This window comes from Streptomyces sp. NPDC059008 (assembly GCF_042749045.1).
Lineage (GTDB): Bacteria > Actinomycetota > Actinomycetes > Streptomycetales > Streptomycetaceae > Streptomyces.
On sequence record NZ_JBHYJC010000001.1, the window covers coordinates 355,898 to 467,959 of the forward strand.

Annotated in this window: 102 protein-coding genes, 1 tRNA gene, 3 pseudogenes and 1 riboswitch (1 of these 107 running past the window's edge); of the genes and pseudogenes, 54 read left to right on the plus strand and 52 right to left on the minus strand. The window is 70.4% G+C overall.

All coding sequences use genetic code 11. The annotated features are described in order from the left end of the window. Positions 1–474, minus strand: the 5' portion of a protein-coding gene (locus ACFWZH_RS01620; protein WP_384424254.1) for a trypsin-like serine peptidase. Its footprint begins 390 nt before the window's first position; the window shows 474 of its 864 coding nt (coding positions 1–474); its start codon is at positions 472–474; its stop codon lies beyond the left edge, outside the window. A gap of 41 nt (positions 475–515) precedes the next feature. Continuing rightward, on the minus strand, positions 516–1,853 hold the full coding sequence (locus ACFWZH_RS01625) for an MATE family efflux transporter (RefSeq protein ID WP_384424255.1): 1,338 nt from the start codon (positions 1,851–1,853) through the stop codon (positions 516–518). Positions 1,854–2,329: 476 nt separating this feature from the next. Here ACFWZH_RS01625 and dnaB point away from each other — a divergent pair, with 476 nt between their 5' ends. Continuing rightward, the gene (gene dnaB / locus ACFWZH_RS01630) at positions 2,330–3,787 is read left to right on the plus strand and encodes a replicative DNA helicase (RefSeq protein ID WP_384424621.1); all 1,458 of its coding nucleotides are present in this window, start codon (positions 2,330–2,332) and stop codon (positions 3,785–3,787) included. A gap of 74 nt (positions 3,788–3,861) precedes the next feature. Beyond that, entirely contained in the window at positions 3,862–4,257 is a 396-nt protein-coding gene (locus ACFWZH_RS01635; protein WP_384424256.1) for a hypothetical protein, read from the plus strand. 72 nt (positions 4,258–4,329) lie between these two features. Here ACFWZH_RS01635 and ACFWZH_RS01640 read toward each other — a convergent pair whose 3' ends face one another. Beyond that, a complete protein-coding gene (locus ACFWZH_RS01640) occupies positions 4,330–5,055 on the minus strand; it encodes a dienelactone hydrolase family protein (RefSeq protein WP_384424257.1) in 726 nt (241 codons plus the stop codon). Between the two features lie 276 nt (positions 5,056–5,331). On the opposite strand from ACFWZH_RS01640, the gene ACFWZH_RS01645 reads away from it, so the two are divergent. Continuing rightward, complete coding sequence (locus ACFWZH_RS01645; RefSeq protein WP_384424258.1) at positions 5,332–5,670, plus strand: cyclic-phosphate processing receiver domain-containing protein; 339 nt, start codon at positions 5,332–5,334, stop codon at positions 5,668–5,670. Between the two features lie 30 nt (positions 5,671–5,700). Here ACFWZH_RS01645 and ACFWZH_RS01650 read toward each other — a convergent pair whose 3' ends face one another. Both ACFWZH_RS01650 and ACFWZH_RS01655 read right to left on the minus strand, forming a co-directional pair. Beyond that, positions 5,701–6,123, minus strand: coding sequence for a hypothetical protein (locus ACFWZH_RS01650; RefSeq protein ID WP_384424259.1), 423 nt, complete (start codon positions 6,121–6,123; stop codon positions 5,701–5,703). A gap of 134 nt (positions 6,124–6,257) precedes the next feature. Next, a complete protein-coding gene (locus tag ACFWZH_RS01655; RefSeq protein WP_384424260.1) occupies positions 6,258–6,503 on the minus strand; it encodes a hypothetical protein in 246 nt (81 codons plus the stop codon). A 399-nt stretch (positions 6,504–6,902) separates the two neighbouring features. Here ACFWZH_RS01655 and ACFWZH_RS01660 point away from each other — a divergent pair, with 399 nt between their 5' ends. The 5 genes from ACFWZH_RS01660 to ACFWZH_RS01680 all read left to right on the plus strand — a co-directional run bounded on the left by ACFWZH_RS01660 (position 6,903) and on the right by ACFWZH_RS01680 (position 13,304). Further along, complete coding sequence (locus tag ACFWZH_RS01660; protein WP_384424261.1) at positions 6,903–8,138, plus strand: MerR family transcriptional regulator; 1,236 nt, start codon at positions 6,903–6,905, stop codon at positions 8,136–8,138. Positions 8,139–8,178: 40 nt separating this feature from the next. Beyond that, positions 8,179–8,892 (plus strand): hypothetical protein, encoded by a 714-nt coding sequence (locus tag ACFWZH_RS01665; RefSeq protein ID WP_384424262.1) that lies wholly within the window; start codon positions 8,179–8,181, stop codon positions 8,890–8,892. A 133-nt stretch (positions 8,893–9,025) separates the two neighbouring features. Continuing rightward, positions 9,026–10,489: a serine hydrolase domain-containing protein gene (locus tag ACFWZH_RS01670; RefSeq protein WP_384424263.1), complete on the plus strand. Its 1,464-nt coding sequence runs from the start codon at positions 9,026–9,028 to the stop codon at positions 10,487–10,489. Between the two features lie 122 nt (positions 10,490–10,611). Then, complete coding sequence (locus tag ACFWZH_RS01675; RefSeq protein ID WP_384424623.1) at positions 10,612–11,748, plus strand: pyridoxal-phosphate-dependent aminotransferase family protein; 1,137 nt, start codon at positions 10,612–10,614, stop codon at positions 11,746–11,748. 797 nt (positions 11,749–12,545) lie between these two features. Then, positions 12,546–13,304, plus strand: a complete 759-nt coding sequence (locus ACFWZH_RS01680; protein ID WP_384424264.1) for a TetR/AcrR family transcriptional regulator — start codon at positions 12,546–12,548, stop codon at positions 13,302–13,304. A 43-nt stretch (positions 13,305–13,347) separates the two neighbouring features. Here the strand turns inward: ACFWZH_RS01680 and ACFWZH_RS01685 are convergent, their stop codons facing one another. Then, complete coding sequence (locus ACFWZH_RS01685) at positions 13,348–13,800, minus strand: GNAT family N-acetyltransferase (RefSeq protein ID WP_384424265.1); 453 nt, start codon at positions 13,798–13,800, stop codon at positions 13,348–13,350. Between the two features lie 121 nt (positions 13,801–13,921). Continuing rightward, positions 13,922–14,458, minus strand: coding sequence for a MarR family winged helix-turn-helix transcriptional regulator (locus ACFWZH_RS01690; protein WP_384424266.1), 537 nt, complete (start codon positions 14,456–14,458; stop codon positions 13,922–13,924). Between the two features lie 133 nt (positions 14,459–14,591). Between ACFWZH_RS01690 and ACFWZH_RS01695 the strand changes: the two genes are divergently transcribed. Further along, on the plus strand, positions 14,592–15,812 hold the full coding sequence (locus tag ACFWZH_RS01695; RefSeq protein WP_384424267.1) for an MFS transporter: 1,221 nt from the start codon (positions 14,592–14,594) through the stop codon (positions 15,810–15,812). A 105-nt stretch (positions 15,813–15,917) separates the two neighbouring features. Then, positions 15,918–16,403, plus strand: coding sequence for a heme-binding protein (locus ACFWZH_RS01700; protein WP_384424268.1), 486 nt, complete (start codon positions 15,918–15,920; stop codon positions 16,401–16,403). A 20-nt stretch (positions 16,404–16,423) separates the two neighbouring features. On the opposite strand, the gene ACFWZH_RS01705 is transcribed toward ACFWZH_RS01700, so the two are convergent. Next, the gene (locus ACFWZH_RS01705; RefSeq protein WP_384424269.1) at positions 16,424–16,981 is read right to left on the minus strand and encodes a DUF2269 domain-containing protein; all 558 of its coding nucleotides are present in this window, start codon (positions 16,979–16,981) and stop codon (positions 16,424–16,426) included. Between the two features lie 152 nt (positions 16,982–17,133). On the opposite strand from ACFWZH_RS01705, the gene ACFWZH_RS01710 reads away from it, so the two are divergent. The 3 genes from ACFWZH_RS01710 (at position 17,134) to ACFWZH_RS01720 (ending at position 20,940) form a co-directional block, all read left to right on the plus strand. Continuing rightward, the gene (locus ACFWZH_RS01710; protein WP_384424270.1) at positions 17,134–17,769 is read left to right on the plus strand and encodes an HAD family hydrolase; all 636 of its coding nucleotides are present in this window, start codon (positions 17,134–17,136) and stop codon (positions 17,767–17,769) included. 449 nt (positions 17,770–18,218) lie between these two features. Beyond that, positions 18,219–20,048 (plus strand): globin domain-containing protein, encoded by a 1,830-nt coding sequence (locus ACFWZH_RS01715; protein ID WP_384424271.1) that lies wholly within the window; start codon positions 18,219–18,221, stop codon positions 20,046–20,048. Positions 20,049–20,097: 49 nt separating this feature from the next. After that, a complete protein-coding gene (locus tag ACFWZH_RS01720; protein WP_384424272.1) occupies positions 20,098–20,940 on the plus strand; it encodes a pyridoxamine 5'-phosphate oxidase family protein in 843 nt (280 codons plus the stop codon). Positions 20,941–20,984: 44 nt separating this feature from the next. Here the strand turns inward: ACFWZH_RS01720 and ACFWZH_RS01725 are convergent, their stop codons facing one another. From ACFWZH_RS01725 to ACFWZH_RS01745, 5 genes are all read right to left on the minus strand, one after another. Then, positions 20,985–21,464, minus strand: coding sequence for an NUDIX domain-containing protein (locus ACFWZH_RS01725; protein WP_384424273.1), 480 nt, complete (start codon positions 21,462–21,464; stop codon positions 20,985–20,987). Positions 21,465–21,512: 48 nt separating this feature from the next. Beyond that, a complete protein-coding gene (locus ACFWZH_RS01730) occupies positions 21,513–22,409 on the minus strand; it encodes a LysR family transcriptional regulator (RefSeq protein WP_384424274.1) in 897 nt (298 codons plus the stop codon). Positions 22,410–22,640: 231 nt separating this feature from the next. After that, on the minus strand, positions 22,641–23,780 hold the full coding sequence (locus tag ACFWZH_RS01735) for a cystathionine gamma-lyase (protein WP_384424275.1): 1,140 nt from the start codon (positions 23,778–23,780) through the stop codon (positions 22,641–22,643). After that, positions 23,777–24,343 (minus strand): low molecular weight protein-tyrosine-phosphatase, encoded by a 567-nt coding sequence (locus tag ACFWZH_RS01740; RefSeq protein WP_384424625.1) that lies wholly within the window; start codon positions 24,341–24,343, stop codon positions 23,777–23,779. The genes ACFWZH_RS01735 and ACFWZH_RS01740 overlap by 4 nt, the downstream gene beginning before the upstream one ends. A gap of 12 nt (positions 24,344–24,355) precedes the next feature. Continuing rightward, positions 24,356–24,733: a phage holin family protein gene (locus tag ACFWZH_RS01745; protein WP_384424276.1), complete on the minus strand. Its 378-nt coding sequence runs from the start codon at positions 24,731–24,733 to the stop codon at positions 24,356–24,358. A 48-nt stretch (positions 24,734–24,781) separates the two neighbouring features. Here ACFWZH_RS01745 and ACFWZH_RS01750 point away from each other — a divergent pair, with 48 nt between their 5' ends. The 4 genes from ACFWZH_RS01750 (at position 24,782) to ACFWZH_RS01765 (ending at position 27,213) form a co-directional block, all read left to right on the plus strand. Beyond that, positions 24,782–25,099: a cupin domain-containing protein gene (locus ACFWZH_RS01750; RefSeq protein WP_384424277.1), complete on the plus strand. Its 318-nt coding sequence runs from the start codon at positions 24,782–24,784 to the stop codon at positions 25,097–25,099. A gap of 218 nt (positions 25,100–25,317) precedes the next feature. Beyond that, positions 25,318–25,542 (plus strand): DUF5326 family protein, encoded by a 225-nt coding sequence (locus ACFWZH_RS01755; protein WP_384424278.1) that lies wholly within the window; start codon positions 25,318–25,320, stop codon positions 25,540–25,542. Between the two features lie 373 nt (positions 25,543–25,915). Beyond that, entirely contained in the window at positions 25,916–26,686 is a 771-nt protein-coding gene (locus tag ACFWZH_RS01760) for an IclR family transcriptional regulator (RefSeq protein ID WP_384424279.1), read from the plus strand. Between the two features lie 104 nt (positions 26,687–26,790). Then, positions 26,791–27,213 carry an SsgA family sporulation/cell division regulator gene (locus tag ACFWZH_RS01765; RefSeq protein ID WP_384424280.1) on the plus strand — a complete coding sequence of 141 codons (423 nt, stop codon included), beginning with the start codon at positions 26,791–26,793 and terminating at the stop codon, positions 27,211–27,213. A 102-nt stretch (positions 27,214–27,315) separates the two neighbouring features. Here the strand turns inward: ACFWZH_RS01765 and ACFWZH_RS01770 are convergent, their stop codons facing one another. After that, the gene (locus tag ACFWZH_RS01770; RefSeq protein ID WP_384424281.1) at positions 27,316–28,725 is read right to left on the minus strand and encodes a YibE/F family protein; all 1,410 of its coding nucleotides are present in this window, start codon (positions 28,723–28,725) and stop codon (positions 27,316–27,318) included. A 47-nt stretch (positions 28,726–28,772) separates the two neighbouring features. Then, positions 28,773–28,929, plus strand: a riboswitch (TPP riboswitch). On the opposite strand from ACFWZH_RS01770, the gene thiC reads away from it, so the two are divergent. Continuing rightward, positions 28,923–30,710: a phosphomethylpyrimidine synthase ThiC gene (thiC, locus tag ACFWZH_RS01775; RefSeq protein WP_384424282.1), complete on the plus strand. Its 1,788-nt coding sequence runs from the start codon at positions 28,923–28,925 to the stop codon at positions 30,708–30,710. (Overlaps the previous riboswitch by 7 nt.) Before the next feature lie 88 nt (positions 30,711–30,798). Here thiC and ACFWZH_RS01780 read toward each other — a convergent pair whose 3' ends face one another. Further along, the gene (locus ACFWZH_RS01780; RefSeq protein ID WP_384424283.1) at positions 30,799–31,236 is read right to left on the minus strand and encodes an ArsI/CadI family heavy metal resistance metalloenzyme; all 438 of its coding nucleotides are present in this window, start codon (positions 31,234–31,236) and stop codon (positions 30,799–30,801) included. A 79-nt stretch (positions 31,237–31,315) separates the two neighbouring features. Here ACFWZH_RS01780 and ACFWZH_RS01785 point away from each other — a divergent pair, with 79 nt between their 5' ends. The 3 genes from ACFWZH_RS01785 to ACFWZH_RS01795 are packed head-to-tail and all read left to right on the plus strand — an operon-like array spanning position 31,316 to position 33,226. Continuing rightward, on the plus strand, positions 31,316–31,717 hold the full coding sequence (locus ACFWZH_RS01785; RefSeq protein WP_384424284.1) for an ArsR/SmtB family transcription factor: 402 nt from the start codon (positions 31,316–31,318) through the stop codon (positions 31,715–31,717). Further along, on the plus strand, positions 31,714–32,826 hold the full coding sequence (gene arsB, locus ACFWZH_RS01790) for an ACR3 family arsenite efflux transporter (RefSeq protein WP_384424285.1): 1,113 nt from the start codon (positions 31,714–31,716) through the stop codon (positions 32,824–32,826). Before ACFWZH_RS01785 ends, arsB begins: the two co-directional genes overlap by 4 nt. Further along, positions 32,819–33,226: an arsenate reductase ArsC gene (locus tag ACFWZH_RS01795; protein ID WP_384424286.1), complete on the plus strand. Its 408-nt coding sequence runs from the start codon at positions 32,819–32,821 to the stop codon at positions 33,224–33,226. Before arsB ends, ACFWZH_RS01795 begins: the two co-directional genes overlap by 8 nt. 116 nt (positions 33,227–33,342) lie before the next feature. On the opposite strand, the gene ACFWZH_RS01800 is transcribed toward ACFWZH_RS01795, so the two are convergent. The 3 genes from ACFWZH_RS01800 to ACFWZH_RS01810 form a co-directional block, all read right to left on the minus strand. Continuing rightward, on the minus strand, positions 33,343–34,233 hold the full coding sequence (locus tag ACFWZH_RS01800) for a hypothetical protein (protein ID WP_384424287.1): 891 nt from the start codon (positions 34,231–34,233) through the stop codon (positions 33,343–33,345). Between the two features lie 225 nt (positions 34,234–34,458). Further along, a complete protein-coding gene (locus ACFWZH_RS01805; protein ID WP_384424288.1) occupies positions 34,459–35,520 on the minus strand; it encodes a metallophosphoesterase in 1,062 nt (353 codons plus the stop codon). Positions 35,521–35,852: 332 nt separating this feature from the next. After that, entirely contained in the window at positions 35,853–36,953 is a 1,101-nt protein-coding gene (locus ACFWZH_RS01810; protein ID WP_384424289.1) for a LacI family DNA-binding transcriptional regulator, read from the minus strand. A gap of 415 nt (positions 36,954–37,368) precedes the next feature. On the opposite strand from ACFWZH_RS01810, the gene hisC reads away from it, so the two are divergent. Continuing rightward, positions 37,369–38,448 carry a histidinol-phosphate transaminase gene (gene hisC, locus ACFWZH_RS01815; RefSeq protein ID WP_384424290.1) on the plus strand — a complete coding sequence of 360 codons (1,080 nt, stop codon included), beginning with the start codon at positions 37,369–37,371 and terminating at the stop codon, positions 38,446–38,448. A gap of 47 nt (positions 38,449–38,495) precedes the next feature. On the opposite strand, the gene ACFWZH_RS01820 is transcribed toward hisC, so the two are convergent. After that, entirely contained in the window at positions 38,496–38,864 is a 369-nt protein-coding gene (locus ACFWZH_RS01820) for a cyclophilin-like fold protein (protein ID WP_384424291.1), read from the minus strand. A gap of 259 nt (positions 38,865–39,123) precedes the next feature. Between ACFWZH_RS01820 and ACFWZH_RS01825 the strand changes: the two genes are divergently transcribed. The 4 genes from ACFWZH_RS01825 (at position 39,124) to ACFWZH_RS01840 (ending at position 47,050) form a co-directional block, all read left to right on the plus strand. Continuing rightward, positions 39,124–40,632 carry a cytochrome ubiquinol oxidase subunit I gene (locus ACFWZH_RS01825; protein WP_384424292.1) on the plus strand — a complete coding sequence of 503 codons (1,509 nt, stop codon included), beginning with the start codon at positions 39,124–39,126 and terminating at the stop codon, positions 40,630–40,632. A 9-nt stretch (positions 40,633–40,641) separates the two neighbouring features. Next, on the plus strand, positions 40,642–41,643 hold the full coding sequence (cydB, locus tag ACFWZH_RS01830; protein WP_384424293.1) for a cytochrome d ubiquinol oxidase subunit II: 1,002 nt from the start codon (positions 40,642–40,644) through the stop codon (positions 41,641–41,643). Between the two features lie 39 nt (positions 41,644–41,682). After that, on the plus strand, positions 41,683–45,267 hold the full coding sequence (gene cydD / locus ACFWZH_RS01835; RefSeq protein WP_384424294.1) for a thiol reductant ABC exporter subunit CydD: 3,585 nt from the start codon (positions 41,683–41,685) through the stop codon (positions 45,265–45,267). A 103-nt stretch (positions 45,268–45,370) separates the two neighbouring features. Then, positions 45,371–47,050 (plus strand): GAF domain-containing sensor histidine kinase, encoded by a 1,680-nt coding sequence (locus ACFWZH_RS01840; RefSeq protein WP_384424627.1) that lies wholly within the window; start codon positions 45,371–45,373, stop codon positions 47,048–47,050. A 71-nt stretch (positions 47,051–47,121) separates the two neighbouring features. Here the strand turns inward: ACFWZH_RS01840 and ACFWZH_RS01845 are convergent, their stop codons facing one another. Continuing rightward, positions 47,122–48,030 (minus strand): Cof-type HAD-IIB family hydrolase, encoded by a 909-nt coding sequence (locus ACFWZH_RS01845; RefSeq protein ID WP_384424295.1) that lies wholly within the window; start codon positions 48,028–48,030, stop codon positions 47,122–47,124. A gap of 152 nt (positions 48,031–48,182) precedes the next feature. Here ACFWZH_RS01845 and ACFWZH_RS01850 point away from each other — a divergent pair, with 152 nt between their 5' ends. The 3 genes from ACFWZH_RS01850 to ACFWZH_RS01860 all read left to right on the plus strand — a co-directional run bounded on the left by ACFWZH_RS01850 (position 48,183) and on the right by ACFWZH_RS01860 (position 50,790). Next, entirely contained in the window at positions 48,183–49,079 is an 897-nt protein-coding gene (locus tag ACFWZH_RS01850) for an LLM class flavin-dependent oxidoreductase (protein WP_384424296.1), read from the plus strand. A gap of 217 nt (positions 49,080–49,296) precedes the next feature. Then, positions 49,297–50,196 (plus strand): zinc metalloprotease HtpX, encoded by a 900-nt coding sequence (htpX, locus tag ACFWZH_RS01855; RefSeq protein ID WP_384424297.1) that lies wholly within the window; start codon positions 49,297–49,299, stop codon positions 50,194–50,196. 30 nt (positions 50,197–50,226) lie between these two features. Next, on the plus strand, positions 50,227–50,790 hold the full coding sequence (locus ACFWZH_RS01860; RefSeq protein ID WP_384424298.1) for a hypothetical protein: 564 nt from the start codon (positions 50,227–50,229) through the stop codon (positions 50,788–50,790). 27 nt (positions 50,791–50,817) lie between these two features. Here ACFWZH_RS01860 and ACFWZH_RS01865 read toward each other — a convergent pair whose 3' ends face one another. Both ACFWZH_RS01865 and ACFWZH_RS01870 read right to left on the minus strand, forming a co-directional pair. Next, the gene (locus tag ACFWZH_RS01865) at positions 50,818–51,360 is read right to left on the minus strand and encodes an RNA 2'-phosphotransferase (RefSeq protein WP_384424299.1); all 543 of its coding nucleotides are present in this window, start codon (positions 51,358–51,360) and stop codon (positions 50,818–50,820) included. 60 nt (positions 51,361–51,420) lie between these two features. Continuing rightward, complete coding sequence (locus tag ACFWZH_RS01870) at positions 51,421–52,017, minus strand: PadR family transcriptional regulator (protein ID WP_384424300.1); 597 nt, start codon at positions 52,015–52,017, stop codon at positions 51,421–51,423. A gap of 57 nt (positions 52,018–52,074) precedes the next feature. Here ACFWZH_RS01870 and ACFWZH_RS01875 point away from each other — a divergent pair, with 57 nt between their 5' ends. Together ACFWZH_RS01875 and ACFWZH_RS01880 are read left to right on the plus strand one after the other, a co-directional pair. After that, positions 52,075–52,731 (plus strand): hypothetical protein, encoded by a 657-nt coding sequence (locus ACFWZH_RS01875; protein ID WP_384424301.1) that lies wholly within the window; start codon positions 52,075–52,077, stop codon positions 52,729–52,731. Next, the gene (locus ACFWZH_RS01880) at positions 52,728–54,077 is read left to right on the plus strand and encodes a carotenoid oxygenase family protein (protein ID WP_384424302.1); all 1,350 of its coding nucleotides are present in this window, start codon (positions 52,728–52,730) and stop codon (positions 54,075–54,077) included. Before ACFWZH_RS01875 ends, ACFWZH_RS01880 begins: the two co-directional genes overlap by 4 nt. Before the next feature lie 161 nt (positions 54,078–54,238). On the opposite strand, the gene ACFWZH_RS01885 is transcribed toward ACFWZH_RS01880, so the two are convergent. The 4 genes and pseudogenes from ACFWZH_RS01885 to ACFWZH_RS01900 form a co-directional block, all read right to left on the minus strand. Then, a complete protein-coding gene (locus tag ACFWZH_RS01885) occupies positions 54,239–55,252 on the minus strand; it encodes a MerR family transcriptional regulator (RefSeq protein WP_384424303.1) in 1,014 nt (337 codons plus the stop codon). Between the two features lie 11 nt (positions 55,253–55,263). Next, a pseudogene (locus ACFWZH_RS01890) lies at positions 55,264–55,455 on the minus strand (metal-dependent hydrolase); the annotation flags it as partial. A gap of 205 nt (positions 55,456–55,660) precedes the next feature. Then, complete coding sequence (locus tag ACFWZH_RS01895; RefSeq protein WP_384424304.1) at positions 55,661–57,499, minus strand: SDR family oxidoreductase; 1,839 nt, start codon at positions 57,497–57,499, stop codon at positions 55,661–55,663. Next, the gene (locus ACFWZH_RS01900) at positions 57,496–58,362 is read right to left on the minus strand and encodes a M24 family metallopeptidase (protein ID WP_384424305.1); all 867 of its coding nucleotides are present in this window, start codon (positions 58,360–58,362) and stop codon (positions 57,496–57,498) included. The genes ACFWZH_RS01895 and ACFWZH_RS01900 overlap by 4 nt, the downstream gene beginning before the upstream one ends. Positions 58,363–58,718: 356 nt before the next feature. Here ACFWZH_RS01900 and ACFWZH_RS01905 point away from each other — a divergent pair, with 356 nt between their 5' ends. The 4 genes from ACFWZH_RS01905 to ACFWZH_RS01920 all read left to right on the plus strand — a co-directional run bounded on the left by ACFWZH_RS01905 (position 58,719) and on the right by ACFWZH_RS01920 (position 62,438). Next, the gene (locus ACFWZH_RS01905; RefSeq protein ID WP_384424306.1) at positions 58,719–59,780 is read left to right on the plus strand and encodes an ABC transporter ATP-binding protein; all 1,062 of its coding nucleotides are present in this window, start codon (positions 58,719–58,721) and stop codon (positions 59,778–59,780) included. Further along, positions 59,770–60,681 carry an ABC transporter permease gene (locus ACFWZH_RS01910; RefSeq protein WP_384424307.1) on the plus strand — a complete coding sequence of 304 codons (912 nt, stop codon included), beginning with the start codon at positions 59,770–59,772 and terminating at the stop codon, positions 60,679–60,681. Before ACFWZH_RS01905 ends, ACFWZH_RS01910 begins: the two co-directional genes overlap by 11 nt. A 49-nt stretch (positions 60,682–60,730) precedes the next feature. Then, positions 60,731–61,642 carry an ABC transporter ATP-binding protein gene (locus tag ACFWZH_RS01915; RefSeq protein ID WP_384424308.1) on the plus strand — a complete coding sequence of 304 codons (912 nt, stop codon included), beginning with the start codon at positions 60,731–60,733 and terminating at the stop codon, positions 61,640–61,642. Between the two features lie 76 nt (positions 61,643–61,718). Continuing rightward, a complete protein-coding gene (locus ACFWZH_RS01920) occupies positions 61,719–62,438 on the plus strand; it encodes an ABC transporter permease subunit (protein ID WP_384424629.1) in 720 nt (239 codons plus the stop codon). Positions 62,439–62,706: 268 nt separating this feature from the next. On the opposite strand, the gene mltG is transcribed toward ACFWZH_RS01920, so the two are convergent. From mltG to ACFWZH_RS01950, 6 genes are all read right to left on the minus strand, one after another. Next, positions 62,707–63,537 (minus strand): endolytic transglycosylase MltG, encoded by an 831-nt coding sequence (gene mltG, locus ACFWZH_RS01925; RefSeq protein WP_384424309.1) that lies wholly within the window; start codon positions 63,535–63,537, stop codon positions 62,707–62,709. 126 nt (positions 63,538–63,663) lie between these two features. Beyond that, positions 63,664–64,953 (minus strand): CynX/NimT family MFS transporter, encoded by a 1,290-nt coding sequence (locus ACFWZH_RS01930; RefSeq protein WP_384424310.1) that lies wholly within the window; start codon positions 64,951–64,953, stop codon positions 63,664–63,666. Positions 64,954–65,172: 219 nt separating this feature from the next. Further along, positions 65,173–65,886: a FadR/GntR family transcriptional regulator gene (locus tag ACFWZH_RS01935; protein ID WP_384424311.1), complete on the minus strand. Its 714-nt coding sequence runs from the start codon at positions 65,884–65,886 to the stop codon at positions 65,173–65,175. Between the two features lie 326 nt (positions 65,887–66,212). Further along, positions 66,213–67,670, minus strand: coding sequence for a diaminopimelate decarboxylase (lysA, locus tag ACFWZH_RS01940; protein ID WP_384424312.1), 1,458 nt, complete (start codon positions 67,668–67,670; stop codon positions 66,213–66,215). Positions 67,671–67,685: 15 nt separating this feature from the next. After that, a complete protein-coding gene (locus ACFWZH_RS01945; RefSeq protein ID WP_384424313.1) occupies positions 67,686–68,093 on the minus strand; it encodes an SAV_915 family protein in 408 nt (135 codons plus the stop codon). Between the two features lie 257 nt (positions 68,094–68,350). Beyond that, entirely contained in the window at positions 68,351–69,364 is a 1,014-nt protein-coding gene (locus ACFWZH_RS01950; RefSeq protein WP_384424314.1) for a LysR family transcriptional regulator, read from the minus strand. Between the two features lie 322 nt (positions 69,365–69,686). On the opposite strand from ACFWZH_RS01950, the gene ACFWZH_RS01955 reads away from it, so the two are divergent. Beyond that, positions 69,687–70,370, plus strand: a complete 684-nt coding sequence (locus tag ACFWZH_RS01955; RefSeq protein WP_384424315.1) for a rhomboid-like protein — start codon at positions 69,687–69,689, stop codon at positions 70,368–70,370. Here ACFWZH_RS01955 and ACFWZH_RS01960 read toward each other — a convergent pair. The 9 genes from ACFWZH_RS01960 to ACFWZH_RS02000 form a co-directional block, all read right to left on the minus strand. Continuing rightward, a complete protein-coding gene (locus tag ACFWZH_RS01960) occupies positions 70,358–71,188 on the minus strand; it encodes an HAD family hydrolase (protein WP_384424316.1) in 831 nt (276 codons plus the stop codon). The genes ACFWZH_RS01955 and ACFWZH_RS01960 overlap by 13 nt on opposite strands. After that, positions 71,185–72,474 (minus strand): serine--tRNA ligase, encoded by a 1,290-nt coding sequence (serS, locus tag ACFWZH_RS01965; protein ID WP_384424317.1) that lies wholly within the window; start codon positions 72,472–72,474, stop codon positions 71,185–71,187. The genes ACFWZH_RS01960 and serS overlap by 4 nt, the downstream gene beginning before the upstream one ends. A gap of 630 nt (positions 72,475–73,104) precedes the next feature. Continuing rightward, entirely contained in the window at positions 73,105–74,031 is a 927-nt protein-coding gene (gene pheA / locus ACFWZH_RS01970; RefSeq protein ID WP_384424318.1) for a prephenate dehydratase, read from the minus strand. A 186-nt stretch (positions 74,032–74,217) separates the two neighbouring features. Continuing rightward, complete coding sequence (gene efeB / locus ACFWZH_RS01975) at positions 74,218–75,558, minus strand: iron uptake transporter deferrochelatase/peroxidase subunit (RefSeq protein ID WP_384424319.1); 1,341 nt, start codon at positions 75,556–75,558, stop codon at positions 74,218–74,220. Beyond that, positions 75,558–77,612, minus strand: coding sequence for a copper resistance protein CopC (locus tag ACFWZH_RS01980; protein ID WP_384424320.1), 2,055 nt, complete (start codon positions 77,610–77,612; stop codon positions 75,558–75,560). The genes efeB and ACFWZH_RS01980 overlap by 1 nt, the downstream gene beginning before the upstream one ends. 60 nt (positions 77,613–77,672) lie before the next feature. Then, a complete protein-coding gene (locus ACFWZH_RS01985; protein WP_384424321.1) occupies positions 77,673–78,119 on the minus strand; it encodes a copper chaperone PCu(A)C in 447 nt (148 codons plus the stop codon). Next, positions 78,116–78,760, minus strand: coding sequence for an SCO family protein (locus ACFWZH_RS01990; protein ID WP_384424322.1), 645 nt, complete (start codon positions 78,758–78,760; stop codon positions 78,116–78,118). Before ACFWZH_RS01990 ends, ACFWZH_RS01985 begins: the two co-directional genes overlap by 4 nt. A 71-nt stretch (positions 78,761–78,831) precedes the next feature. After that, a complete protein-coding gene (locus ACFWZH_RS01995; protein ID WP_384424323.1) occupies positions 78,832–79,554 on the minus strand; it encodes a YcnI family protein in 723 nt (240 codons plus the stop codon). Positions 79,555–79,718: 164 nt separating this feature from the next. After that, positions 79,719–80,627 carry a hypothetical protein gene (locus ACFWZH_RS02000; RefSeq protein ID WP_384424324.1) on the minus strand — a complete coding sequence of 303 codons (909 nt, stop codon included), beginning with the start codon at positions 80,625–80,627 and terminating at the stop codon, positions 79,719–79,721. 246 nt (positions 80,628–80,873) lie between these two features. Between ACFWZH_RS02000 and ACFWZH_RS02005 the strand changes: the two genes are divergently transcribed. The 3 genes from ACFWZH_RS02005 (at position 80,874) to ACFWZH_RS02015 (ending at position 82,132) form a co-directional block, all read left to right on the plus strand. Then, complete coding sequence (locus ACFWZH_RS02005) at positions 80,874–81,371, plus strand: ATP-binding protein (RefSeq protein WP_384424325.1); 498 nt, start codon at positions 80,874–80,876, stop codon at positions 81,369–81,371. A 148-nt stretch (positions 81,372–81,519) separates the two neighbouring features. Further along, a complete protein-coding gene (locus tag ACFWZH_RS02010; RefSeq protein WP_384424326.1) occupies positions 81,520–81,771 on the plus strand; it encodes a hypothetical protein in 252 nt (83 codons plus the stop codon). A gap of 124 nt (positions 81,772–81,895) precedes the next feature. Next, positions 81,896–82,132 (plus strand): hypothetical protein, encoded by a 237-nt coding sequence (locus ACFWZH_RS02015; RefSeq protein ID WP_384424327.1) that lies wholly within the window; start codon positions 81,896–81,898, stop codon positions 82,130–82,132. Between the two features lie 124 nt (positions 82,133–82,256). Here the strand turns inward: ACFWZH_RS02015 and ACFWZH_RS02020 are convergent, their stop codons facing one another. The 4 genes from ACFWZH_RS02020 to ACFWZH_RS02035 form a co-directional block, all read right to left on the minus strand. Next, complete coding sequence (locus tag ACFWZH_RS02020; protein WP_384424328.1) at positions 82,257–82,460, minus strand: ferredoxin; 204 nt, start codon at positions 82,458–82,460, stop codon at positions 82,257–82,259. 4 nt (positions 82,461–82,464) lie between these two features. Next, positions 82,465–83,706, minus strand: coding sequence for a cytochrome P450 (locus ACFWZH_RS02025; protein ID WP_384424329.1), 1,242 nt, complete (start codon positions 83,704–83,706; stop codon positions 82,465–82,467). Between the two features lie 94 nt (positions 83,707–83,800). Then, a complete protein-coding gene (locus ACFWZH_RS02030; RefSeq protein WP_384424330.1) occupies positions 83,801–84,592 on the minus strand; it encodes an ABC transporter permease in 792 nt (263 codons plus the stop codon). Beyond that, the gene (locus tag ACFWZH_RS02035) at positions 84,589–85,605 is read right to left on the minus strand and encodes an ATP-binding cassette domain-containing protein (RefSeq protein ID WP_384424631.1); all 1,017 of its coding nucleotides are present in this window, start codon (positions 85,603–85,605) and stop codon (positions 84,589–84,591) included. Before ACFWZH_RS02035 ends, ACFWZH_RS02030 begins: the two co-directional genes overlap by 4 nt. A 703-nt stretch (positions 85,606–86,308) precedes the next feature. On the opposite strand from ACFWZH_RS02035, the gene ACFWZH_RS02040 reads away from it, so the two are divergent. Beyond that, the gene (locus tag ACFWZH_RS02040; RefSeq protein WP_384424331.1) at positions 86,309–86,959 is read left to right on the plus strand and encodes a TetR/AcrR family transcriptional regulator C-terminal ligand-binding domain-containing protein; all 651 of its coding nucleotides are present in this window, start codon (positions 86,309–86,311) and stop codon (positions 86,957–86,959) included. A gap of 35 nt (positions 86,960–86,994) precedes the next feature. Here the strand turns inward: ACFWZH_RS02040 and ACFWZH_RS02045 are convergent, their stop codons facing one another. Both ACFWZH_RS02045 and ACFWZH_RS02050 read right to left on the minus strand, forming a co-directional pair. Further along, complete coding sequence (locus tag ACFWZH_RS02045) at positions 86,995–88,461, minus strand: aminopeptidase P family protein (RefSeq protein ID WP_384424333.1); 1,467 nt, start codon at positions 88,459–88,461, stop codon at positions 86,995–86,997. Between the two features lie 129 nt (positions 88,462–88,590). Continuing rightward, a complete protein-coding gene (locus ACFWZH_RS02050) occupies positions 88,591–90,141 on the minus strand; it encodes a PP2C family protein-serine/threonine phosphatase (protein WP_384424335.1) in 1,551 nt (516 codons plus the stop codon). Between the two features lie 707 nt (positions 90,142–90,848). Between ACFWZH_RS02050 and ACFWZH_RS02055 the strand changes: the two genes are divergently transcribed. Together ACFWZH_RS02055 and ACFWZH_RS02060 are read left to right on the plus strand one after the other, a co-directional pair. Then, the gene (locus ACFWZH_RS02055) at positions 90,849–91,559 is read left to right on the plus strand and encodes a bifunctional DNA primase/polymerase (protein WP_384424337.1); all 711 of its coding nucleotides are present in this window, start codon (positions 90,849–90,851) and stop codon (positions 91,557–91,559) included. A gap of 159 nt (positions 91,560–91,718) precedes the next feature. Continuing rightward, complete coding sequence (locus tag ACFWZH_RS02060) at positions 91,719–92,372, plus strand: hypothetical protein (RefSeq protein WP_384424339.1); 654 nt, start codon at positions 91,719–91,721, stop codon at positions 92,370–92,372. Positions 92,373–92,636: 264 nt separating this feature from the next. On the opposite strand, the gene ACFWZH_RS02065 is transcribed toward ACFWZH_RS02060, so the two are convergent. The 3 genes from ACFWZH_RS02065 to ACFWZH_RS02075 form a co-directional block, all read right to left on the minus strand. Next, positions 92,637–93,632, minus strand: a complete 996-nt coding sequence (locus ACFWZH_RS02065; protein WP_384424341.1) for a DUF5926 family protein — start codon at positions 93,630–93,632, stop codon at positions 92,637–92,639. A gap of 189 nt (positions 93,633–93,821) precedes the next feature. Further along, positions 93,822–94,529 (minus strand): ATP-binding protein, encoded by a 708-nt coding sequence (locus ACFWZH_RS02070; protein WP_384424343.1) that lies wholly within the window; start codon positions 94,527–94,529, stop codon positions 93,822–93,824. Between the two features lie 53 nt (positions 94,530–94,582). Beyond that, complete coding sequence (locus ACFWZH_RS02075; RefSeq protein ID WP_384424344.1) at positions 94,583–95,434, minus strand: glycerophosphodiester phosphodiesterase; 852 nt, start codon at positions 95,432–95,434, stop codon at positions 94,583–94,585. Between the two features lie 366 nt (positions 95,435–95,800). Here ACFWZH_RS02075 and ACFWZH_RS02080 point away from each other — a divergent pair, with 366 nt between their 5' ends. Continuing rightward, complete coding sequence (locus ACFWZH_RS02080) at positions 95,801–97,309, plus strand: S1C family serine protease (RefSeq protein WP_384424346.1); 1,509 nt, start codon at positions 95,801–95,803, stop codon at positions 97,307–97,309. Positions 97,310–97,361: 52 nt separating this feature from the next. Further along, positions 97,362–97,451: transfer RNA gene (locus tag ACFWZH_RS02085), tRNA-Ser, on the plus strand. A 615-nt stretch (positions 97,452–98,066) separates the two neighbouring features. Here the strand turns inward: ACFWZH_RS02085 and ACFWZH_RS02090 are convergent. Beyond that, positions 98,067–98,399, minus strand: a complete 333-nt coding sequence (locus ACFWZH_RS02090; protein ID WP_384424348.1) for a hypothetical protein — start codon at positions 98,397–98,399, stop codon at positions 98,067–98,069. Positions 98,400–99,740: 1,341 nt separating this feature from the next. Between ACFWZH_RS02090 and ACFWZH_RS02095 the strand changes: the two genes are divergently transcribed. The 3 genes from ACFWZH_RS02095 to ACFWZH_RS02105 all read left to right on the plus strand — a co-directional run bounded on the left by ACFWZH_RS02095 (position 99,741) and on the right by ACFWZH_RS02105 (position 104,377). Continuing rightward, positions 99,741–102,314 carry a tetratricopeptide repeat protein gene (locus ACFWZH_RS02095; protein ID WP_384424350.1) on the plus strand — a complete coding sequence of 858 codons (2,574 nt, stop codon included), beginning with the start codon at positions 99,741–99,743 and terminating at the stop codon, positions 102,312–102,314. Positions 102,315–103,043: 729 nt separating this feature from the next. Next, positions 103,044–103,553 (plus strand): hypothetical protein, encoded by a 510-nt coding sequence (locus tag ACFWZH_RS02100; protein WP_384424352.1) that lies wholly within the window; start codon positions 103,044–103,046, stop codon positions 103,551–103,553. Further along, positions 103,553–104,377: a hypothetical protein gene (locus ACFWZH_RS02105; RefSeq protein ID WP_384424353.1), complete on the plus strand. Its 825-nt coding sequence runs from the start codon at positions 103,553–103,555 to the stop codon at positions 104,375–104,377. Before ACFWZH_RS02100 ends, ACFWZH_RS02105 begins: the two co-directional genes overlap by 1 nt. Before the next feature lie 41 nt (positions 104,378–104,418). Here the strand turns inward: ACFWZH_RS02105 and ACFWZH_RS02110 are convergent, their stop codons facing one another. Further along, positions 104,419–104,772 (minus strand): hypothetical protein, encoded by a 354-nt coding sequence (locus ACFWZH_RS02110; protein ID WP_384424355.1) that lies wholly within the window; start codon positions 104,770–104,772, stop codon positions 104,419–104,421. Between the two features lie 192 nt (positions 104,773–104,964). Between ACFWZH_RS02110 and ACFWZH_RS02115 the strand changes: the two genes are divergently transcribed. The 7 genes and pseudogenes from ACFWZH_RS02115 (at position 104,965) to ACFWZH_RS02145 (ending at position 111,608) form a co-directional block, all read left to right on the plus strand. Continuing rightward, entirely contained in the window at positions 104,965–105,678 is a 714-nt protein-coding gene (locus ACFWZH_RS02115) for a tectonin domain-containing protein (protein ID WP_384424357.1), read from the plus strand. Positions 105,679–105,790: 112 nt separating this feature from the next. Next, positions 105,791–105,948 (plus strand): annotated as a pseudogene (locus ACFWZH_RS02120) (IS481 family transposase); the annotation flags it as partial. Between the two features lie 190 nt (positions 105,949–106,138). Next, entirely contained in the window at positions 106,139–107,026 is an 888-nt protein-coding gene (locus tag ACFWZH_RS02125; protein ID WP_384424358.1) for an alpha/beta fold hydrolase, read from the plus strand. A 112-nt stretch (positions 107,027–107,138) separates the two neighbouring features. Beyond that, positions 107,139–108,254, plus strand: a pseudogene (locus ACFWZH_RS02130) (UDP-N-acetylmuramate dehydrogenase); the annotation flags it as partial. 415 nt (positions 108,255–108,669) lie between these two features. Then, positions 108,670–109,602 (plus strand): LysR family transcriptional regulator, encoded by a 933-nt coding sequence (locus tag ACFWZH_RS02135; RefSeq protein WP_384424360.1) that lies wholly within the window; start codon positions 108,670–108,672, stop codon positions 109,600–109,602. A 390-nt stretch (positions 109,603–109,992) separates the two neighbouring features. Next, positions 109,993–111,009, plus strand: a complete 1,017-nt coding sequence (locus tag ACFWZH_RS02140; RefSeq protein ID WP_384424361.1) for a helix-turn-helix domain-containing protein — start codon at positions 109,993–109,995, stop codon at positions 111,007–111,009. A gap of 224 nt (positions 111,010–111,233) precedes the next feature. Next, positions 111,234–111,608 (plus strand): hypothetical protein, encoded by a 375-nt coding sequence (locus ACFWZH_RS02145; protein WP_384424363.1) that lies wholly within the window; start codon positions 111,234–111,236, stop codon positions 111,606–111,608. The last annotated feature ends 454 nt before the right edge of the window (positions 111,609–112,062 follow it).

A 112,062-nucleotide genomic window follows, 5' to 3' on the forward strand; every position in this document is an offset into this window, starting at 1 on the left:
CTCGTCCTGCGACTTGGCCCAGCGATCGTCGACGATCACCTTCTTGACCTTCCACAGGCCCGAGGGCTCTTCGCCGTCGCGGTAGTCGGGAGCGAAGAGGAGATCGTCCAACGTGGAACCGGCGTCGGCGTCGAACGCGCAGTGCGCCGCCGTGATCAGCATGTTGCGGCCCGGACTCTGCACCACACTCGCGGTGCAGAAGTGATCGCCGGAGTCGTTCTTCTCGAAGACCACGCCGACCCTGGCGTTCTGCTCGGTCCGGCGCGGGGTGTACGCATTGCCGATGTCGGCCGGCGCCGTCGCGGCGGGGTCCTGGTCCTGGGGGTCCTGGCCCGCCTCGCCGGACTTGCCGAAGCTGCTGTGGCCGATGCCGCCGTGGGTATCGGACTCCTCCGCAGCGTATCCCACCACGGCAGCGGCCATGACGACGATGAACGTCATGGACAGCACGGACTTCCTGGCAAGCGAGCGCACCCCGTCATTATCGACATGCACTGTGTGTTGCGGGAGGTGGTTCAGCGGGAGGCCCCGATCACAATCCACCGGCCGGAGCGGGTACGCAGCCAGAGCGTCGCCATGCGGACGGTCATCATCAGCGCCATCGCCCACCACAGGGCGACCAGTCCGCCGCCGAAGGCCGGTACGGCCAGCGCGGCCGGCGCGAACAGGGCCAGCGTCAGCACCATCGCCCAGGCGAGATACGGGCCGTCACCCGCGCCCATCAGGACGCCGTCGAGTATGAAGACGATCCCGGAGATCGGCTGGGTCACGGCCACGACCAGGAGCGTGGTCAGCAGCGGGCCCTGCACGGCGGGGTCGGAGGTGAACAGCGGAATCAACACCGGGCGGGCGAGCGCGACCAGCACACCAAGCACCAGGCCCGAGGCGATGCCCCACTGGATCATGCGGCGGCAGGCGGCCTGGGCTCCGTCGCGGTCCCCCGCGCCGAGAAAGCGACCTATGATGGCCTGCCCCGCTATGGCTATCGCGTCCAGCGTGAAGGCCAGCAGGGACCACAGCGTGAGCACGATCTGGTGGGCGGCGACCTCGGCGTCGCCGAGCCGGGCGGCGATGGCGGTGGCGATCATCAGCACAGCGCGCAGCGAGAGCGTTCGGACCAGCAGCGGAACGCCGGCCTGGGCGCAGGCGCGGATCCCCGCGGCGTCGGGGCGGAGCGAGGCACCGTGCCGTCGGGCGCCCCGGATCACCACGGCGAGGTAGGCGGCGGCCATGGCGCACTGGGCGATGACCGTGCCCCAGGCGGATCCCGCGATGCCGAGGCCGGCGCCGTAGACCAGGGCGACATTGAGCGCGGCGTTGGCGGAGAAGCCGCCGAGGGCGACGTAGAGCGGGGTCTTGGTGTCCTGGAGGCCGCGGAGCACGCCGGTGGCGGCCAGCACGACGAGCATCGCGGGTATGCCGAGCGCGCTGATGCGCAGATAGGTGGTGGCGTGCGGGGCGGCGGTGGCCGAGGCGCCGAAGGCTTCGACGAGCCAGGGGGCGGTGGGCAGCACGGCCGCGACGACCCCCGCGCCGAGCAGCAGGGCGAGCCAGATGCCGTCCATGCCCTGGCGGATCGCCGCGGGGAGGTCGCCTGCGCCGACCCTGCGGGCGACCGCCGCGGTGGTGGCGTAGGCGAGGAAGACGAAGACGGCGACGGCGGTGGTCAGCAGGCCGGCGGCGACGCCGAGGCCGGCGAGCTGGGAGGTGCCGAGGTGGCCGATGACGGCGCTGTCGACCATGACGAAGAGGGGTTCCGCGACCAGTGAGCCGAAGGCGGGCAGGGCCAGAGCGATGATCTCGCGGTCGTGGCGGCGGTCGGAGCGCCGCCGGGTCGCGGGAGCCTGTGTCATGGACTCAATCTAATCTTCCACAGGTAAGAGACGCAAACCCCCTGCAGTCCTTACTTTCCGTTGTGCGGAGCCTCCTCCTCCGTGGCGTTTGTCGCGATCTTGAACAGCTGGCAGAAGTTTTTCTCCCCCACAGCCTATGGATGAGAAAACTGCAGGTCAGAAGGGTGAGGGTGGGGTGATTGTGTGCTTGTCCACAGAAGTTTCCCCCGCGCCGTGCACAGGATCCGGGGACTTCTCCACAGCTGTGGGGCGGTCATCCACATGGCCTGTGGATAACCAGATTGGCGGACGGTGCCCACGGGCCTACCGTGGTCCGGCACCCGCCGCCTGTTCTGGCCTGAGACATCGTCCGAACTCGACGCGCCGTAACCGGAGTCGGGCGTCTCGATTGTCAGAGCTGTGCCGTATGAAAGAACAGCACAGCAAGGTCCGCGCCGCGGACGGGAGGAGGTGCCGGGGTGAGCGTTCCCGAGCCCATGGAAGACCCCTGGGCGGACTCCGGTCCGAGCGACCGGCTGCCGGCTCCCCGCTCCCGCCGAGGCGACGGCAAGGGCCGCGGCCGCGGCGACAGACCCGACCGCGACGACGACGGCGGTTCCTGGGCCGGCGGCTTCGAGCGGGTCCCCCCGCAGGATCTGGACGCCGAGCAGTCCGTGCTCGGCGGCATGCTGCTGTCCAAGGACGCCATCGCGGACGTCGTCGAGGTCCTCAAGGGCGAGGACTTCTACCGCCCTGCCCATGAACTGGTCTTCCAGGCGATCCTCGACCTCTACGCCAAGGGCGAGCCGGCCGACCCGATCACCATCGCCGCCGAGCTGACCAAGCGCGGCGAGATCGGCCGGGTCGGCGGTGCCTCGTATCTGCACACCCTCGTCCAGTCCGTCCCGACGGCCGCGAACGCCGAGTACTACGCCGAGATCGTCCACGAGCGCGCCGTGCTCCGCCGGCTCGTCGAGGCCGGCACCCGTATCACGCAGATGGGATACGCCGCGGACGGCGACGTCGACGAGATCGTCAACAGCGCCCAGGCGGAGATCTACGCCGTCACCGAGCAGCGGACCAGTGAGGACTATCTGCCGCTCGGCGACATCATGGAGGGCGCTCTCGACGAGATCGAGGCGATCGGCTCACGTCAGGGCCAGATGACGGGCGTGCCGACCGGGTTCACCGACCTGGATTCCCTCACGAACGGTCTGCACCCGGGGCAGATGATCGTCATCGCGGCGCGTCCGGCGATGGGTAAGTCGACCCTCGCGCTGGACTTCGCGCGGGCCTGCTCGATCAAGAGCAATCTGCCGAGCGTGATCTTCTCCCTGGAAATGGGGCGCAACGAGATCGCGATGCGTCTGCTGTCCGCCGAGGCACGGGTGGCGCTGCATCACATGCGCTCCGGCAGCATGACGGACGAGGACTGGACGCGGCTGGCCCGGCGGATGCCCGACGTCTCGGCCGCGCCCCTGTACATCGACGACTCGCCGAACCTGTCGATGATGGAGATCCGTGCCAAGTGCCGACGGCTCAAGCAGCGCAATGAGCTGAAGCTGGTGGTGATCGACTATCTCCAGCTGATGCAGTCCGGCGGTTCGAAGCGCGCCGAGAGCCGCCAGCAGGAGGTCTCGGACATGTCCCGAAACCTCAAGCTGCTGGCGAAGGAGCTGGAGCTGCCGGTCATCGCGCTCTCCCAGCTGAACCGTGGCCCCGAGCAGCGCACGGACAAGAAGCCGATGGTCTCCGACCTCCGTGAATCCGGTTCGATCGAGCAGGACGCCGACATGGTCATCCTGCTGCACCGCGAGGACGCCTACGAGAAGGAGTCCCCCCGGGCGGGCGAGGCCGACCTGATCGTGGCCAAGCACCGTAACGGCCCCACGGCCACGATCACGGTGGCGTTCCAGGGCCACTACTCGCGCTTCGTGGACATGGCACAGACCTGAGCGGACGCTGCAGCGTCTCGCATGCGGCCCGGCTGACCTCCCGCCCCGTGGCGGCTTCTTGGCATCATCGCGGCATGAGCCCGGCCCTTCCCCGCACTGTCCGAGCCGTCGACACCGCGCAGCTCCTGGACCTGGCCCAAGAGGCCGCCAGGTACGGCTTCAGCCAGCGCCTCCCGGTCGACTGGCTCCAAGAGCACCTCGCCGCAGAGGCGACGCACTACCTGTTCCCCACGCTCGTGCAGCGGCTCACGCACCGTCCCGAAGTGCCGCTGCAGTGGAGGTGCCAGCAGCTGCTGACCGTCGGCACCGGCGAGCAGATCTGGGGTCTGCTCGATGTCCTTCCCGGCACCTTCGATGAACTTCCGGAGACCTTGGACACGGCGGCCGAGAAGGACATCGTCAGCCGCATCGAGCGAGCGGTGACCGTGCGCGAGTGGGTGGAACGGATGGCGGCCGATGCAGGTTCGTGACGCCCCCCGGGCAGCGGTGCAGCCTGCCGGACAGTTCGAGGAGATGACACCAACCTGAGGCAGCCGTCCCGTTCACTCCGTGACGGGCAGGCACTCGGCGAGCAGGCCGACGACGTCGTGCCAGGCCCGCTGCGCGTGCTGAGGGTGGTAGCCGACGCCGGGGGGCGCGGCGTGGTCGACCGGTGGGTGGTGGAAGGCGTGCAGGGCTCCGCCGTAGACCGCGAGGCGCCAGTCGACGCCCGCGGCCTGCATCTCGGCGGCGAAGGCGTCCCGTTGCTCGGCGGGCATGATCGGGTCCTCCGACCCGACCCCGGCCCACACGGGGCAACGGATGCGCGCGGCCTCGCCCGGTCGGCCCGTGGTCAGCGCGTTGACCGTCCCGATCGCGCGCAGATCGACGCCGTCGCGCCCGAGTTCCAGCACGATCGCGCCCCCGGTGCCGTAGCCGACAGCGGCGATCCGGTCGGGGTCGGTCCGCGGTTCGGCGCGCAGCACATCGAGCGCCGCGTGGCCGATGCCCCGCATCCGGTCGGGGTCGGCGAGCAGCGGCATGCAACGGGCCAGCATCTCCTCGGGATCGTCCACATAACGCCCGCCGTGGAGGTCGAAGGCCAGCGCCATGTATCCCAGCTCGGCCAGGGCATCGGCTCGGCGGCGTTCGACGTCGCTGAGCCCCATCCCCTCGGGCCCGATCAGGACTGCGGGCCGGCGGTCGACACCGGCGGGGAGTGCGAGGTGCCCGATCATCGTCAGGCCGTCGGCCGGGTATTCGACCGTGCGCGTGGTGACCATCGTCATGGGATCGGACTGTAGTGATCGTCGAGCCCGGGTGGGCCGGTCTTCACCGTCGGCAGAACAGCGCGGGCACACGACCTGTCAGCAGGAGGCCCAGGGGCGTTCGTCGATCGCGCCTTTCCGGCACCCGGGGCGCACTGTGGACACCGCGTCCGGCCGGCGATCGGTGGCCGGCCCGCCCGAGGCAGCCAGGCCGTTTGAGCGCACCGGTCATCGGTGCTCTCAGAACAACCTGGCACCCCGAGGATCTCGCGGCCGCTCTACTGTGAGGATGACGAGGTGAAAGAGGCCCCAGCCGCACCGACGCCCGTCATCCTCGGCATTGACGACCTCCGACCGATCCCCAGAGCCACCCGGATCGCCCGCACCAGCCGCGAAGGCGTCCGGCTACTGCAAGAGCACCGTGACGCCTTCATCGACGAACTCTGGCTCGATCACGATCTCGGCGGCGACGACAGCATCATGCCCGTGGTGACCCTGATGGAAGAGGCCGCCTTCAGCGGACGGCCCTTCCACATCGGCATGGTCTTCGTGCACAGCGCCAACCCCATCGGGGCCGAAACCGTCGTCCGGTCGCTCACGCGCTGGAACTACCGAGTCCGGCGGGCAACGGCCTAGCGCATCCGACACGGGGTGGGGACGCCCAGGTCAGAGCAGCCGTCTGGCGATGAGCTGGACCAGGCCCTCCTCGTTGCGGTTGCGGGGGGCCGCCGGGTGCACTCGGACGTTCCGGCTGTCCTCCTTGAAGTCCTTGGACGGCGGCACCTTGTTGGAGCAGCTCATGACGGGCCCGACCCTTGTGGTCTGAGGGGCCTCGTTCAGCACGCCGATACGCGGCAGCACCAGGATGTGCCGGGAGTTCGACGAGCATTCGTGCGTCTGCCTGACGATGCGCTTGCCGTCCTTGTTGGTGTAGACGGACTGGCTCTTGTGCATGCAGGTGATGCCCTGCGCGGTGCGGGTGCAGTCGCTGGGCGTTGCTGCGGCGTAGGCCTGGGTGGCACCGGCGCCGGTCACGGCGAGGCCGCTCAGGAGCACCGAGACGGCTGCGATCTTCTTTCGACTGAACATGTGCGGGGTTCCTTTGCGATCGATGCCGGGGCGTCATGCGCGGCGCACCGGATTGCGCCCAGGCCCTGATGGAGGTCGGGGAGGGGCCCCGGCGCCGAGCCGGTCGGCTCGGACGCCGGGACGTGTGCCAGTTGTCAGCCGTTGCAGCCCATGCTCGAGCCGACCCCGCCGAACTGTCCGCCAGGCCCGCCCTCACCGTTGAGCGCGTTGCCCAGCAGGCCGTTGAGGATCCCGACCTGGCCGAGGACGTCGACGTTCAGGTCGTGCGACCGGCACCAGTTACCGTGGCCTCCGCCTCGGGCGGAGGCCGTGCCGGCGCCGAGGAAGCTGACGGTGCCGAGGATGGCGGCCACGACGGCAGCCTTGTGAAGCTTGCGCATTTCTCCTCCATAGATTGAACGGATGCGATCTGTGACAGATCCACTGCGTACAGTGACTGGGATGCTAATATGAAAAATGCCGCACCGCGCATCGGTACTGCCATCCGGGTTCTCGGGGCTCTGGCCGCGGCGGCGAGGGGGCTGGACAGCAGCGGGTGTCGGTGCTCCGCCCTGTGGGTGACGGAGTCAGTTGGCCACTCGGCGAACGGAATTGAGAGCGCCGCCCCTCAACGGAAATCCCAACTGCACGCGCTGGCAACGGTGTTGGGCGGAGGCCTGCGGCGTGAGATACCGCTGGTCGGAGCGGAGTCGGAGGCAACAGCGGTCGGCCAGGTGGAGCACCGCCGCCGCGGTATGGGCTTTGACCTTCAAGCTGGTTGAAGCCCCACAATCGCGTCCATGGACGACAGCGAAGACCTGCTGAGCATCGGCGCATTTGCGCGACGGGTAGGGCTGGCGCCGAGTGCTCTGCGGTTCTACGACGACTGCGGGATGCTGCGGCCGGCTCAGGTGGATGCCGTGACGGGCTACCGGCGCTATGCGGCAAGGCAGGCGGCGCGGGCGGTACGGCTGCGGCGGTTGCGGGAGGCGGGCCTGCCGCTGGTGGATGCCGCGGTCGTGCTGGACGGGCGGGAGGATGCGGCGCGGGACGTGCTGCGGGCACACCTGGAGCGGACGCGGCGCACGGCGGACGCGGCGCGGGCGGTGGTGGAGGGGCTTCTCCGGGAGGCGGTCGGCGGTTCGCTGAGCGGCCGGAGCTGGGCCAGGGCGCGGGTGGGCGGTGCCGAACTCGCCAGTGCCGTACGGCAGGTGGCGCCCGCGGTCGCGACCGGGGCGTCCCGGAAGAAGTATCCGCCGCTGGGCTGTGTGCTGCTGGAACTCGTCGACGGTGAGGTGCGGTTGGTGGCCACCGACCGCTATTGCCTGGCGGTGCGGGTGCTGCGGCCGACGGAGTTCGAGGGCGGACCGCGACAGGTCCTGATCGGTGCGGAGACGGCGCGGAATCTGGCGGAGTGGGCCGTACGGCAGGTGGCGGTCGATGTGGAGTGCGCGGACGACTGTGCGAACGACGGTGTGGGCGTCCGGCTTCGGGGCGAGGCGGACTGCCGCGAGGTGATGGAGAGCGCGGGTCGACGCCAGGGCGCGGAGGCAGCCGAGGTGTTTCCGGACTACCGGTTGATGCTGGAAGGCCTGGCGTCCGGGCGGCATCGCGTCATCGTCGATCGTTTGGCGCTACGGGATGCGGTGGCAGGACGGGCGCGGGTGGTGTCGTTGTCGACCGCTGCGGGGGACGACGCCGGGGACGGTGCAGGCGGCCGCAGCGAGAGCGTTGTTTCACGTGAAACAGCGCCTGCGCCCACGGCTGAGCAGGCCGGCGCCATGGCCGAGGGGCAGGCGCTGGAGGTGTCGGGCGGTGGGCGCGAGCCCGTCCTGCTGCGGATGGTTCGTACGGGGCCTGGGCTGCGGATCGCCTTTGATCCGGCGGTACTTGTGCCCGCGTTGGAGGCCGGGGTGGGGCCCGATGTGCTGCTGGAGAGCGTTTCGGCCGACCGTCCCGTCGTGGTCCGCTCCGCCGACCAGGGGAGTTTCACCACGTTGGTGATGCCGGTGCGCGAGACCGAGACCAAGGACTGACTGCTGGTGGCTGCTGGTGACTGCTGAGGGGAATGGGCCGATGGATCCGGAACTGCCTGTGGTGCGGTTGTGCGTGGAAGGGATGCAGGCCGAGGCGGAGGGAGACGCCGAGGTGGCGCTCGGACTCTTCCAGCGGGCCTGGGACATCGCCGCCGACGACTATGAGGCGTGCGTCGCCGCGCACTATCTTGCCCGGCACCAGACCCTGCCCGAAGAGACGCTGCGGTGGAACCAGGAGTGCCTGACCCGAGCCGACCGGGTGGGCGACGAGCGCGTCCAGGGGTTCTACCCGTCGTTGTACGTGAACCTGGGGCTCGCCTATCGGCAACTCGGCCAACCGGCTTTCGCGCATGCGTACTTCCTGCGCGCCGCGGAACGGGTGAGGGACGCCCCCGAGGGGCAGTACGGCGACTGGAACCGGATCGCGATCGCGGAGGGCCTGCGGGGTACGGCTTCTGCGCCGTGCGAGCAGGGAGCCGGGCAAGGCGGCGAAACCGGAGCGGACGCGGCGCCATGGGCTCTCGACCCGGTGGTCGACGCACGCGTCCGTGAGCTGCTGTCGCGGTGGTGTGCGCGGGCCGATCTCAAGGCGCTGGGACTGACGCTCCCGGCCTACCTCGGGTACCTCGGTACGGACGAGGACCGCATGCGGCTGCGTACCGCGCTGCACATGGTGCATGCGGCGCGCTGGCTTCCGGAGGCGGAACAGACCGAGCTGGGGAGCGTGCTCGGGGCGGCGGCGCTGCGCGGATAGCCGAGGAGCGGGGGTGGGCGAACCGGCGAACGGGGGAACGGGGGAACGGCTGAGCTGGATCGGCCGGGGCCGGACAGGCGAAGCTGTCCGCCTGATTTGATCGGTTGCATCGGATCCGCCGTTGAGGAGCACCATGACCATCACCCAGTCCGCCGGGCCTCAGGAGCCCGGAGCGGAGGAGCCCGCGCCGGTCGGCCATGCGCCGGTGCCGGTCGACACCTGCGAAGCCTTCGTGGGGCTGCTGCCCCAGACACGGCGGTCGCTGCTGCGGCGGCTGGCGATCGGGCAGGCGGAGGGGCGGGCGCCCTCGATGATGGGCGCGGTGGTCCGCGACGGCCGAGCGGTGTGGAGCGGTGCCAGGACCTCGGTGGAGGGAGAGGTACCGCACGGCGATGTGCAGTACCGGATCGGTTCGCTCACCAAGACCTTTGTCGCCGTGCTGGTGATGAGGCTCCGGGACGAGGAGTTGCTGCGGCTGGAGGACCCGGTCGGCAGGCATCTGGAGGGCACTCCAGCGCCCGACGCGACGATCGCTCAACTGCTCGCGCACAGTTCGGGGTTGGCGGCGGAGGCGAGGGCCCCCTGGTGGGAGCGGACCTCGGGCGAACTGCGGCCGGAGCCGGCCGATCTGTTCGGTGACCGGCCGCAGCGGCTCCCCGCCGGGCGGCGGCACCACTACTCCAACCCCGGCTATGCGCTGCTGGGTGCGCTGGTCGAACGCCTTCGGGGCGGTACGCCATGGGACGAGGTGCTACGGCGCGAGGTGCTGCAACCGCTGGGAATGGGCCGTACGACGCCGCAGCCGGAGATGCCGCACGCGGGCGGTTGGGCGGTGCACCCGTGGGCCGATGTGATGCTGCCGGAACCGGCGCACGACACCGGTCTGATGGGTCCGGCGGGGCAGCTGTGGTCCACGCTGGATGATCTGTGCCGGTGGGCGACGTTCCTGCTCAGGGGCGATGAGCGGGTGCTGAGCGCGGCGAGTCTCGCCGAGATGCGGACACCGGCCGTGCCACCGGAGGGGAGCGGGTGGGAGGCGGGGTACGGGCTGGGGCTTCAGCTGGTGCGCCGAGAAGGGCGGACACTGGTGGGCCACAGCGGCTCGATGCCCGGCTTCCTGGCGGGACTGTGGGCCGACGTCGAGGAGGACGTCGCCGGGATCGTGCTCGCCAACTGCACTTCCGGCCCGGCGGTTTCGGCGATCGCCGCAGATCTCACCGGGATCGTGATCGAGCACGAACCCCGGATTCCCGAGCCCTGGCGACCGCTGCCCGGCCCGCTGGATCCGGACCTGCTGGCGCTGACCGGCCTCTGGTACTGGGGAGCGAACCCGCACACGCTGCGGCTGCGGGCCGAGCGCGGACTTGAACTCGCTCCGCTGTCCCGGTCGGGGCGGTCTTCGCGGTTCCGGGCCGAGGGGGATGGCACCTGGACCGGACTGGACGGCTATTACGCGGGCGAGACCCTGCGAGTGGTGCGCGAGCCGGATGGTTCGGTCAGCCATCTGGATCTCGGCACCTTCGTCTTCACCCGCGGTCCGTACGAGCCGGCGGAGCCGGTGCCTGGGGGCGTGGATCCGGAGGGTTGGCGGGTGTGAGGCCCGTGCGCTGGGTGCGAGGACCGTGCGGTGAGGGTGCGGGCATCGGGCCGTACAGTCGAGCGAGACGTCAGGAGCCGCGTCGAGGCGGCTCGCTACCGCTGGAAGGCCCTGTGACTGCCGTGTCTGACCCGACCGCGAACTCCGCCGCCCCGGACCTGCTCGACCTGTCTCCTCTCACCGCGTCCCACTTCGCGCGGATCGAGGACAAGGTCGCCGCGCTGATGCGCACCCGCTGCGATGTCGTGGCGATGCAGGGCGAGGCGCTGCTGCCCCTGGAAGCCTGTATCCGCTCGGCCGTGCGGCCCGGCAGCACGGCGCTCAACATCATCACCGGACCGTACGGGGAGACCTTCGGCGGCTGGCTGCGGTCCTGCGGCGCCGAGGTGATCACCATCAGTGCCCCGTTCACGGGTGCGGTGGCCCCGCAGCAGGTGGCGGATGCGCTGCGGAAGCACCCCGAGATCGACTTCGTGAGCCTGGTGCACGCCGAGGCCGCCACCGGCAACACCAACCCGGTCGGTGAGATCGGTGCGGTGGTGCGGGAGCACGGTGCGCTGTTCATGCTCGATGCGGTCGCGTCCGTGGGCGCCGAGCCGCTGCTGACCGACGAGTGGGGCGTGGACCTGTGCGTGATCGGCGGGCAGAAGGCGATGGCCGGCCCCGCCGGCGTGTCCGCGGTATCGGTCAGTGCCCGTGCGTGGGAGCGGATCGCCGCCAACGAGCAGGCTCCACGCCGCTCGTACCTCTCGCTGCTGGACTGGAAGGAGCGCTGGATCGACGGTGGCCGCGCCGCGCTGCCGCACGCTCCGGCGCAGCTGGAGATGCTTGCTCTGGAGCAGGCAGCCGACCGTATCGACGCCGAGGGGCTGGATGCGGTGATCGTCCGGCACCGGGCGGCGGCCGCGGCTACCCGCGCCGGTGTGCGGGCGATGGGTGGGCTCGCGCCGTACGTCCTGCGCGATGAGGACGCGGCGCCGGCTGCGACGACGCTCCGTGCGCCGGAGGGAACGGACGCCCGGGAGATCGTGACCGCTGCACTCGCGGTGGACGCCGCAGTGCCGGTCCAGGCCGCGGCGGGCACGCTGGCCAAGGAGATGATCCGGGTCAACCACTATGGTCGCGCGGCTGATCAGGCGGTGGTCAGGGCCTCACTGATGGCGCTGGCGGGCGGGCTGCGTGCGCTGGGGGTGTCCGTGGACGCTGAGGGCGCTGCCGTGGCTGCGGGCGAGGCCTGGGACGAGGCCATCGGTAGCTGAAGGCATGGGTGGGGCCGTGTTTCACGTGAAACACGGCCCCACGTGTGTATGCGCAACACGGCCGTGTGGAGGTGCAACGCGGCTTCGTTTCACGTGAAACGGGACTCGGGCTCCCGCGAGGGGCAGCCGCCTCGTTTCGTATAGCCCGAGGCCGCGGACGGGCTCCTAGGCGGACGACTATTTCGTCAAGGTCCGTATTCTGAGCCCAAGTTGGGCCCGAGTTGGGCGCTGGGGGTAGAGGCGCGTGGTCGAGGCGCGTACGCCTGGGGGACACGCCGACGGCGTTGCGGCAGGTGGGCCCGGTGGCGGCCGGTAGCGGGTGGTAGTGGGTGGGTGACGGTCACGGTCGCCGGCCTTGGGCTCGCGGGGTGAGGCGAGGGGCGCCGGTACTGGTCAGCCGCCCGACATCCGTCATTCACCACCCGTCATCTGCGCTCCGTAGTCTGCCGTTCGCCGTTCGCTGCCTGATGCCCGATGCCCGCCGTTCGCTGCCCGCCGCCTGCTTTCCGCCGTCCGCCATCAGGCGGTGGTTCACCGCGCCCTTGTGCGCCCTGCTTCCTCTTCCTCTCTGCGCTCCCTCCTCTCCTCTGCGCTCCCTCCTCTTCGCCGTGCTTCCTCTGTTCGCCTGCTCCTCCCGCTGACCGTGCTTACGGCGCCCGTTTGGTCGACCGGTCGGCGCGACCGCGCCCGACCCTTAAGGATCATGTGTAGATCCCTCCCGTAGAATCGGAATAGTCGACCCGTTTAAATCGGCGGTTCTCGACGCGGACGTCGATGGTTCTCAGGAGGCCCGTGAAATGGCGGACGGCGGTGCCGCGCGTGGTGTCCCGTACGCGCGTGCGGATGCGCGGCGCAATAGGGCGCTGGTGCTCCAGGCAGCCCGATTCGCCTTCGAGGAAAAGGGGTTGGGGGTTCCACTCGGGGAGATCGCACGCCGCGCGGGCGTCGGGGCGGGCACCGTCTACCGCCATTTCCCTTCCAAGGAAGCCCTGTTCAGGGCGACGATCGTAGAACGGATCGAGCTTTTCACCGACACCGCAAGGGACTTGATCGATGTCGAGGACCCCGGTGGGGTCTTCTTTCGCTTCCTGTCGTCGGTGGTGCGGCTCGCCTCACGAAACAAGGCGTTGTGCGACGCGCTGGCGGCGGCCGGCGCAGGGCGCTTCGAGCCGTCGCCAGGGGTGGGGCGGGACTTCGACGAGGCGCTGGAGGCCCTGCTCGCCCGGGCTCAACAGGCGGGAGCGGTGCGGAAGGACGTCGGGATAACGGACCTCAGGGCGCTGCTGGTGGGCTGTCTAGCCATGGAGCAGGCCGCATCGGCGGCGGATCCGGAGTCCGCGGCGCAGGGGCGGATGACGGTGCTGATGTGTGATGCGCTGCGGGCGGGCCCTGCTGTAACGAAACTTCCACCTGGAGCGGCGAACCGTAACGAATCGCGGTGTGAGGTGTGCGGTACGGCGATTGCCGTGGCTCGTACGGGACGGCCCGCGCGCTTCTGCGGCGGCGCCTGCCGGCAGAAGGCCCACCGGGCGCGGCGGCGTACGCGGCGGAGCTGAATGCCACGCGGAGTGAACGCGCCCATCGGAGTGAGCGCATCCTTCAGAGAGTGAGCTTGAAGCCCAGGTGGGAGGCCTCGAACCCGAGGCGCTCATAGAAGCGGTGTGCATCGATCCGGGTCGCGTCGGAGGTGAGCTGCACCATCTGGCAGCCGAGCGTGCGGGATTCCGCTACCGCCCACTCGATGAGCTGGCTGCCCAGGCCGCCGCCCCGCTCGTCACGGTGTATCCGTACGCCCTCGATGATCGAACGGGTGGCGCCGCGCCGTGACAGGCCGGGGATGACCGTCAGCTGGAGGGTGCCGACCGTCCGCCCCTCGCGCACGGCGACGACCAGGTGCTGCTGCGGGTCGGCGGCGAGTGCCGCGTATGCGGCGTGGTACGGGGCGAGGTCGTCGGGCGACTCGCGGGCGGCGCCCAAGGGATCGTCGGCGAGCATCGCGACGATGGCGGGCAGGTCGGCTTCGGTCGCGCGGCGTATCTCGATGTCGCTCATGGGCGCGACCCTATGCCGCGCGCTCACAGGGCGGCAGGCGGGTGACCGGGCCGGGCGCCCGGCCCCCGGATCGCAATCGCCCCTGCTCGTCCCTGCTCGTGCCTGCGGTCAGTGCCTGCGGTCAGTGCTCCGTCGACGGTGCGAGCGTCTCGACGGCGGTGACCAGTGGCGCCAGCTCAGGACGCTGAGCGGCGTCGTGGAGGGCCTCACGCAGTGCGCCGTCGTGCGTCGGCCGGGCCTCCACCAGGAGCGCGAGCCCGTCGGGCGTGACGTTGGTGTAGATGCCGCGCCGGTCGTCGGGGCACAGGTAGCGCGAGAGCAGTCCCCGCTCCTCGAGCCGGGTGACCAGGCGGGTGGTCGCGCTCTGGCTGAGGACGACGGAGTCCGCCACCTGGTGCATCCGCAGATGGCCGCCCGGCCCGTCGTGCTGCTCGCTGAGCACGTTGAGGACCGAGAACTCGCGGACGCTGAGGTCGTGCTGCGCCTGAAGTGCGCGCTCGATGTGCGACTCGATCCGGCCGTGCAGGGCGGAGAGCGCGCACCAGCCCTGCGCGAGCCCGGGGGGCGACGCCGGCGGGCAAGCGGGCTCGGCTGTCGCCGGCTGCTGGGCTGCCGCCTGCTCCCGCGTTTCCAGCTGCTCCCGCGTCTGCTGCGTCATCGAAGACCTCCTCAAGGGGCGCACGAACCAGGATAGAGCACTTTCGAAATATACGGCGCTTGCATTTAACCCGCGTCTGCAACTATTGTGAACGCTTGTAAAGGACGGACGCAACGATCTGAAGGGATCCGTCATGCCTCTCGCGCTCCTGGCCCTTGCCATCGGCGCCTTCGGGATCGGAACGACCGAGTTCGCGGTCATGGGCCTGCTGCCCGACATGGCGGCCGGTTTCGGTGTCTCCATCCCGCTCGCCGGATACGCGACCACCCTCTACGCCCTCGGTGTGGTCATAGGCGCCCCGCTGATGACCGCGCTCGGCACGCGCTTCACGCGCAAGCAGATGCTGATGCTGCTGATGGGCCTGTTCATCGTGGGCAACCTGCTCACGGGCATCGCGCCCAACTTCGGCATCATGCTGGCCGGCCGGATCGTCTCCGCGTTCACGCATGGCGCGTTCTTCGGCATCGGCGCGCTCGTGGCCGCCGACCTGGTCGCGCCCCAGAAGCGTGCCAGCGCCATCTCGCTGATGTTCAGCGGCCTGACCATCGCGAACGTCGTGGGTGTCCCGGCCGGCACGATGCTCAGCCAGCAGTTCGGCTGGCGCACCACCTTCTACGCCATCACGGCGCTGGGTGTGATCGGCCTGCTGGGCATCGTCAAGCTCGTTCCCGCGCAGCGGGCGAGGGCGGCCTCCCCCATAGGCAGCGAACTGGCGGTCTTCCGCAACCCCCAGGTCGGGCTCGCGATGCTGATGACGATCCTCGGCTTCGGCGGTGTCTTCGCAGCCGTCACCTACCTCGCCTCGATGATGACCGAGGTCACCGGCTTCGCACCGTCCTCCGTCATCTGGCTGACGGCCATCTTCGGCCTCGGCATGGTCGGCGGAAACCTGGTCTCCGGCCGCTTCACCGACCGCGCCATGATGCCGATGCTCTACGTGTCGCTGACCGGTCTGGCCCTCTCGCTGGCCGCCTTCTCCTTGACCGCGCACAACAAGATCGCCGCAACCCTCACCATCGCGCTGATCGGGGTCTTCGGCTTCGCGACCGTGCCGCCGCTGCAGAAGCGGGTGATGGACCAGGCGGCCGCGGCGCCCACCCTGGCCTCGGCCGGCAACATCGCGGCCTTCAACTTCGGCAACGCACTGGCCTCCTGGCTCGGCGGGATCGTCATCTCGGCCGGCCTCGGCTACACCGCACCCAACTGGGTCGGTGCGCTGATGACCGTCGCGGCGCTCGTGGTGGCGATATTCGCCTCCGCCCTGGAGCGGCGTCAGACGGGCCGTGGCCAGGTCGTGGCCACCGGGCTTCCCGGCGCGATCGCCGGCGAGCCCGTGCCGGCGGCGCAGGGCTGACGGTTCCGGACACCGCGCCGGCAGACGCCCCTCCGCACTACTCGCAACACCAGCACCAGCGGCGCCCCAAGCGCCACCAGCACCACACCCCCAAGGACACTTCTCATGAGCATCTCCACCCCCCAGGCCTCCACCTCCCAGGCCTCCGGCCCCTCCTCCACCGCAGATGCCGCCCCCGCTGTCCGCCCCCTCACGGCCCGCGATGCCGATGTCCTCATCGAGGCCGCTGGGCGGGCCGCCGAGGACCTCGGGGTCCGAGGCAGCGTGTCCGTCGTCGACGCGGGTGGCCATCTGCTCGGCTTCCGGCGGGACGACACGGCCGTGCTGATCTCCGGGGAGACCAGCACCCGCAAGGCCTACACCGCCCTGCAGCTGGACGCGCCGACCGCCGACCTCGTTGATCTCGTACGGCCTGACGGCCTCTTCCATACGCTGCCCACGGCGCTGGACCGGCCGCTGCTCTTCCTCGCGGGCGGCGTGCCGCTGCACAGGGACGGCCGGCTGATCGGCGCGATCGGCGTCGGCGGCGGTGCCCCGGACCAGGACCACCGGATCGCCACCACGGCGATAGCGGAGGCCGACCTCGCCTGACGACGGTCTTGCCCTGTCCGCTAGCGGACGCCCGCACCCTCCTTGCCGCTCCCTCGCGCCTGGGGGGTGCGGGTCCCGGTCGACTGCGCCGCGCGCAGTCGGCGGCCGCGTTTGGTCAGCCCCCAGGGCTTGAGGACGGAGATCGCGGTGATGAAGAGGTAGGTGGCCGTGGCGACCGCCGGTGCGACGACGAGGCCGACGTCGGGGACGGCGCTGCCCGCGGCCGCCTCGGCGGCCAGTTGGTCGATGCCCGGGCGGAGGGAGAAGACCGTCAGCAGCACGGTGACGAGTGTCAGCCAGAACTTGATGAAGACCCAGCGGTGCCTGGCCAGCCCCCATGCGGTGCCCAGGGACAGCACCAGTCCACTGACCAACGTGACAAGGGCGATCGGGAGGACCAGCCAGTCGCTGAAGATCTTCATCGCCCGGTAGGCGACCGCCGCTGTCTCGGGGGAGCCGGCGGTGAAGCCGGTGACACTGAGGGTCAGAAGCCCGAGAGTGAGCCCGAGCCAGCTGACGGATACGGCGACATGGAGGACGAGGAGGGCCCGGCGGGCGGGCCGGCGAAGCTGCTGCATACGGTCCACGGTGGCGTCCGTGGCCCCGCCGTACATCTGCCGCCGGGAGTATCCGCGCCTACGCGCACCTGAGTACGGCGCCCGCGTCCGCTCCCCTACGGGACCTGGTCCCGTCCGAGGGGCCAGAACGCCCAGGCCCTAAGCTCCGCCCCATGAGCACGCTGCATCTGTTCGACATGGACGGGACTCTGCTCCACGGGTCCGCGGCCGCCATCGAGATCTCCCGGCAGCTCGGGCTGGACCGGGAGATCGCCGAGTTGGAGCGCGGGTTCGTGACGGGGGAGCTGACGCCGCTGCAGTACGCGCAGCGGGCATGTGATCTCTGGGCCGCCGAGCTCACCGAACTCCATGTGGCCGCGGCCTTCGAGGGCGCGCCCTGGCTGGCCGGAATTCAGGAGGTCTGGGCGGATATCCGAGCGCGGGGTGAACGGTGCGCGGTGATCTCCCTCTCGCCCAGCTTCTTCGTTGACCGGCTGGTGGGCTGGGGGGCCGACACCGCGCACGCCTCGCGTTGGCCCGCGGTGCCGATCCGGCAGCCGATGGATCCGGCCGGCATCCTCTCGCCGGCGGCGAAGGTGCGGATCGCGGATGAACTCTGCGTGAGGTACGGGCTGACCCGGGCCGACTGCGTGGCGTACGGCGACTCGCAGTCGGACGCCGAACTGTTCGCGGCGGTTCCCCGATCCGTGGCCGTGAATGCCGATCACCACGTCAGTGACCTGGCCTTTTACGCATACGCGGGGCGCGATCTGCGCGAGGCATACGAACTGGTGCGTACTGGCCGGTAATTCCGAGTTTTCTGCCGGGGATTCGCCCACTGTGTGTGCTGAAAATGCACTCTGTGGGGAGGAACACTCTTATCGGAGGGGCCGTTCGGAGTGTTCCAAGATCAGGTCTTGTGGTTTCAACTACTGCCGGTATGGTCGAGTCCGGCTTGACGGGGTGAGGGCTTCCGTGAGCCACGAAGCGCGGGCAAAGCTCGTCAGCATAGCGGTGAAGCGGCCCGTGACGACCGGACTTCCGACTGTTTGTCCGTTGTGATGGGCGGGGCTGTCATGCTGCTGACGCGGCGTCTGCTCCGCATTGTCGCAAGGGAGTGAGATCTGTCCGCTTTGGAGGGGGTTGCCGGAATCGCTTGAGTCGATTAAGAATTCCGGGGCAGGACGGGGGAATTCCGGGCAGTTCCGATCCGCGGAAGTGCTAAGTCAACCGAAAGACGTTCGAGGCGAGGCAGACCATGGACGCTCCGACCACCACGTCGGCCGATGGCGGCTCTTCTGGCGGCAACAGTGGCGGTTGGGGTTGGTTCAATCCGCCGAAGAAGTCCCCCGGGGAACAGCAGGAGCGACAAGACGTCCAGGACCGGCAGGGTCAGGACGACCGGGCCGAAGTGAACGACCGGGGTCAACACGCGGACGTCGGCGAGCGGTACGAACCCGACGAACGGGAACGGATACCCAGCCGGCCGGTCAATCCGATCCGGCCGGTAGGCACCGCTGCCACGCGTGAACGCGAGGCGGAGCCGCCGCAGGTTCCTCAGCCGCGGCACGATACGGGCCGTCGGCCCACCGCGTCCCCTTATGCCGAGCAGGCCACCGCTTCCCCCTATGTCGAGCAGGCCACCGCTTCCCCCTATGCCGAGCAGGCCGCCGCGGGCCGCGGGTACGGCGCTCCCTCGTCTCCGTTCGACCCGCCGCACCTTGTGCCCGAGCCCGCCCAGGAACGCGAGCCGTCCCGGGGCCGTGAGCCCGAACCCGTCCACGAGTCGGTACACCGCCGGGCAGCCCCCGTCGGCCCCGACGCGCAGAACGCGGCCCCCGCCCCCGCCCCCGCCCCCTCCGTCTTCACCCCTCAGCGCCCCGCCGCGCCTGCCCCGGAGCCCTCCCTCGACGCTCTGGAAGCCTCGTCCTCCGAGGCCGCACCGGCCTCTCCCGACGCGATCCTCATCCGCCGCACCATGGCCGAAATAGGGCCGGTGGCGGACAAGGTCACCTCGTACTTCTACGCGCTGCTCTTCGTCCAGCACCCCGACCTGAGGGCGCTGTTCCCCGCCTCGATGGACACCCAGCGCGACCGGCTGTTCAAGGCACTGCTCACCGCGGCCCAGCACGTCGACAACGGCGAAGTGCTCACCGCGTACCTGTCGAACCTCGGCCGCGGGCATCGCAAGTACGGCACCCAACCCGACCACTACCCCGCGGTCGGCGAATGCCTGCTCAGATCGCTCGCGCGGTATGCGACCTCCAGTTGGGACCCGGAGACCGAGGCCGCATGGGTGCGCGCGTACACCGCGATCTCGCAGATCATGATCGACGCCGCTGCCGAGGACGAGGCCGTGGCACCCCCCTGGTGGCAGGCCGAGGTCGTCTCGCACGAGCTGCGCACGCCCGAGATCGCGGTGGTGACGGTCCGCCCCGACCAGCCCTACCCGTTCCTCGCCGGTCAGTACACCAGCGTCGAAACCCCCTGGTGGCCGCGGGTCTGGCGGCACTACTCCTTCGCCTCCGCGCCGCGCTCGGACGGCTTGCTCTCGTTCCACGTCAAGGCGGTCCCGGCCGGCTGGGTCTCCAACGCCATGGTCCACCGCGCACGGCCCGGTGACGTCATCCGGCTCGGTGCCCCGGGCGGCTCGATGACCGTCGACCACACCACCCGCAACGGCCTGCTGTGCGTCGGCGGCGGCACCGGTATCGCCCCGATCAAGGCCCTGGTCGAGGATGTCGCCGAACACGGTATCCGGCGCCCGGTCGAGGTCTTCTACGGCGCCCGCAGCGATCACGACCTCTACGACCTCGACACCATGCTGCAGCTCGAACAGGCCCACCCCTGGCTCTCGGTCCGTCCGGTCGTCGCCACCGGGCCCGCGGTCCGCGGCGGGACCAGCAGTGAGACCGGTCAGCTTCCGGACGCAGTACGGCAATACGGACCGTTCCGGGAGTACGACGCCTATCTTTCCGGGCCGCCCGGGTTGATCCGCAGCGGTGTGGACGCTTTGGTAGGGGTCGGTATTCCGAGCGACCGCATACGGCACGACTCCATAGAAGAGCTGGTCTCGGCAGGAGATTGAGGTCTTGGCAGCACAGGGTGAATTCGAGCCGACAGGCGAGGGGCGGGGCATGAGCGCGCAGGCGCGCCCCGGAAGCGACGGCGAGCACTTGGTGCAGCAGAGACTTGGCACGACCGAGCGCGCCGACCGGTTCTACCAGGACCAGGTCCTGGACCATCTCAACGCCCGTATGCAGGAGTTCGTGTCCCGGCAGGAGATGTTCTTCCTGTCCACGGCCGACCGGCACGGCGACTGCGATGCGACGTTCCGGGCCGGGCCGCCCGGGTTCCTCCAGGTGCTCGACGAACGGACGCTGGCCTACCCGGAGTACCGCGGCAACGGTGTCATGGCGTCCATCGGCAACATCTCGGAGAACCCCCGCCTGGGCATGCTGATGGTCGACTTCACCCGCGACCGCATCGGGCTGCACGTCAACGGCCGGGCGCGGGTCGTGATGGACGACGAGATGCGGGCGTGCCACGTCGGTCTGCCGGTCGACCCGGTCCCCGGCCGCCGCGCCCAGCTGTGGGTCACCGTCGAGGTCGAGGAGGCGTACATCCACTGCTCCAAGCACATACCGCATCTGCAGAAGGTCCCGGCGCACCAGCGCGGGGCGCGGGCCTGGGGCACGGACGACTTCAAGCGCAAGGGCGGCGACTTCTTCGGCGCGGCGGCCGAGGCCGGCGAGCGGCTGCCGTTCCGGCGCGCGGAGCGCAAGAACGAGCACCTTCGGGGCGGGCTGCACGAGGACACCGTCCCGGCGCCGCGGGGCGCGGGCCGGGAGGACTTCGTGCAGGAGCTGAATGCGGAGTTCCTCGACCGGGTCGAGCGGGTGCTGGCGCGCGCCCAGCCGCGCCGCCCCGCGGAGGACGAGCCTGAGTTCCGCGGGTGGTTCGACCGGCGCGACGACTGACGAATCCGCTGCGGCCGCGGGTGCTGCGGTGCGGTCGTGCGGGTTCAGCCCAGGTCGGGGGCGTGCATCGCCCGTACGCCTTCGATGTTGCCGTCCAGGTAGTGCCGCAGTGACAGCGGCACGACCTCGACGGAGGCGATCCCGACTCGGGTGAAGGGTACCCGCACGATCTCGTAGTCCCCGCAGGGCTCCTCGACCTCCGGTCCGTGGCGGCGTGCGAGGTCCATCGAGTCGAGCCGGCACACGAAGAAGTGCTGTACCTTCACGCCGTCCACTCCGCCGTCGCTGATGTGCTCGACGGTGTCGACGAAGACCGGCACCACGTCCTTGATCTTCGCGCCCAGCTCTTCGTCCAGTTCACGGTGGAGGGCGTCGATGACGGTGGCGTCCTCGGGCTCGACCCCACCGCCGGGGGTGATCCAGTACGGGGCCCGGCCCGGTTTGGTGCGCTTGATCAGAACAAGGTCCGCGCCGTCGAGCAGAATCGCGCGGGCGGTGCGTTTGACGACTGGCCGTACGGTCATAGTCGACAGATGCCGCAACCGCAGCCTGGTGAAACCCCTGCCCCTTCGCTACCAGTCGACGGCGCACCGCAGCAGTGACTCATGCGCCCGGGCGATATGCGGCAGGCCCAGCGTCCCGGTCCGTACGGCGAGGAAGTAGGTGCGGAGCGGCGGCACCGGCGGGTCGAGCAGCGCGACGACCTCTCCGCAGTCCAGTGCCTCGGCACACAGATAGCGGGGCAGCACGGCGAGCCCCGCACCGGCCGTGACACAGGACAGCACCGCCCGGAGATCGGCCGCGATCACGGCGGCGGAGGCCGCCGGCTTGGCGTCGAAGACCGCCGACCAATAGCGGGCGACCAGCGGCAGGCTCTCATGGACTTCCACGAGCGGTACGGGGTCCAGCACGCGGACACCCCTGGCCTGCAGCACCGCCGGACCGCCCAACTGGGCCGCCCAGCGGGGTGCGGCGATCAGGACGTGCTCCTCGTCGCACAGCGGGGTCGCGGTGAGCAGTCCGCCACGCGGCCGGGTGGTGGTGACGGTCAGATCGTGGTGGCCGGCGGCCAGGCCCGTCAGCAGCTCGTCGGTGGTGCCGAAGGAGGTGCGTATGGATAGGCCCTGGGCGATGAGCGGGGTCAGTGCGGGCAGCGCGCGCTCGGCGAGGAACTCCGGGGGGCCGGCGAGATGGAGGGTGCGGGTCACGGAGTCCCGGTCCAGGCCGGTCTCGGTGATCTCGGTGAGCGCGTCCAGGTGCGGCGCCACTTTGTGGGCGAGCTCGTCGCCGATGGTGGTGGGGGTGACGCCACGGGCGTAACGCAGGAAGAGCGGGCGGCCCAACTGGCGTTCCAGCGCCCGGATCTGGCTGGTCACCGCGGGTTGGGAGAGCCCGAGTAACGCTGCGGCACGGGTGAAGGAGCCGGCTCGGTGCACCGTGACGAAGGTGCGCAGCAGAGCCAGATCCATCGCGTACCTCCTGCGCCCCTCGGAAGCCTGGTCGCGGGCCAACTATAAATTTGTCGATAGGGCTGTGTCGCTAGCGTGATTGGACACTGACGCTCAGTCAACTAGCCTTGTCTCAGCGGTTCGTTTCACGTGAAACAGCTGGTTTCACGTGAAACACGTGGACTTGGTCCACGCGGAGCCGCGGCCGGCAGGGTGACGAGGGGGGATACCCTGCCGGCCAGTTACGTCCGATCAGCTCTGCGCGGCCTCGCGCGCCGCAATATCCAGTGCGTGGAGGACGTCTGCGACCAGGTCCTCCGGTTCCTCGACGCCGACCGACAGACGGATGAAGCCCTCGGGCACGGCGTCGCCGCCCCAGCGGGCGCGTCGCTCGGCACTGGACCGCACGCCCCCGAAGCTCGTTGCATCGTCGACCAGGGCCAGCGCGGACAGGAACCGCTCCGCGTGCGCCTTGTCCGGCAGCACGAACGAGACCACGGAGCCGAAGCGGCCAGGGCGCATCTGCTGGGTGGCGAGGAGGTGGGACGGGTCGGACGGCAGGCCGGGGTGGCGCAGGCCGCTGACCTCGGGGCGGTCGGCCAGCGCCGTGGCAAGCGTCAGTGCGCCGGCCGACTGCTGACGGACGCGCAGTGCGAGGGTGGCGAGTGAGCGATGCGCGAGCCAGCTCTCCATGGGGCCCGGGATCGCGCCCACGGTCTTGCGCCACAGCCGTACGGACTCGGCCAGCGCGGCATCGCGGGTGCTGGCGTACCCCAGCAGGACATCGCCGTGGCCGGTCAGCGCCTTGGTGCCGCTGGCCACCGAGAAGTCCGCGCCCAGCTCCAGGGGGCGCTGGCCGAGGGGGGTGGCGAGGGTGTTGTCGACGGCGACGAGGGCGCCGCGCCGGTGCGCCGCGTCGGCCAGCCGCCGGATGTCGCAGACGTCGAGCCCGGGGTTGGAGGGCGTCTCGATCCACAGCAGCCGGGCACCGTCCAGCACGTCGAGCTGTGCGTCATGTGCCGTGGGTGCCGTGCGGACCTCGATGCCGTAGCTCTCCAGGCGAGTGCGGACTGCCGGCAGCAGCTGGTAGCCGTCGCCGGGCAGGACCACCGCGTCGCCGGAGCGCAGCTGGGAGAAGAGGACGGCGGTGATCGCCGCCATCCCGGACGCGAAGGTAACGGTGTGGGCGCTGCCGTCCGGCGATTCGAGCTCACCGATGGCCTTCTCCAGGCGGGTCCACGTCGGGTTGGCGTCCCGTCCGTACATGTAGGGGCCGACGGCGTCGCCGGGCAGGTGGAAGTGGGCCGCGAAGACCGGACCGGGGAGGGCCGGCTCGAAGGCCTCCGGCTCCGGAAGCCCGGCGCGTACGACGCGGGTGCCGTCGCCCGTCACATGCCCTCCTTCTCCTGCGGGTGGTGCGTGACCTGCGCCGGGCGTCGGTCGTCGTGCCCGGGCGCACGGGCTGGGACGACGGCGCGGGCGGTGACCGCGGTGCGTACCGCTGCCAGCAGGCCCTCGCTCGCCGCCTCGATCATCTCCAGGCACTCCTCGAAGTCCGCGAGACCGCCGTAGTACGGATCGGGCACGTCGAGATCGCCCGCCGTGTCTGGCGCGTAGGAGCGCAGCAGGCGGACCTTGGCGGCGGCGTCGGGCGTGGGGGCCAGCCGCCGCAGCTCGCGCAGATGCCCGGAGTCGAGCGCGATGACCAGGTCGAGGCGGTCGAACCAGGAGGCGCGGAACTGCCGTGCGGTGTGGGCGGAGGGGTAACCGCCCGCGCGCAGCACGGCGACCGTGCGCGGATCGGCTCCGTCGCCCTCGTGCCAGCCGCCGGTGCCGGCGCTGTCCACCTCGACCAGGGCGTCGAGCCCGTCCTCCGCGAGGTGGGCGCGGAAGACGGACTCCGCCATCGGTGAACGGCAGATGTTGCCGGTGCAGACGAAGCAGAGGCGGAACACAGCGGTCAAGGATCAGTCCTCGTCGGGAAGGATCACGTGCATCGCCCAGGAGACGATGGAGATGATCACGCCGCCGAGCAGGGCCGTCCAGAAGCCGTTCACATGGAAGGCGAGGTCGACCTTGCCGGCGAGCCAGGATGTCAGCAGCAGCATCAGCGCGTTCACGACCAGCGTGATCAGGCCGAGCGTGAGGATGAACAGGGGGAAGGACAGCAGCTTCACCACGGGCTTGACGAGGAAGTTGACCAACCCGAAGATCAGCGCGACGAGGATCAGGGTCAGTACCTGGCGGCCGGTGTTCTCGCCGGTGAGCGTGATGTCCTTGAGCAGCCAGATGGCCACGGCAAGCGCCGCGGCGTTGGCGATCGTCTTGACCAGAAAATGCTTCATGGTGAGATCGTCGCAGACGAGTGTGAACCATCAAGGGGTGCGAACGGCATGAAGGCCTTCAGGCTGGATGAACTGGAAGCGGAGCGGGCCGCCAACGACGGTGCGTACTTGCAGTTCATCAGGGAACGCAACATGTCGGTCGGGCTGTACGCGCTGGACGCCGGCAGCATCGATCCGCAGCAGCCGCACGCCCAGGACGAGGTGTACTTCGTGGTCAGCGGCCGGGGAGCGATCACCGTCGGCGCGGAGACGGAGCCGGTGGCGCGCGGAAGCGTGGTCTATGTGCCGGCCGGGGTTCCCCACAAGTTCCACCACATCAGCGAGGATCTCAGGGTGATGGTGGTCTTCTCTCCTCCTGAGAGCTAAGGGTCGAGGCCCGATACCCGTAGGGGAAGGCTCAGGGGAGGACCGGGGCTGCGCAGCCCCCGCGGCCGTGCTCCGCGCCCTAGCATCGTTGGTGATGGGAGAACCGGAGACGGCCGGGCAGCGGCCCGGCGCGCGGACGGTGCCATCGGCGCACAGACAGTGCGGTGGACAGATAGCGCGGTACAGACGCCGTTACAGACAGAAAGCAGGGCAGAGCAGTGGCTGGTAAGGGGATATTCGCAGGGCTTCCGTGGTGGGTCACCTGGGTCGTGGTGCCCGTCGTCCTGATCGTGGTCTTCGGAGGATTCATCGCCTCGGCGCTCGGGTTCCTGATCGGCGTGCTGTTCAAGCTCCTCATCGCGGCGGCCCTCATCGCCGGAGTCGTCTACCTCGTCCGCAGGTTCAACGGTTCGTCGTCGTCCTCGTCGAAGAGCGACTGGTAAGCCACACCCTCCGTCCGGACGACTGCGTCCGGACGACCCCGCCCGTGCCGACGCGCCACCCGGCGCGCACCGCCCAACTCCGTTCAACAGCGGCCCCGCAGGTCGGATGTCGGCCCGCCCCTGCCTCCGCACGCCAACTAGTGCGCCAGGTGGGTTAACTCCCCCGGCTTTCGGCTTACTGCTCCGATCGGCGGAGTTAGAGTGCGGATCGCAGGCGTCTTCCGGATGGTGACGTTCCGGAAAATACCGGGTGAGGCGAGGCCGGGCCGGCGTCATCGCGGAAGCCTGGGAGACGCGCGCGGTCGTGGGAGCGGGTCCCGCGACCGGGGCCCCCGTGCCCCACGGCGAGCCGATCTGGGGGTTGGCGTTGGCAATGGTGAACGGCGAATCCACCTCACACCCCACCTTGATCGGTTCGGTGCAGCGAGCGCTCCGGCTGCTGGAAGCGGTGAGCGAGCACGCCGATGGGGCGCCGGCCAAACAACTCGCCAGAGAAACCGGGCTGCCGCTGCCGACGACCTACCACCTGTTGCGGACCCTGACCTACGAGGGCTATCTGCAGCGCGAGAACGGCGTCTTCGTCATCGGTGCGGCGGCGGAGGCCATCGGCAAGGCCGGGGCCAGGCGCCGGCAGCGGGCCCAGATCTCCGAGGCGCTGGCCGTGGCGGGCCGGAAGCTGGGCGCCGCCGTCTACTTCGCCGTCTACCGGGAGGGTGAAGTGGAGGTCGTGGCGGTCGCGGACAACCCGGATCGGCCGCCGGTGGAGGAATGGGTTGATTTTCGTACCACCGCTCACGCTCATGCGATCGGGCAGTGTCTGCTCGCGCAGCTTGACGAGGCATCGAGGAAGGAGCATCTGTCGCGGCATCCCCTGCAGTCGATAACGCCCTTTTCCCTGCGATCTGAGGACGATTTGCTGCGCCGTTTGGATACGGTGCGTCGCGGTCAGGCCGCCTTCGAGCGACAGGAATATGCCCTGGGCACGGTGTGTTCGGCCATCCCCATCCAGGTTGGTGCGGCCGCGGCGACGTTGGCGGTGTCACTTCCCGCCAACGAACTGCACCGATTGCGGTCCGTTACGGATCGACTACGAAAAATGGCGGAGGCGACACTAACGACACTCGCCTTCTCTATCAGTATCTGAAAACTCACTCCTTGTGATCTGCCAGCACGTGGCCGACGATGGCGGCAATAGGGCTACGGGGGATGTTTCCCGGCCATCTCCGATCAAGTGCGGGGCAGTGGTTGATGACCGACACAGTTCAGGCAGAAGTGATCATGAGCTTCGTCGTCTCCGAGGAGCTCGCGTTCCGGATTCCGGTGGAGCTGGACTTCGACAGCGCCGATCCCTACGCCGTCCGCCTCACCTTCGACCTGCCCGGTGATGCGCCCGTCACCTGGGCCTTCGGGCGTGAGCTGCTGCTGGACGGCTTGAGCCGGCCGTCCGGTGAGGGTGATGTGCGGATCGAACCGGCCTCGCCCGAGCATCTCAGCGATGTCTTCATCAGCCTCCAAGTAGGCGCCGAGCGCGCCCTGTTCCGGGTGAGCGCGGCGCCGCTGGTCGCCTTCCTGGACCGTACGGACCGGCTCGTGCCGCTCGGCAAGGAAGAGGTCTGCGACACGTTGGAGGCCGTGCTGGACCGGATCCTCACGGAGGCGCCCGCCGGCTGACCCCGGCCCGAACGCCCCGTCCACACCGGCGCCACACGGGTCCGCCGGTCACTTCACATGCCGCGCGCCCCTCCGGGCCCCGTGCGCGGCATGCCCGTACCGCTACCGCTTGCGTCGCCTGCCATGCCCTCCACGCCGTCCCGACCGGCCGCGCGACGCATCGTCGGCGCCCCTTGCCCCCGCACTCCCTGCCCCCGGGTCCGCTGTCCCCTGTGCGCGACGTGTGCCGTCGTTCCTGCGGTCCGCCGAGACGACGAGCGCCGCCAGAAGCGTCGTCAGCGGCACCGAGGCGACCAGGCCGATGCTGCCGACCAGCGTGCGCACGATCTCCTCCGCCACGACCTCGCTCGTGGTGACCGTACCGACGCTGCTCTGTGCGATCGAGAACAGCAAAAGCAACGGCAGCGCGGCACCCGCGTAGGCCAGGACAAGGGTGTTGACGACGGACGCGATGTGGTCGCGGCCGATCCGCATCGCCGCGCCGTAGAGCTTGCGCCAGCCCGCCGTCGGGTCCGCCTCCTTCAGCTCCCACACCGCGGCGGTCTGGGTCACCGTCACATCGTCGAGCACACCCAACGACCCGATGATGATCCCCGCCAGGAGCAGTCCGCGGATCTCGATGTTCGGGTAGAGCCCGTGCACCAGCCCGGTCGTGTCGTCCGTATTGCCCGTCAGCAGCGCCCAGCCGATGAAGACCGAACCGAGCAGTGCGATCAGCAGGAGCGAGGCGAGGGTGCCGAGTACCGCCACGGAGGTACGGGCCGTCAGCCCATGGCACAGGTAGAGGGCGATCAGCATGATCGCCGAGCCCCCCACCACGGCCACCACCAGCGGATTGGAGCCCTGCAGGATCGCCGGGAGGATGAACAGCGTCAGGACGACGAAGCTGGCCGCCAGTGCGACCAGCGCGAGCACCCCGCGCAGCCGGCCGACGACCACGACGGCGATGGCGAAGATGCCTGCCAGCACCCACATCGGAAGAGACCGGTCGACATCGGTGACCGAGTACTGCAGTTCCCTGGGTGCCTTGGGGGAGTACGACACCACCACCTCCTGCCCGGTGGTGTAGTGCCGCAGCGCGTCCGGCGTCACCACCGTCTGGAAGGTGCGCCCGGCGTTCTCGCCCGTGGTGACCTTGATGGTCGCCTGCTGGCAGGGCTTGTCCGGTGCCGCTCCCCCGGCCGGCGGTTGCCCCGTCGGTGACGGAGGCTGAGGCTGCTGCTCGGCATGGACATCCGCGCAGTTCACCTCAGCCACCTTCACCACTCTGGCCTGCTCGGTGGGTTGGTCGAAGCCGACACCGGATGGTTTGTGCCCCGGTGCGCCGCCCGGCCAGAGCACGACCAGGCCGACCGCGACCGCGGTGGCGAACGGGATCAGCACCGCCGCGATGACCTTGCGCAGATGCCGCGAGACGGGCGCGGCAGGGCCGTGGCCGTGACCGTGCGAGTGCGCGGCGGGGTGGGGGTGGGATTCGTGAGAGCTCACCCACAGATCATTGCAACAACTCATGGGGCCCCCTGTTCACCCCGCTACGTCGGCCGCTACCGTGGTGCCACCTTTGCAATCGCGGGAGCTCGGAGCACCGGGCTGAGAGGGCGCTGACCTTCGTCCCAGTGATGTTTCACGTGAAACGTCGATGGACGGAAGCCGCTGTGTCGACCGCCGAACCTGTTACCGGGTAATGCCGGCGTAGGGAGTTGGGTCTCATGACTCTGCAGGATGCACGCACGCCCAAAAACGAAAACGGTGCCGGCAGCGAGCCGCAGATCGGCTGGCACAAGGGCTATGTCTCCGGATCGCGCCCGGATCTTCGGGTCCCGGTCCGGAGGGTGCACCTCACCAACGGCAAGCACGTGACGCTCTACGACACGTCCGGGCCGTACACCGACCCCAACATCGAAACCGATGTCCGTCGTGGTCTCGCGCCGCTGCGGGAGAACTGGATCATCGCTCGCGGCGACACCGAGGAGTACGCGGGCCGCCCCATGCGGCCGGAGGACGACGGCCTCAAGCACACCTCACCGCGCGGTGGCCTCAAGAACCTGGACGCGGTCTTCCCCGGCCGTCCGCGCCAGCCCCGCCGTGGCCGCAACGGCGCCGCCGTCACCCAGCTCGCATACGCCCGGCGCGGCGAGATCACCGCGGAGATGGAGTACGTCGCCCTCCGCGAGAACGTCACGCCCGAGTTCGTACGAGACGAGATCGCGGCCGGCCGCGCCGTGCTGCCGTCCAACGTCAACCACCCGGAGATCGAGCCGATGATCATCGGCAAGAACTTCCTGGTGAAGGTGAACGCCAACATCGGTAACTCGGCGGTCACCTCCTCCATCGAGGAGGAGGTGGAGAAGATGACCTGGGCGACCCGCTGGGGCGCCGACACGGTCATGGATCTGTCCACCGGACGCAACATCCACACCACCCGCGAGTGGGTGCTGCGCAACTCCCCCGTCCCGATCGGCACCGTCCCCCTGTACCAGGCGCTGGAGAAGGTCGACGGCAAGGCCGAGGAGCTGACCTGGGAGATCTACAAGGACACCGTGATCGAACAGGCCGAGCAGGGCGTCGACTACATGACGGTGCACGCCGGTGTGCTGCTCCGCTACGTCCCGCTCACGGCCCGCCGCAAGACCGGCATCGTCTCCCGAGGCGGCTCGATCATGGCCGCCTGGTGCCTCGCGCACCATCAGGAGTCGTTCCTGTACACGCACTTCGAGGAGCTCTGCGAGATCCTCGCCTCGTACGACGTCACCTACTCGCTCGGTGACGGACTGCGCCCCGGCTCCATCGCGGACGCCAACGACGAGGCGCAGTTCGCCGAGCTGCGGACGCTCGGCGAGCTGAACACCATCGCCAAGCGGCACGGCGTGCAGACCATGATCGAGGGCCCGGGCCATGTCCCGATGCACAAGATCAAGGAGAACATCGACCTCCAGCAGGAGATCTGCGAAGAGGCACCGTTCTACACGCTGGGCCCGCTGACCACCGACATCGCGCCTGCCTACGACCACATCACCTCCGGCATCGGCGCGGCGATGATCGCCTGGTGGGGCACCGCCATGCTCTGCTACGTCACGCCCAAGGAGCACCTGGGCCTGCCCGACCGCGACGACGTCAAGACCGGCGTCATCACGTACAAGATCGCGGCCCATGCGGCGGACCTGGCCAAGGGCCACCCGGGAGCCCAGGAATGGGATGACGCGCTCTCCGACGCCCGCTTCGAGTTCCGCTGGGAGGACCAGTTCAACCTGGCCCTCGACCCGGACACGGCACGCGCGTTCCACGACGCGACACTGCCCGCGGAGCCGGCGAAGACGGCCCACTTCTGCTCGATGTGCGGCCCGAAGTTCTGCTCGATGAAGATCAGTAGGAGCATCACCGAGCAGTTCGGCGGCGACGCGGACGCGACGCCGGAGGAGATCGAGGCGGGGATGCTGGAGAAGTCCAAGGAGTTCGCGGCCGCGGGCAACCGTGTGTATCTGCCGCTGGCGGACTGAATTCCGCGCCTGAGAGTAACGGCGGAGGCCCAGATGGGGCCCCGCCGTTACGGAGCGATCAACCAGCCGGCGGAGCAGATGTGTTGGCTCAACCCGCCCCGTGTTGGCCGCTGCCGCAGCAGGCATCCCCCTCAAGCGCGGGCGACTCGCCCATCTGCTCGGTGTCGGCCTTGACGACGTAGACCTCCCAGGGTTCCTTGCCGGGCCCGTGGACCCAGACCTTGTCCTGGAGGGCGTAGCAGCAGGAGGTGTCGTTCTCTGTGAACGTCGCCAGTCCGGCTTCCGTGAGACGGTCGGTGGCGGCGGTGACCTGTTCGGTGGAGGTGACTTCGATGCCGAGGTGGTCCAGGCGGGTCTGCTGGTCGGCGTCGCCCTCGATCAGGACGAGCTTGAGCGGCGGTTCGGCGAGGGCGAAGTTGGCGTACCCCGGGCGGCGCTTGGCCGGCTCGACGCCGAAGAGCCTGGCGTAGAACTCCACCGAGGCGTCGAGGTCGGAAACGCTGAGGGCGAGCTGAACGCGGGACATTACGGCCTCCTCGTCACGTTGTATTGATGTCTCTCGATGCAAGCTTGCGCCGTGGATCGAAGTTCGTCAACATAGACGCATGTCGAATCAAAAGCTTGAGGTGCTCGGTCAGACCCAGGAGTGCTGCCCCGGGCTGCTGACCGCGCCGCTGGACGAGGATCAGGCCGGCGAGCTGGCGAAGGTCTTCAAGGCCCTCGGGGATCCGGTGCGGCTGCGACTGCTGTCGATGATCGCCTCCCGGGCCGGCGGCGAGGTGTGCGTGTGTGATCTGACGCCGGCCTTCGACCTGTCCCAGCCGACGATCTCCCACCACCTCAAGCTCTTGAAGCAGGCCGGGCTGATCGACTCCGAACGTCGCGGGACATGGGTGTACTACCGGCTGCTTCCCGAGATGACCGACCGGTTGGCCGGCATCCTCACCCGCCCCGCCGGCCGGCCCCTCACTCCGTCCGCCGAGGCGCCCGCGGAGGCCGCCTCATGACCACGCGGAACAGCGCTGCGGGGCCGGTCGCGGCCCGACTGTCGTTCCTTGACCGCTTCCTGGCCGCATGGATCCTGCTGGCCATGGCCGCCGGCCTGGTCCTGGGCCGTGCGGTGCCGGGCCTGGGGGACGCCCTGGCGAAGGTGACCGTCACCGGCGTCTCCCTGCCGATCGCGCTGGGCCTGCTGGTGATGATGTATCCGGTGCTGGCCAAGGTCCGCTATGACCGCCTGGACAGCGTCACCCGGGACCGCCGCCTGCTGATCCCCTCCCTGTTGATCAACTGGATCGCCGGCCCCGCCGTGATGTTCGCGCTCGCCTGGCTCTTCCTGCCCGACCTGCCGGAGTACCGGACCGGGTTGATCATCGTGGGGCTGGCCCGGTGCATCGCCATGGTCATCATCTGGAACGACCTGGCCTGCGGCGACCGCGAGGCCGCCGCCGTCCTCGTGGCCCTGAACTCGGTCTTCCAGGTCCTCGCGTTCAGCCTGCTGGGCTGGTTCTACCTCTCCGTCCTGCCCGGCTGGCTCGGCCTGCAACAGACCGGGCTGAACGTCGGCGTGTGGGAGATCGCCCGCAGTGTGCTGATCTTCCTCGGCATCCCCCTGGCCGCCGGGTTCCTCACCCGCCGCCTGGGGGAGAAGACCAAGGGCCGCACCTGGTACGAGACGAAGCTGATCCCCCGCATCGGCCCCTTCGCGCTCTACGGACTGCTGTTCACCATCGTCGTGCTCTTCGCCCTCCAGGGGGACGCGATCACCTCCCGCCCGCTGGACGTCGCACGCATCGCACTGCCGCTGCTGGTGTACTTCGCGCTCATGTGGGCCGGTTCCATGGCCCTGGGCAAGGCCGTCGGCCTGAACTACCCGAGGGCGACGACCCTGGCGTTCACCGCGGCCGGCAACAACTTCGAACTCGCCATCGCCGTCGCCATCGCGACCTTCGGCGCAACGTCCGGCCAGGCCCTGGCCGGTGTCGTCGGCCCTCTCATCGAGGTGCCGGTACTGATCGGCCTGGTCTACGTCGCCCTGGCCGCCCGCCGCCTCTTCCCCGACACCCCTGCCCCGGCCGCCGTGCCGGCCGGCCACCAGGAGCACGTCCATGACTGACCCCCGCAAGCCATCGGTGCTGTTCGTGTGCGTCCACAACGCCGGACGCTCGCAGATGGCCGCTGCCTTCCTCGCCGACCTCGCCCAGGGCAAGGTGGAGGTCCGCTCGGCCGGTTCGGCCCCCGCCGACACCGTCAACCCGGCCGTCGTCCAGGCGATGGCCGAGGTCGGCATCGATATCTCGGCCGAGACGCCGAAAGTGCTGACCGCCGAGACGGTGCGGGCATCCGACGTGGTGATCACCATGGGCTGCGGTGACGCCTGCCCGGTCTTCCCCGGCAAGAGGTATCTCGACTGGAAGTTGGAGGACCCGGCAGGCCGGGGTGTGGCCGCCGTCCGCCCGATCCGCGACGAGATCCGGGCCCGCGTCCGGGAGCTGCTGAGCGACCTCACTGACTGAGCGACGCCGACGGACCTCGGGCTCGCCGGCGGATCGGGCCTTGCGATGCCCGAGCGACGGCGGACGTGGCCGGTGTGCCGGGCATCGCAGGCCCACGGAGATCGGAGAGACCCGCCCTAGTCCGGCGTGTGATCCGGCCTCCCGTAATCCGGGCTGGTGAAGTCCGGGCTGGAGTAGCGGGGGCGGGAGCCCGACGAGCCGCTGTCGGGGCTGGTGAATTCGGGGCGGGTGTAGCCGAGGGTGGGGATGCGGCTCTCGGGAGCGGTGGTGCGGCGCGGGACGTAGCGGACCGGGTCGTCGTCGGGGGCGGCCGCCGGATCGGCCAGCGCTTCACGGAGGAAGGGCAGCACTCCGCGCTCCAGGAGGGCGCTCCGCCAGGCTTCGCGGGCGTCGTCCAGCGCCTCGCCCAGCTCGTCGGCTCTGGTGGACCGGGCGGACGGGCCGTTGCGCAGCGCCGTGACGAGCAGGCAGCCCATCGCGACGAGGGTCCCGGCGGCGGCCAGCGCGGCGAAGATCCAGCCGACGCTGATCAGCGGCTCCGCGAGGGACTTGTCGGGGCTGATGGTGCGCAGGACGTAGCCGATGAGGAGGAAGAGGACCGCGGCGATGCCCGCGAGGACCGGGGCGAGGACGGTGATCATCGCGGCCAGCCCGGCACCGGTGGTTTCGGCCTCGCCCATGGCCGTGGCGGTGGCCAGTCCCAGCCCCCCGTCGGCGGCCTCACCCAGCTCCTCGCCGCTCAGACCGGCGCCGGACGTTGCGGGCGCCGGCGCGCGCAACTCGGCGCGGAGCTGCACATAGCGCTGGTATTCGGCCGTTGCGCAGGCGGCGATGGCGGTGGTCGCGCTGAGCGCCATCGTGCGCAACTGCTCGGTGCTCAGGTGCTTTCCCGCGGCGGCGGTGGGGTCGTCCGGGCGGTATTCGGCGGTACGCAGCGCCTCATCGAGGATCCGCGTGAATTCCGCGCGATCCTCGTTCAGCAGGTGCGGAGCGCTGTTCATGTGCATCCCCCGATGCTCCGTAGGGCCGTACGGCCGGCGTTGGCCGGGCAGTGGGCGGAAACGGAGGAGAGCCTGCTACGGATAGCCCGATGGTAGAGCGACTCCGGCATGGGGTGACAGAGAGTTTGCGGAAATTGAGTAATGCCACGACCGGATTCCGTCTGTGCCGCCCCCCGATTCCGACCCGGCCGACCAGCCGCCAGGCTTGACGTACACCTGCCCCCGGAACGCTCAGCCAGTCAGCGGAAGTTGAACGACCAGCAGCTTTCCGGCCATCGTGATGCCGCCGTCCATGGCGATGGCCAGACCGTCGGCGTAGACGTGCGGACCGTCGACGGCGATGCCGTCGCCCTCGCTGTCCTCCGTGCCGACCTCGCCCAGCAGATACGGGATCGGGCTGTGGCCGTGGACGACGCGGTCCCCGCCGTAGGCGTCCAGCAGCTCGCGTACGGCCTGCGAGCCGGACTCGTCGCGGAAGGCGAAGCGCTTGGTGAACTTGCGGAACAGGTCCCAGACTTCGTCGGCGTCGCTGCGGGTGAGCACGTCGTGGACGTTGTCGTTGACGGCCTCGATGGAGTCGCCGTAGTCGAGGTAGGCGGTGGTGTCGGAGTGCACGAGCAGATGCCCGTCCTCCTCCATCACGGCGTCCAGCCGGGCCATCCACTGGAGGTGGTGGTCCTGCAGCCGGTCCATATCGGTCTTCTGGCCGCCGTTCAGGAGCCAGGCCGCCTGGAAGGAGGCGGTGCCGGCACCGGACTGCACGGGGGTGTCGCCGAACCGCTTGGCGCCCAGCAGCAGGAGCTCGTGGTTGCCCATCAGGGCCTTGCAGTAGCCGCCGGCCGCCGCGGCCTGGGCGGAGAGCTGCATGACCAGGTCGATCACGCCGATGCCGTCCGGGCCGCGGTCGGTGAAGTCGCCGAGGAACCAGAGCCGGGCGTTGCCGGCCGCCCAGTTGCCGTCGGCGTCGATCAGGCCCTCGGCGGCCAGCGCCTCGCGCAGCTCGTCGTAGTAGCCGTGCACATCGCCGACGACGTACAGCGGGCCCATGCCCTCGGGCGCGTCGGCCTCGTCGGCCGTCTCGGGCGCCGGGACGACGGCCGGGCGGTCGATGAGGGTGTCGGTGCGGCCCGGGGTGATGACCGGCAGATCGCGCGCGGTCGGGGTGTACTCCTCGGGCAGCTCGACCGGCTGGGCCGCGGGCGGCACCACGGGGGGCGCGGCCGGGGGGCCGGCGGGCAGATGGAGCGGCGGACCGGCGGGCGGGACGGGCGGGACGGGCGATCCGGCGGACATGCCGGAGGGCATTCCGGGCAACGGAGCGGACTCCGGAGTTTGTCCCCCCATGGTCCACACCATGGGTCCCTGACTGGCCCCCTGAGTCATCGACCCCTCCACCGTTGCGCCGCCGTGCACCTCTCGGACCTTTGCCTGGTCGACGGCGGTCCGCGGTGTCGTCCGCCCATCATAGGAACGCCGATCGCGGGTTGTGACGCACCCGGGGGTGGTCAATCCGGCGGAGCCCGCCGTTCACGGCTGATTTCTCCCGTGATCGCCCAGTTTTTTCCTGACCGAAGAGGCGACCGGTATTGGCCGGAACGCCCGCTCGTCCGTATATGGCAGCACGCTCACTCGCCTGCGGGTTTCCGTGGCGGACTGACCGTCGTCCTGGGGGACCGTCGCTGGGACGAGGTCCGCACGATCAGATCGGTCGGTATCACCTGTTCGATGGGCCGCCCGTTGTCGAGTCCTTCGATGGCGTCGATGAGGATCTGGACGACGGCGGTGCCGATGCGGCGCGGCTTGAGGGACAGGGTGGTGATGGGCGGCTCGGTGGTGGCGTAGACGGTGGACTCGCTGCAGCAGACCAGCAGCAGGTCCTCCGGCACCCGCAGGCCGTAGCGCCGTGCGGCGGCGAGCAGGTCGGTGCCGTTGGGGTCGAAGAGTCCGTAGACGGCGTCCGGCCGGTCAGGGCGGGCCAGCAGCCGGTCGGCGGCGACGGCCCCCGCGCACGGGTCGTGCGCCGGGTAGGACTCGTAGACCGGGTCCTGGCCGACCCGCTCGCACCAGCTCAGATAGGCGGTCGTCGACAGCCGGGTGTAGGTGTCGGTGGTGGTGCCCGTGAGCAGGCCGATGCGGCGGGCGCCGGCGTCGGCGAGGTGGTCGAGCAGGCCGAGGACGGCGGCTTCGTGATCGTTGTCGACCCAGCCGGTGACCGGCAGGGTGCCGCCGGGGCGGCCGTCGGAGACGACGGGAATGCCGTGCCGGACGAGCTCGGTGACGACGGGGTCCCCGTCGGCGGGGTCGATGACGACGGTGCCGTCCAGGGCGACGTTCGACCACACGTCGTGGCGGGAGGTCGCGGGGAGGATGACCAGCGCATAGCCGCGGGCCAGGGCCGCGGAGGTGGCGGCTCTGGCCATCTCCGCGAAGTACGCGAATTCGGTGAAGGTGAAAGGTTCATCCCCGTACGTGGTCACGGTCAGGCCGAGGAGCCCTGACTTGCCGGTACGGAGCGTGCGGGCGGCTGCGGACGGGCGGTAGCCCAGCCGGTCGGCCACCTCGCGGACGTGGCTACGGGTGGCATCCGGAAGCCGGCCCTTGCCGTTGAGCGCGTCGGAGACGGTCGTGATCGACACACCGGCTGCGGCGGCCACGTCCCGGATGCCCGCCCGCCCCAGCCGGCGACCGGTCGACCGGCTCACCTGGTGCTTCCCTGCTGCTGTCATGGCGAGCCGATAGTAGGGCTCGATAGGCCCAATCGCGGGGCTCGAACGAAGACGGTGGAAAGGCACGTTTCTGCATGGTGATGAGTCGTCAACTACCCATCAAACAAAGGAAGTTGGTGTCATCATCGAACGTTTGGGGGGTGATCTGGCGTCCTCGCCTGGCGATCGGTTCAGGTCTCGAAGCGGTCTCAAGTCACCTTGACGAGGGATGCGCGCCACGGCGCGAGCCACCGGCGCGCGCTGGTTCGGGGAGCGCGCCCCGGAGGCTTTGCGCGGGGTCGCGTCAAGCGGCCGGGCGGGGGCGGACGCGGTGCGGGCGGCGATCCGGGCCCCGGTCGGGGCTGACGCCGAACGGGCCAATCCTCATAAGGTGTGCAGTATTGAAGAGGAGCGGGATGGTCGAGGAGGACCTGCGGTGAGCGAGAAGACCCCGAAGCTGCGCGCTGCGCTGGACGGTATCCCCACCTACAAGCCGGGCCGGCCGGCGTCGACCGGTGGCCCGGTGGCGTACAAGCTGTCCTCCAACGAGAACCCCTATCCGCCGCTGCCGGGCGTCCTGGAGCAGGCGGTCACCGCCGCCGGCTCCTTCAACCGTTACCCGGACATGGCCTGCACGGGCCTGATGGCGGAGCTGTCCGAGCGGTTCTCGGTGCCGGTGGAGCATCTGGCGACCGGGACCGGATCGGTGGGCGTGGCCCAGCAGCTCGTCCAGTCGACGGCCGGGCCCGGCGATGAAGTGATCTACGCCTGGCGGTCGTTCGAGGCGTACCCGATCGTCACCCAGATCTCCGGCGCCACCCCGGTGCAGATCCCGCTGACCTCCGATGAGGTGCACGATCTGGACGCGATGCTCGCGGCGATCACCGACCGGACCCGGCTGATCTTCGTCTGCAACCCCAACAACCCCACGGGTACCGTCGTGCGCCGTGCGGAGCTGGAGTCCTTCCTGGACCAGGTGCCGAGCGATGTGCTGGTGGTGCTGGACGAGGCGTACCGCGAGTTCATCCGTGACGCCGAGGTGCCCGACGGCATCGACCTCTACCGCGACCGCCCCAACGTCTGTGTGCTGCGCACGTTCTCCAAGGCGTACGGCCTGGCGGGGCTGCGGGTCGGCTTCGCGGTGGCGCACGAGCCGGTGGCCGCCGCGCTGCGCAAGACGGCGGTGCCGTTCGGGGTGAGCCAGCTCGCGCAGGAGGCGGCGGTGGCGTCGCTGCGCAGCGAGCAGGCCCTGATGGAGCGGGTCGACGCGCTGGTGGCCGATCGCGCACGGGTGGTCGACGGTCTGCTCGGGCAGGGCTGGACGGTCCCCGAGACGCAGGCCAACTTCGTCTGGCTGCGGCTGGGGGACCGTACGACCGACTTCGCGGCGGCCTGTGAGCGGGCCGGCGTGGTCGTGCGCCCGTTCCCCGGCGAGGGCGTGCGGGTCACGATCGGCGAGAAGCCGGCGATGGACCTGTTCCTGCAGGCCGCGGAGGAGTTTCGCAAGGCGCTGTAAGCCGTCGTAAGACTTTGCCGGAGGCCGTGGGTCCCTGACCTGCGGCCTCAGGCTTTTTGGACGTGGATGGGGTCGCCGCTGCGGACGGTGGCCAGTGCGCGGGGGTCGCCGTCGATGCGGCCCAGCACGTTGCAGGGGGAGGCGAGGCGCGGCTTGTCCCCCTCGGATATCGGCGTGGGGCCGTAGGGCAGTGCGAGGGCGTTGCCCGGGGGCCAGAAGGCGACCGTGCCGGGTTCGACGACCTGGCGGGCGTCGGCCTCCAGCGCGGGTGTGAGGCCGGTGTCGAAGTAGACCTCGTCGCCCCAGGTGTGGGCGGTGGAGTCGACCGGCAGTGCGGCGACGAGTGCCGCGGCGGTCGGGGTGTCGTCGAGGGTGGCGGTCAATTGCCCTGCGGGCCATGTGATGCGGATCTTCATGGCGATGAATTCAACAATATGTTGAAGCCCTGAGGAAGAGGGTGTGCAGGCGCGCTCGGCGGGTTCGACAGAAGCGGCCATGTGCCACGGAATCGAGCGTGACCGCGGTCACGCACCCCCCTGGGTGTAGCGATTCGGCCATAGGAGATAATGCTTGTGAATGTGAACGCGTTCACAAGCCCGTCCCGGTATGTACCGCTTTATGTGGCGCAAAAGGGACATTGCCCCTAGGGCAATGGCGACGTAAGGAGAGCAAGGCGTGGAACTGGCGTTGGCGCCAGAGACACTGGCGCGATGGCAATTCGGCATCACGACCGTCTACCACTTCCTTTTCGTCCCCCTGACGATCTCCCTCGCCGCTCTGGTGGCCGGACTTGAGACCGCATGGGTGCGAACGGGCAAGGAGAAGTACCTCAAGGCCACCAAGTTCTGGGGCAAGCTGTTTCTGATCAATATCGCGATGGGTGTCGTCACCGGCATCGTCCAGGAGTTCCAGTTCGGTATGAACTGGTCCGACTACTCGCGGTTCGTCGGCGACGTCTTCGGTGCCCCGCTGGCCTTCGAGGCGCTCATCGCGTTCTTCTTCGAGTCCACCTTCATCGGACTGTGGATCTTCGGCTGGGGCAAGCTGCCCAAGAAGATCCACTGCTTCTGCATGTGGATGGTCTCGATCGGCACGATCCTCTCGGCGTACTTCATCCTCGCCGCGAACTCCTGGATGCAGCACCCGGTCGGCTACAAGTACAACGCCGCCAACGGGCGCGCCGAACTCACCGACTTCTGGAAGGTGCTGACCCAGGACACCACCCTGGTCGTGGTCTTCCACACGCTGACCGCGGCCTTCCTGACCGGCGCCGCGTTCATGGTCGGCATCTCCGCGTTCCACCTGATGCGCAAGAAGCACATCAAGGTCATGCGGACATCGCTGCGGCTCGGGCTGATCACCCTCGTCATATCCGGCACCCTCACCGCGGTCAGCGGTGACGAGCTGGGCAAGGTGATGTTCAAGCAGCAGCCCATGAAGATGGCCGCCGCAGAAGCGCTGTGGGAAACGGAGAAGCCCGCGCCGTTCTCGATCTTCGCCTACGGCGACGTCGACAAGGGCCACAACAAGGTCGCCATCGAGGTGCCCGGCCTGCTCTCCTTCCTCGCGCACAACGACTTCTCCTCGCCGGTGCCCGGCATCAACGACGTCAACAGGGCCGAGCAGCAGAAGTTCGGGCCCGGCGACTACCGGCCCAACATCCCGGTCGCCTACTGGGGCTTCCGCTGGATGATCGGCTTCGGTATGTCGTCGTTCGCCATCGGGCTCGCCGGGCTCTGGCTCACCCGCAAGAAGTTCTGGCTGGCGCCGGGGCTGCGCACGGGGGACGAGGAGCCACCCCGGCTCGCGCTCACCAAGAACAAGGCGCTCGGTGCCCGGCTGAGCAAGGCGTACTGGTCGCTCGCCTTCGTCACCCTCGGCTTCCCGCTCCTCGCGAGCTCGTGGGGCTGGATCTTCACCGAGATGGGCCGCCAGCCCTGGGTCGTCTACGGCGTGCTGCGCACCTCGGACGCGGTCTCCCCGGGAGTCTCGCAGGGCGAGGTGCTCACCTCCATGATCGTCTTCACCACGCTCTACGCGATCCTCGCCGTGGTCGAGGTCAAGCTGCTGGTGAAGTACGTCAAGGCCGGACCCCAGGAGCTCACCGACTCCGACCTCAACCCGCCCACCAAGATCGGCGGCGACAGTACCGACGCCGACCGGCCGATGGCCTTCTCGTACTAGGAGGCGACTGTGCAACTCCACGACGTCTGGTTCGTCCTTATCGCCTTCCTGTGGACCGGGTACTTCTTCCTCGAAGGGTTCGACTTCGGGATCGGCGTCCTGACCAAGCTCCTCGCCCGCGACCGCCGTGAGAAGCGCGTACTGATCAACACCATCGGGCCGGTGTGGGACGGCAACGAGGTCTGGCTGCTGTCCGCGGCCGGTGCGACCTTCGCCGCCTTCCCCGAGTGGTACGCCACCCTGTTCTCCGGCTTCTACCTCCCGCTGCTGGTCATCCTCGTCTGCCTGATCGTGCGCGGGGTCGCCTTCGAGTACCGCGCCAAGCGGAACGAGGAGCGCTGGCAGCGCAACTGGGAGCAGGCGATCTTCTGGACCTCGCTGCTGCCCGCGGTGCTGTGGGGTGTCGCGTTCGGCAACATCGTGCGCGGCGTGAAGATCGATGCGCACAAGGAGTACGTCGGAAGCCTTCTCGACCTGCTCAACCCGTATGCGATCCTCGGCGGCCTGGTCACGCTGACGCTGTTCACCTTCCACGGCGCGGTGTTCGCCTCGCTCAAGACGGTCGGTGACATACGGGAGCGGGCGCGCAGGACCGCGACCGTCCTCGGACTGATCACCGCCGTGCTCGCGGTCGGCTTCCTGAGCTGGACTCAGGCCGACAAGGGCGATGGCAGCAGCCTGATCGCGATGATCGTCGCGGTGGTCGCCCTGATCGCGGCGCTCGGGGCCAACAAGCTCGGGCGCGAGGGCTGGGCCTTCGCCTTCTCCGGCGTCACCATCGCGGCGGCGGTCGCGATGCTGTTCCTGACGCTCTTCCCGAACGTCATGCCGTCGACGCTGAACGAGAGCTGGAGTCTCACGGTCAGCAGTGCCTCGTCCAGTCCCTACACCCTGAAGATCATGACCTGGTGTGCGGTGATCGCCGCGCCCCTCGTGATGCTCTACCAGGGGTGGACGTACTGGGTGTTCCGCAAGCGAATCGGCACCCAGCACATCGCCGATGCCCACTAGCTGAACCGCCGCTCCTCGGGGCGGCCTCAGCAGGATGGAATGTTTCACGTGAAACCCGTCGACCCGCGTCTGCTCCGATACGCCCGCGCCACCCGCGGCTTCCTTGTCGCGGTGGTGGTACTCGGGCTTGCCGGAGCGGGCCTGGTCGTCGGCCAGGCGATGCTGATCGCCGAGATCGTGGTCGGCGCCTTCCAGCACGACCTCGATCTCGGCGGCCTGACCACACCACTGGCGCTGCTCGCTGCGGTCTCCGTCGGACGTGGCCTGATCTCCTGGCTCACCGAGCTGGCCGCGCACCGCGCCGGTGCGGCGGTGAAGTCGGAGCTGCGGATGCGGCTGGTCGAGCGGGCGGCACAGCTCGGGCCCGGCGCGTCCGCCATGTCCCGGGCCGGCGCCACCGAGCTGCGTACCGGCGAGCTCACCACCCTCGCCACCCGCGGTATCGACGCCCTGGACGACTACTTCTCGCGCTATCTGCCGCAGCTGGGACTGGCCGTCGTCGTTCCCGTCGCGGTGCTCGCCCGGATCGTCAGCGGCGACTGGGTCTCGGCGCTGACGATCGTCCTCACCCTCCCGTTGATCCCCCTTTTCATGATCTTGATCGGCTGGGCCACCCAATCCCGGATGGACCGCCAGTGGCGGCTGCTCGCCCGGCTCTCCGGGCACTTCCTCGACGTCGTCGAGGGCCTGCCCACCCTCAAGGTCTTCGGCCGGGCCAAGGCCCAGGCCGCCGCCATCCGAACCATCACCAGCGAGTACCGCCGCGCGACCCTGCGCACCCTGCGGATCGCCTTCCTCTCCTCCTTCGCGCTGGAGCTGCTCGCCACCATCTCGGTCGCGCTGGTCGCGGTCGGTATCGGGATGCGGCTGGTGCACGGCGAACTCGACCTCTACACCGGGCTGATGGTGCTGGTGCTGGCGCCCGAGGCGTATCTGCCGCTGCGGCAGGTGGGCGCGCAGTACCACGCCGCGGCCGAGGGGCTCGCGGCCGCCGAGGAGATCTTCGAGGTGCTGGAGACGCCGCTGCCGGTGCCCGGCACCGCGCCCGCCCCTCGGGGTACCGCCCTCGCCGTCGAGGAGCTGGTGGTCCGCCACCCCGGGCGGGCCGCCGACTCCCTTCCCGCGACCTCGTTCGAGGTCCGGACGGGCGAGACCGTCGCGCTGGTCGGCCCCTCCGGCGCCGGCAAGACCACGCTGCTGAGCGTGCTGCTCGGCTTCACCGAACCGTCCGAGGGCCGGGCCCTGGTCGACGGCCGGGACATCGCCTCCCTCGCCCCCGACAGCTGGCGACAGCGGATCGCCTGGGTTCCGCAGCACCCGCATCTGTTCGCCGGCTCGATCGCCGAGAACGTACGGCTGGCGCGGCCGGACGCGGACGACGCGGCGGTACGCACCGCGCTCGCCGACGCCGGGGCGCTGGACTTCGTCGACGCGCTGCCCGACGGCACGGCGACCCGGCTCGGCGAGTCCGGCGCCGGGCTCTCCGCCGGTCAGCGCCAGCGCCTCGCGCTCGCCCGGGCCTTCCTCGCCGACCGCCCGATCCTGCTCCTGGACGAGCCCACTGCGAATCTGGACGGCGAGACCGAGGAGGCGATCGTCGCCGCGGTCCGCCGGCTCGCGGTCGGCCGTACGGTGCTGCTCGTGGTGCACCGGCCCGCGCTGCTGGCGGTGGCGGACCGGGTCGTGCGACTGCCCGATCCGGCAGCCGCCGCGGAGCCGGCACCGGTGCCGGTCGCGGTCGCGGCCCGCGACCGGGTCCCGGACTCCGCCGCGGCCCCGGGCGGGCCCGCCGATCCCGCGTACTCGGGCGAGGCCGGGGCGGACGCCGCCCACGGTGGCGCGCTCACCCGTCTGCGCCGGATGGCGCGTGCCCGCCGGGCGAGGTTCGGGCTGGCGCTGCTGTTGGGGAGCCTCGCGCTGGGCAGCGCGGTGGGCCTGATGGCGACCTCAGGGTGGCTGATCTCGCGGGCCGCGCAGCAACCGCCGGTGCTGTATCTGATGGTGGCGGTGACCGCGACCAGGGCGTTCGGCATCGGGCGCGCGGTCTTCCGGTACGCCGAGCGGCTGGTCGCCCATGACGCGGTGTTCCGGATGCTCGCCGACGTACGCGTCGCCGTCTTCCGGCGGCTGGAGCGGCTGGCGCCGGCCGGGCTCAAGGAGCGCAGCCGCGGCGATCTGCTGTCGCGGCTGGTCGCCGATGTCGATGCGGTGCAGGACTACTTCCTGCGGTGGCTGCTGCCCATCGGGGCGGCGGTGGTGGTCGGCGCGGGCGCCGTCGGCTTCACCGGCTGGCTGCTGCCGGAGGCGGGGGCAATCCTCGCCGTCGGGCTGCTGCTCGCGGGTGCGGGGGTGCCGTTGCTCTCGGGCGCGCTGGCCCGGCGGACGGAGCGCCGGCTGGCGCCGGCCCGCGGCCGGCTCGCCACGCGGGTCGTCGAGGTGCTTACAGGGACCGCCGAGTTGACGGTGGCCGGCGCGCTCAGGGCCCGTACGGAATCGGTGCGGCGCGCGGACCGCGAGCTGACCCGGATCGCCTCCCGCTCGGCCGCCGTGGCCGGGACCGGTGCCGGGCTCTCGGCGCTGCTGTGCGGGCTGACGGTCGCCGCCGCCGCGGTCGTCGGCGTCCAGGCCGTGCACTCGGGCCGACTGGACGGGGTGGCGCTGGCGGTCGTCGTGCTCACCCCGCTCGCCGCGTTCGAGGCGGTGACCGGGCTGCCGCTGGCGGTGCAGTACCGGCAGCGCACCCGGCACGCCGCGGAGCGGATCTTCGAGGTGCTGGACGCCCCTGCGCCGGTGCACGAGCCGACCGCGCCCGCGGCGGCTCCCGAGACGCCGTTCCCGCTGATCGTACGGGATCTGGCCGCGCGCCACGGCGGCTCGGCCCGGCCGGCGTTGGACGGGGTCGGCCTCACCCTGACGGCCGGCCGCCGGGTCGCCGTCGTCGGTCCGTCCGGTTCCGGCAAGACCACGCTGGCGCAGGTGCTGCTGCGCTTCCTGGACCCCGAGTCGGGGGCGTACACGCTGGGCGGGACGGACGCCCGGACGCTGGACGGCGACGCGGTACGGCGGCTGGTGGGGCTGTGCGCGCAGGACGCGCACCTCTTCGACAGCTCGCTGCGGGAGAACCTCAGGCTCGCCCGCCGGGACCGGCGCGCGGACCTGGGCGACGCCGATGACCAGGACCTTTGGGACGCCCTGGGCCGGGCGCGGCTCGCCGACTGGGTGCGCGGGCTGCCCGACGGTCTGGACACCATGGTCGGGGAGCACGGCGCCCGGCTGTCCGGTGGCCAGCGGCAGCGGCTGGCCCTGGCCCGTGCGCTGCTCGCGGACTTCCCGGTGCTCGTTCTGGACGAGCCCGCCGAGCATCTGGATCTGGCCACCGCCGATGCGCTGACCGCCGATCTGCTGGCTGCGACCGAGGGCCGTACGACGGTGCTGATCACCCACCGGCTCACCGGGCTCGACGCCGTCGACGAGGTGCTGGTGCTGGATCGCGGACACGTCGTGCAGCGCGGGGGATACGCGGAGCTGGCGGCGGCCGACGGCCCGTTCCGGCGGATGCTGGAGCGCGAGCGGGCGGTGGACGCGGCCCTGCCGATGGCCGGATCCGTAGAAATGGCTCCGTAAATGTCCCCTTATTAGGCTCTTGAGCATGGCAGCCACGGCAGGATCCGCGGGCCCGGACCCCATGGGCGCCGGGCGCGGTGAGGCGAGCCCGGCTCCCGATCCCATGGACGCCGCCACCGAGGCCACCCGCAGCCTGCAGGGGCTGTCGTCCGAGCTGACCGCCCGGGTGCCGCAGCTGCTGGAGGCGATGCGCACCGTCGGCGCGGGTCTCGACCTGCACATCACCCTCGACCGGATCGTGGAGACCGCCGCCGAGCTCGCCGATGCCCGTTACGCCGCCATCGGCATCATCGACGACGCCCGCGAGGGGCTGTCGGACTTCGTGACGTACGGCGTGACCGCGCAGGAGCACAAGCGGATCGGTGCGCTGCCCGACGGGCACAAGGGCCTGCTCGGGGCGCTCATCCACGACCCCAAGCCGCTGCGCCTCGCCGACCTCACCCAGGACTCCCGCTCGGCCGGATTCCCGCCGGGCCATCCGCCGATGCGGACGTTCCTGGGGGTGCCGGTCCGCGTCCAGGGCGAGATCTTCGGCAATCTGTATCTGACGGAGAAGCGCGGCGGCGGGGAGTTCAGCGAGGAGGACCTGCACATGGTGCGGGTGCTCGCCACCGAGGCCGGTATCGCGATCGGCAACGCCCGGCTGCACGCGGCGACCCGGCAGCGGGAGCGGTGGATCGACGGTTCGGTGGCGGTGACCACCGAACTTCTCGCCGGCAGCGACGTCGACGACGCACTCGCGGTGGTCGCCGAGCAGGCGCGGAAGCTGGCGGACTCGGCGGCCGGCATCGTGCTGCTGCCCGACGACGAGGGCGGTCTGGAGATCGTCGCGGTCTCGGCGGACGAACCCGCCGGGATCATGGGGACGCAGATTCCGCCCGACAGCCCGGTGGCCGAACAACTCCTCGCCGGGGAGCCGGTGTTCGTGGACGACTCGGCCACCGACCCGCGCATGGTGACGGCCCTCGCACCCCGCTTCGGGCCGAGCATGATGCTGCCGCTCAAGAGCGGCGGCCGGGTGCTCGGCACGCTGGCCACCCCGCGGTCCCGTGGCGCCCGCCCGTTCACCGGCGCCGAGCGGACCCTGGCCACCCAGTTCGCCGCGCAGGCCGCGCTGGCGCTGGTGCTGGCCGACGCCCAGCGCGACCGTGAGCGCCTGGCGGTCTATCAGGACCGCGACCGGATCGCCCGTGACCTGCACGATCTCGTCATCCAGCGGCTGTTCGCGACGGGCATGATGCTGGAGGGCGCCCAGCGCAGATCCGTCGTGCCCGAGGTGGTGCAGGGCGTCGGCAAGGCCGTCGACGAGCTGGACGTCACCATCCAGGAGATCAGGACCGCGATCTTCGCCCTCCAGCAGGGCCCGGCCGAGGCGCCGTCCGGGCTGCGCACCCGCGTGCTGCGGGAGATCGGCACCGCCGCCGTACCGCTCGGTTTCCAGCCGTCGGCCAGTTTCGTCGGCGCGGTCGACTCGAGGGTCGGCGAGCTGACCGGCAAGAACCTGATTGCCGCGCTGCGCGAGGCGCTGTCGAACGCCTTCCGGCACGCTCAGGCCTCCCGGATCGAGGTCGTCGTCGACGCGACGATCAGACTGCCGGACGGTGCCGAGGGGGTCCGTCTGACCGTCGCCGACGACGGCATCGGCATCCCGGACGGCGGCCGCCGCAGCGGCCTGAAGAACCTCGCCAAGCGTGCGGAATCGCTGGGCGGCTGCAGCACGTATGGGCCGGGGCTCGGCACGGACGGAACGGGGACGATGGTGACGTGGGAGGCGCCGCTGTGAGGGCGCGCCTCGTCGAGGCGGACGTTGCACGCGCGGGATGTTTCACGTGAAACCGTCCGGCCCGTGCTCGGTCAGGGCCGGCGTCCGTGTTCCTGAAGGATCTCCTCGATGACGATCGCGACGCCGTCGTCGTTGTTGGACGCCGTACGGTGCGTGGTGGCCGCCAGTACCTCCGGGTGGGCGTTGGCCATGGCGTACGAGGTGCCGGCCCAGGTCAGCATCTCTATATCGTTGGGCATGTCCCCGAAGGCGACGACCTCATCCGGCGTGATGCCGCGCTCCGCGCAGCAGTGGGCGAGGGTGCCGGCCTTGCTGACGCCCGAGCCGCTGATCTCCAGCAGGGCGGTCGGGCTGGAGCGGGTGAAGGACGCGAGATCGCCCGCGGCCTTACGGGCCAGCGCCAGGAAGGCGTCGGGCTCCAGCTCGGGGTGGTGCGCGAGCAACTTGATGACGGGCTGGTCGGGGAAGTCGGGGGCGCCGCCGTCAGTGCCGTCCAGCGGCGCCACGAAGTCCTCGGCCAGCAGCTTCTCCGCCGGTGCGACGCACGCGGTGGGATCCAGCAGGAGCGGCGGATACTGCGGCTCGTAGTGGATGCCGCTGGTGCGCTCGACCGCGAACGAGGTGCCGGGCGCCGCGTTGCGCAGCGCGTCCACGACCTGGAGTGCGGCCGTGCGTTCCAGGGGGTTGACCTCGACGATGCGGCCGCCGCGGTGGAGATCGACCACGGCCGCACCGTTCGCGCAGATCGCCAGGCCGTGACCGTGCACATGGTCGCTGACCGGGCCCATCCAGCGGGCCGGCCGGCCGGTGACGAAGAACACCTCGATACCGGCCCGCTCGGCGGCGGCGAGCGCGGCGATCGTCCGGTCGGAGACCGTCTTGTCGTCATGCAGCAGCGTGCCGTCGAGGTCGGTGGCGATCAGCCGGGGCGCAACGGCTGGTCCGGGCGCCCGGGGCGGTGTGGCGGGGGCATCAGTCACGGCCCCATCTTCCCGTACCACTGCGCACAGGCGTGCGGTGGGTTGCGCGGATGAGCCCGGAACGTCCGGGTCGAGGGGTGCGAACGGGGGTGGTACGGGTGGGGAAGAAGGCGGATCGTTGCGAGCGTGCGGGCCGCCGTACGCTCGGAGGCATGCGACTGAGCACCGTGATACTTCCCGTCCGCCGTTGGTCCGAAGGTGGGCGGGAGGAGTGGCAGCGCGCCGAGGAGCTGGGCTTCCACGCCGCCTACACCTACGACCACCTCTCATGGCGGACCTTCCGCGACCAGACCTGGTTCGGTGCCCTGCCGACGCTGACCGCCGCCGCGGCGGCGACCTCGCGAATGCGGCTGGGCACCCTGGTCACCTCGCCGAACTTCCGGCACCCGGTCACCCTCGCCAAGGAGCTGATCTCGCTCGACGACATCAGCGACGGCCGGATCACGCTGGGCATCGGAGCCGGCGGCAACGGCTTCGACGCCACCGCGCTCGGCCAGGAGGCCTGGTCGCCGCGGGAACGGGCGGACCGCTTCGCCGAGTTCGTGCTGCTTCTGGACCGCCTGCTGACCGAGGACGCGGTCTCCTACGAGGGCACGCACTACTCCGCGGACGAGGCGCGCAACATCCCCGGCTGTGTGCAGCGCCCCCGGCTTCCGTTCGCGGTGGCGGCCACCGGGCCGCGCGGGCTCAAGCTGGCCGCCCAGTACGGCCAGGCCTGGGTGACGACCGGCGACCCCAAGGTCTCCAACGGGGGCGGTACGTCGGACGAATCGCTCCAGGCGGTCCGAGGGCAGGTCGAACGGCTTGCCAAGGCCTGCGCCGAGGGGGGCAGGGACGCCGGTGAACTGCAGAAGATCATGCTGAGCGGATTCACCCCGGACCGTCCGCTGGACTCCGTGGACGCCTTTGTGGACTTCGCGGGCCGGCATGCCGAGCTGGGCTTCGACGAGCTGGTGATCCACTGGCCGATCGCCGACTCGCTCTTCGCGGCCGACACCGCGGTCTTCGAGCGGATCGCCACGGAGGGCCTGGCGCAGCTGCGCAAGTAGGCCGTCCCGGGCCGGGCGCCAGGTGGGCCGCCGCGCTCGTCGGCGCCCTCCGGGTGGCCCGACGCGCCCGACCGCCTCTGGCCTCAGCTTTACCCCCTATATAGCAAGGAAGAGGGAGAATCGGGACAACGGCGCAGTGCGCGGGCACGGTGCGCAGGGCGGGGCTCCGCACCGGCGGTCGGCGCACTGCGCGAAGTGCGGCTTTTGTGGAGGAGCCATGGCACGGACCCGATTCGCTCCGGATCGCGGACTCACCTCGCGCATGGTCACGACGATGTTCTTCATCGGACTGCTGTACGTCGTGGTCGTCGGCGTGCTGGTGGTGCTGCTCAAGGGCGCCTGGGTGGTGGTGCTGCTGCTCGCGGGCGGCCTGTTCGTCGCGCAGTTCTGGTTCAGCGACCGGATCGCGGCGTTCAGCATGGGCGCGCGCGAGGTCACGCCGGAGCAGGCGCCCGAACTGCACGGCGCGGTCGACCGGCTGTGTGCGCTGGCCGATATGCCCAAGCCGCGGGTCGCGATCGCCGAGTCGGACGTGCCGAACGCGTTCGCGACGGGCCGTAATCAGAAGAACTCCATGGTCTGTGCCACGACGGGGCTGTTGCGACGGCTGGAGCCGGAGGAGCTGGAGGGGGTGCTGGCACACGAGCTCTCCCATGTCGCCCACCGTGATGTCGCGGTGATGACCATCGCGTCCTTCCTCGGTGTACTGGCGGGCATCATCACCCGGGCCGCCCTGTGGAGCGGCGTAGGCCGCAACAACCGCGACCAGAACGCGGCCATCGCCGTGCTCATCGTCACCGCCGTCAGTGTGGCCGTCTACGCGATCAGCTTCCTGCTGACCCGGCTGCTGTCCCGCTACCGCGAGCTGTCCGCCGACCGGGCCGCCGCGCTGCTCACCGGCCGGCCGTCGGCGCTGGCCGCCGCGCTCACGAAGGTCACCGGCCAGATCGCGCGGATCCCGACCGAGGACCTGCGCAAGGCCCAGCCGTTCAACGCGTTCTACTTCGCCCCGGCGTTCAACAAGGAGAGCTTCAGTCGGCTGCTGTCCTCGCACCCGACGCTGGAGGCGCGGCTGGAGCAGTTGGGACGCATCGCGGCGCAGCTGGGTCGGCCGTGACGGGCCGGAAGCGAAAGGAGTAAGCCGCGCATGGGATTTCTGGACGCCATCCTCGGCCGCAGCAAGCCGGTACGCCCCGACCTGGACCAGCTCTTCGCGCTGCCGTCGGCCGCGGTGACGCTGCAGGCCGCGGCCGATTTCGAAGCCACCGGCGTGGGGTCGGTGTGCTTCGCGAGCGTCGAGGGCGGTGCGTTCGCCCGCATCCAGGAGGAGGCGCGGGCTCTGCTGGACGGGTCGGTGGAGTTCTCGCAGGACTCCTACGGCTATACGTGGCTGCTCGTACGGCACGCGCCGCAGGACGTGGCCGGCCTGGTCAACGACCTGCACGCGGTCAACACCTCCCTGGAGGAGGCGGGGTTCGGGCCGCAGCTGCTGTGCTCGCTGCTCGGCTTCCGCGATGCCCGGCAGCGGTCGCTGGCGCTGGTCTACCTCTACAAGCGGGGCACGTTCTACCCCTTCGCGCCGAAGCAGGAGGGCGGCGAGAAGCGCGACAACCCGCTGGAGCTGCAGGTGCGGGCGATGCTCGGGGACGATCTGACGATCGAGAAGGACCTGGCGCGGTGGTTCCCGGTGTGGGGGGCGCCAGGGCTGTGAGCGCCTGGGTGCCTGGGTATGCGGGGCTCAGCCCGGAAAGCGCAGGAACCGGGCCGGTACGCGGCTGGTGAGCCAGACGCCGTTGGCGCTGACCTGGAAGACGTGGCCGGCCCGATGCATCGCCGCCGCGTCCACGATCAGAACCACGGGCCTGCCGCGCCGTGCACCCACCCGGGTCGCGGTTTCGCGGTCGGGCGAGAGGTGGACGGCGTGCCGGGACATCGGCCGCAGCCCCTCGGCCCGGATGGCGGCCACATTGCGGGCCACCGTGCCGTGGAAGAGGCACGGGGGTGGTACGGCCGGGGGCAGATCGAGGTCCACCCGCACGGAGTGCCCCTGGCTGGCGCGTATCCGGCCGTCCTGCATGGCGTAGCGCTGCTTGTCGTTGTCGGCCACCACCGACTCCAACTCCGCCCGGGAGAAGCGGAATCCATGGTGAGCGGCGGCCGCTATGAGCTCCTCCACGGGCACCCAGCCCTGGGCGTCGAGGGTGATGCCGATCCGCTCCGGTTCATGGCGCAGATGCTTCGCCAGATACTTCGAGATGCGCACGGAGCGCTGGTTGTCCATGTCTCCAGGGTGCCGCGCGCAGGCGACGGCGGCACCTGAATTCGAGTCCGGACAACGGCGTCACTCCGCCTCTTCGGCGGCTTCCCCGTGCGGCTTCGCCTCGTGCCTCCCGCGCGCGAGCTCGCTCGCCTTCGTCGCCCGTGCGCTGGTCACCTCTTCGGCCGCCCAGCGGGCCCACTCCTCGAGGGCAGCTGTCATCCGCAGGCCGTACTCCAGGACGATCCGCCCGTGCACCGAGATCATCTCCTCGTCCCAGTCGGTGTTCTGAGCGATCTGCTCGTACGTGGCGTGGGCGCGGGCGGCGAACTCGGCCTTCTGGAGCAGGTACGCCTGCGCTTCGAGCGGGGTGACGATGCCGAGGAAGAAGACGCGCAGCACGCTGTCGTCGCGCGTGGGGCCGCCGGGCGGGACGTCGGTGAGCCAGTGGCGCAGCTCCGCCAGGCCCTCCTCGGTGATCGCGTACTCCTTGCGGCCGCGCGGGCCGTGGGCGGCGACCTCGACGAGGCCGGCGGTGGTGAGCTTGGTGAGCTCGCCGTACACCTGACTCTGCGTGGCCGGCCAGACGTTCGAGAGCGAGGCGTTGAACAGCTTCATCAGGTCGTAGCCGCTCGCCGGGGATTCGGCCAGCAGGCCCAGCACCGCATGTCTCAGGCTCATGGTTCGCACTTTACCTTCCACTCTTGACATGTCAAAGGTGGAGCTTCTACATTCGACATGTCGAAGTTGGAATGTGCGGGCCGGGCCTCCAAGCGTGCGGTCGCGATCGAAATCGGGGGAATCATGAACTACTTGCGCGGCTTCATCCCATGGCTGGTCTTCGCGGGGGTGGGCTCGTTCGGCTGGCAGTGGGGCGCACTGGCCGGCCTGGTGGTTTCGGTCGTGCTGCTCATAGCCGACCGCGCCGCCGGCCTGTCGCTGGACTACCGCCTGCTGGAGTACGGCACGATCGTCTTCTTCGCGGGACTCAGCGTGCTGGCCTTCGCCCAGCCCGACAGCGGGCTCAAGATGTACGGCAGTTCGCTCTCGATGGGCTGGCTGGCTCTCATCGCCTGGGTGTCGATCGCTGTGCAGCGCCCCTTCACGATGGGGATCGCACGCCGTATGGCCCCGCCGGAGGTCTGGCGCACCCCGCTCTTCCGCCGCATCAACGTGGTGCTCACGGCGGCATGGGCGGTGTCCTTCACCCTTACCGCGACCGCTCAGGCCGTCGTCTCCGCCTACGAGTTGAACACGGTCTTCACGGTCGTCATCCAGGTCGCCGGGTTCGTGCTCCCCGTCCGCTTCACCTCCAGCTACCCGGAGCGAGCCAAGGCTCGATTCCTGCAGCAGTCCAGTGTGCGTACCGACATCCAGGAAGGCCTGGCGTCATGACCACCACACCCCCCACCACCGCAACCGAATCCACCGCCCCCGCACCGCACATGGCAGGCAACTTCGCACCGGTCAAGGAGGAGCTGACCGCCTACGACCTCCCGGTCACCGGCACGATCCCTCCCGAGCTCAGCGGCTGGTTCCTGCGCAACGGTCCCAACCCTCGGGACGCCGCCACACCGCACTGGTTCTTCGGTGACGGCATGGTCCACGGACTGCGCCTGGAGGGCGGCCGGGCGGTCTCCTACCGCAACCGCTGGGTGCGCACCTCCACCTTCACCGACGGTGCGCCCGTCCTGGACGCCCAAGGCCGCCGCGATCTGACGGCGGGCGCGGCCAATACCCACATCGTCCGCCATGCCGGCCGCACGCTCGCACTGGTCGAGTCGTCGCTCCCCTACGAGATCGACTGCCGGCCCGGCCATGAGCTGGAGACCATCGGCGTCCATGACTTCGACGGCCGGCTCACCACTCAGATGACCGCCCACCCCAAGACCTGCCCCTCGACCGGTGAGCTGCACTTCTTCGGCTATGGCGGCTCCACCCCGCCCTATCTCACCTATCACCGTGCCGATGCGTCGGGGGAGTTGGTGATCAGCCGCCCCATCGATGTCCCGGGGCACACGATGATGCATGACTTCCATCTGACCGAGGGGCATGTCGTCTTCATGGACCTGCCGCTCGTCCATGACCGCAACCACCCCGGCATGCCGTACCGCTGGGATCCGGAGTACGGCGCCCGGCTGGGTGTGCTGCGTCGTGACGACCCCTATGGCGAGGTCCGCTGGCTGCCCCTCGACCCCTGCTATGTCTTCCACGCGCTGAACGCCCATGACGACGGCGATCACCGCATCGTTCTCCATGTCTCCCGCTATGCCGACTTCGGGGGCGGGACCCCTCCCTGCCTCTGGCGCTGGACGATCGATCTCGCCGCCGGCACCGTCAGCGAGGAACAGCTCGACGACCAGTTCTGCGAATTCCCGAGGGTCGACGACCGACTCACCGGGCAGCCGGCCCGCTTCGGCCATGCCACAGCGGCCGAGGGCCCCGGGAGCGGGCAGATACCCGGCGCCCTTCTCCGCTACGACCTGCTGACCGGCGCGGTTGTCCGGCACGACTTCGCCGCGGGGCGCACTCCGGGCGAGGCGGTCTTCGCCCCCGCCGACAACCGTCCGGGGGGTCCGGGCTGGCTGATCACTTACGTCTATGACGCCACCACCGACACCAGCGATCTGGTCGTGCTCGACGCCGAGGACATATCCGCCGACCCCGTCGCCACGGTCCATCTCCCGCAGCGTGTGCCCTATGGCTTCCATGGCAACTGGCTGCCGGATGACGTGGGTTGATGGAGTCGGCACGGCGAGCGGCCTGGGGCGTGGAGCGGCCGCGCTCGACTGATTCTTGACAACTGAAGAGCGGGTGAGAACGGGCGCGGGGAGGCCGAGGTGTCAGCCGCGCTCCGGCCCGGCCGGGCAGGCCCGGGGCTCTCTCTTCGACCAGGGAGCCCCTATGCCTCGGGGGCGTCCGGGCGGCACTCGGCGGAGACCAGCGCGTCCATGGTGCGGGCCTGCACCTCGCGGCGGGCGGCGGCGGTGATGAACGCGGCGGTGTTCTCCGCGCCCACCAGGGCCCGCACGGCCCGCACCGCCTCGGCGGGCAGCACCACTGCCTCGGAGGCCGCTTCCGAGTCGGTCGCGGGACGGGGGTCCGCGACCGGCCGGACGTCGGGCGTCCCGGGGGACCTCCGCTCCGTTTCCAGGAGCGCCCCGTTGAGGTGACGGCGCAGATGGCGGGCCGCCAAGGTGCGCATGGCGCGGGCGAGTTCGGCGTCGATGGTCTGCTGGGCCAGTGGGCGCAGCCGGCGTACCAGGGCGGCGGCCTCCGCCGCCTCGGCATCGGTGGGTGGGTGGTCCAGGAACGGCTGGAAGACATGCTCGGTGGTGAAGTCCAGGAAGCGGGCGGCGATGTGCTCCACCTGGCCGCGCAGTTCCCGAAGGTGACCCGAGATGGCGGGTAGGGGGACGCCGGCGGAGTGCAGTTCGGCGGCGACGGCGAGCTCCTGCGGGCTGGGCACGAGGAACTCGTCGTCCCGGCCGGGGACACGTTCCAGGATGCCCAGTTCGACGGCCTCGGTGACCGCCGCCTCGTCGGGGACGCCCCCGAAGGCAGCGCTCAGATCGGCGCGGCTGATGCGGGATGCCTTCTCGTCGGTCCAGGGCCCGTCGATCTCGGCGACCAGCCCCAGGACCCCGCCGAGGTCGAGACCGGCGTCCCAGGCCTCGAGGAGTTCCTTGATGCTGGCGAGGGTGTAGCCGCGGTCGAGCAGATCGGTGATCTGCCGCAGCCGAGCCAGATGGGCATCGCCGTAGACATTGGCGCGGCCGCGGCGTTCGGGGCGGGGGAGCAGCCCGCGGTCCTGGTAGGCGCGGATCGTACGGACCGTGGCGCCGCTGATGTGGGCCAGGTCCTCGATGCGGTATTCGGCCGTGCGGGGTGCGGCCGTCGGCGGCTGCTCGGTCACTGCGGTGCTCCTCACGAGATGGCCGCGCGTGACGAGACGGTCGCCCGGCCCACCGCACCCGCCGCGGCCGGCGCGGCCTGGGAGGACGCCAGGTGGGCGACGGCCGTGCGCAGCGGCCCTTCCTGCGAGGGATGGTACGACCGCCGCAGACACCGCGGTATCGCCGCTCCCAGCTCATGCCGGGTGGGACGCAGGCCGTTGCGCGACACCGGGCGCGACATGATCGCGTGGTGCTGGTGCTGGTGCTGGTGCTGGTGCTGGCTCTCCCGCTGGTACGCGGTCCTCATGCGCGACTCCTGACGTGCGCAGTCATCCGTTCTCGGGGGCCTTGACCCTTCTGCGAGCCCCGGATCCGGACTCCGGACCCGCGGGGGTGCGGGTCCGGAGACGGGGCCGGGCGGGCCGCTGTTACAACCGTGGCTCGATGCGGGCGAGGGCGCGCAGGGCACGCGGGGCGAAGCGGGACAGCAGATGGGCGCCGCGTGCCTCGGGAGTGACCGGCACCACCGCCTGGTTGCGGACCACCGCACGCAGGATGGCGTCGGCGACCTTCTCCGGTGGGTAGTTGCGCAGCCCGTACATCCGCGCGGCCTTTGTCTGGCGGCGTTTCTCCTCCTCGGCCGAGACACCGGCGAAGCGGGCGCTGGCGGTGATGCCGGTGTTCACCAGTCCGGGGCAGATGGCCGAGACGCCGATGCCCTGGCCGGCCAGCTCGGCGCGCAGACACTCGCTGAGCATCAGGACCGCCGCCTTGGAGGTGCTGTACGCGGGCAGCATCTTCGACGGCTGGAAGGCCGCGGCCGAGGCGGTGTTGACGATATGGCCGCCCTGCCCGCGGTCCGCCATCCGCCTGCCGAAGATCCGGCAGCCGTGGATGACGCCCCACAGATTGACGTCCAGCACCTTCTTCCAGTCCTCGGTGCTGGTCTCAAGGAAGGAGCCGGACAGGCCCACGCCGGCGTTGTTCACCAGGATGTCGACGGTGCCGTACTCGGCGTCGACCTTGTCGGCGAGCTTCTCCATCGCCGCCTCGTCGGCGACGTCGACCACCTCCGCCCAGGCCTGCGGGGCCCCGATCAGCCGGGACATGTCGGCGGTCCGGGCCGCGCCCTCGGCGTCCCGGTCGACGGCGATGATCCGTGCGCCGGCCTCCGCGAAGGCGAACGCCGTCGCCCGGCCGATGCCGCTGGCCGCGCCGGTCACCAGCACCAGCTGCCCGCCGAACCGGTCGGCGTAGGTGCCCGACGCCGCGATCTGCTTTGCCGGATCACCCTCTTCCTTGGCGGTGACGAATTCGGTGATCCAGGAGACGAGCTGGTCGGGACGGGTGCGGGGCACCCAGTGCTTGGCCGGGAGGGTGCGCCGTACCAGCTGGGGCGCCCACTGCTCCAGGTCGTCGTAGAGCCGCTGGGAGAGGAACGCGTCTCCGGTAGGGGTGATGAGCTGGACCGGACAGTGCGCATAGGCGTCGGCGCGCGGGCGGCGGAGCCGGGCGCGGACGTTGTCGCGGTAGAGCCAGGCGCCGTGCGCCGCGTCGGTCGGCAGCGACGCGGTGGGGTAGTCGCCGCCCGGTACCTTCTCCACCCGCTGCAGGATCCGCGGCCAGCGTTTGCCGAGCGGGCCCTTCCAGGCCAGCTCGGGCAGCACGGGGGTGTGCAGCATGTAGACGTACCAGGACTTGGCGCCCTGGTTGAGGAGCTGGGCGGCCCGCCGTGGGGTGGGGCGCGCCATCCGCTGCTTGATCCAGTGACCGAAGTGGTCCAGGGAGGGTCCCGACATCGAGGTGAAGGAGGCGATCCGGCCCTCCGTACGCCGCACCGTGGCGAACTCCCAGGCCTGCACGGAACCCCAGTCGTGGCCCACCAGATGGACCGGCCGGTCGGGGCTGACGGCGTCGGCGACGGCCAGGAAGTCGTCCGTCAGCTTCTCCAGGGTGAAACCGCCGCGCAGCGGCTTCGGGGCGGTGGACCGGCCGCAGCCCCGGACGTCGTAGAGCACCACGTGGAAGCGGTCGGCCAGGCCGCGGGCGACCTCGGACCACACCTCCTTGCTGTCCGGGTAGCCGTGCACCAGCATCACCGTGGGCTGTGCCGGATCCCCCAGCTCGGCGACGCACAGCTCGACGCCGCCGGTACGCACCCGGCGTTCCGTCGCCCCGGCGAGCCCCGAGCCCTGCCCCGGCGCGCTTTCCCGACCGCGGACCTGTCCCTGGCCCCGGCCCTTGTTCCGTTCGCTTCCCGTGCTCATGCGGCCTTCTCCTCCTGCCAGCGCCGCACGTGCGGCAGATCGTCGTCCAGCCAAAAGGCGCTCTCCTGCGGGTCCTTGGAGTCCGTGACGACCAGGATCTCCTCGAACTTCGCGCCCGTGCCCCGGAACCCGAGGTGGGGTTCGACCGCCCACAGCCCCGGCTGCGGCGGGTGGTCGGAGAAGGTGTACGGGCTCCACAGCGGGGACCAGCCGTCGCGGTGGCCGTGCAGGGCGTCGGAGGCCAGCCCCTTGAGGGACTGGGTGCCGAACCCGAAGAGAGTGGGGGACCAGCGGCGCTGCCTGACCCGGTCGATCTTGTGCGCGATGACGCCGAAGGGGTAGGCGCGGTGGCGGTTGGCGTACCCCTGCCGCACCATCAGCCGGTCGACGTCCTCATAGATCTCCCGCAGCGGCCGCCGCTCGCGCACTTCGCGCAGGATCAGCTCCCGGTGGGCTTCGAGGTCGGCGAGCAGCCGGTCGTGCACGGGGTTGAGGCCGAGGCAGCCGGAGTAGCCGATGTCGGCCGTGAAGCCGTTGTGGACCGGAGCCATGTCGAGGATGAAGGCCATCCCCGGTTCCAGTTCGCGATTGGTGGGGAAGAACTGCAGCGGTATGCGGAAGTTGACGAAGGCGGTGCGGTCGCCGAACCAGGCGAACGGCAGATGGAACCAGTCCCGCACCCCGCGCTCGCGCAGCCATTCGCGCTGCATCCGCGCCGCCGCGCGCTCGGTGACCCCGGGCTTGAGCTGGGCGGCCACTGCTTCCGCACAGGCATAGGCGAGCCGCTGGACCTCTCTGAACCCCCTTAGCTCAGCGGTGAGTTCTCCGGCTGCTGCTGAGGTCGCTGAGGTGACTGAGGCCATCGCCAACCGTCCGTCCGTGAGCAGTTCATCGCGGTACGTGCCCGTAACTTGACACTGATGAATGTGACAATGACCGGCGGCTGCGTCAAGAGGTGCGCACGCACCGACCAGGGGACCGGCCCGCCGCGGACCGGCGCCCCGACCCGGTTCGGTCCCGGCTTGATCCCGGCCTGAGCCCGACCCCGGCTCTCCCCCGGCCTCGATCCACCCCCGACGCCGTCTCCGCCCCGCGGCGCTGCTGGCAGGCGGTCCCGCGCCCTTCGACCCTGATGCCGGACCGCTCGAAGCAGGAGATCCCCTACGGGCCGTAATACCGCAGGGGGAGGCGGATCCCAGCATCTGGGTTGACGACCGGTGTGGCGGACGCCACTACCGTCGATGACGTGACTGTGATCGTGACCGAAAGCCTGAGCAAGCGGTTCCCGCGGGTGACCGCCTTGGACCGGCTCTCCGTTGACATCGCCCCCGGCGTAACGGGCCTGGTGGGTGCCAACGGCGCCGGCAAGTCCACCCTGATCAAGATCCTTCTCGGACTGGCCCCGGCCACCGAGGGGACCGCGCATGTCCTCGGCCTGGATGTGACCAAGGACGGCAGCGCGATTCGTGAGCGGGTCGGCTACATGCCCGAGCACGACTGCCTGCCGCCGGATGTCTCGGCCACCGAATTCGTCGTGCACATGGCCCGGATGTCGGGCCTGCCGGCGACCGCCGCCCGCGAGCGCACCGCCGACACCCTGCGCCACGTCGGCCTCTACGAGGAGCGCTACCGCCCCATCGGCGGCTATTCGACCGGTATGAAGCAGCGGGTGAAGCTCGCCCAGGCGCTGGTCCACGACCCCCAGCTGGTCTTCCTCGACGAGCCCACCAACGGCCTCGACCCGGCCGGGCGGGACGAGATGCTCGGCCTGATCCGGCGCATCCACAGCGACTTCGGCATCTCCGTCCTGGTGACCTCCCACCTCCTCGGCGAGCTGGAGCGCACCTGCGACCACGTCGTCGTCATCGACGGCGGCAAGCTGCTGCGCTCCTCCTCCACCGATGAGTTCACGCAGGTCACGACCTCGCTGGTGGTCGAGGTGACGGACACCGACGCCCACCCGGACGGCACCGAGGCCCTGCGCGGCGCACTGGCCGGCGCCGGGGTCGCGGTGACCACCCGCAGCGCCGGTGCCGAGGGACTCGCCTCCCCCGGCCATCTGCTGTTCGTCGAGGCGGCCGGCGAGGAGACCTACGACCTGGTGCGGGACACCGTCGCCGGGCTCGGGCTGGGCCTGGTCCGGATGGAACAGCGCCGCCACCAGATCGCCGAGGTCTTCCGCGACGCGGACGCGGCGCACGCCGCCGCCGAAGCCGTCACCACAGGCGCCCCGAGCGCCCCGTACGCCCCCCAGGACGGAGGCGCCCACGATGTCGCCTGAGCCCACGACCTCGGTATCCGCCACGCCAGGCGGCGCCTATATCCACAACATCGGCTACCGCCACTACGACGGCCCGCGGCTGGGCCGTGCCTACGCCCGCCGGTCGCTGTTCTCGCAGAGCCTGCGCGGCGCCTACGGCCTGGGCCGTTCGGCCAAGAGCAAGGTGCTGCCGATGTTGCTCTTCGCCGTGATGTGCCTGCCCGCCACGATCATGGTCGCGGTGGCGGTGTTCACCAAGGCCGCCAGCCTCCCGGTCGGCTACACCCGCTACGCCATCTTCCTCCAGGCCGTCATCGGCCTCTATCTCGCCTCCCAGGCGCCGCAGTCCGTCTCACGCGATCTGCGCTTCAAGTCCATACCGCTGTACTTCTCCCGCCCGATCGAGCGGGGCGACTATGTGGCGTCGAAGTTCGCGGCCATGGCGAGCGCCCTGTTCATCCTCACCGCGACGCCGCTGCTGGTCCTCTACGCCGGGGCGCTGCTGGCGAAGATGGACTTCCTCGACCAGACCAAGGGGCTGGCGCAGGGGCTCGTCTCCGTACTCCTGCTCTCACTGCTGTTCGCCGGGATAGGCCTGGTCATCTCCGCGCTCACGCCGCGCCGCGGCTTCGGTGTCGCCGCCGTGATCGCCGTCCTCACCATTCCGTACGCCGCGGTGAGCGCGGTCCAGGGGATCGCCTTCGTTCAGGGCAACGAATCCGCCGTCGGCTGGCTGGGGCTGTTCTCCCCCATCACGCTCATCGACGGGGTGCAGTCGACCTTCCTCGGCGGCACCAGTTCCTTCCCCAACAGTCTCGCGCCGACGACCGGTGCCGGGTTCGTCTACCTCCTCGTCACGCTGATCGTCATCGCCGGCAGCTATGGCCTGCTGATGCGTCGCTATCGGAAGGCCGGCCTGTGACCGCCCGCCCGTCGCCCACCACCACCCCTCGAAGGAATGGGCCGCGCCCATGAGCACTGTCACCATCGACCACGTCTCCCGCTGGTTCGGCAATGTCGTCGCCGTCAACGACATCACCATGACCATCGGCCCCGGCGTCACCGGCCTGCTCGGACCCAACGGCGCCGGCAAGTCCACCCTCATCAACATGATGGGCGGATTCCTCGCCCCCTCCAACGGCTCCGTCACCCTCGACGGGACGACGATCTGGCGTAACGCCGGTATCTACCGCCACATCGGCATCGTCCCCGAGCGCGAGGCGATGTACGACTTCCTGACCGGACGCGAATTCGTCGTCGCCAACGCGGAGTTGCACGGCCTCGGCCGGGCGGAGGCGGCCAGGGCGCTGGCCACCGTCGAGATGGAGTACGCCCAGGACCGCAAGATCTCGACGTACAGCAAGGGCATGCGGCAGCGCGTCAAGATGGCCTCCGCGCTCGTCCACGACCCGTCCGTGCTGCTGCTCGACGAGCCCTTCAACGGCATGGACCCGCGCCAGCGGATGCAGCTGATGGAGCTGCTGCGGCGGATGGGTGATCAGGGCCGCACGGTTCTGTTCTCCTCGCACATCCTCGAAGAGGTCGAGCAACTCGCCTCGCACATCGAGGTGGTGGTGGCCGGCCGGCATGCCGCGTCCGGCGACTTCCGCAAGATCCGCCGGCTGATGACCGACCGGCCGCACCGCTACCTCGTCCGGTCCGACAACGACCGGGCGCTGGCCGGGGCGCTGATCGCCGACCCCTCGACGTCCGGCATCGAGGTCGACCTCACCGAGGGCGCGCTGCGCATCCAGGCGGTCGACTTCGGCCGCTTCACCGAACTCCTGCCGCGGGTCGCCCGGGACCACGGCATCCGACTGCTGACGGTCTCGCCCTCCGATGAATCGCTGGAATCCGTCTTCTCCTACCTCGTCGCGGCCTGAGGCCAGAAAGGAGCTCCGAGGCATGTCCACGACCACTCCGACGGCCCCGCCGGCGCCCGCCGGGCCCAAGGCAACGCTGTTCCACCCGACCGTCGCCCGGCTCACCTACCGCGCCCTGCTCGGCCGGCGGCGGGCCCTGATCCTCTTCGTGCTGCCCACCCTTCTGGTGGTCATCGCGGTGGCCGTCCGCACGCTGGCCGGCGCCGACGACTCCACCGCCGGCGGCATCCTGGGCGGCTTCGCGCTGGGCACGATGGTGCCGCTGATCGGCGTCATCGCCGGTACGGGCGCCATCGGGCCGGAGATCGACGACGGCTCGGTGGTCTATCTCCTGGCCAAGCCTGTGGCCCGGCCGACGATCATCTTCACCAAACTCCTGGTGGCCATAGGTGTCACGGTCGCCTTCTCCGCAGTCCCCGTGCTGCTCGCCGGCTTCCTCCTCAACGGCAACAGCCAGCAGATAGCGGTGGGGTACGCGGTAGCGGCGGCCATCGCCTCGGTCGCCTACAGCGCGCTCTTCCTGCTCTTCGGCACGATCACCCGGCACGCCGTGGTCTTCGGCCTGGTCTACGCCCTGGTCTGGGAGGCCCTCGTCGGCACCCTCGTCCCGGGCGCGAAGACCCTCAGCATCCAGCAGTGGGCGCTGGCGGTCGGCCAGCACACGGCCGCGGAGGGTGCGATCACCTCCGACGTCCAACTGCCCCTCGCGATATGCCTGTTGGTTGCCCTCACGGTTCTCGCGACCTGGTACGCGGGCCGCCGGCTGAAGGCACTGACCCTGGCGGGCGAGGAGTAGAGCCGCTCGATCTGGTGGGTCCCGGCCCGGTGGCTCCGATCTGCTGGGACCGGTCCGGCGGCTCTGATCCGGTGGCTCCGGGGAGGCCGGACACCGCTTAGGGCCGGACTGCCCGGTGAATCACGGCCGGACAGGCTCTGGGACCGTCCCCGGGTGCCCCGGGTGCCCCGGGTGCCCCGGGTGCCCCGGGTGCCCCAGTTGGCCCCGGACCGCCTCGGGCCCCACCGCCCTACCTGCGCTGTCCTGGCCGCGCCCGACCGACGCCGCCCTACGCGCCACCCCCGCTGCTCCCGCCGCTGGCACCGTTCTTCTGCTGGGCGTTGAACTCCCGCACGTTGCGCAGATGCTCCTGGTAGTCAGCGGTGAAGCGGGTGTCGCCCGGCTTGACGGTGACGAAGTACAGCCAGTCGCCCGCGGGTGGCGCACCGGCCGCCTTCAGCGCGTCCGCCCCGGGGTTGTCGATCGGGGTGGGCGGCAGGCCCTCGTGCTTGTAGGTGTTGTACGGGCTGTCGGTCCTGGTGTCGGCGTGGCTGGTGTTGAGCGTGCTGCGGCCCAGCGCGTAGTTGATCGTCGAATCCATCTGCAGTGGCATGTGCCGGGCGATCCGGTTGTCGATGACCCGGGCGACCTTGCCCATATCGGCCGGCCGATCGGCCTCGGCCTGCACGATGCTGGCGATCACGACCGTACGGTACGAGGTGATCTTGTTCGTGGCCAGGCGCTGATTGGCGGTCTTGACCATGTACGAGAGCAGCGACGCCGGCGTGGTGTCCGCGTGGATCGGATAGGTCGCCGGGAAGAGGTAGCCCTCCGGATTGCCCTGTGCCGCGTCGGGCAGCGGGAGCTTCGCGCTCTTGGCGGCCTTCGCGGTGGAGCCGCTGGGCAGACGCAGTGCCTTGTCGACGGCGGCGTAGACCTGGGTGGCCCGCTGCCCCTCCGGCACGGTCAGCTTCTCCTCTCCCCCCGGCCCGCGCAGCAATCGCGGCACGAGCAGGACGGCCAGGACGGCCAGGGCGGCCAGGACGGCGACAACGATGAGCCAGCCGGTGCGGGAGAGCCGCGGGCCTGGCCGGCGGGCGGTGTGCTGAACGTCGCTCATGGGGGGCACGGTAGGCCACGGCCGTACAGCGAGGCGGGGGCACCCCCGGATGCCCCTACTCCCTACGCCCCCACAGCCCTACGTCCCCACAGCCCTACGTCCCCACCTCCCTACGCCCGCACAGCCCTACGCCCCGCCCGCGTCCCCGATCCTGCGGTCGCGCCCCGCGCCCATGCCCAGCAGCGCCAGACCGGCGCAGACCCCGAGCAGCAGCACGAGGGGAACCGTCCAGCCACCGGTGGCCTGATGGACGGCACCAAGGGCCAGCGGGCCGGCGGCGGCGAGCAGGTAGCCGCCCGTCTGGGCCATGCCGGACAGCCGGGCGGCGGTGTGCGCATCGCCCGAGCGCAGCACCATCATCGTCAGCGCCAGCCCCAGCGCGCCGCCCTGGCCGATGCCCAGAAGGACGGCCCACAGCCACGCGCCCGCCACCGGCGCCAGCAGCAGACCGGCGACGCCACAGGCCATCAGCGCGGACACCGCCACGCCCAGCAGGCGCTGCCGCCGCATCCGTCCCGCGAGCATCGGCACCACGAACGAACCGACCATCTGCACCAGCGTGCTGAAGGCGAAGACCAGCCCCGCCTCGCCCTTGCCCATGCCGTGGTCGGTGAAGACGGTCGGCATCCAGGCGATGACCACGTACGCGATCAGCGACTGCGAGCCCATGAACAGCGTGACCTGCCAGGCCAGTGGCGAGCGGCTCAGCCGCGGCCCCGTCGTGGCCTGGTGGACGGACGTGGCTGCGGCGGCACAGTGCCGGGTGCCGCGGCGGGCCATGAGCGCCTGCGGGATCCAGGCCACCGCGGCGACGGCGGCCAGCAGCGACCAGGAGACCAGCGCCCCCTGCCAGCTGCCGAGCGCGTTCTCCAGGGGGACCGCGGAGGCGGCGGAGACCGTGGCGCCCAGGATCATGGCCGTCGAATACAGCGCCGTCATACCCGCGGCCCGATCGGGGAAGTCCCGCTTGATCAGCCCCGGCATCAGCACGTTCAGCAGGGCTATGGAGGAGCCGACCACCGCACACCCGGCGAACAGCGCCACCACCGGCGGCGCGATCCGCAGCACGATGCCGCCGCACAGTGCCATCAGCGCCGCGCACAGCGCCGCTTCGGTGCCCCATCGTCGTGCCAGCCTCGGCGCGACGATCGAGCCCAGGCCCATGAAGATCAGCGGGATCGTGGTCACCAGACTGCTGGCGGTCGCGGCCAGGTGGAAGTGCGCGCCGATCTCGCCGAGCAGCGGCGAGACCCCGGCGAGCGCCGCCCGCATGTTGAGCGCGGCGAGCACGATCCCGCCCAGCACGAGCGCCGGGTGGACGGCCCGCAACCGCCGGCGGGCGGCGGCGACGGGCGGTGTCGCGACCAGGTCCTCCTCGGCGTCGATCAATGGTGCTGGGGGCCTGGACCCTGACATGCGTGCGTTACCTCGTCATGAGTGTGTTCCGCGAAGGAAACCCGGAAGGAAGGGGAGAGGAAAGGAAGGGGAGAGGAAGGGAGAAGGAGTCGGATGAGTGCAGGGGGAGAGAGGCAAGGGAGGGGGACGGGGAGGAGTAGGGAACTGGCGCGGGAGAGAGAAGAGCGGAGAGAGAGAAGAGCGGAGAGAGGAGACCGGAGCAGGAGGTAGACCGGCTCCTCAGTGGCCGTCGCCCAGCAGGGCCTCCACGGCCCGCTTCGGTCTCTCCAGCAGTTCGCGGGTGGCGCGCTCCGCGGCCTCCGGGTCACCTGCCGCGATCGCCTCCATGACGGCGCGGTGGTCACCATGCACGATCTTCGGCATCGCCTGGTCGTCGAGCGCGTTGACCAGCGCCTCCCGTACCGAGCTGCTGAACCAGCCGTAGGTCGCCGTCAGCGCGGTGTTGTGCGCGGCCTCGACGACGGCCTTGTGGAAGGCGATGTCGTGGTCGGCGTAGAGCTCCAGGTTGCCGGAGTCGGGCCGTCCGTCCGCGTCGGACAGGTCCGCCTGGGCGTCCAGGGCCGCCCGCATCCGCTCCAGGTCGTCCGGCCGGTGCCGCAGCGCGGCGAGCCGGGCGGCCTCCGCCTCCAGGGCGATCCGCAGTTCCAGTACGTCGCGGATGCCGGCGCGTTGGACGCCGCGCATGATGTCGCCCGGATCCGCGGTGGAGACGACGAAGGTGCCTTCGCCCTGCCGTGAGCGCAGCATTCCGGCGTGTACGAGCACCCGCACCGCCTCGCGGACGGTGTTGCGGCCAACCTGGAGCTGCTCGGCGAGCGCAAGCTCGGTGGGGATGCGGTCCCCGATCTGCCACTCCCCGGCGGTCAGTTGGGCCCGCAGGGCCTCGACGACGGTGTCCACGAGGGATTGCCGTCCTGCCGCCTGCAGTGCCATGCCCGTTCCGTCCGCCCGTCTGCCTGTAGGTGCCTGCTGTCCGCCCGGTGCGGTTGCCCAGTCATCCTACAACTGATGTATGCATGCTACATGGAAGCCGTCGGGGTGCGGGCATCAGTGACGGGCTCCTCGGGGGCGGCCGTACTGCGATCGCCGCCCCCGAGGAGCCCAACTGCTGCCCCCTACAACGGCATTACCGCTCCAGCGGGGCTCCCCCCAACGGCATTACCGCTCCAGCAGGGCTACCGCTCCAACGGGACCACCGCTCCAAAGGGGCCCCGCTGCAACAGAATTACCGCTATCGGGATTACCGCTCCCCGGCCGCCCTACAGACCGACGTCCCGCCCCTGGATGTCCGCCAGGGACTCCCGCCGTACGAGAAGGCGGGCGTGGCCGTCGGTGACCGCGATGACCGGTGGGCGGCCGACGAGGTTGTATCCGGAGGCCATGGAGAGGTGGTAGGCGCCGGCGACGGGTACCGCCAGCAGATCGCCGGGCCGGATGTCGCCCGGCAGCCGCACGTCGGTGGCGAGCACGTCGCCGGCCTCGCAGTGCCGGCCGACGACGGTGACGGGCTCCGACGCGGCGAGCGAGCCGCGCCCGACCAGCCGGGGCGCATAGCGCACCCCGTACAGCGCGGGCCGCGGGTTGTCGCTCATCCCGCCGTCCACCGCCACGAACGTGTGCGCGCCGGTCCGTTTGACGGACAGCACCCGGTAGAGGACCACACCGGCCGGGCCCACGATGGCACGGCCGGGTTCGACGGCGAGCCGGGGCACCGGCAGACCGGCCGCCGCGCAGCTGCTCGCCAGCTCCGCGCGCACCTTGGCGCCGAGCGCGGCGGTGTCGAGCACGGGCTCCCCTGGGCGGTAGGCGATGCCGTGGCCGCCACCGAGGTCCAGCTCGGGGAGGGCGACGCCGTGCTGCTCACGGACCCGGGCCAGCAGGCCGACCAGCCGTCGTACGGCCGACAGATACGGCTTGGCGGTGGTGATCTGCGAACCCAGGTGGCAGTGCAGACCGACCAGTTGGAGGCGCGGCTGGGCGAGCACCCGGGTGACGGCGTGCTGTGCGGAGCCGTCGGCGATCGACAGCCCGAACTTCTGGTCGTCGGTCCCGGTACGGATCTTGGCGTGGCCGCCCGCGGCGATCCCGGGCACGACCCTGATCAGCACCTTCTGCCGGGAGCCCGCCGGGACCGCGGCCGCCAGCCGGGCGATCTCCGACGTGGAGTCGATGACGATCCGTCCGACGCCGAGCCGCAGCGCGGTCTGCAGGTCGGCCGGGCTCTTGGCGTTGCCGTGCAGCACGATCCGCTCGGGCGGGAAGCCGGTGGTGACGGCCAGTTCCAACTCACCGGCGGAGCAGACGTCCAGACCGAGGCCCTCCTCCTGCACCCAGTGGACCAGGGCGCGGCACAGGAACGCCTTGGCCGCGTAGTAGACGTCGGTGTCGGGGAAGTCCCGTAGGTAGGCGCGGCAGCGATGGCGCACCTCGTCCTCGTCCAGGACATAGGCGGGGGTGCCGAAGCGGTCGGCCAGCTCGGTGAGCGGGACGCCGCCCACGGCGATGTCGTCGTGGCAGAGCGGCGCCGCGGAGCCGGGCCATATGGCGAGCGGGCCGCGGTCGGCGGGGGTTCGGGCGGCGGCCGGCGGCTCGCCCTCGGGGGACGTGAGCAGGGCGTCCGGTCCGGCGGCCGGTGACGCCGTAGTGGGCGCCATCGCGGTGGCCGGCGACGGAACGACGGGTTCTTGGGCGGTCCGGGGCAGTGTGCTGTGGCTCATGGTGTCGCGCCTCCCTCAGACAGCCCGTAGGTGATGGTGCGTACGGGCCGTACGGAGCACCTCGGGGGTGCGCGCCGTACGGGGGACCTCAGGGGTGCGCGAGGGGCGCGAGACCTCGGGGGTGCGTGCCGTACGGGACACCTCGGGGGAGAGCCGCGGGTCGACGGTCACCACGGTCGCGCCGACGGGCTCGGCCAGCGCACGCAGCGCGGGCTCGGACAGCCTGACCCAGGGCTGGCCGCCGCCCAGAGCCGCGGCGAGCCGCTGGGCGGAGGTGAAGCCGACGGCCGTCCGGCCGCCGAGCGGGGTGCGGAACAGGCGGGCCGTGCAGCCCGCGGGGCCCGACCGGACGGGGACGAAGAGAGGCCCGGCCGGGACACGATCAGAAGGCTCAGGATCTTCCGCGTACAGATGGTGGGACACGGCGTTGCTCCTCGAACAGGACATCGGCGGCCCCGGACCAGTGGATGACGCATGTGCCGGGGCTCGGCTCTGACGACGCTATGCCCGGGGAAGGAGCCCCTCCGCCAGTCGCTGACGCGTCATTGACGGGTTGTGGACACTGTTTGACGCGATGCTGCCGGGTGGTGGCCGATTGTGGGGCGGCGGTGACGCTGCGCGGCAGCCGGGGCGCGGCCGGATCCCGGCCGGGAACGCCCGGGGCGCGGCCCCGACATCCCCTACGGACCCGATGCCCCGGCTTCGGAAAGCGCCCCAGGGCCCCGATGCTCCGGCCCGGCCCCGGACGTCGCCGACCGCGCAGCCCCTCGCGCACCGGATCCGGACCGCTGCTCACGGTCATCTCCGAGACACGCGGTGACCGTCTCCGCGAACTCCACCGCCGCCGGGCTCAGCGCCGCCCAGGTGCGCACCGCCCAGCCGGTGGCCAGTGAGGGCAGCGCGGGTATCGGGACCAGGCGCAGGGGCGAGTCGGCGGTGGTCGCGAGACCCGGCGGACGCGGGACGACCGCATGGCCGACGCCGAGTTCGGCCAGCAGCAGGGCGGTGTCCCAGTCGGCGACGCTGGTGGTGCTCGGGGACGGCAGCTGCCCTGCGTCCCGGTGGCTGAGGTGGCCGTCGAGCCGCATACGGGAGGTGGAGTCCTCCGGCAGCCGGATGGGCCGGATGCCGGCCAGCTCCTCCGGCTCGATCCGCTCCCGGGTCGCGAGCGGGTCGTCGGCGCGTACGGCGAGCACCCAGGGCAGGCCGATGACCGGATGCTGCTCGATGCCGCGCACGGGTGGGCCGATGGTGATCCAGGCCAGTTCGGAGCCGCCGTCCGCGACCGCCTCGAAGCAGCGGCGGCTGGAACTCTCGGTCTGGAACTCCAGGTTGACGTGCGGATGGCGGGCGCGGAAGGCGACCACCGCGTCGGCCATGAAGTGCCGTACGGTCGTGGCACCGGTGGTGACCCGGACCGTGCCGCCGTCGCCCGCGCGCAGATCGCCCAGTTGCCGCAGGGCCGCGTCCAGCCCGCTGAGGCCGTCCGCCGCCGCGCGGTTGAGGATCCGGCCGGCCTGGGTCGGTGCGACACCGCGCGGCCGGCGCTCCAACAGGCTGATGCCCGCCTCGCGTTCGAGGCGTTTGATGCGCTGGCTGACGGCGGATTGCGTGCAGCCGAGACGTCGGGCGACGGCGCTGAGGCTGCCCGTCTCGCACACGGCGACGAAGGCGCGCAGGTCGTCGAGGGTCACCTGGGTACGGTAGCTCCCTTCCAGTGGCCCTATCCAAGCTGGGGCTAAGGGTTTTGGAAGGAAACCAGAGGATTGACTGGGGTGTGGCGCCGCAGCGAAGATCGTCCCAGGGCCCAGGGCGGCAACCCGGAACCGCGTACGGCCGTACGGTTTCGGGTGCCGACCCGCACGTCCCGCCCTCCCGCCGGGCAGACACCGCCTACCCTCAAAGGGTGAAAACCGACGGAAAGGCCGTCAGACGTACCGACGGCTTCGGCAGCATGCACAGCCTCGGCGGTACCCACGGCTCCGGTGTATCCGATCGCCGGCGAGGGGACCGCTGATGGAGCCGCTGCGCGGCGGCCGGTCGTGGTGGTCCGGGCGCGGCCTCGCCGACCGGGTGAAGGACTGGGTGCGGACGAGTCCGGGCACCCATATCTGGCTGCTGATCATCGGCGTCACCAGCCTCGTGATCGCCTCCGCCTCCGAGGGGCTGGGGCAGTTCCTCGTCCACCGCACCAGCAGCAACATCCACGAGCTGAACGAGCATCCGCTGCCCTCGCTGCTGATCAGCGGCTTCTGGATCGAACGGCCGGGGTCGTTCCTGCTCTACGCGGTGATGTTCGAGCTGGTGCACGCCAACGTCGAGCGCTGGGTGGGGACCTGGCGCTGGCTGCTGATCGTCGGCGGCGCGCATGTCGCCGCCACCCTCGCCAGCCAGGAACTCGTCCTGCTGGCCATCGAGGGCCATCAGCTGCCGCGCTCGATGACCCATGTCGTCGACATCGGGGTCTCCTACGGGCTGGCCGCGGCCGCCGGTGTACTGACCTACCGGCTGCCCCCGCCCTGGCGCTACGTGTACCTCGTCGCGGTGCTGGTCTTCTTCGGCGTTCCGCTGACGACCGGCGCGACGTTCACCGACTTCGGCCATGCCATCGCGCTGGTCATGGGTTTCGCGGCCTGGCCGCTGACCCCGGCGGCGGCGGTCGTCGAGGAGGCGGAACCGGAGCCGGGTCAGAGCCCGTAGACCCGCTCCAGCACGACCGCGATCCCGTCGTCCTCGGGCGAGGCCGTCACCTCGTCCGCGACGGCCTTCAGCTCGTCATGGGCGTTGGCCATCGCCACGCCGTGCGCGGCCCAGGCGAACATCGGGATGTCGTTGGGCATATCGCCGAAGGCCACGGTCTCCTTGGCGGTGATGCCCAGGCGGCGGGCGGCCAGCGAGAGGCCGGTGGCCTTGGTCAGGCCGAGCGGCAGCAGTTCGACGACGCCCGGACCGGCCATCGTCACGCCCACCAGATCACCGGCGACCTGGCGTGCGGCCTGTGCCAGCGCGTCGTCGTCCAGCGTCGGGTGCTGGAGGTAGACCTTGTTCAGCGGCGCGGCCCACAGCTCGCCGGGGTCGTCCATCGGGACGTTCGACAGCGGGCCGGCCTGTACGCGGTAGCCGGGGCCGATCAGCACCTGACCGTCCAGGCCGTCCCGGCTCGCGGCCAGGAACAGCGGGCCGACCTCGGCCTCGATCTTGGACAGCGCCAGACCGGCCAGCTGCCGGTCGAGCGTCACCGAGGTCAGCAGCCGCTGCTCACCGGCGTGGTAGACCTGCCCGCCCTGGCCGCACACCGCGAGGCCGTGGTAGTCCAGGGCTTCGAGGATGTGCCGGGTCCAGGGCACCGAACGGCCGGTGACGACGATGTGCGCCGCGCCTGCCGCGGTGGCCGCGGCGAGCGCCCGGCGCGTGCGCTCGGAGACGGTCTCGTCGGGGCGCAGCAGCGTCCCGTCGAGATCCGTCGCGATGAGCTTGTACGGCAGCGGTGCGGCTGCCGTCGGAGCCGATGCGCTCACTTGGCGACGGGCTCCAGGATCTCCCGGCCGCCCAGGTAGGGGCGGAGCACCTCGGGGACGCGCACGGAGCCGTCCGCCTGCTGGTGGTTCTCGAAGATCGCCACGATCGTGCGGGGTACGGCGCAGAGCGTGCCGTTGAGGGTCGCGAGCGGCTGGACCTTCTGCTTGCCGTCGACGGTCTCGCGCATCCGGACCGAGAGCCGGCGGGCCTGGAACTCGTCGCAGTTGGAGGCCGAGGTCAGCTCGCGGTACTTGCCCTGGGTCGGGATCCACGCCTCGCAGTCGAACTTGCGGGAGGCCGAGGCGCCGAGGTCACCGGTGGCGACGTCGATGACCTGGAACGGCAGCTCCAGGGAGGTCAGCCACTGCTTCTCCCAGTCCAGCAGCCGCTGGTGCTCGGCCTGCGCGTCCTGCGGCGCGACGTAGGAGAACATCTCCACCTTGTCGAACTGGTGGACCCGGAAGATGCCGCGGGTGTCCTTGCCGTACGTGCCGGCCTCGCGGCGGAAGCACGGGGAGAAACCGGCGTAGCGCAGCGGGAGCTTGGCCGCGTCGACGATCTCGTCCATGTGGTACGCGGCGAGCGGGACCTCGGAGGTGCCGACCAGGTAGTAGTCGTCCTTTTCGAGGTGGTAGACGTTCTCGGCGGCCTGGCCGAGGAAGCCCGTGCCCTCCATGGCGCGCGGGCGGACCAGGGCGGGGGTCAGCATCGGCGTGAAGCCGGCCGCGGTGGCCTGGGCGATGGCGGCGTTGACGAGGGCGAGCTCCAGCAGCGCGCCGACGCCCGTCAGGTAGTAGAAGCGGGAGCCGGAGACCTTGGCGCCGCGCTCGACGTCGATCGCGCCGAGCAGCTCGCCGATCTCCAGGTGGTCCTTGGGGGCGAAGCCCTCGGCGTCGAAGTCGCGGATCGTGCCGTGCGTCTCCAGGACCGTGAAGTCCTCCTCGCCGCCGACCGGTACGTCGGGGTGGACGAGGTTGCCGAGCTTCAGCAGCAGCTGCTGGGTCTCTTCCTTGGCCTCGTCCTGGGCGGCGTCGGCGGCCTTGACGGCGGCGGCCAGCTCGCCGGCCTTCTTCAGCAGCTCGGCCTTCTCGTCGCCACTGGCCTTGGGGATGAGCTTGCCGAGCGCCTTCTGCTCGGCACGCAGCTCGTCGAAGCGGACGCTGGAGGACCTGCGCCGCTCGTCGGCGGAGAGAAGCGCGTCGACGAGCTCGACGTCCTCTCCACGGGCGCGCTGGGACGCGCGCACACGGTCGGGGTCCTCACGGAGCAGGCGAAGGTCAATCACACCCCCAGGCTACCGGGGCCGCGCACGGCTCCTCGACGCGATATTCCCCGGCATATCGATTTGCCCGTTTTGAGGTACTTATTCCCTTAGGGGCGCGGGCTGGAGACGGAGATGCGCGAGGGGTCGACGCGTAAGCGGCGGATAAGTGCGAGGGGGTGTGCGGCGGAATTCCGGATGTCCGCGATGAGGGCTTTCATGGGGGTGGGTGCCGGGTGATCCCTCATGTGGACAGCGGGAGTTGGGGCCCCGGTTTTCCCCTGAGATCCCTCGGTTGTCCACAGGGGGAGAGGGTTCTCCGACCCTTATCCACAGGCTGTGTGTGAGATCTGTGGAAGTCGGAGTCGATCATTCCGCTGTCGAAATGCTCGGCTATGGATTCTCGGTCCAAACCCCGTTCACGCACTCTTTCGTGTGGGATTGCCTCGCTCTAAAGGATTGATCGCATGAATTGTGCTGACGGAGGGCGTGGTAGGGCGCTGTGGAACGATGTGGTGTCAGTAGACCGATTTGTCGACTCCGCACGGCTTTCATGTCGACTTACCCACAGGTCGAGAACCGTGCCTGTGGATAACTTTGTGGATAACCCACAGGCCATGGAAAGCCGCAGGTCGTGCCGGGACCGCGGGCGGCTCAGCCCCGCCCGTCGAGGCAGCGCGCCAGCCAGTCCGACGCCTCGGTGAACGCCGAGTCCGTCATCTGCCGCCGCACACTCGGCGTCGTCTCGTCCGCCCGCGGATACGAGCCGAGGAACCGCACCTCGCGGCAGACCCGCTTGAGTCCCATCAGCACCTCGCTCACCCGGCGGTCGGTGATGTGCCCCTCGCAGTCCACCGAGAAGCAGTAGCGGCCGATGCCCTCCCCGGTCGGCCGGGACTCGATCCGCATCATGCTGACGCCGCGCACCGCGTACTCCTGCAGCAGCTCCAGCAGCGCACCGGGGTGGTCCTCGGCCAGCCACAGCACGACCGAGGTCTTGTCCGCGCCGGTGGGCGCCGCGGGCCGGGCCGGGCGGCCCACCAGGACGAAGCGGGTGGCCGCGTTCTGCGCGTCGTGGATGTCGGTGACCAGGGGCTCCAGGCCGTACGTCGCCGCCGCGAACTCGCCCGCGAACGCGCCGTCGTAGCGGCCCTCCTGCACCAGCCGTGCGCCGTCGGCGTTCGAGGCCGCCGACTCCCACACCGCTTCCGGGAGTTGCGCCGCCAGCCACTTGCGCACCTGCGGCTGGGCGACCGGGTGGCCGGTGACCGTCTTGACGTCGCCGAGCGCCGTGCCCGGGCGTACGAGCAGGGCGAAGGCGATCGGCAGCAGCACCTCGCGGTAGATCATCAGCGGCTCGCCGGAGGCCAGTTCGTCGAGGGTGGTGGTCACCCCGCCCTCGACGGAGTTCTCGATCGGCACCAGGGCGGCCGCGGCCTCACCGGCGCGCACCGCGTCCAGGGCGGCCGGCACCGACACCATCGGCACCAGCTCGCGGGTCGCCGCCTCGGGAAGGCTGCGCAGCGCGGCCTCGGTGAACGTGCCCGCGGGGCCGAGATAGGTATAGCGGCTGGCCGACATCCTTGAGCACTCCCTCGCGCAACTGCGGGGGCACCCCGCCGATCTTCTCCCTGCCCTGCCACGATACCGAGCCGTTCCGGCCGCCGGGCGGGGCTTCCAGCCGCTGGACGGCCCCAGGGGGACGGCTCCAGGGGGATGGCCCCCTGGGCCGTGGCCGCCCGCGGGATCACCCCTGCCGCCGCGGGATCACCCCTCCAGCAGCGGCCGGCCCACGTAGTCGCCCGCCTCCGCGGCCGGCGGCACCGCGAACAGCCCGCTCGCCTCGTGCCGCAGGAACGGCGACAGCGCGTCCCCGCGGTCCAGCTTCCGCTGGATCTGGGTGAAGGCGCGCAGCGGATCGGCCTGCCAGCAGATGAACAGCAGCCCGGCGTCCGGGGCGCCGTCCTCGCGGTAGCCGTCGTGGAAGGAGAACGGGCGGCGCAGCATCGCCGCTCCCTGGTTGGACTCCGGCGCCGCGATCCGGGCATGCGCGTTGGCCGGGATGATCGGCAGCCCGTCCGGGCCGGTGGCGTCCAGCCGCATCGCGGTGGTCTCCGAGCCGCCGGTCAGCGGCGCCCCGTTGTCCTTGCGGCGCCCGATGACCTTCTCCTGCTCGCGCCGGGAACGCTTCTCCCAGTCGTCCAGCAGCATCCGGATCCGGCGGAAGACGGCGTACGAGCCGCCGCGCATCCACTGCTGCTCGGCGTCCCGCCCCACGAAGATCCGCTGGTCGAAGTCCTCGTCGGACGGCTTGGGGTTGTTGGTGCCGTCGATCTGGCCCATCAGGTTGCGGGCGGTCATCGGGTGCGCGGTGGCACCCGGTGTGCGGTTGAACCCGTTCATCTGCCAGCGCAGCCGGGCGCTGCCGGCCGCGTCCTTCTGCAGCGCCCGCAGCGCGTGGAAGGCGACCAGCGCGTCGTCGGCGCCTATCTGGATCCACAGATCGCCGTTGCTGCGCCCGGGGTCCAGCGCGTCCGCGGAGAAGTCGGGCAGCGGGTCGAGCTGTACGGGGCGCCGCTTCGTCAGGCCCGTACGGCCGAAGAAGCTGTGGCCGAAGCCGAAGGTGACGGTCAGCGAGGACGGGCCGGCGTCCAGGGCGACCCCGGTGTCGGCGTCCGGGGTGCGTCCGGCCATCAGCTCCTCGGCCGTCCGCGACCAGCGGCGCAGCAGCGCCGCCGCGGCCTTGCGGTCCGCGCCGGGTGCCAGGTCGAAGGCGGCGAGATGCCCGTTGGCCTGCAGCGGCGTGGTGATCCCCGCCTGGTGCCGGGCACGCGCCGCCCGGAACGGCACCTCGGTCGACCCGATGGTGGCAAGGGCCTTGGGCGCGTCCTGCTGGGAGGCGGAGGCACCGATGGCGCCGCCGGCCCCGCCGACGACCAGCCCGGCCGCGCCGGCCGCACCGACGGTGCCCAGCAGCCGGCGGCGGGAGAGCTCTGTCGAGGCCTGCGGGTCGCCGGAGGTCTTCGAGCCGCCGGAGGTCTTCGACTCGTCGGAGGCCTTCGCGCCGGTGGTCCGGGGTGCGCCGGCTTGTTCGGTTCGCTTGCTCATCAGCCGATCTTCACGTTCTTGGTCTCGGTCACCTGGTCGATGTCGGAGGTCCGTACGAGCAGCGAGAGCTGCCACTGCCCGGGGACCGGCAGCTGGACGCCGCTCGCGCGCCAGTGGCCCTTGCCGACGTGCCGGGGGACGAAGGGCAGCGGCCCGATCTTCTGGGACTTCTGGGTGAAGGAGACCTTCACCTCGGGAACGTCCATGGCCTTGCCCGACGCGTCGGAGAGCCGCAGTCGCAGCTCGTTGGCGTTGCCGCTGCGCCCGGGGTCGAGGTCGAGGCGGGCGGTGCCCTTGCCGCCCGTACCGCCGGTGTCGAACGGAATGGTCAGCACCTGCGGCTGGTTGGCCGCGGTGGACTGCCCGCCGGAAGCGGCCTTGACCGCCTCTTCCGTACGGGCCGGCTCGGTGGCGGTCAGCACCGTCGTGACCACCAGCAGGACGACCGCGACCGTCGCCTCGGCCAGGACCGACCGGCGCAGTCCCAACCGCTCGGGGTCCGCGTCGCGCAGCCGCTTGGTCCGGGCGGTGCGCAGGGCGGCCTGCTGACGGGCCAGTTGAGCGGCGCGGGCGGCGTCCGGAGCGGATCCGGCGGCCGGGTCCTCGTCGGGCTCCGCCTCCGGGCCGTGATCGGGGACGAGGGCGGGAACGGGCTCGCGGTCGGGTGCCTGGCGGACCTCGCCCAGGCGCCCCGTCCACCGCCGCGACACCGCGGCGATCCCGACGAGGACCACCACCAGGCCCACCTTGAGCAGCAGCAGCCGCCCGTAGGCGGTGTCGGTGAGCGCGTGCCAGGTGCCCACCTGCCGCCAGGACTGGTAGACGCCGGTGGCCACCAGTACCACCACGGAGCCGAACGCGATCCGCGAGAAGCGGCGTACGGCGGTCCGCTCGACCGGCGGGCCCCAGTACAGGGACACCACCAGCGCCGCCAGCCCGCCGAGCCAGGCGGCGACGGCGAGCAGATGCAGCACGTCGACCGGCATCGCGACGGCGGGCTGCAGCCCGGTCGAGGCGTGTTCGGCCATCGCCCAGGTCGTGGCGAGCCCGATCGCCACGATCACCCCGCCGATGCCCAGCCCGAAGGTGAGGTCCTTGCGCCGCCTGGCCTCCTCGGCGTGGTCCGCGGCCTGCCCGCCACCGTCGCCGGCCTCGTCGCCGGCCTCTGCGGTGGTCCCGTCCCCGTCGGTCCCGTCCCTCTCGGCCCCGTCCCCCTCGGCCGCCTCCTCCTGCGCCCGCTCCGGTTCCTGCAGCCGCGCGTACGCCCCGAAGAGCACCGCGACGAACAGCGCCGCGGCCGCGAGCAGCAGCAGCCGGGAGACCAGTGCCGCGCCAGGCTTGGTGATCAGCACCTGCTGGAGGCCACCGAGGTCGAAGACGTCGGAGAGATCACCGGACCCGGTGTACGGGGTGCGCAGCAGCAGCATCGCGAGCGTGGTGGCGGTCAGCGCCACCCAGCCCTGGACGACCAGCCGCTGCACCGACCGTACGAGCGCGGCGGCCGGCCGGCAGGCCACCACGAAGGCGGCGCCGCCGACCAGCAGCACGAACCCGGCGTAGGCCAGATAGCGGGCGATGCCGTAGAGCGCGCCGACCAGCCCGCCGCCGACCTCCTGTTGGGGGAGCGCGGCGGCGGACTTGGAGGGAGCGCCGACGGAGAAGGTGAAGGCCCCGGAGACGGGGTGGCTGTCGGCGGAGACCGCCTGCCAGGCGACGGTGTACGTACCGTCGCGGAGCCCCGGCGGCAGCCCCGTGCCGTATTTGACGACGCTGCCGCTGCACAGGTTGCGCAGCTTGCCGCGGTCCACCCGTTTGCCCTGCGGGTCCAGGACCCGGATGGAGTCGTCGCCCATCGCGACGCCTTCGGAGAAGGTGAGCGTCACCTGCTCGGGTGCGCGGTCGACCACCGAACCCTGCGCCGGCGTGCTGCCGGTCAGCGCGGCGTGCGCGGACGCCGGGGCGGCGGCGCCGAACAGCGCGCCGGCCAGCGCCACCGCGACGATCAGCAGCCGCAGCGCGGCGGACCGTCGTGGCGGTAGCCCGGTGGTGACCATAGTGATCGCTCCCCTCAACTGCCGTGTGAGTGCTGTTGCCGTGACCTGCTGTGCCGCCCGTTACTTCTTCGGCTGGTAGTCGGCGGCCTTGACCTGGAGGTCCACGTTGACGGGCTCGGCGTGCGCGAACTGCAGCTGGACACGGATGACGTCGCCCTTGGTCGGCTTGTACTTGAGGCCCATGAGCATCAGGTGGTTGCCGCCGCGTTCGAGCCTGAGCTCGCCGCCCGCCGGTATGGGCAGGGACTTGACCTGCTCCATCTTGTTGCCGGCGGTCTTGTGGATCGTGACGTCCTTGGCCTGGTCGGTGGTGACCGCGGTGAGCTTGTCGGCCGCGCCGCCGTTCTTGATCGTGAGGAACCCGCCGGCCATGTCCTGGGTGACCGGCTGCGGCATGTAGGCGCCCTCGGCGGTCATCTGCGGGTCGGGCTGCCCGGTGTCGCAGCCCGCGAGGGCGAGAGAGGCGGTCAGGGCGAGGGCGGCGGCGAGGGTGGTACGGCGGTTCACGGGTTCTGTCCCTTGATGATCTTCGGAAGTGCGGTCGTGTAGTTGTCGGAGGTCGCCTCCTGCATGCCCATCCAATGGACCTTGTCGTCCTTGGGAGAGCTCAGCAGGACCTGCGCGCCATGGGTGGAGACGACATCGCCGTTCTTCTTCTTGACCGGCTTCTCGATCCCGATGTTCACGCTGCGCGCGCCCGCCTGGATGGTGTCGAACGCGCCGGTCAGCCCGACGAAGTCCTTGTTGATGCCGGCGAGCCACTTCTTGAGGGCGGCCGGGGTGTCGCGCTCCGGGTCGGAGGTGACGAACACGACCCGCAGGTCCTTCTGCTCGGCCTTGGGCAGCTGCTTCACGGCGACGGCGATGTTGGCCATCGTCAGCGGGCAGACGTCCGGGCAGTTGGTGTAGCCGAAGTAGATCAGCGTCGGGTGGCCCTTGGTCCGCTCCAGCAGGTCGTACTTCCTGCCGTCGGTGCCGGTCAGGACCAGGTCGGGCTTCTCCAGCGGGGTGTCGAGGGTGACGATCGGCTTGGCGGTCGTGCCACCGGAGACGACGGCGGCGGGCTTGCTCTCGTCGCCGCCGCAGGCGGTCAGGCTGAGGGCCGCGGCCGCCGCGAGGGCGGACGCGAGCAGGGTCCTTCTACGCATTGCAGATAAATCCCATACGTTCTTCCGAGGGGGGCCGGGCCGGCGCGGGTCGGGCGCCGGCCCCGCGGTGGTCAGGCGCTGCGGCGACGGCCGGCGAACACGCCGAAGCCGACTCCGGCGACGCCGACCACGATGCCGATGACGCCCAGGACGCGCGCCGTGGTGTCGCTGGCGGACGTCTGCGCGGCGGCCGTCGTCATCTCGGCGTCGCTCTTGGCGCCGGCGTGCTTCGCGCCGGAGGCGCCGTGGCCGTCGTCCTCGGCCGCGGTGAGCTTCAGCACCGGCGCCGGGTTCTCCGGCTCCGCCGCGCCCTCCTTCGTCGGCTCGATCCAGCGCACGACCTCCTTGTCGTCGTACGTCTGGAGGGCCTTGAAGACGAGCTCGTCGGCGTCCTCGGGCAGCTGCCCGACGGAGACCGGGAACTGCTGGAACTGGCCGGGCTCGACGCCCTTGTCCTCGGCGGTCCAAGTGATCTTCGAGGGCGCCTCGTTGATCTTCTCGCCGTGCATCTCGATCGGCTTGGCGAGCTTGGACTTGGTGACCGAGACCTTCCAGCCGGGCACCGGCTGCGGCATGGCGGACGCCAGCGGGTGGTCGGTCGGCAGCGTCACCTCCAGCTTCACCGTCGAGGCGTCGTCCCGCTCGTTGGGCACCTTGAAGTTGACGACCGCATAGCCGCCCTTGGGCGCCTCGCCGGGCTGCACGCTGACGTGCGCGAAGGCCGGGCCGGCGAGCAGCAGCACGCTGCCGGCCGCGACACCGCCCACGAGCGACAGGCGGGAAAACTTGGACATACGAGACTTATTCGACATCAAAACGCTCCACAGGAAGAGGAAAGGCACGGGTGACGGTGGTCGGCGGCGCGCGCACGGCGACGGCGACGGCGCGCGAGCCCGTACCCTCCCCCAGGCCGTGCGGGCATGGGAGGGAGCCCCACGTGGGAGCGTGCTGCGCGACGTCAGGCCGCGAGGGCCAGGGCGGCCGGGGAGGGGGGTCCTCGCCTGACGACACTGTGGTGGAGCGCGGGGTCCTTCGGGCCGGGTTTGTCATCCCCGTACGAAACGGAGGCGCGCAGCGCATCGTCGTGCGCCGCACCGAGGACCGCGAGCAGGGCACGGACCAGCGCGAGCGCTCCGCGCAGCGCACCGACCAGCGCGGTTACGGTGATCTCGTACGCCGCCGGAGCCGACAGCCGGACCAGTCGCCACAGCGCCGCCTCGCCCCGCCGCAGCAGCCAGCCGAGGGCGAGCGCGGCGAGCAGATGCCCCAACAGCATGGGCACGGACGGCACCACGCAGTGCGCCATGGACAGGTCGCCGGCGGCCGCGCCACCGGCCGCTCCGTGTCCGGCCGGTGCGGTGGCGGAGGCGGCGTCGAGCCCGGCCGTGCCGAGCATCCGCCGCGCCTGGTCGCCGTCCACCCGGCCCGCACCGAGCCCGCAGGTCAGGTGCCGGGCGAGCGCGATCGCCGCCGAATCGGACAGTGCGCCGCCGAAGCCGCTGCCGACCCGGCCGCTCGTCGTCGTCCCCGCCATGTCCGCCATGCCGGTCATGCCGGCCATGGCCGCCGTACGGGACGCCGGAAGGACGGGGGCCTGCCCCCAGGTGAACAGCGAGTGCAGTACGAGCTGGCCCACCGCGAGCCCCGCCGCGATGCCCGGCAGCGTGCGTTCCCGCCCGGCCAGCGGGGCCGCCACCGCGAACACCATGACGGCCGCGACACCCAGCGTCCACAGCGGGACGGTCGCGCACGACGCGATCATGTGCCCGGCCGCGGACAGCGCGACGCAGACCACGGTGAAGACCGCAGCCCTCAGCAGCCGCAGGTCGGCGGCTGCGCGCGCGCTCGGGGCAGATGGGGCAGACATGGCCGCGCCATCATCCCACTGCCCTCGCCCGCCGACTACGGCAGGGCGGTGGCGAGGGGCGCCTCCCCGGGCGTCAAGGGTGGCAGGCGGGGCGCGCGAGGGCGTGTACGCGGCGCTTCACCTACACCGATGCGCTCAGTCTTCGCATCCGCCGAATGAGCGGTATCACGTCCCGGACATGCTTACGGACCTTGTGGCACGGCAATAGGTAACGATATGTCGAGCCGCGGCCAGGAGGCTGGAGCGATGAGCATCTGGTGGTCACTCCACTTGCGGCGTGAGGCGGCAAGCGTGCCGCTCGCCCGTCGCCTGTTGCTGGGCACGATGGAGACCGCGGGCGTCGACCCGGACATCTGTTACGACCTGTCGGTGGCCCTCTCCGAGGCCTGCGCCAACGCCGTCGAACACGGCGGGGACGCCGCCACCGAGGACTACCGCGTCACGGCCTTCATCGACGGCGACACCTGTCGGATCGAAGTCGCCGACTCGGGTCCCGGCTTCCACGGCAGCTCCGTACCCCCGGCCCCTCCCCATACCGCCGCGGACCGCGCCTCCACACCGGCCCCCGTGCCCACCCCCGCGCAGGCTCCCGTGTTTGCCGAGGAAGGCCGGGGGCTCTTTCTGATCGAGGCCCTCACCGACCACGTCCGCTACCGCAACCGCACGGGCCGCCCCGGCGCGATCGTCAGCTTCGACAAGATCCTCAAGTGGCGGGACGGCGCGGCGCTGCCGATGGCGTCGTGACCGGTCGCGCCCGTGGAATGGGGCGCTGACGTACGCAAACCCTCCGTTCCGGGCTGGTCTCGACCGTTTCTCCCTGCTTGCTCTGGGTAGATCTCTGGGGAGAACTTGCGAGCCGTCGAGGCGACTCGACGAGGCGGGGGGCCTGCGCATGAGCAGTACGTCCAAGGTGAAGCGGATCGCTCTCAAGCCGCCCGCTCCCGGGCCGTTACCCGAGCGTGAGCGCGACGGCGATGAGCAGCCCGATCCGCTCGACTCGTTACTGGAGAAGGTCCGCCAAGGCGAGACGGTCGCCGCGCCCGGAGGGAAGCAGGACAGCGGTGAACGGGACCTCCACGACGAGGAGTGGCGCGCCCACGACAGCAGCGGCCCGTACGGCCAACGGCGTCGCCGCCGGAACTGATCGGCCTCCGCCCCGGCACTGACGGGGCCTGCCCGAACCTCCTGGACGGGGCCTGCCGAGGGGCTTGTCATTCGCCTCGCCCCGTGCTGCCCTGGAGTCAAGTGGCCTAGACCTAGGGGGAGTTGTGGCGACGTTCAGAAACGCGTGCGGTGAGTGCCGCTACATCACACCCTGGCTCAAGGAATCCGAGGCCGAACGGCGGATCGTCGAGCACTACGCCCGCCACCATCCGGACGTCGTACCGGGCGGCGCCCAGCAGATCAACGGAGGCGGCGGAGGAGGCGGCTGCGGCGGCTGCGGCGCCATCGCACTCGGCCTGCTCGTCCTGCTCGTCATCATCAGCCTGGCCGGCCAGAAGTAGCGCGGGCGCGCCGCCACGGCGGACGTCCCCAGACGGACAAGGCCCAGGTCCGGGGACCTGGGCCTTGGGCTTTCGGTGTTGGGCGGGTGGCGCGTTCGCCCCCGCTCGGGGAGGAACCGCCGGGCTACCGCTCGGTCGTGGTGATGGCTGCGGCGGGGCAGAAGCCGACGGCCTGGCGGGCCGCGGTGGTGTGGGCGGCGGACGGGGCGGTGGTGCGGAGCAGTACCCGGCCGTCCTCGTCGTCCTGGTCGAAGACCTCGGGGGCGGTCAGTACGCACATTCCGGCGCCGACGCAGCGGTCGCGGTCGATGCTGACGGTGAGAGCCATCGGGTTACTCCTTGTCCCAGGTGACCGGGAGCCGGCGCACCCCGTAGATGTTCGAGAAGGTGCGCAGCGGCACCTCGTCGGCCGGGACGGCCAGGCGCAGCGTGGGGAAGCGGGTGACGAGCGCCGGGAGGGCGACGCGCATCTCGACGCGGGCCAGTTGCTGGCCCAGGCACTGGTGGATGCCGTGTCCGAAGCCCAGGTGGCCGGTGGCCTTGCGGTGCAGGTCGAGGCTGTCGGGGTCGGGGAAGCGCCGCGGGTCGCGGTTGGCGGCCTCCATGGACATGGTGACCGTCTCGCCGGCCTTGATCAGCTGACCGTCCAGCTCGACGTCCTCCAGAGCCGACTTGATGGAGGTGTGGGCGATGGTCAGGTAGCGCATCAGCTCCTCGACGGCCTGTTCGGCGAGGTCCGGATCGTCGCGCAGGGCGGCGAACTGGTCCGGGTTGCTCAGCAGGGCGAAGGTGCCGTGCGCGATCATGTTGGCGGTGGTGTCGAGGCCGGCGCCGAGCAGGAAGCTGCCCAGGCCGGTGAGTTCCTCGTCGGTGAGATCGCTGGTGGTCAGGTCGCTGAGCAGGTCGTCGGTGGGCTCGGCACGCTTGGCCAGCACCAGCGCGTGCAGATACTCCGTCATCCCCGTCATGGCGGCGTACCGCTCCTCGTCGGTGGCCCTGAGGTCGGTGATCGTGTGCGTCTGCCGCTGGAAGGTCTCCCGCTCGGACGAGGGCACGCCGAGCAGTTCACAGATCATCAGGGCCGGGATGGGCTGGGCGAACGCCCGCACCAGGTCCACCGGGCCGCCTTCGCGTTCCATGGCGTCCAGGTGCTGCGCGGTGATCTCCTCCACGCGGTCGGTCAGGGCGCGCATCCGCCGGACCGTGAACTTGCCGGCCAGCAGCTTGCGGTAGCGGGTGTGCTCGGGGGCGTCCATGCCGGTCATGTCGCCGACCGGCGCCGGGGGCAGGCCGCCTTCGGGGCCGCCGGGAAGCGGGTAGTGCATGAGCTCGTACCGTGCGCTGAAACGGGGGTCGGCGAAGATCGCGCGGACCGTGGAGTAGCCGGTGGCCAGCCAGCCCACGTGGCCGTCGGGGTAGGTCATCCGGCGCAGCGGCTGCTCCTCGCGCAGCCGCGCCAGTTCGGCGGGCGGGTCGAAGGGGCAGCCCGTGGGGCGGTTGGTCGGCAGCTCGGAGAGCGGTGCCGGGTCCCCGGCGGTCGTCTCGGGCGCGTTCGTCGACGGTTCGTGGTGCATGGTGTCCTCCGGATACGGGGTCAGACGCGGTGGGCTAAGGCGTGGTGCTGGGCGCGGTGCGCGATGGTGCGAAGTGGCTTGTGGGGCGGGGGAGTCACCGCTTGGCGTCCCGGTCGAAGGCCGAGCGCGCCCACAGGTAGCCGACCAGGGTGAGGCCGACGCACCAGGCGAGGGCGACGATCCCGCTGTTGCCGATCTCGGTGCCCATGAGCAGGCCGCGCAGGGTCTCGATGACGGGGGTGAAGGGCTGGTACTCGGCGAACCAGCGCAGCCCGGTGGGCATCGACTCCGGCGGGACGATGGCGCTGCCGAGGAACGGCAGGAACGTCAGCGGCATGGGCATGTTGCTGGCGGTCTCGACGGTCTTGGCGATCAGGCCCATGGCGGCGGACAGCCAGGTGAGCGCCAGGATGAGCAGGACCATGACGCCGAGGAAGGCGAGCCATTCCACGGCGGTGGCGTTGGGGCGAAAGCCCATGAGCAGCGCGACGCCGACCACGAGCGCGACGCTGAACAGCGTCTGGATGACGCTGCCGACGACATGACCGGTCAGGAACGAGGCGCGGGAGATCGACATCGTGCGGAAGCGGTTGACGATGCCCTCGGTCATGTCGGAGCAGACGCTGATGGCGGTGGACAGGGCGCCGGAGGTCGCGGCCATCAGGATGATGCCGGGCGCGACGTAGTCGATGTACTCACCGCCGCCGGTGGGCATCCCGCCGATCCCGCTCCCCAGGGCGCCGCCGAAGACGTAGTTGAACAGCAGCAGCATCACCAGGGGCATCGCGACGACCGAGACCGTCATGGACGGGTACCGCAGCGCGTGCTTGAGGTTGCGCCGCAGCATGGTCATCGAGTCGCTGACGGCGTAGGACAGGGAGCTCATCGGACGCTCTCCTTCTGGGAGTCGGCCCCGGCGCCCGACTGGGCCTGGCCGGTGAGGGTGAGGAAGACATCGTCGAGATCGGGCGTGTGCACCGTGAGGGACTCGGCCTGGACCGACGCGTTGTCCAGGACGTCGAGGACGGCACGCAGCGTGGGGATGTCGCCGTCGCTGGGGATCTGGAGGGTGAGCTCCTCGCTGTCGCGCGCGGCGGAGGCGAAGAGGGCCGCGGCCGTGTCGAGACCGTGCGCGTCGCCGAAGCGCAGCTGGATGTGACCGCCGGGGATCAGGCGCTTCAGCTCGTCCGCGGTGCCCTCGGCGACCAGCTTGCCGTGGTCGAGTACGGCGATGCGGTCGGCGAGTTGGTCGGCCTCCTCCAGGTACTGCGTGGTCAGGAAGATCGTGACGCCGTGGTCGGCGACCAGGCCGCGGATGATCTCCCACATGGTGCGGCGGCTGCGCGGGTCCAGGCCGGTGGTCGGCTCGTCGAGGAAGATGATGCGCGGATCGCCGACCAGGGTCATCGCGAGGTCGAGCTTGCGCCGCATACCGCCCGAGAACGTGGCGACCGGCTTCTTGGCCGCCTCGGTCAGCTCGAAGCGGTGCAGCAGCTCCGCGGCGCGCCGTCGGCCCTCGCGGCGGGGCAGGTGCTGCAGGTCCGCCATCAGCATCAGGTTCTCGTGGGCGGTCAGCAGGTTGTCCACCGCCGCGAACTGGCCGGTGACGCCGATCGCGGCGCGTACGGCGTCGACGTCGCCGCCCAGGTCGTGCCCGGCGATCCGTGCCTGGCCGGCGTCGGCGGAGATGAGGGTGGAGAGGATCTGGACGGTGGTGGTCTTGCCGGCGCCGTTGGGACCGAGCAGCGCGAAGATCGTGCCCTCGGGGATGCGCAGGTCGATGCCGTCGAGCACCACTTTGTCGCCGAAGGACTTGGACAGCCCGGTGGCGGTGATCGCCGGTGCGGCGGTGGCCCGGGCCGGGGCGGGTGGGGGAGCGGCAGACGACGGGGTCTTCATGGACATGACAGGGCATCCTCCGTGCTGTGTGTGGTGTGGCGATTCGGCGGGGCGCGGCGGCCCATGGTGCGTTCCCGCTGGTCAGGCGGGGTGGATACGGACGTGAGCCGGGCGAGGTGCTGGGGTGCCGAGCGGTGGCGAGCTAGGACGTGAGGTCCATGGCTCCACTATGGCATCACCGTGGTGCTATGACAAGTCCTTGTGGTGTCACGTTGGCGTGCGTGGCGCCATGGCGGCGCCATTGGGGTGCGGTGAGGTGTGGTGAGCGGTGGTGAGCGGTGGTGAGGGGCGTACGAAGCCCGTTCATGCGCTTCTGCGCCCCGAAGTCGGCGTCGTGGCGTCGGTGTCATGGTCCGGGGGTGTGCCGCTGCGTCAACTCCCGTTGAACGGCGGCGCGAACAGGTGGCGCTGCTGTCGCGGGAGGCCCTCGTCCTGGACGGCGGGCGGATCGTCGACTCCGGGCGCCATGGGGGCTTGCTGTCCGGGGCTACCGTTGAGAGTGTCAAACCGGGGCGAACATCGGCAGTCTGACGACTGGCCGGAAATCGTCCCGGGGCAGCGCGGTCTCGCGGTGGGAGGACCTCCCCCGCGGCGTCCCCTGTCCCTGCGAGACCAGCGCACACCAGGGCTAACGCGAAGCCAATCGCGTTAGTCTTTCTCGGACAATACTTGGCGTGAACCCACACTGCAATACGGAGCCGTCGTGACGACAGCGCACCATGTCCCGGGCGCGGCCCGGCCCGGCGGGCGGACGGCCCGCACCCGGCAGGCCGTACTGGCCGCCGTCTTACAGGAGTTGGACGACGGCGGCTTCGCCGGACTCACCATGGAGAAGGTCGCGCAGCGCTCGGGAATCCACGTGGCGACGCTCTACCGGCGCTGGCGCTGCGCCGAGGGGCTGGTCTGCGAGCTGCTGACCGACCTGAGCGCCGATGTGCCGCTGCCGGACACCGGCACGCTGCCGGAGGATCTGCGGGTGCTGGCCCGCTCGATAAGCGCCTTCTACGGGGAGGCGCGGATGAGTCGGCTGATCGAGGCGGTGGTCTCCGCCGCCGCCCGCGACCCGCAGGCGGCCAAGGCGCTGCGGTCCTTCTTCGACGAACGGCTGGTGCTGGCCGGCCAGATGGTGCGGCGGGCCGTCGAACGCGGTGAGCTGCCCCAGGAGACGGATCCGGAGGAGGTGCTGGCCGCCCTCGGCGCGCCCTTCTACTACCGGATCCTGATCGCCCGTCGCCCCGTCGACGCCGCGCTCGCCGAGTCCGCCGCCACCGCCGTATGGGCGGCCGCCCGCGCGGGCGCGTACGCGCGGCGGGCCGACGCGCCGTCATACGGACCGTCTCCCGGCGACGACTGACGCCACCGGGAGACGGAACGGGGTGCTGCCGCGGCCTACTTCGCGAGCAGGCCCGCCATCCACGCCTCGACCTCGTCCGACCGTCGCGGCAGCCCGGCCGAGAGGTTGCGGTTGCCGTCCTCGGTCACGAGGATGTCGTCCTCGATCCGGACACCGATGCCGCGGTACTCCTCGGGCACCGTCAGATCGTCCGCCTGGAAGTACAGACCGGGCTCGACGGTCAGCACCATGCCGGGCTCCAGGGTGCCGTCGACATACGCCTCGGTACGGGCCGCGGCGCAGTCGTGGACGTCCAGGCCGAGCATGTGGCCGGTGCCGTGCAGGGTCCAGCGGCGCTGCAGCCCCAGCTCCAGCACCCGCTCGACCGGGCCCTCGACCAGGCCCCACTCGACCAGCCTCTCGGCGAGCACCCGCTGTGCCGCGTCGTGGAAGTCGCGGAAGGCCGCGCCCGGCTTGACCGCCGCGATGCCCGCCTCCTGGGCCTCGTACACCGCGTCGTAGATCTTGCGCTGGAGGTCGGTGTAGCGGCCGTTGATCGGCAGGGTGCGGGTGACGTCGGCGGTGTAGAGGGTGGTGGTCTCCACGCCGGCGTCCAGCAGGAGCAGGTCGCCGGAGCGGACCTGACCGTTGTTGCGGACCCAGTGCAGGGTGGTGGCGTGCGGGCCCGCGGCGCAGATCGAGCCGTAGCCGACGTCGTTGCCCTCGACGCGGGCGCGCAGGAAGAACGTGCCCTCGATGTAGCGCTCGCTGGTCGCCTCGGCCTTGTCCAGGACCCGTACGACGTCCTCGAAGCCGCGCACCGTGGAGTCCACGGCCTTCTGCAGCTCGCGGATCTCGAACTCGTCCTTGACCGCCCGGGCCTCGGAGAGGTGGACCCGCAGCTCCTCGTCGCGCTCGGCGGTGACCTTGTCGGTCAGCGCGGCCTCGATGCCGGCGTCGTGACCGCGCACGACGCGGACCGGGCCGGTGGCCTCCTTGAGTGCCTCGGCCAGCTCGCGCACGTCCTTGCAGGGGACGCCGAGCAGCGCCTCGGACTCGGTCAGGCTGTGGCGCCGGCCGACCCACAGCTCGCCCATGCCGTTGAGCCAGAACTCGCCGTTCTCGCGGTTGGAGCGGGGCAGCCGGTAGATCGTCGCGTCGTGGCCGTCGCCGCCCTTGCGGGGCTCCAGCACCAGGACGCTGTCGTCGGTCTGGTCGCCGGTGAGGTAGACGTACTCCGTCGCGGCGCGGAAGTCGTACTCGGTGTCGTTGGAGCGGATCTTCAGATTGCCCGCCGGGACCACCAGGCGCTCGCCGGGGAAACGCGCGGACAGCGCGGCGCGGCGGCGGGCGGCGTTCGGGGCCTGCTCGATCGGCTGCAGATCGCGCAGCTCGGTGTCGGCCCAGCCGCCCTTCATGTTCTCCGCGAGCTCGTCCGAGAGACTCGGGTAAAGGCCGTTCTTGCGCTGCTTGATCGGCTGCTCGTCCTCGTCCGGGGTCTCCGGCGTGAGCTCGTCGGTCACTATGCCTCCTTTTAAGACTGAACCGCATTCCATCGTATGTGCGGATGGAAGGCCGTCCAGGGGTAAGAAGGTGTGACTTATCGGGCATTTCGACTATAGGGCGCGCAGTCTCGGAGGCGCTCGGCCGCGCTACTCCTCGAAGTACGCGACCAGCAGCGCCACGTCCTCCTCCGACGACTCGTCCTCCAGGCCCCTCGGCAGCATCGCCCGCACGATGTGATCGGCCACCGCCTCCGGATCATGGCGGCTCGCCCGGGGGACGCCCGCGGCGGCCGCGTGCAGCCGGGCGAAGGCGCGGTCCATGGGCTCACCGGTGCGGTGCAGCAGCCCGTCGCTGTAGAGCAGCAGGGTCTCCCCGCCGGCCGGTTCGATCTCCACGCTCGGCGCCTCCCAGCAGCCCAGCATGCCCAGCGGCGCGGACAGCGAGGTCTCCACGTACTCGGTCCGCAGATCGCCGAGGATCAGCGGCGGGCAGTGGCCGGCCCCGGCGAGCACCACCTTGCGGGCGAAGGGATCGGTGATACCGCCGGGCATCGGGGGTGCGGGCGGCCCGCCCGGTGTGCCGGGCGGCGGCTCGGTGAAGGCGAACAGCGCGGTGGCGCTGCGCGCCGGCTCGGTCAGCCGCATCAGCAGTTCGAGGTCGGAGAGGACCGCGACCGGGTCCTCGCCCTCCATGACCGCGTACGCGCGCAGCGACGCCCGCAGCCGTCCCATGGCGGCCACCGCGCTCGGCCCGGAGCCGGTCACCGAACCGATGGCCAGGCCCAGCGCGCCGTCGGGCAGCGGCAGCGCGTCGTACCAGTCGCCGCCGCCACGCGGCCCGCTGCTGTGCCGCGCCGCGAGGCGTACGCCGGGGATCCGCGGCAGCCGGCGCGGCAGCAGCTCCTCGCGGAGGGTGCGGTTGGCCTGCCGGGTGCGGTGGAGTTCGAGGAGGCGGGCGAGGTGCTCGGCGGCGTGCGCGCGGTAGAGGCCGACGAGGTGGCGCTGGCGTTCGGTGGGCTCGGCCGGTTCGTCGTAGAGCCAGACCGCCGCGCCGGTGCGGCCGATGGGGTCGGCGGTGAGCGGGACGGCGTAGCTGGCGGCGTATCCGAGGCGGGCGGCGACCTCGCGCAGACGCGGGTCGAGGTCCTTCTCGCCGGGGATGTCGGGCTCGGCGATCTCGGAGGCGTCCTCGCCGTCGGCGCCCGGCTCGGGGAGGCCGTCCAGTATCCGCGCGTACGACAGGGCGCGGCGCGGGATGGTCTCGATGTGGCCGATCTCGGCGTGGCCCAGGCCGAGGCCGACGGTGGTCTCGGGGCCGAGTCCGTCGGCCGGTGCGAGCACGACCATGCCGCGGCGGGCGCCGACCAGCGAGGCGCCGGCCCGCAGCAGCTCATGGAGCGCGTCCTTGAGCGTGCGGGTGCGCGCGAGCTGTTCGAGCAGGTCGTGCAGGGTGCTCAGGTCGGAGATCCAGCCGGCCAGCCGGTCCTGGATCGCGGCGAGTTGATCGATGGCGGAGGCTTCGGGGGAGGTGCCGGACGGGAGGGCGGCGGCGCCTTGCGGGGTGGCCGGAAGGGTGCCGGAGGGGGCGCGGGCGGCGGGGTCCGCGAGCGGCTGCGCCACGCGCGGGTCCGTAGTGTGCGTGGGAGCGGGAAGAGCTGGTTCGATTCCAGCCACTTTCGGTACGTGTGGCGCGGTCATGGCTGGCGGCCATCGTCGCGACAGTCATTACCCCAGGTCAGGCGGGAGTTTGGCGGGGAGTGTGGCATTTCGTTGAGTGATGCTGTGCGGTACATTTGGCCGCGCAAATTCGTCAATAGCATCGCAAACCCCCATGTCATGTTGCTCCGCTATCAATGCCTCCACATGTACACGCACCAGCGATGTGATGTCCAGCACTGTTCCCCTGGGGTTTGTGGTGTCAGCGAGGTCTGTAGATTGGCCTGAAAACAGCCCCATGAGCGTCAATTTGAGGTCGACTGACGGCGATCAGCAGCGCGTCATCACCACAGTGGCGGGTACGTAATCGGAAAGGTGCGGGGCCAGTTGGGGCCGCACCGGAACTCTCCGGCGGGCACCGGCGTCTCATAAGGCGACCACCGCGACGCACTCCCAAGTGGCGGGACTGCACTACGGAAGCGCAAGCGCCATGCGCGCGCCACCCCCCGCCACGTTTCCCGCTCGGCGTACGGCGTGATGCGCTGCCCTGTACACGCGGTGACCGAGATCCACGTGGCGTGATCGATGCGCGATCGACCCCGGAGCGCTTGGCCGGGCCGCAACAGACGCCACACAACGGCATGAAGCGGCGCGGCGCGAAGCGCAGGTGGACCGGTGAGCAGTGCCCAGAAGTGCCCTGTAGTGCGATGGACGAAGCCCTCGGCGTTAACGGAAAGGAACGAGCGCTCATGCGCGAGATCCTCGGAAGGCGACGCAAGCTCCTGTTCCGGCGCGGCCGAAGGTCGGCGTTGCTAGGTGCGGCGCTGCACTGCGCCACCGAGTGGCAGTGGCCCGTACTTCCCGGTGTGGGACTCAGGTCCGGCGGCCGCCAGCCGGCGGGCGCCCGGCTCGGCCTCGCCGAGCGGCCCGCCCGTCAGTGCCACTGCCTCGACCCCGACTGTGTGGTCCCCGGCGCGCACCCCTTCGACCCCGGGCTGCTGGCGGCCACCACCGATCCCCGGATGGTGCGGTGGTGGTGGACCAACCGCCCCGACGCCCCGGTCGTGCTGGCCACCGGCGGCCGCGCGCCCTGCGCGGTGAGCCTGCCCGCCGTCGCCGGCGCCCGCGCCCTGGCGGTCCTGGACCACTTCGGCGTACGCCTCGGCCCCGTGGTGGCCACCCCGAGCCGCTGGTCGCTGCTCGTATCGCCCTACGGCCTCCCGGAGTTGGGTGAGCTGCTGTACTCCCAGGACTGGGTGCCCAGCTCGCTGCGCTTCCACGGGGAGGGCGGCTATGTGGTGCTCCCGCCGTCCCAGACCGGCGCCGGCCGGGTGCGCTGGGAGCGGCCGCCGGCAGCCACCTCTGCGGCGCCCTGGCTGCCGAAGGTGGACACCATCGTCGACGCCCTGGTCATGGCGAGCACCGCCACTCCGGACGGCGGCAGCCGGCTCGCGTACTGAGCCGCCGGGCGACCCGCGCCCGGTTCACCCGTACGGGTGTGACCGCCCCGGATCACTACGGGAAACGGGTGTCCGGGCGGTCGGGGGGCCCCTTCCCGGCCGATAGGTTCGGCCCACCGTCAAGCCGCCGTCGGCGGCAACTCAATCGCAGGTGGGCCCATGCAGCGTGCGCAGAAACTCCGCATGATCGGCCTCGGCGGGGCGGCGGTGCTCGCCATCGCCGTTCCGCTGGGCGCCGCGATCGCCGGTCCGGCGGACTCGTCGATGCCGGACAAGCCGGCGTCGGGCGCCGAGTCCGGGGCGAAAGCCAAGGCCGAAAACAGCCGTATGGAGGAAAGGGGCGCCAGGGGGGAAGTGGGGGCCAAGTCGGGCAAGAAGCCCGCTGACGCACATCACTCGATCGGCCCCCTCGACGGCCTCGACCTCCCGCTGCTCTCCGGGCGCACCACCCGCTGCGGCCCCGAACTCGCCTCCGCCCAGGGCATCGAGGTGCAGACCTGTGTGCTCGCCGAGCGCGGCCGGACCTGGGCGCGCACGTACTACCGCAACATCACGGGCAGCCCGCTGCGCGCCGTGCTGACCCTGATGCGGCCGGACGGCGGGACCGTCCAGGTGGACTGCGACCTGCCGGCGGCCGACGCACCGGGCCTGTGCGAGACGCCGGCCGGGGGGACCGTGCGCCGGGGCCGGGAGGCGTACGGCGCGGTGGCGGAGATCGCCGACGCGGCGGGGGAGCGGCTGCTGCTGCGCTCCGGCAGCAACTCGGCTGCGGGCGGCGGGGGTTCGGACCGGCGGGGGCACGCGGGCCGCTGACGGCCGGCCGGGCCGATCGGAATGCCTGGTTCCGGACATGGAAGCGCCCGGTCGCTGGCGACGGGGGATGCACCAGCGACCGGGCTTTTAGAACCGTAACAAGAGATCGGCGGTTAGCAAATTCGATCGTGGATTTCCGGACGCCTATTTACCGGCAGGTACGGGGAGTTGTGACCGGTGTCACGAGGGTGTCCCGAGGGGCGTACGGTTCCCACGACCGGGCCTCCCCCACGCGCTGCGCAGGGGGGACCCGGACCCCCACTGTCAGCTCAGGGTGATCTGACGGTTGGTGAGACCGCCGCGCGCCCGGCGCTCGTCGGGCGTCAGCGGGGCGTCGGTCGCCAGGGCCTTGGCCAGCCGCTCGGCGAACTCCTCGGCCGGCTTGGCGACCTCCTCGGCGCCCATCGACCGGGGCAGGTCCCAGACCGGCACCACGAGGCCGTGCGCGCGGAACGAGCCCACCAGCCGGGTGCCCTCGCCGAGCGAGGAGGTGCCCGCGGCGTGCAGCCGGGCCAGCGCGTCCAGCAGCTGCTCCTCGGGGTGGGAGGTGACCCAGCGCAGATGGTTCTTCTCCGGGGCCTCGCACCAGTAGGCGCCCTCCAGGCCGGGGATCCGGGCGGTGGGGATGGCGGCCGCGTTGGCCCGCTCCAGGGAGGCGGCGACCTCTCCCGTGGCGTTCTCGGCGTTCTCCACCCAGAACTCGAACCCGGTGTGGACGGTCGGCTCAAAATCCGCGTCCAGGTCGAGCAGATCCTGCAGCCGCGGTCCGTCGGGGGAGGGCCGCCCGGCAGCGACCGGATTGCCCGGTTCCGTCGCCAGTGCGCGCTGCAGGGTGTCCGCGAGGCCGCGGCTGAGGTCACCGGACGCGGTGTCGTTCTGCAGGCCGAGCATCACCGCGCCGTTCTCGCGGCGCAGCGCGGGCCAGGCCATCGGCAGTACGGTCGCGAGCGTCACGGAGGGCACGCCCTCGGGCAGGCCGCCCTTGAGCGTCAACTCCGCGGTGGCGGCGGGGACCAGCTCCCGCAGCGCCACCCAGTCGCACTCGCCGGGCAGGCCCTCGAAGGGGCGCTGCACCAGCTCGGTGGCGGCGTGCGCGGCGCGTCGCCCGTGACACGCCTTGTACCGGCGGCCGGAGCCGCAGGGGCAGGGCTCACGAGCGCCGACGACCGGGTAGTTCTCATCAGCGGCTCCGCCGGGCGCCCCGTCCTTGGTGCGGGCGTGTGCTGCGGCCTGGGGCTGAGGGCGGCGCTTCTTGGCCATGGCGACGGCTTCTCCTGGTCGATCCTGGGCGTACGGACGCTTTTCGGCGCGAGCCTAGAGGATCGCGTACGAGGTCGCGCTCGGCTGTGGACGACGCCGTGTCCCGCCCTGGTGTCCCTGGCGTGTCCTGCCCCGTGTCGGGAGATCGTGCCGCATCCGCCGGAGAGCCCCGCGCCCGGCGCGCGGCCGCTACGTCAGGTCGTCGAGGTCCGCGAAGGCCGGCCCCAGCGGCATCACCGGCCGCCCGCCGGCGGTGACCGACGACGGCATGTCGGGCGTCAGCTCCACGCGCGTAGCGAACGCGCCTTGAAGAGAGAGCACAGCCCAGACCGTCACTTCACCGGCCGTGGTGTCGCGTACGCCCCAGTCCTTGGCGAGCGACCGGATGATCGCCAGTCCGCGACCGCCGTGCGCGGTGACCGACGGAGTGGCCGGAAGTGGTCGGGTCGGGCCGCCGCCGTCCGTGACCGCGACGGTCAGCCGGCCCTGTGCGTCGATACGCCATGACGCGCGTACGGATGCCAACGGGGCGCCCGACGAACCGTCCTTGGGTGCCGACTGCGACGTGTCACCCGCCACGGCTCTTGCGGAGCCCGGTGATCCGCTTTCGTATATCGGACGCGCATGGCGACACGAATTGCTCAGCAGCTCCGAAAGGATGAGTACCGCGTCATCGACGACATTGTCCTGAACTCCGCTTGCCGACAGCTCTTCTCGCATGCGTCGCCTGGCCATGCCCACACCCGCTGGGCCATGGGGTACGGCCATGATCGACGACGTCGGCACCTCTTGTGCCATCACCAACGCCACCCCCGAGACCTCCTTTGCCCCACGCCACGGGATGAATGCCCCAATGGACTGGACCGGAAACCGGCCAAGCGGCACGCAGTGACGCACTAGACACGATCGAATACGAGTCGAATGCGCCGGTGCACACCCTGTGATGAGCTTTAGCCAAGGCCGAGTTGCATTCGCACCTGTTTGGGGCGGTTCGTAATCACCGCGTCCACGCCCAACTCCTGGCACAGCTCGACATCCGCGGCGTCGTTGACCGTCCACACATGGACCCGGTGGCCCGCCCGGTGCGCCTTGGCGACGTACTCCGGGTGCGCCCGGATGATCCGCATCCCCGGGCCCGCGATGCCCACACCGATCGGCAGCCGGCCGTCGCGGTAGCGGGGGGTGAGGAATTGCATGAGGTAGACGCCGGGGATGCCGGGCGCCGTGGTCCGCAGTCGGTGCAGTGAGCGCGCCGAGAAGCTCATGACGCGGACCGGGGATGTCCCATCGGGGCGCTTGGCCGGTTTTGCATACCCGAACCGGTCGAGCAGCTCGACCAGCCGCTCCTCCACCTGTCCGGCCCAGCGCGTCGGGTGTTTGGTCTCGATCGCCAGCTCCACCCGCCGGTCCGCGTCGGCGACCAGTTCCAGCAGCCGCTCCAGCGTCAGCACGGACGTCCGCTCCGGGTCCTCGTGCTGCCGGTCCGGCGCCTCCCCGAACCCGTCCTCGGCGCCTTCCTTCCATGATCCGAAGTCGAGGGTGGCGAGATCGGCGAGCTCCAGGGCGGAGACCGCGCCGCGCCCGTTGGAGGTGCGGTTCACCCGCCGGTCGTGCACGCACACCAGGTGGCCGTCCGCGGTGAGCCGGACATCGCACTCCAGGGCGTCCGCACCGTCCTCGATCGCCTTGCGATAGGCGGCCAGGGTGTGCTCCGGGGCATCCTCGGAGGCACCCCGATGGGCTACGACGGAGATCGTCGGACGATCCGGGCGGGCGTCCTGGGTGGGGCGTGCAGAGGTCACCGAGTTATCGTGCCATTCCCTCGCCGACCGGCCGCCGGTGCGTACCCCCGGGGCACGGAACGGGCCATGTGTCTTCTTTGTCCGACATAAAGAATGAGGGGACAGTCACAGCCTCGGCTTACAGCGCTCTGACGCGCGGTGGGAAAGGCTGGGACACAGACTTGCCCGTACTGGCCGGTCCGTCCTTTCGGACCTGGACCGGCCCACCGGGACTCGCCCGGATCGTCCGGATCCTGAATCCTGGGTGACGGGGTACGGGTTCCCGGTGGACCCGCGGCAAGGAGCTGTACGACCCGCAAGACCCCGTACGGGCGCCGCTGGCCCCGTACGGACCGGTAAGGCCCGCGTGAAGCTGAGGAGAGAGCTGTGAGCACCGAGAACGAGGGAGCCGCCGTCCCGCCGGAGGCCACGCCGCCGACCGGGCCGCAGCCGGATCGCGCCCCCGCGTCCGGCTCCGGCGCCCAGGCTCCCCACGCGCCGGCCGCGCCCGCCGCTGCGCCCCCGCCGCCGGCCTTCGCCCCGACCGTCACCGGTCCCGTCGGCGGCGGCCCCGGTGATCAGGACCGCGCCCCGGGCTCACCCGGGCACGCATCGAACCCCTCCCACCCCGGAGGCGAGCCCGCGACCGGAGCCGAGCAGACCGCCCAGATCCCCACGTACGCGACCGCCGGCCACGGCTCGTCCGGTGGCGGCTGGGGCCAGCCCCCGTACGGTGGCCACCCCTGGGGCGCGCCGCCCGACAGCCCCGCCCCCAAGCGGCGCAACGGCGGCCTGATCGCCGCCGTCCTGGTGGCCGCACTGGTCGCCGGCGGGATCGGCGGCGGCATCGGCTTCTGGGCCGCGGGTCAGAACGACAGCGCCTCGACGACGGTCTCCGCGACCGGTGACGCCGGCGCGCTGAACCGCAAGCCCACCTCGGTCGCGGGCATAGCGCAGAAGGCGCTGCCGAGCGTCGTGACGATCGAGGCGCAGGGTGCCACCGGCGAGGGCGGCACGGGCACCGGCTTCATCTACGACAAGCAGGGCCACATCCTCACCAACAACCACGTCGTCGCCAGCGCGGCCGGCGGCGGCAAGCTCACCGCGACGTTCTCCAACGGCAAGAAGTACGACGCCGAGGTCGTCGGCAACGCCCAGGGCTACGACGTCGCCGTGCTCAAGCTCAAGAACGCCTCCGACGCCACCCTCAACCCGCTGCCCCTGGGCAGGTCCTCCCACGTCCAGGTAGGCGACGCCACCATCGCGATCGGCGCGCCCTTCGGCCTCTCCGGCACGGTCACCACCGGCATCATCAGCGCCAAGGACCGCCCGGTGGCCTCCAGCGACGGCGGCGGCAGCAGCGCCTCGTACATGAGCGCCCTGCAGACGGACGCGTCGATAAACCCCGGCAACTCCGGCGGCCCCCTGATGGACGCCGCCGGCAACGTCATCGGCATCAACTCCGCCATCCAGTCGGCGGGCAACGGCGGCCTGGGCGGCGAGTCCGGCCAGTCCGGCAGCATCGGCCTGGGCTTCGCCATCCCCATCGACCAGGCGAAGCGCGTGGCCCAGGACCTGATCAAGACCGGTAAGCCGGTCTACCCCCAGATCGGCGTCCAGGTCGGCATGCGGGACACCGGCGACGGCGCGACCATCGCCCAGACCGGCAACAACGGCTCCGACGCGGTCACCCCGAACGGCCCGGCCGACAAGGCGGGCCTCCAGCCCGGCGACACCATCACCAAGCTCGACGACACCGTCATCGACAGCGGCCCCACCCTGATCAGCGAGATCTGGCAGCACAAGCCCGGCGACACGGTCACCCTCACGTACAAGCGCGCCGGCAAGGAGCACACCGCCAAAGTGACCCTGGGCCAGCGCACCGGCGACAAGTGACGCGCTAGTCTGATCCCCGCGACACCCGCGCGACCACGCGCCGGTGCAGCGGGGAGGCTTGCCCGAGCGGCCTAAGGGAACAGTCTTGAAAACTGTCGTGGCGGCAACGTCACCGTGGGTTCAAATCCCACAGCCTCCGCCAAGGTCAGCGAAGTAGCTGGTCAGAAGGGGTGCCCGAGAGGATCGGGCACCCCTTCTGCGTTCGGTCTGTCTCACCCCGGATCGCGGGTATCCCGTCTTTGACCAGCGCGTGTGGACGGGGCGTGGACGGGGATCAGGCCTCTTCGCTCTCCTGCTCAGCCGCTCGCATGGCCCGCTCGATCAGCGCATCGGCCTGGTCACGCCTTCCGTCGAGCACCTTGGCGTAGACGCGGTAGAGCTCGGCCACACTGTGGCCGGCCCGCCGATCACTGGGGCAATGGACGCGGCCCGAGCGGAGGATCGAGGGACGACGCAGGGGTTCCTTCGGGAAGCGGAGAACGCAGCGCCTCGCTCGGTGGCGACGCCGACCACAGGTGGACGGCCTTTGATCCGACGAGTGTGGCGATCCATCGAGTGGCCACGGTGGCGAGCTGGCAGGGGCATGCGTAGGTTGCCCCCGACTTGATCGCCCCGGTGTGGCATTGCACGAAAGAGCCCCGGTTCCAGCCGGGGCTCTCTTCGTATCAGGGTGTGTCCGACAGCCCATGCCTTGGTGTGAGCCCAGCGGAACAGTGCCCCGGACCCAACTTCGGAAAGGTGAAGCGGACCAGTCGGCTTACGGAGTCACAAGGTAGGCGCCCCATATCCAGCCGGTCGTGTCGCCGGTCGTGCCGCCTTGCCCGTACCACCAGCGGTGACCGTCGTGGCCGGGCTTGCTGCACACGATAGTGAACTGCTTCCACGCGGGGCCAACGACCTTGGAGGAGGCGTAGGGACTCTCGTGTATGGGGTTGTAGATGTTGCGGACGTAGACCGTACGGTTTCGGTCGTCCCGTGTGCAGGCCCGGGAACCGTCCGCCGCGGCTGTCGGGGCAGTGACGGCAAGAGAGCAGACCGCCACGGCCGCCGTGGTGGCGGCAATGGCTGCTGATTTCAGGAGCTTTTGCATTTTCTTCTTTCTTGGAGGATCTCCCGGCGGTGGCGGGCGATCGCCTACCCGGCGCGCGGGAAATCGCCGAAACGCAGGGTTCCGTCACGCGACAGGGTGTCGCGAGTCGGCGGAACCTACGCCCGGTCGGGAAGCCACCCGGGGTTGGGCCCGGATGGTCGAGAGCCGGGCGTTCCGGTGAACGTAACACGTGGTCAGGGGACTGATGCGCCGAACCCGGCCCTGTAGACGTCTTGTTGAGGTCCAGTGAAGAAGAGGTCGAACGCGCGGATTCGCCAGGCGGACGGCACGCCGTTGCGCGGACGTGTGGTCGGCCTCAGTGCGCGGCGCTGCCGACTAAATCGAGGAACTCAACCTCAGGTCTTCTGAGGGGCCGTTGGGCACTGTCTATCGCCCGTCATGAAGCGGAAAGCCGTGGTGAGGTGCGGCATTCCTGCTGGGTTTCTTGGTCGCAAGACACCGGGCGCACGAGGGGTTTCGGCCACAGTCGTCAATTGGGGTTATTCGGCTATGAGGGCGGGATGACCGGCGTGACGCTCCACGCGGCGCCGCGCCGGTCCCTCCTGCTCTCACCGGTTCGCCTGTATTCCATCGCTGAACAGAGCGTTCGGGCCAGCGGCGGACCAGGATTCCGGGGGTGGCAGGCGCCCTTCCCCGTCCAACTGGTGGGGGATTGCTGGTTCGTGCGGTGGGTGGGGGTAGCTGCGTGCCAGCATGGTCGGTCCGGAAGCTGGCTGAGACCTGAATCTTCTCGGGGGTGGGTTGTGCAGGCTGCTCTGCGGTGGTTGGTGGCGGTGGCGGGTTCGGTTCTGTCGTTCGCTGTGGTGGCGGTGCCGTGGGCGGTGCTCTCGAAGGGGGGTGACGACCCGTGGGATGTGATCGGCCCGGTGGCGGGTGTGGTGGCGGCAGGAGTGCTGGCCGCTCTGGGCTGGTGGGCGTCGCAGGCCGGCGGGGCTGGGGCGCGTCGAGTGCGGCAGTCGGCACGCGGCGGGGGCCGCATCCGGCAGACCGGGGGCAGCCAGGGTGTAGGGGCCGGGGCGCCGGGTGCTGCGGTGTGTGAGGACGTGCGGCAGAAGGCCCGTTCCGACGGAACGGGGGACATCGATCAGGTCGGCGGGAACCGGGTCTGAAGCAAGGGGGCCAGAGACCGTGGTGGGGAGTTCGGGGCAGCGGCGTGCGCGTCAGGCGGCGCAGGCGCACAGGGATGTGACGCAGGTGGCAGGTGACATGCATGTGCACCCTGCGCCGGTACAGCGCCCGTCAGTCGAGTGGCCGGTGTGGGTGGGCGATGTCCCCCGTCCAGCTGCGGCATTCCAGCCGCGCACACAGGTACGCAAGGACGTGGAGGCCGCGCGCGGCGGCGGCAGCGATGTGGTGCTGTCCGGTCCTGGCGGGGTGGGCAAGAGCCAGCTTGCGGCGTCGTTGGCGCGGGAGCTGCGGGATCAGGAGCGGTCCGATGGGGCCGGGCTGGATGTGCTGGTGTGGGTGCGTGCCACCAGCACCGACCAGGTCATCAGCGCGTACGCGGAAGCGGCCGGCCGGTTGCACATTCCCGGAGCGTCCCCGGATGACGAGGACGGGGCGGCGCGGCGGTTTCTGCGGTGGCTGGCGGCGAGCGGGCGCCGGTGGCTTGTGGTGCTGGACGATGTCACCGACCCGGCTGCCATCCGGGAGTGGTGGCCCGACAGCGGGACCGGCCGCGGTTGGGTCCTGGCCACCAGCCGGCGTGAGGACGCCCAGCTCAGCGGAGAGGGCCGCGCCCTGGTCCGGATTGGCCTCTACACGGATTCCGAGGCCCGCGCGTACTTCCAGCGACGGCTCACCGATGCCGGTCACGCCCACCTGCACGACCCCGCCCAGGCAGGCGAGATAGCCGCCGAATTCGGTCACCTCCCCCTTGCACTCGGCCATGCCGCCGCGTATCTCATCAACAAACGGCCCACCATGGCCGACTACCTCACCCGGCTGCGCGACACCAGCAGCCGGGTGGGCGACCTGCTGCCGGCGAGCGCAGACACCGAAGGCTACGGCCAGCCCGTCACCGCCTCACTGCTGCTCTCCCTCGACGCGGTCGAGGAAGCCGACACCAGCCAGCTGGCCCGACCCCTGCTGCACCTCGCCTCCCTCATGGACCCCCTCGGCCACCCCGCCACCGCATGGACCACACCGGAAGCGCTCAACCACCTGCGCACCGCACGCCCACCGCAACGCCGCCGGCTGCGCAAACACCACCCGCCCGTCACCGAAACAGAGGTGCACAACGCGCTCGAATCCCTGCGCACCTACGCTCTGATCAACCAGGACACCGCCACCGCCCCACTGCGCATGCACGCCCTGACCGCCCGAGCCGTGCGGGAGACCATCCCGCACGGCACACTGCCCACCACAGCCCGCACCGCCGCCGACGCCATCACCAGCCTGTGGCCCCGCCACGACCACCAGGAACGAGAACTGGCCGCCCTACTGCGCGCCAACGTGGTCCACCTCGACCAGCTCACCCGCCCGGCCCTGTGGCAGCCCACAACCCACCCATGCATCTATGCGGCCAGCTACAGCCTCACCGAAGCGGGCCTCCACCATCAGGCGATCGAGTACGACAAAACGGCCGTCCGTCTGAGCAGCGACATCCATGGCCACAGCCACCCCGACACCCTCAGCGCCCGCCACAACCTCGCCGTCTCCTACAGCAATGCCGGGCGAGTCCAGGAAGCCCTCGACCTCGGCAAACAGGTCCTGGTCGATCGCGAACGGGGCCTGGGCCCTGACCACCCCGACACCCTCACCGCCCGTAGCAACCTCGCCGTCTCCTACAGCGATGCTGGGCGAGTCCAGGAAGCCTTCGAGCTCAGCGAGCGGGTCCTGGTCGATCGCGAGCGGGTCCTGGGCCCTGACCACCCCGACACCCTCACCGCCCGTAGCAACCTCGCCGTCTCCTACGGCGATGCTGGGCGAGTCCAGGAAGCCTTCGAGCTCAGCGAGCGGGTCCTGGTCGATCGCGAGCGGGTCCTGGGCCCCGACCACCCCGACACCCTCAGCTCCCGCAACAACCTCGCCAACTCCTACAGCGATGCCGGGCGAGTCCAGGAAGCCCTAAACCTGCGCGAACAGGTCCTCGCCGATCGCGAACGGGGCCTGGGCCCTGACCACCCCGACACCCTCACCGCCCGCCACAACCTCGCCGTCTCCTACCGCGATGCTGGGCGAGTCCAGGAAGCCCTCGACCTCGGCGAACGGGTCCTGGTCGATCGCGAGCGGGTCCTGGGCCCTGACCACCCCGACACCCTCAGCGCCCGCCACAACCTCGCCGTCTCCTACGGCGATGCTGGGCGGGTCAAGGAGGCCCTCGACCTGCGCGAGCGTGTCCTGGTCGATCGCGAGCGGGTCCTGGGCCCCGACCACCCCGACACTCTCACCGCCCGCCACAACCTCGCCAACTCCTACGGCGATGCCGGGCGAGTCCAGGAAGCCCTCGACCTCGGCGAACAGGTCCTCGCCGATTACGAGCGGGTCCTGGGCCCCGACCACCCCGACACCATCACCGCCCGCCACAACCTCGCCGTCTCCTACAGCGATGCCGGGCGAGTCCAGCACGCCCTCGACCTGCGCGTACGGGTCCTCGCCGATTACGAGCGGGTCCTGGGCCCCGACCACCCCGCCACCCTCAGTTCCCGCAACAACCTCGCCACCTCCTACAGCGATGCCGGGCGGGTCAAGGAGGCCCTCGACCTGCGCGAGCGTGTCCTGGTCGATCGCGAGCGGGTCCTGGGCCCCGACCACCCCGACACCATCAACGCCCGCAACAACCTCGCTCGCACCCGTGAGGCTGCGGCAGCTCTACAGCGACCAGATGCAGCAACCCCGTCAACCACACCCGACTATCAACCTCCCTCAGACGCTCCTGAGCAACCGGTATGACCTTCCCCGACCGATCTCTGCAGAAGCCACGGATCACACTCGTGACATCCATCGCTGACATCAACAACGGTGGGTGTCAGCGGTCGCTGAGTGCCCTCTGCGACGCAGGGACTGATCCATGAGACCGGCGCTTTCGAGGGTGGACTGCGATGGTCTCGGAGCCTTGCAGGGCATGAAGTAAGTGGGCTGGCCTACGGCTGACAGAACGAGAACTGTGGGACATGCGCGGGCCAGCGGAGCGACTTACTTTCTGTTGGCGGGAGTCCTTGCAGGTCAGGGCGGGCATCTGCCTGTGAAGCTGGACGTCTTGAAAACTGTCGTGGCGGCAACGTCACCGTGGGTTCAAATCCCACAGCCTCCGCAGGTGGACGGCCTCTGACCAGGGAACTCTCGGTCAGGGGCCGCTTCCTTTCCCGGTGGCCGATGATCCGTGGCCGGCCGCTCTTGGCCGCGTTCGGCCGCCCTGTCCGGCACGGACCTGGCACGTGCACGGAAGGTGTGACTGAGCCCCGCCTGGCACGTGGCGGGCTGCTCCGGGTAGGGCTCGCCCCTCCCACGCCACCCCGCCCAAGGCGGCGTCTGCAAGTGCTTGGCGACGCCCGCCAACTCCGGTGCGCGGTTACTCTCCTTGTTCTGTATGAAGGCTCCCCTCTCCCCGGCTACACGCCGTACCCTCTTGTCATGGATTGGTTAACTGCCGCCTGTTGGGGGGCATTTGGTGGTTTTGCGATGGAGGCGCTCGACTTCATCCGAGCGGTCCGATGGCATCGCAAACGTCCATGGCACATCCAGTCGGCTTCTTCGGACCTGAGTCAGCCGCCTGCCCATAGGGATGTACGGCCTGGAGAGGAGAACTTGCCCGCTACGGGCTTCGGCGCCTACCTGGCCTCCGCGGTCTTTCGGATCGTGGTCTCCGGCGGTATCGCGGGTGCCATTGCGGCGAGCGCCCCTGCGGGATCGATCACGCCGTGGCTGTCGGTCATCTCGGGTGTGGGTTCGCTGATGGTCGTGGAGCGGATCCTCACGTTGATCCCCTTGCTCGTCAGATTCGGCAAGGACGCCGTCGTCGGAATGGTGCAGGCTCACCAGGCTCAGCAAGCACAGCAGCAGTCGCAGGCGCCGCCGGCCTCCGGACCAACAGTTCCCGGGCAGGGGATTCCGGGCAGTCTTTCCACGGGCACTGCAAGCACCGCGTCCCCTGCTCAGCCGGATCCAGGGCCGGGGGGAGTGGTTCAGTGATGGCGATCGCAGCAGAGTCCTTTGCCGGTCGGTTCTTGGCCGCCGTCTCCCGGCGGGGACCGGCGTTCCGTCCCCCGCAGCCCGCTCGACCGCGTGGCAAAACGCCTCCTCGCGCGTTCATCCGGCGCTTGAACGCCATTGCCGCCAGCGGTGCCCGGCTGCGCATGTGCGCGAAGCGGCTGCGTGCGGAGTTGGTCGAGCTGCCGGCTGAGAAACGCATCAAGACCAGGGACGCCCTGCACGAGCTGGCCTACGGCATCACTCGGTTCCAGGTGGTGATCCAGCGGCTGATCCTGCACGCTGACGTGGTTGTGGAGTTCGACGCCATGGCGAACAGCCCGGGGTTCGTTCAGACGAACCGGGTTCTGGGCGAAGACGTGCGCGCACATTGGGACGAGCTGCGCGAGCAGGTGTGTGGGCGCTTTACCGAGCTGGGGGCGAGTGGCGTCGAGGCCGGGCTACTGGCACTTTTCTCCGAGGTGGGAGATGAAGTGCGCATGGGCCTGGCCATGTTCCGCAGGGAGCGGTACGTGCGTCTGGTCGGGTTTTCCGAGGCCCAGTCGCGGTTGAGCGCGATCCACGAGGTGATGGATTCCGTGCAGCGCTTCATCGAGTCCGCAGCCGACGACTTCTCCGGTGCCGACCTGACGCGAGTCGACCCTGGCACCGCTTATCTGGCCTGGCTGCAGTGGGACGAGGCCACGCGTTGGCGGCCAGACTGGGAGGACAGAATCCGGCGGATGTCGGTGGAGCGTGCACCGGGACAGTACGTGATCCAGCCGATGGACGTGGAGGACAGGTCGGGTCTGCTGGCGGACGCGTAGCCGCTCAAGCTCATTGAGTGAGGCGTTGTGCCACGGGTGGGTCACATCTCCCGATCGGTCGGACCCGCGACCTCTTGATCCGTAGCTTTGGGCAACGCTGCACCGCGGCGATTTCTTATCGGCCGACTCGTGTTCAGCTGTCCGCCGGCGTCAGCCCATGTGTCGTCGTTGCCGTCAGCGTTGCCGTCACCATGACCACGGCAGAAGCGGCCCAGAAGAAGGCGACACAAGCCCGGTAGCAGGAGCAGGTTGGCGCAGCGGTCAGCGGCCGCTGCGCGCCGCACGAACGGACTTCTCCACAGCACATGGCTCGCCGGGCGTTCGCCTCGAACGTCGCCGACGCCGGCGGTGCGCCGGATGAGGTCCAGGCACGGACCGACGATTTTGTCGATCACCCCTGGGAGGGATGGTGCTTTGGGCCGATCTGCTCCGAGGTGGGCCGTCGCGTCCCTCGGTCCCGCAAGGGCTGCGAGAAACCAAACATCGACTTACTGTCCTATTTGCTTCTAGAACAGAAATTCACCGCTTTATCGGCTTCTTCCGCCGCCCATGATGACGGTGACCACGGCAGCAAAGAAGGGTGTTTCATGGCTGATTGGGTGAAGGTCTCGGGCAGCCTCTCGGCGATCTCGGCGGGGTCCAGGACGACGGTGTGGGGGGTGAACGCGGCGAGCGCCGTCTACCGGTACACCAATTTCGACGGCAATCCCTGGATCAACATCCCCGGGGGGCTGAGCGACATCGGGGCCGCGGCGGACGGCACGGTGTGGGGGGTCAACAGCGGCAACCAGATCTACCGGTACCACGGGGACCAGGACGGCGTGAACCCGTGGAAGGGCATCTCCGGCAGCCTGGTCCGCATCGACGCGGGCTCCCGGACGAGCGTGTGGGGGGTGGACTCCGCCGGCGCCATTTACCGGTACACCAACTACGACGCCAACCCCTGGGTGAAGGTCCCCGGGGGTCTGAGCGACATCGGCGCCGGCGCGGACGGCACAGTGTGGGGGGTCAACAGCAGCAACCAGGTCTACCGGTACACCGGGGACCAGGACGCCTCGAACCCGTGGGTGGGCGTCCCCGGCAGCCTCAAGCGCATCGCGGTGGGCTCCCGGACGAACGTGTGGGGCGTCGACCCCGCCGGCAGTATTTACCGGTACACCAACAACGACGCCAGCGGCACCAACCCGTGGATCAAGATCCCCGGCACGGCCACCGACATCGCCGCCGGCGCCGACGGCAACGCGTGGCACATCAACAGCGCCGGTGACATCTACCGATACACCGGCGACCAGCCCAGCTGACCCCTGCCTCACCGAAGCGTGCGGGCTCCCGACAGAGATGGTCGGGGGCCCGCACCGACGTCCGGGGCGTCCGGACGTCCGCCTTCCTGCCCCGCAGCGTGCAGGGCCATGGTCCCGCACGGGTCGCCCCCGCCGGCGTGCCCGGCCCGACGAGCCGCAGGGCGTCCAGGCGCTTCCCCTCGCCTCAACCGCACCCTGCTCGACGAATGGGCCTACAACCGGCCCTACACCAGCAACACCAAACGCACCGAAGCCCTGACAGGCTTCCTCCTGGCTTCGTTCATTTCTAGGAACAGCGTTTGTCGACGGGTTCCGATGGCAGTTGGAGATCGACGAGTTCGTGGATGTCCAGGAGAAAAGACGGCACTGGCTGTGTCCTGCCAAGGTTGGAGGCGTGCGTAGGCGTCCGTGCCGAGCGCCTGGTGCAAGGGGCTGCTCCGGGTAGCGGCATACTCGCTGGATGGGCTCGATTTACCGCAGTGAGCTGGGTCGGCAATCCATCCAGGACTGGTGCGCCGATCAGCTTGAACGGTGGACGGTGCCGCATGAGCGGACGATGGTGACCGCTATGGAAGCGCCTACTCACGTAGTGACTGCGGGCGCCGGTTCGACGACGGTGGTGTTCGTCCCCGGTACCAATTTCAATGCGGCTGCCTCCTTGCCGTTGGCGACGGCTCTGGTCACCGCCGGCCACCGAGTTTTACTCCTGGACGTTCCGGGGCAGCCTGGCCTCAGCTCCGGAGAACGCGGACCCTCCGGACTGACCTGGTATGGCGCTTGGCTGGGCGAGGTGCTGAAGGAGCTGTCGACTGGGCCCGTGACGGTTACTGGGCCCGTGACGGTTCTGGGCCATTCCTTCGGCGCCGCTATCGCTTTGTCGTGCGCTTCACCGTGCGTCGAGCGACAGGTTCTCGTGTCCCCCGGCGGGCTGACGAGGCTGCGGGTGACCGGCAGCGTGATGGCCGCCTCTGCAGCCTGGTACTTGCGTCCGACGCCGAAACGCAGCGCCCGACTCCTGCAAGCCATGCACGCGCCCGGCCACCGACCGCGCACTGAGCTGGTTGAGTGGATGACGCTCATCGCGCGACATGCCCGCTCCAGCGCATCCCCAGGTGTCGCGGAGGACCTGCCCGCAACTACTGCTCGCCGCTGGGCGATTGTGGGGGAGCACGACACCTTCCTTCCGCCGCGTCGCCTCGGCCCGGCTGTGCACAGAACACTCGGCATCGACCTCGACGTGGTCGCCGGCAACGGCCATCTCCTGGTTGACGAAGACCCCGAATACGTGGCTGCTGTGATCGACAGCGGGGGCGAGGCTCCGCCTTCCCCTCAAGACCAGGCAATCTGAGGGGAGGCACGGTTCGGCATTCTCGCGGATCTGGAACACGAATGCCGCTCAGCACGCGGCATGACCAGTAAGACCACGGGGGCACGTTGCTCATCACCGTCGAGAGGACACCACGTCCATGAGAGTGACGCACGGGTTACCGCTTGCCCCAAAGACGACCCTGGGTATCGGCGGCCCGGCGGCGGTGTTCGCCGATCTTGAGGACTTGGCCGACTTCCCCGAGGTCGTCGCGCTCACTGACGCCTTCCCCGGCGCGCCGACAAGTCTGGGGTCAGGCAGCAATGCGCTGGTCTCCGACGCGGGCTGTTCGTCGCCGGTGTTGCGGATGAACACGAGAGGCGTGCGGTTCGTAGGGGAGACGGCCGACGGCCGGACCCTGGTCGAGGTACAGGCCGGCCACCGCCTGTCCGACCTGGTCGACACCACCGTCGGTCACGGGCTGATCGGCATGGAGATGCTCGCGGGCATCCCCGGGACCGTCGGCGCCACACCGGTGCAGAACGTCGGCGCGTACGGCCAGGAGATCTCCGACGTGCTGGTCGAGGTGACGGCCTGGGACTGGGTAGCAGGCTGCCGCGTCACCCTCGACGCGGCGACTTGCAGGCTCGGGCATCGCACCAGCCTCTTCAAGGGTTCCAGTCGCTGGACTCTGCTGACGGTGGTCTTCGCCCTGCGGAAGTCCGCGCTCGGTGCCCCGCTCACCTACCGTGCCGTCGCCGAGCGGCTCGAGGTGCCGGTCGGCAGCCAAGTGCCGCCGGCCGAGGCGGTCCAGGCGGTGCTGGCCGTCCGGAGGGGCAAGGGCATGGTGCTGGGGTGCTCCGACGCCGACCGCCGGACGGTCGGCAGCGTCTTCTTCAGCCCTGAAGTGTCTCCGGCCCATGCGAGGTGGCTCCAGGACGAGGGCGCGTCGCTCAACTACTTTCCCGACGGCTCGACCAGGGTGAGTGCGAGCTGGCTGATGCGGCGGGCCGGCTTCGGTCTCGGCAGCCCGGTTGCCGAGGGCGTACGCGTCTCGCACCTGCACCACACCCTGGTCGCCGACGAGGGTGCGAGCGCGGCAGGGTTCACTGAAGCCATTGGCGTCGTCGTCCAGCGGGTTCTGGAGCGAACCGGCATACGCCTCGTGCCAGAGATCGACTTTCTCGGCGACTGGCGTCATGGAGAGGGCGTCCCCGAAGGCCGCGGGCAACGCGGTCTCCGACAGCCGTTCGCCGACGGGCTGCCCTAATGTCTCCAGCCTATGGATGAGTCGCTCGATCGCGACCGTGCGCTGGGGGCCGCGGTGGCGGACGGCCACTACTTCGAAAGGTGAAGTCGGCCTACGCCGCCTCAACGACTTCGGGGAACGGCTCGGGCCCGACGTTCTCAGAAAATCCCCGAGAGCTGCCGGCGATGAACGTGCCACCCATTTGGGGTTCCTATTCTTTCGCATGGGTTCATGCGCTGCTGCACTGAGAGTCGTGCCCAATGCCCCATGGATGAGTGACGGATGTAATCATTCCCATTCAACTGCCTGGAAGTGCTGGCTTTTTGCGACCGATGCGGCAATGGCATGGCCCCCGCGCAGGAGTGTGGCTGAATGAGCCACTGATACCCTCTCCTGCATAAGTCGCGGACGAGTGAGCCGTCCACAGGGGGGATTCATGACCACGGATCCGAGTGCGCATCAGTTGCGCCTGCTCTTGGTGTTGGCAGAGGAACTTCATTTTGGACGCGCGGCCAGGCGGCTGTTCATCAGTCAGCCCGCGTTCAGCCGGCAGATCCGCGCCCTTGAGGAGCACCTGGGGATGCCGCTCGTGGAGCGGTCCACGCGGAGGGTGGAGCTCACGCCGGCTGGGGTGGCGTTGCTGCCGCGCATGCGGACCGTGGTGGACGCCGTCGACGCCCTTCGCGGCGCCGCAGAGACGGAAGCGCACCCAGCGGCACCGGACCGGGTGATTCTCGGGGGCTACGTCTCCGGCCTGCCCGCTCTGCGGATCCTCGTCGAGGAACTGCGTAAACGCCATGCGCTTCCCGAAGTTGAGTGGCGCGCCGTGAGCCCCCTCGAGCAGGCGCGCGTGGTGCTGGAGGGGGAGGTACACGGGGTTGCGTGCTACGGGCCCATGCCCGAAGGGATCCGGACGCTTCAGCTGGCGACCGAACCTCGTTTCGCCTGCCTGGCCAACACCCATCCACTGGCGGACCGTGAAGCCCTGACCCTCGCGGATCTGGCCGACCAGCCTGTCATCGGCTTCCCACCCGAGTCGCGCAGGGAATGGCGCGACTTCTGGGCTGCCGACCCCCGCCCCGACGGGACACCGGTCCGGTACACCGACCAGACAGGGACGACGCTGGAGGCCTGCGTCTCCCTCGCCAGTCTGGGAAACGGCATCCGTTTCGTCTCTGAAAGCAGCCGGGATCTCATGCCCTGGCCTGGCGTCCGCTTCATCCCCGTCACCGACCTGCCCCCGTGCACGGCATTGCTCGCCTGGTCGGCCTCCCGACCCCCCACCCACGCCTTCCGCTCGCTCCTGCGTGCCCTCAGCGCCTACATCCGCACCGCCGGTGCAGTGACAATCGGCAGCATCAACAGATAGTGGCGAAACGGTTCAAGGCCAGCGCGCAGCCCCTGAAAGGGGGGCCGGTCCGGCTCTGTCCGGCGCCACCCTCCAAGGCACACCTTTCAGACATCCCTTTCGCTGGAAGTCGGGGTAAGGCCCCCGCTGCCACTTGCATACCTGCTGCATGTCGTAGCGGAAGGTCTTGTCGGCATGCGCCTTGTTGCCCTTGCTGAAGGCGTGGTTCTTCTCTGCCAAGGAATCCCCGGCTCAGGCCGTTAGGTCGTGTCCGGTGGCTCGTGCTGTCGGGTGCTACTTCGGCACCTGGCCGTCGGGGAGTGGAACGGTGGCGTCCAGGACACCGTCATCGGGGGAGGGCCTTCAACCAGCGGTTTCAGGGACGGTGAACGACAGTTGTTGGACGAGAGGGTGTTCCGGAGTGCGGAGGTTCCTGCGGCGGAGCGGTTCGACTACTGGGTCGAGTTGTTGGGTCGTACTCATGCGCCGATGGAGCTGCGCAGTGACTGCGCTGACGATTTCCGGGCTTCTCAGCGCGTGTTGGATCTCGGTGCCGTCACTGTCTGGTCTGCTGCTTTCGCGCCGCAGGTCTTCCGGCGTACGCCGAAGATGATCCGGCAGTCCGATCCCGAGACGTACAGTTTGTCGCTGGTCCTGAGCGGGACCGCGGCAGGTGTGTGGCGGCACCGGGAAACCGCGTACAAGCCGCAGGACCTGTTCATCACCTCCACCTCGCTGCCGAGCGAGATCCACAGCACCGGGGTCGCGACGGTGGCGGTGGAGGTTCCCAAGGCCCTGCTGCCGTTGCCGCGTGACATGGCTGCCCGGGTGGTCGGGGCGCCGGTGTCGGCCCAGGAGGGGATGGGGGCGCTCTTGGCGCAGTTCCTCACCCAGCTGACCGCGGACCCGGCCCCGTACCAGCCCTCCGACGGGCCCCGGCTGGGCACGGTCGTGACCGATCTGGTCGCCGCGCTCTTCGCCCACATACTCGATGCCGGCCCTTGCCTCCCCCCGGAGACCCACCAGCGGACCCTTACCTTGCGCATCAAGTCGTTCATCCGGAAGCACCTGCACGACCCGCAGCTCACCCCAACCACGATCGCCGCCGCGCACCACATCTCCACCGGCCATCTGCACCGCCTCTTCCGGGACGAAGACGCCACAGTCGCCGCGTGGATCCGTCGCCTGCGCCTGGAGGCCGCCCGCCGCGACCTCGCCGACCCGGCACTCCACGCCGTCCCCATCCACGCCATCGCCACCCGCTGGGGCTTCCCCCGCGCGGCCGACTTCACCCGCGCCTACCGCACCGCATACGGCACCACCCCCACCGACCACCGGCACCAGGCCCTCCATAGCCACGAGCGACTTGGCGCCAGCACAGCTGTCCAGCTGACAGCCCCCGGATCCGGGCTGACGGCACGCCGGTAGCTGCACCCGGCGGAGATGGAAGCACCCTCGCCCAGCCCGTTTTGCCGGGTCAGGCGCCTGAATGTCGATTTGCCGGAGGTTACTTACTGCCAAGGAACTTGTGGACTGGCTGCTAGCGACCCTTCGGCGAGATTCCGAGATCCTCAACTCAGACAGAGCAAGGGTGCGGAGCCCCCTTGCGTCCACCACACACGTTTCCGCACAAGGCACTTTGGAGATCTTGAGTGAAGAAGAATCCCCGCAGGTGGCTGGCGATCGCTGCGCCCGCCGTCGTCCTGGCTTCGCTGACGGTGGCAGCTCCTGAAGCTTCTGCTTCTTCTGCTGCGGCTGCCGGATGTGTCCCCGTCGCACACCCGAACAAGGACGCGGACATCGGCTACGCGGACTCGACCAGGACCGTGGTGATGAGGACGGGCCCCTCCGCCAGCTGCGGCACGGTCGTCACCCTCAAGTCCTCCTGGAAGATGGACCTCTACTGCGAACACTTCAACGGGTCGAATTGGTGGATCTACGCCAAGGTCGCCGGCACGAACGCTGAGGGTTGGGTGTACGCCGCCAATGTCACCGTTCCCGGCTCGAAGGAGGTCGCGACCTGCTAGTGCTGGATTCCTCAAAGGCAGTACTCAGAGCGGCGGCGTAAGCGCCGGGTCGGTGGGGCGGGTCTGGCCCAAATCCATGGGCAGGCACGGGCATTGAGCTGGGCTGTTGCCAGGCGGGTGGCTACTTTCGATCTCGGGTGGTACGGCGAAGGACTGGTTGGGCAGGGCGGCCTTGCGGAAGATGCGCGACCAGCCTCCGGCCAAGACATGGCGTCCGGCGGCTTCTACGTCACCGTGGGTTCACATCCCACAGCCTCGGCAGCTCAGCGCAGCGAAATGGCCCCTGACCAGGAAGTTCGGTCGGGGGCCTTCGCCTTGTCCGTGTGCCGCGATCGGCCGGTGTTCCCCGGGGCCCCGTGGTTCCCCGGGGTGCCCCGGTGGACGGGCGGGGGAGAGGCAACTCGCGGTGGTGCCGCCAGGGGCATCACTCGTCGGTGTCAGACGTCGGTGTCAG

Bases quoted from the DNA above. Each gene is read 5' to 3' on its own strand.
- ACFWZH_RS01990 (WP_384424322.1), bottom strand. From the start codon at position 78,760: ATGCGTAGAAGGACCCTGCTCGCGTCCGCCCTCGCGGCGGCCGCGGCC.
- ACFWZH_RS01880 (WP_384424302.1), top strand. From the start codon at position 52,728: ATGACCACCACACCCCCCACCACCGCAACCGAATCCACCGCCCCCGCA.
- ACFWZH_RS02035 (WP_384424631.1), bottom strand. From the start codon at position 85,605: ATGAAGACCCCGTCGTCTGCCGCTCCCCCACCCGCCCCGGCCCGGGCC.
- ACFWZH_RS01840 (WP_384424627.1), top strand. From the start codon at position 45,371: ATGGACGCCGCCACCGAGGCCACCCGCAGCCTGCAGGGGCTGTCGTCC.
- ACFWZH_RS02030 (WP_384424330.1), bottom strand. From the start codon at position 84,592: ATGAGCTCCCTGTCCTACGCCGTCAGCGACTCGATGACCATGCTGCGG.
- ACFWZH_RS01795 (WP_384424286.1), top strand. From the start codon at position 32,819: ATGACTGACCCCCGCAAGCCATCGGTGCTGTTCGTGTGCGTCCACAAC.
- pheA (WP_384424318.1), bottom strand. From the start codon at position 74,031: ATGTCGGCCAGCCGCTATACCTATCTCGGCCCCGCGGGCACGTTCACC.
- ACFWZH_RS01930 (WP_384424310.1), bottom strand. From the start codon at position 64,953: ATGTCAGGGTCCAGGCCCCCAGCACCATTGATCGACGCCGAGGAGGAC.
- ACFWZH_RS01870 (WP_384424300.1), bottom strand. From the start codon at position 52,017: ATGAGCCTGAGACATGCGGTGCTGGGCCTGCTGGCCGAATCCCCGGCG.
- thiC (WP_384424282.1), top strand. From the start codon at position 28,923: ATGACTCTGCAGGATGCACGCACGCCCAAAAACGAAAACGGTGCCGGC.
- ACFWZH_RS01810 (WP_384424289.1), bottom strand. From the start codon at position 36,953: ATGACAGCAGCAGGGAAGCACCAGGTGAGCCGGTCGACCGGTCGCCGG.
- ACFWZH_RS02125 (WP_384424358.1), top strand. From the start codon at position 106,139: ATGGGCTCGATTTACCGCAGTGAGCTGGGTCGGCAATCCATCCAGGAC.
- ACFWZH_RS01640 (WP_384424257.1), bottom strand. From the start codon at position 5,055: ATGACGATGGTCACCACGCGCACGGTCGAATACCCGGCCGACGGCCTG.
- ACFWZH_RS01900 (WP_384424305.1), bottom strand. From the start codon at position 58,362: ATGGCCTCAGTCACCTCAGCGACCTCAGCAGCAGCCGGAGAACTCACC.
- mltG (WP_384424309.1), bottom strand. From the start codon at position 63,537: ATGAGCGACGTTCAGCACACCGCCCGCCGGCCAGGCCCGCGGCTCTCC.
- ACFWZH_RS02105 (WP_384424353.1), top strand. From the start codon at position 103,553: ATGGCGATCGCAGCAGAGTCCTTTGCCGGTCGGTTCTTGGCCGCCGTC.
- ACFWZH_RS01635 (WP_384424256.1), top strand. From the start codon at position 3,862: ATGAGCCCGGCCCTTCCCCGCACTGTCCGAGCCGTCGACACCGCGCAG.
- ACFWZH_RS02050 (WP_384424335.1), bottom strand. From the start codon at position 90,141: ATGACCGCGCCACACGTACCGAAAGTGGCTGGAATCGAACCAGCTCTT.
- ACFWZH_RS01955 (WP_384424315.1), top strand. From the start codon at position 69,687: ATGGAGCCGCTGCGCGGCGGCCGGTCGTGGTGGTCCGGGCGCGGCCTC.
- ACFWZH_RS01695 (WP_384424267.1), top strand. From the start codon at position 14,592: ATGCCTCTCGCGCTCCTGGCCCTTGCCATCGGCGCCTTCGGGATCGGA.
- ACFWZH_RS02090 (WP_384424348.1), bottom strand. From the start codon at position 98,399: ATGCAAAAGCTCCTGAAATCAGCAGCCATTGCCGCCACCACGGCGGCC.
- ACFWZH_RS01665 (WP_384424262.1), top strand. From the start codon at position 8,179: ATGGATCCGGAACTGCCTGTGGTGCGGTTGTGCGTGGAAGGGATGCAG.
- ACFWZH_RS02060 (WP_384424339.1), top strand. From the start codon at position 91,719: ATGCAGCGTGCGCAGAAACTCCGCATGATCGGCCTCGGCGGGGCGGCG.
- ACFWZH_RS02100 (WP_384424352.1), top strand. From the start codon at position 103,044: ATGGAGGCGCTCGACTTCATCCGAGCGGTCCGATGGCATCGCAAACGT.
- ACFWZH_RS02065 (WP_384424341.1), bottom strand. From the start codon at position 93,632: ATGGCCAAGAAGCGCCGCCCTCAGCCCCAGGCCGCAGCACACGCCCGC.
- ACFWZH_RS01710 (WP_384424270.1), top strand. From the start codon at position 17,134: ATGAGCACGCTGCATCTGTTCGACATGGACGGGACTCTGCTCCACGGG.
- ACFWZH_RS01895 (WP_384424304.1), bottom strand. From the start codon at position 57,499: ATGAGCACGGGAAGCGAACGGAACAAGGGCCGGGGCCAGGGACAGGTC.
- ACFWZH_RS01660 (WP_384424261.1), top strand. From the start codon at position 6,903: ATGGACGACAGCGAAGACCTGCTGAGCATCGGCGCATTTGCGCGACGG.
- ACFWZH_RS01655 (WP_384424260.1), bottom strand. From the start codon at position 6,503: ATGCGCAAGCTTCACAAGGCTGCCGTCGTGGCCGCCATCCTCGGCACC.
- ACFWZH_RS01910 (WP_384424307.1), top strand. From the start codon at position 59,770: ATGTCGCCTGAGCCCACGACCTCGGTATCCGCCACGCCAGGCGGCGCC.
- ACFWZH_RS01625 (WP_384424255.1), bottom strand. From the start codon at position 1,853: ATGACACAGGCTCCCGCGACCCGGCGGCGCTCCGACCGCCGCCACGAC.
- ACFWZH_RS01935 (WP_384424311.1), bottom strand. From the start codon at position 65,886: ATGGCACTGCAGGCGGCAGGACGGCAATCCCTCGTGGACACCGTCGTC.
- ACFWZH_RS01685 (WP_384424265.1), bottom strand. From the start codon at position 13,800: ATGAGCGACATCGAGATACGCCGCGCGACCGAAGCCGACCTGCCCGCC.
- ACFWZH_RS01680 (WP_384424264.1), top strand. From the start codon at position 12,546: ATGGCGGACGGCGGTGCCGCGCGTGGTGTCCCGTACGCGCGTGCGGAT.
- ACFWZH_RS01770 (WP_384424281.1), bottom strand. From the start codon at position 28,725: ATGAGTTGTTGCAATGATCTGTGGGTGAGCTCTCACGAATCCCACCCC.
- cydD (WP_384424294.1), top strand. From the start codon at position 41,683: ATGTTTCACGTGAAACCCGTCGACCCGCGTCTGCTCCGATACGCCCGC.
- ACFWZH_RS01705 (WP_384424269.1), bottom strand. From the start codon at position 16,981: ATGCAGCAGCTTCGCCGGCCCGCCCGCCGGGCCCTCCTCGTCCTCCAT.
- ACFWZH_RS01650 (WP_384424259.1), bottom strand. From the start codon at position 6,123: ATGTTCAGTCGAAAGAAGATCGCAGCCGTCTCGGTGCTCCTGAGCGGC.
- ACFWZH_RS01720 (WP_384424272.1), top strand. From the start codon at position 20,098: ATGAGCGCGCAGGCGCGCCCCGGAAGCGACGGCGAGCACTTGGTGCAG.
- ACFWZH_RS01725 (WP_384424273.1), bottom strand. From the start codon at position 21,464: ATGACCGTACGGCCAGTCGTCAAACGCACCGCCCGCGCGATTCTGCTC.
- ACFWZH_RS01765 (WP_384424280.1), top strand. From the start codon at position 26,791: ATGACCGACACAGTTCAGGCAGAAGTGATCATGAGCTTCGTCGTCTCC.
- ACFWZH_RS01700 (WP_384424268.1), top strand. From the start codon at position 15,918: ATGAGCATCTCCACCCCCCAGGCCTCCACCTCCCAGGCCTCCGGCCCC.
- ACFWZH_RS02055 (WP_384424337.1), top strand. From the start codon at position 90,849: ATGCGCGAGATCCTCGGAAGGCGACGCAAGCTCCTGTTCCGGCGCGGC.
- ACFWZH_RS02020 (WP_384424328.1), bottom strand. From the start codon at position 82,460: ATGGCTCTCACCGTCAGCATCGACCGCGACCGCTGCGTCGGCGCCGGA.
- ACFWZH_RS01980 (WP_384424320.1), bottom strand. From the start codon at position 77,612: ATGGTCACCACCGGGCTACCGCCACGACGGTCCGCCGCGCTGCGGCTG.
- ACFWZH_RS01750 (WP_384424277.1), top strand. From the start codon at position 24,782: ATGAAGGCCTTCAGGCTGGATGAACTGGAAGCGGAGCGGGCCGCCAAC.
- ACFWZH_RS01760 (WP_384424279.1), top strand. From the start codon at position 25,916: ATGGTGAACGGCGAATCCACCTCACACCCCACCTTGATCGGTTCGGTG.
- ACFWZH_RS01805 (WP_384424288.1), bottom strand. From the start codon at position 35,520: ATGTCCGCCGGATCGCCCGTCCCGCCCGTCCCGCCCGCCGGTCCGCCG.
- efeB (WP_384424319.1), bottom strand. From the start codon at position 75,558: ATGAGCAAGCGAACCGAACAAGCCGGCGCACCCCGGACCACCGGCGCG.
- ACFWZH_RS02010 (WP_384424326.1), top strand. From the start codon at position 81,520: ATGAGCAGTACGTCCAAGGTGAAGCGGATCGCTCTCAAGCCGCCCGCT.
- ACFWZH_RS01820 (WP_384424291.1), bottom strand. From the start codon at position 38,864: ATGAAGATCCGCATCACATGGCCCGCAGGGCAATTGACCGCCACCCTC.
- ACFWZH_RS02025 (WP_384424329.1), bottom strand. From the start codon at position 83,706: ATGCACCACGAACCGTCGACGAACGCGCCCGAGACGACCGCCGGGGAC.
- ACFWZH_RS02135 (WP_384424360.1), top strand. From the start codon at position 108,670: ATGACCACGGATCCGAGTGCGCATCAGTTGCGCCTGCTCTTGGTGTTG.
- ACFWZH_RS02115 (WP_384424357.1), top strand. From the start codon at position 104,965: ATGGCTGATTGGGTGAAGGTCTCGGGCAGCCTCTCGGCGATCTCGGCG.
- ACFWZH_RS01730 (WP_384424274.1), bottom strand. From the start codon at position 22,409: ATGGATCTGGCTCTGCTGCGCACCTTCGTCACGGTGCACCGAGCCGGC.
- ACFWZH_RS01785 (WP_384424284.1), top strand. From the start codon at position 31,316: ATGTCGAATCAAAAGCTTGAGGTGCTCGGTCAGACCCAGGAGTGCTGC.
- ACFWZH_RS01860 (WP_384424298.1), top strand. From the start codon at position 50,227: ATGGGATTTCTGGACGCCATCCTCGGCCGCAGCAAGCCGGTACGCCCC.
- ACFWZH_RS01800 (WP_384424287.1), bottom strand. From the start codon at position 34,233: ATGCACATGAACAGCGCTCCGCACCTGCTGAACGAGGATCGCGCGGAA.
- ACFWZH_RS01780 (WP_384424283.1), bottom strand. From the start codon at position 31,236: ATGTCCCGCGTTCAGCTCGCCCTCAGCGTTTCCGACCTCGACGCCTCG.
- ACFWZH_RS01670 (WP_384424263.1), top strand. From the start codon at position 9,026: ATGACCATCACCCAGTCCGCCGGGCCTCAGGAGCCCGGAGCGGAGGAG.
- ACFWZH_RS01995 (WP_384424323.1), bottom strand. From the start codon at position 79,554: ATGTCCAAGTTTTCCCGCCTGTCGCTCGTGGGCGGTGTCGCGGCCGGC.
- ACFWZH_RS02005 (WP_384424325.1), top strand. From the start codon at position 80,874: ATGAGCATCTGGTGGTCACTCCACTTGCGGCGTGAGGCGGCAAGCGTG.
- ACFWZH_RS01865 (WP_384424299.1), bottom strand. From the start codon at position 51,360: ATGGACAACCAGCGCTCCGTGCGCATCTCGAAGTATCTGGCGAAGCAT.
- htpX (WP_384424297.1), top strand. From the start codon at position 49,297: ATGGCACGGACCCGATTCGCTCCGGATCGCGGACTCACCTCGCGCATG.
- arsB (WP_384424285.1), top strand. From the start codon at position 31,714: ATGACCACGCGGAACAGCGCTGCGGGGCCGGTCGCGGCCCGACTGTCG.
- ACFWZH_RS01745 (WP_384424276.1), bottom strand. From the start codon at position 24,733: ATGAAGCATTTTCTGGTCAAGACGATCGCCAACGCCGCGGCGCTTGCC.
- ACFWZH_RS02000 (WP_384424324.1), bottom strand. From the start codon at position 80,627: ATGTCTGCCCCATCTGCCCCGAGCGCGCGCGCAGCCGCCGACCTGCGG.
- ACFWZH_RS01715 (WP_384424271.1), top strand. From the start codon at position 18,219: ATGGACGCTCCGACCACCACGTCGGCCGATGGCGGCTCTTCTGGCGGC.
- ACFWZH_RS01915 (WP_384424308.1), top strand. From the start codon at position 60,731: ATGAGCACTGTCACCATCGACCACGTCTCCCGCTGGTTCGGCAATGTC.
- dnaB (WP_384424621.1), top strand. From the start codon at position 2,330: ATGGAAGACCCCTGGGCGGACTCCGGTCCGAGCGACCGGCTGCCGGCT.
- lysA (WP_384424312.1), bottom strand. From the start codon at position 67,670: ATGAGCCACAGCACACTGCCCCGGACCGCCCAAGAACCCGTCGTTCCG.
- ACFWZH_RS01850 (WP_384424296.1), top strand. From the start codon at position 48,183: ATGCGACTGAGCACCGTGATACTTCCCGTCCGCCGTTGGTCCGAAGGT.
- ACFWZH_RS01875 (WP_384424301.1), top strand. From the start codon at position 52,075: ATGTCGAAGTTGGAATGTGCGGGCCGGGCCTCCAAGCGTGCGGTCGCG.
- ACFWZH_RS01690 (WP_384424266.1), bottom strand. From the start codon at position 14,458: ATGACGCAGCAGACGCGGGAGCAGCTGGAAACGCGGGAGCAGGCGGCA.